Source organism: Sphingomonas sp. BL-S-25, from assembly GCF_055521555.1.
In genome coordinates this window covers 508259-618507 of the sequence record NZ_CM145486.1, presented here as the reverse complement: position 1 = coordinate 618507, position 110249 = coordinate 508259, and the positions used below count along the sequence as shown (strand labels likewise).

Sequence of the window (110249 nt, the reverse complement as noted above, 5' to 3'; positions counted from 1 at the left end):
CTACGTTCACCTTCATATCGCATCAGGCCAGCCCCTTCGGCCCGGTTAGATCAGCGCCCGCGGGGCAACGCAAGTGCGCTTACCAGCGATAGTTGAAGCTGATGCTGATCCGCTTGCCCGTGCCGCTGCCCGGCGGGACTTCATGGCGCAGCCAGCTTTCCCAAAGCAGCACGGTGCCCGGCTCGGGCGCGATCTCGACGAAGCTTTGCAGCGGCTCGGGCGCGTCCTCGCGCCGCGTCGGCGCCGCCATCATCATTGGCAGCCGCGGATCCTCCAATTTCAGTCCGCGCGATCCGGCCGGCAGCGCGACATAGAGCGTGCCGGAGACCACGCTGTGCGGATGGAGATGTCCGCTGTGTCCGCCCTTGCCGTCGAGGACATTGACCCACAGGCTGTCCAGCTTGAGCTTGCGACCGCCGAGATCGAAGGCGCAGGCCTCGGCGAAGCGCGCCACATGCTTGTCGAGCAACCGCTTGAGATCGGCAAAGGCCGGATCGCGGATCGGCAGGTCGTTGAGCGAGGCGTAGCTGGTATAGCCGCGATAGCCATGCTCACGGCACCAGCGCTTTCCCGCGCCATCGTCCTGCGCCAGCTGCAGGCACGACGCCTCCAGCTCATCGATCAGGTCCGCGTCACCCAGCGGTTCCTGATAGAGCTGGGTGACGAACAGCGTGCGCATCGCGGCAGCGCTCAATAGGCCTTGGCGACCAGGATCCGCTCCACCGCAGGTGCGCCGGTGAAGATGCACGTCCCTTCCGCCGGCGCCGCATGTGCCGGCACGTTGCGGAAGGTCAGCTTCAGTGCCTTCAGCCGCTCGACCACCTTGTCCAGCTCCGCACCGCTCGGCTTGGCCCAGCTGACCTCGAGCCAGCCGGGGAACTTGCCGCCCTCGGCGAAGAAGCGTTCCAGCTCGGCGAACTCGGTCACGTCGCGACGGATATTTGCCTCGGTCCGGGCTCGGGCCTGTTCGAACAGCGTCTCCTGGATGCTTTTCAGCGTGGCGGTTGCCTCGCCCAGGAAATCGCCGCGCGCGACGATCGCGCTGTCGAGCTTGCCGTCCTCGCGGTACAGCCGGTCGCGGCGAATGACGGAGACGTTGCCGCCCGCCATGTCGCGACCGCCGACCTCGACCACGATCGGCGCACCCTTCTTGATCCAGCCCCAGCGCTTGGTCACCGCCTTGACCGACTTGAGATCGAGCAGCGCGCGCACCGGCTCGCCGAATGCCGACTGCTGTGCCAGCTCCTGCTGGAGCGTCTTGCAATAGTCGATCAGCGCGGCGTCATCGTCATTGTCGCGCAGCATCGGCACGATCACCACCTGCCACGGCGCGACGCGGGGCGGTACGCGCAGGCCGTCGTCATCGCCATGCGTCATGATCAGCCCGCCGATCATGCGCGTCGACATGCCCCAGCTGGTGGTCTGCGCCAGCTCCTGCTCGCCCGACGCATTCTGGAACTTGATGTCCTGCGCGCTCGAGAAGGTGGTGCCCAGGAAATGGCTGGTGCCGGCCTGCAGCGCCTTGCCGTCCTGCATCATCGCCTCGATCGACCAGGTCTCGACCGCGCCGGGGAAGCGCTCATTCTCGGGCTTTTCGCCGGCGATCACCGGCATCGCGACGCACTCCTCGGCGAAGCTGCGATAGACTTCGAGCATCTTCAGCGTCTCGTCGCGCGCCTCCTCGACGGTCGCGTGCGCGGTATGGCCCTCCTGCCACAGGAACTCGGCGGTGCGCAGGAACATGCGGGTGCGCATCTCCCAGCGGACGACATTCGCCCATTGGTTGATCAGCACCGGCAGGTCGCGCCACGACTGGACCCAGCGGCTGAACGCGGCGCCGATCACTGTCTCCGACGTGGGGCGCACGACCAGCGGCTCTTCCAGCTTGGCAGCCGGGTCGGGAACCATCCGGCCGTCCTTGTGGATCAGCCGGTGATGGGTGACGACCGCCATCTCCTTGGCGAAGCCGTCGACATGCTCGGCTTCCTTCTCGAAATAGGAGAGGGGAATGAAGATCGGGAAATAGCAATTCTCGTGGCCGGTCGCCTTGATGCGATCGTCGAGCAGGCGCTGGATGCGTTCCCAGATACCATAGCCCCATGGCCGGATGACCATGCAGCCGCGGACGCCGCTCTCCTCGGCCATGTCGGCCTCGGTGATGACGGTCTGGTACCATTGCGCGAAATCGCCGTCGCGCGTGACGTTCAGGGCATGCTTGATCATGGCCGGCCCGATAGCGCGATCCCGGCCGTCTTTGCCAGAAAAAGCTTCAGCGGATGACCAGCGTGAGCGACCGCATCAGGCTGCGTTCGATCGGCGTGTCGAACCGGCATCCGATATGCTCGCCATCGTTCCACACCACCTGGGCGGAAACCGATTTGTCGCCGGTCAGCATCAGCCAGATCTTTTCCCCGGCCTCATGCGCCACGCGGCAGGCGATGCGACAGCCATAGACCGACAGGTCGCGCAGCGTCGCCTCGACGGGGGAATTGTCGTTCTGCGAGGCGCGTCCGTGGCGCATCAGAATCGAGTGGCGATGCTCCGATCGCTGATCGACCAGAGCCGGTCCTACGGTTCGATACTGGGTTGCCCGTGTCGCCATCTGCTTGTCCCACCCCGGCGCGAAACTGCCGGAAATGCCTTAACAAGGATTTAAGTCGCGAACGTCGATCGTGCGGTCCGATGACGCATGGCTGCGATGAGCGGCTCGTTTTCGCCACCGGATCGGATGGAATCGCGGGATTCGGCGGTCGCGAAGGCCGGGGGGCATCCGCGACTCGGGGGAGGCGGATCAGCGCGACTCCTTCAGGATCTGCTCGATTCGGTCGGCGGCGTGGGGCGCATGCAGTCCGATCTTGCTGCGTCGCCACAGCACGTCCTCCGCCGTTCGCGCCCATTCGCGATCGCGCATCCAGCGCACTTCGGTGGCGCTCAGGCCACCACCCAGATCCTCGCCCAGGTCGCTTGCGTCGACCAGCATCTCCGCCAGCAACGATCCATAGGCATGCGCCATGCGCCGCGCGCGCTCCGCTCCCAGGGCCGGCCATTGCGCCTCGACCTTGGCGATATAGGAATCGATGTCGGCGATCGCCCCGCCAGGAAAGACCCGCGCGCGGGTGACGGGATGATGATCGAACCCCAGCGGGCCCGCCAGCTTCTCCAGCGCTTCCTCGGCCAGCGCGCGCGCGGTCGTGATCTTGCCGCCGAAGATCGACAGCAAAGGCGCACCCGCCTCGTCCAGTTCGAGCAGATAGTCGCGGGTCACCGACTGCGCCTTGGCCGATCCGTCGTCATGGAGCGGCCGGACGCCCGACCATTTGTACACCACATCGGCGGCCGTCGCCTGGCGCTTGAAATAGCGGTTGGTCGCGTCCAGCAGATAGGCGGTTTCCTCGTCCGAGCAGACCGCATCCTCCGGCCGGGGCACCTGAACGTCGGTCGTGCCGATCTCGGTAAAGCCGTCCTCATAGGGAATGGCGAACACGATGCGCCGGTCGGGCTGTTGCAGGATATAGGCGTGGTCGCCCTCGAACAGCTTCGGCACGACGATGTGGCTGCCCTTCACCAGCCGCACATTCGACCGCGTGTCCACCGCCACCCGGTCGAGGATCGATCGCACCCAGGGGCCGGCAGCGTTCACCAGCCCGCGCGCCGTCACGGTGCGCCCGTCGCTGAGTTCGGCGGTCCACACCATCCCCTCGCGCCGCGCGTCGATCAGCTCGGTCCGCGTCGCGATCTCCGCTCCGTTCGCCGCGGCATCCACCGCGTTCAGCACGGTGAGCCGCGAATCATCGACCCACGCATCCGAATAGACGAAGCCACGATGATCGCCCTTGAGCGGATCGGTATAGGCCTGGTCCGCTGACTTCAGCCCGCGCGATCGCGGCAAGGATGATCGCCCGGCCAGCAGATCGTAAAGCCACAGCCCGATCCGGACCATCCACCAGGGGCGCACCGAATGTTCGTGCGGCAGGACAAAGGTCATCGGCCGGATCAGGTGCGGGGCCGCCGCCAGCAGCCGCTCGCGCTCGTGCAGCGCCTCGCGCACCAGGCGGAATTCATAGGTCTCCAGATAGCGCAGCCCGCCATGGATCAATTTGGTCGACGCCGACGAGGTGTGGCTGGCCAGATCGTCCTTCTCGACCAGCAGCACCTTGAGCCCCAACAGGCTCGCCTCACGCGCGATCGCGCACCCGTTGATGCCGCCGCCGGCGATGAGAAGATCGAACGTCACAAGACCAAGCTAGAAGTTGGAAACCGCTGCGCAACCTCCTATCTTGGGGGTCAATGACAAAACAAAAACCGAAAAACGGGCTGCCGACGCGGCAGCAGATCATCGATTTCATCACATCATCCAACACGCCCGCCGGAAAGCGCGAGATCGGGCGCGCCTTTGGCCTCCACGGCCAGGACAAGATCCTGCTCAAGGCATTGCTGAAGGACATGGCCGACGAGGGGCTGATCGACGGCGCCCCCGGGCGGGCATTCCACAAGATGGGCGGCCTGCCCAAGGTGACCGTGCTGCGGATCACCGACATCGACGGCGACACCGTCTGGGCGACACCCGAACGCTGGGAGGCCGAAGCGGTCCCGGTGCCCCGGCTGCGCGTCCGCGAACGCGGCAAGCGTTCTGCACTGGGCGTCGGCGATCGCATCCTGGCGCGCACCGAAGAGGCGGGCAATGGCTGGGTCGCGCACCCGATGAAGCAACTCGCCAAGGGCGAGGAGCTGATGCTTGGCGTGCTGCGCCGCGAGGGTGACAAGCTCTGGCTGCAGGGTGTCGAGAAGAAGGAGCGGCGCGACTGGCTGGTGTCCGATGCCGGCGGTGCCGACGAGGGCGACCTGGTGCTGGCCGAAAAGGCCGGCCGGCCGCCGCGCATCACCGCGCGGGTGACCGAGCGGCTGGGCGATCCGTTCGAGCCGCGCAGCTTCTCGCTGATCGCGATCCACAAGCACGGCATCCCCAATGTCTTTCAGCCCGAATTGCTGGCCGAGGCCGAGAAGGTCGCGAAGCAGGATCTGGGCGAGCGCGAGGACCTGCGTCACCTGCCGATCCTGGCGATCGACCCTGCCGATGCGCGCGACCATGACGATGCCGTCTGGGCGACTCCCGACGACGATCCGAAGAATGAAGGCGGGTGGAAGGCGATCGTCGCGATCGCCGATGTCAGCTTCTATGTCCGCCCAGGTTCCGAACTGGACCGCGAGGCGCGCAAGCGCGGCAACTCGGTCTATTTTCCCGACCGCGTCGTGCCGATGCTGCCGGAGATCCTCTCGGCGGATGTCTGCTCGCTCAAGGAGGGCGTCGATCGCGCGGCGCTCGTCTGCCATCTTCAGGTCGGCAGCAATGGCGAGCTGAAGTCGTGGCGCTTCGCGCGGTCGGTCGTCCGGCTGGCGGCGAACATCGCCTATGAGGATGCGCAGACGATTGCCGACGGCTTCGACGGCAAGGGCGATCCGGCGCGCGACATGCTCGACGCCGACCTGCGCCGCGGGACCGATCGCTATGCGACGATCGAGGCGGCGCTGCGGCCGCTATGGGACTGCTGGGACGCGCTGAACAAGGCACGCGCCAAGCGCGAGCCGCTCGATCTCGACCTGCCCGAGCGTCGCATCGTGCTCGACGAGAAGGGGCGCATCCTCTCGGTCGCGCCGCGCGAGCGGCTCGATGCGCACAAGCTGATCGAGGATTACATGATCGCGGCGAACGTCGCCGCGGCCAAGGCGCTGGAGGGCAAGAAGGCGCCGGTCATGTACCGCGTCCACGAGCCGCCCGCGCGCGAGAAGCTGGTCGCGCTGAAGGATTATCTCGAGACGCTCGATGTCGCCTTCGCGCTCGGCCAGGTGATCAAGCCGCACACGTTCAACCGCATACTCGAACGCGTCGGCGATGCCGATTTCCGCGACGATGTGATGCAACAGGTGCTGCGGACCCAGACCCAGGCCTATTACGGCCCCGGCAATCACGGGCATTTCGGCCTGTCGCTCGGCAGCTATGCGCACTTCACCTCGCCGATCCGGCGCTATGCCGATCTGGTGGTCCATCGCGGGCTGGTCGCCGCCTATGCGCTCGGCCGGGGCGGGGTGGTCGAGGACCAGTCGACGATGGAGCGGATCGGCGAGGCGATCAGCAGCCTCGAACGCCGGGCGATGGAGGCCGAGCGCGACACGATCGATCGCTACGTTGCCGCCTATCTCGCCTCGCATGTCGGCGAGGTGCTGGAGGCGCGCATCACCGGCGTGCAGAATTTCGGCTTCTTCGCCACGGTCGAGGGGATTGGCGGCGACGGGCTGGTCCCGGCACGCGACCTCGGCTCGGAATATTTCCGCTACGACGAATCCGGTCAGCGCCTGGTCGGCGAGCATAGTGGCGAGGAGTTCCGGCTGGGCCAGCGGCTCCAGCTGCGCCTGGCCGAGGCGAACCCGGTCTCCGGCGCGCTGCGTTTCGAACTGCCCGACGGCAAGGGATCGGGCGGTGGCAGCGCTTTCGACCGCCGCGGCGTAAAGGGTGGCAAGCCGGGCAAGGGCGGGCCGAAGCGGGTGATCTCCCGGCGCGGCCGTCCGGCGAATATCCGCCATCAGGGAAAGAAGCGCTGAACCTGCGCCGCAATCGCCGGTTCATCTGATGATGCTATGCTGGATGGACTGGGTAAGGAGTGACTTTGTGTTCAAGCGTTTTCTGATGGCGTCGGCTTTCGCGATCCCGCTGGCAATTGCCGCCCCGGCATCTGCCCAGACTGCGGCCGACATTGCCGGCGCGCTCCAGCCCAAGGTGGGACAGCCTTTCTCGAGCGGGCTGACGCTTGCGGGCGTGGTAAGCGAAGGCAATACCGTCGTCCTGACCATCGACGGGCCGAAGGGCTGGCGCGGCAGCCGCAGCGTCCAGCAGATTTCGGACCAGTTCGTGTCCGGTTTCTGCCCCGGCGGTAACAGCTATTTCTCCAAGGGCGTCCGCATGCGCTTCGACACGCTCGAGGACAAGGGCGCGCCGATGAAGGGGCCGATCGTCTCGAAATGCCCGGGCTGATGGAGTCTCTGGACTAATCCCGCGCGCGGCGTCAGCCTGTAATCGGCAGGACGGGAGCCGCTCGCATGACTCAGCATCGCATCTATTCGACCAGCGTCGCCAGCGTCTATCCGCACTATGTTGCCAAGGCCGAGCGGAAAGGCCGGACCAAGGCGGAGGTCGACGAGATCATCCGCTGGCTGACCGGGCATAGCCAGGCGTCGCTGGAGGCGGTGCTTGCCGACGGGACGACGTTCGAGGACTTCTTCGCCCGGGCGCCCGCGATCAACCCCGCCCGCTCGCTGATCACCGGCACCGTGTGCGGGGTGCGCGTCGAGGAGGTCGAGGACCCGGTGATGCGCGAGGTCCGCTATCTCGACAAGCTGATCGACGAACTGGCGCGCGGCAAGGCCATGGACAAAATCCTACGGTCGTGATGCCGCGGGCTCGCGGACCTTGCCCGGTTTCGCAGGGAAGAAGGGTTCGGGCTGCGGCGTCGGCAAATTGCCGCGCATCAGGCGGCGCGCCTCGCTGATCCCGCCGACCAGTTCCAGCTCCACCCGCTGCTCGTCGCGCTCGCGCACGTCCTCGACCGCGTCGCTGGCCTGGTCCTCGGCATAGCCGAGCCCGGTCAGGACGGTGCGGCCGAATTCCAGCGCGGACTCGAACGTCTCGCGAATCTGGTAATCGACCCCCGCCTTGATCAGTCGCAGCGAATGGCCGCGATCGAAGGCGCGGACATAGAGCTTGGCTAGCGGAAATTCGGACCGGCACAATTCGACGATGTGATCCGCGGCCTCGGGCTTGTCGACGCACACCAGGATCGCCTCGGCCTGACCCGCGCCCGAGGCGTGCAGCACGTCGAGCCGGGTGCCGTCACCATAATAGATCTTGAAACCGAAATTCCCCGCAGCGCGGATCATGTCGACATCGGTCTCGATCAGCGACATCTCGACCCCGCGGGCCAGCAGCACCTGGGTCGCGACCTGGGCAAAGCGGCCGAAGCCAATGAACAGGACGCGTCCCGACAGATCCTTTGCTTCGTCGATCCCGTCGAGCGAAACCGGCGCGTCGCGCTGCACCCGGCGCTGGACGATCATGACGATCGGGGTCAGCGCCATCGACAGGATGACGATCGCGGTCATCACCGCCGACACGCGCGCATCGAACAGGCCGACCGCCAGCGCCGCGCCATACAGGACGAAGGCGAACTCGCCGCCCTGCGCGAACAGCGATGCGCGGTGGCTCGCCGCGGCGTGATCGGATCCCGCCAGCCTCGCGATCGCATAGATGCCGACCGCCTTGACGATCATGAAGGCGATCACGCCGCCGACCACCATCCGCCATTCGCTCATCACCGTGGCGAGATCGAGCGACATGCCGACGCTGAGGAAGAACAGGCCGAGCAGGATGCCGCGGAACGGCTCGATATCCGCCTCGAGCTGGTGGCGGTAATTGCTTTCCGACAGCAGCACGCCGGCCAGGAAGGCGCCCATCGCCATCGACAGCCCGACCGACTGCATGAACAGCGCCGAGCCGAGCACCACGAACAGCGCCGCCGCGGTCAGCACCTCTCGCGCGCCGGCGCGCGCGATCAGGCCGAACAACGGGTCGAGCAGCCAGCGTCCCGCCGCAATCACCGCCGCGAGTCCCGCCACGGCGATGCCGATGCTCTGCCACACCGGCACCGGAGTGGCGGAGCCGCCGCCGTTGAATGCCGCCCACAAGGCGACCAGCGCCAGCAACGGGACGATCGCCAGATCCTCGAGCAACAGGATCGCGACGGCTCGCTGCCCCTCGTCGCTGTTCCGCTCGCCACCTTCGTCGAGCATCTGCATGATGACCGCGGTCGACGACAGGACGAACCCCATCGCACCGACGGCCGCAACCGCGAGGGGCAGTCCGACGAGCACGCCGACCCCGGTCAGCAGCGCGCCGCATGTCACAACCTGTGCCGCGCCCAGGCCGAAAATCTGTCGCCTGAGCTTCCACAGTTTCGACGGTCGCATTTCCAGCCCGATGATGAACAGGAACATCACCACGCCCAGCTCGGCGGTGTGCAGCAGCGATTCGGCATCGGTGAAGAAGCGCAGGCCGAAGGGTCCAATCACCAGCCCGGCGGCGAGATAGCCGAGCACCGAGCCGAGTCCGAGCCGTCGAAACAGCGGCACCGCAACCACGCCGGCGGCAAGCAGCAGCACCACTTCGCCCAGCCCGAAACCTGCCGTATCGGCCATCCGCCCGTCCCCTTCATGCCGATCGTTCGCGGTCGCCCGGCCGCCTGCCCGACCCAGGAATGGCCGATCCAGCCGGCCGGGACAACCAAGCCTTTGATATGAGGTGACAGAGGATGCTTCACGCGGCGCGGGACTGTCGGTCGGCCGCGCCGCGCAGGTGGTGCGCGGCGAATTCGGCAATCGCGTCATCAAGCGAGGGCAGCGGCGCGCCTCTGACGGTGGCAAGCGGGACACGAGTGGGGCGTGGCGCCAGGAAGCCGGCATCTGCCGCCGCAATCGGAACAATGCGGGCGTCCGGCAGATTCAGCGCCCGCGCCAGCCGACGCGCGAACTCCGCCCAGGATAACGGCGTGCCGTTGGTCAGGTGCCAGATGCCGGTCTCGCCATCGATCAGCAGATCGAGCGCGGTATCGACCAGATGCGGGACATAGGTCGGCGTGACGATCAGGTCCTCGACCGCGTGGAATATCTCGCCACGCGAAAGAACATTCACCGCGGCGACCGCGAAATTGTGAACGTCGAATGGCGAGAAGAATGCCGCGGTGCGGATGACGAGATGGCGACCAGTCAGGGCGGCCAGTCCCGCCTCCATCGCGGCCTTGCTCTCGCCATAGACGCATAGCGGCGCGGGCAGGTCGCCTTCTACGTAAGATGCGGCCGCTTGGCCGTCGAAGACCAGGTCGCTCGAGAAATCGAGCGTCGGAATGCCGCGCTCCGCCGCCGCGCGGGCCAGGCGGATCGCTCCGGCCGCATTGGCGTCGTGACAGGCCTCGGCATGCGCCTCCGCCTCGTCGACCCGGACCCAGCCCGCTGCATTGATCACCGCCCAGGGCCGGTGCCGGTCCAGCGCGTGGGCGATGCTGTCCGCGTCACCGAGGTCGAGATCGTGTCTGGCGGTAAGGAGGAACGGGAGGTTTCGCGCGGCACAGGCCCGGGCGAAAGCACGACCGAGCGTGCCAGTGGCGCCCAGGATCAGCAGCGGCGGCACATCGGGCTCCGCCGCCCGATCGTGTCGATGGGCAGGGGCGGCGGCGACGCGAGGGACTCCCTGATATTCCAGCCGGGCGGGCAGGCGCCACCAGCCTGCGCTAAGGGCGGCCGGCGGTCGTTCCGCGTCCACCGGAAGCCCGCGCATCAGTTTAGCCAGCGCTGTGGCACGGACTGTGCCACTGCTGACGTCGAACACACCGGGCTCGTAAATGCCGGGGCGGGTCAGCAGGGTGTTCCAGCCGCTGCTGCCCAGCAGCGACCAGATGGTGACCGCGCGCACATCCACACCGTCGCCACGCAGCCGCCGGGCAGTATCCCAGGCTTCCGCCATCCAGCGCATCTGCTCCTCGCGGGTGCAGCCATTATGGACTTCGGTCGCCGCGACCGGGATGCCGTACCGGTCCCATGCCTCGCGCAACGCTCCTTCCAGTCCAGGCGGGCCGGGTTCCAGGACCCGGATCGCCTCGACATCGGCATAAGGCTGGCGTCCGTTGCCGCCATGCGAGCGGGGCGGATAGCGATCGAGCCGGTGGTCGAGGAACCGGTCGCTGGTCAGATAATGGTTCACGCCGATCAGGTCGGGCGGGCAGGGGGAAGCGGCAATCGCCTCCAGCCGGGACTGGAAACCGAGCCCGGCGATATGATGCCAGAGCGGATGCTGCGGCGTCAGGCGCCCGCACAGCAAGTCCCACCCGGCCCAGCGCCGGACATTGTCGAACGCCGCCTGGCCGCGGATCGGCGTGGTGGCGAAGGTTCGGCCGAGATCGTCGGTCTGGATCAGCCGTGCCGCCGGATTGACCGTGCGGATCGCCGCCATCGCCAGCCGGATGCCGTCGATCTGGTTCAGCAGCGCGCGCCAGAATGCGGCCTCGTCGCGCTGATGCGGATACCAGTGGCCGTAGAGTGCCGAGAAGCGCGCGGTCGTGACCGGCTCGTTCACCGGCGTCCAGTCGGTGATCCACGGATAGCGCGTGGCGACGCGAAGCGCATGGTCGGCAAGGCCCGCGGCGAAGCCCTCGTCATCGAGCAGATGGGTATAGGCAGGTCCGCTGCCATGATGGACCAGTCCGGCGACGATGCGGACGCCGCGCTCGCGCAGGCGCTCCAGCCGCGGGTCGATCCAGTCCCAGTTGCACTGGTCGGGCCGGTCGGGGGCAATGCGCTCCCAGAGGATCGGATACCGGATCGCCCGAATGCCAAGATCCGCAAAGCGATCGATATCCTCCAGTCGACCGTCATGGCCGCAGCGCTGGAATTGATCGACGAACTGATCGCCGACTCGATTCACCGTGCATTCGGGCCCGGCCCAGAGCTCGATGTCGCCCATTGGCCATTCTCCTGAAGAGCGGTCGCAGCTCAGGACCAGAATTGCACAATTTCGCGCCGGGTCTAGTAACCCAAGTTAGCTGCAAGCTATTATTATTATTGAGGAACCCGGCGATGCTCGTCGTGTTTGAACGCCCTCATTTCCAGCAGGGTGCTCAGCATGAAAGACGCGCGTGAAGTCAGTCCTTTTCTTCTAACCGACCAGTCGCGCAGCGAGAAGGGCACGTTGCTTTGCTTCAGTCATCTGCGGTGGGACTTCGTCTTTCAGCGGCCTCAGCATTTGATGACGCGGTTTGCGCATGACTGGCAATTGCTGTTCTGGGAAGAGCCGCATTATGGTGCAGGCGAGCCCGCACTGACCGCCTCCTTGTGCGACGAGAGCGGGGTCATCGTTCTTACGCCGCACCTGCCCGGTGGCCTCAGCCCCGAGGACGAGGTCGCCGCGCTGCGCGCGCTGCTCGACCAGGCGATCGGGACCAACCCCGCGCGGCCGGTCATGCGTTGGTATTATACGCCGATGATGCTTCCGTTCTCGGAGCATGTCGCGGCCGAATGCATCGTCTATGACTGCATGGACGAGCTCGCCAATTTCAAGGGAGCGCCGCCCGAGTTGCTGACGCTGGAGCGCAGGCTGATCGAGCAGGCCGACCTGGTTTTCACCGGCGGCTACAGCCTGTACGAGGCGAAGCGCGACCGGCATCCCAGCGTGCATCCCTTTCCCTCGAGCGTCGATGCTACCCATTTCGCCGCCGCCCGTTTCGACGGACCCGAGCCCGCCGATCAGGCCGGCATTCCGGGCCCGCGCTTCGGCTTCTACGGGGTGGTCGACGAGCGGATGGATCTCGACCTGCTCGCCGCGCTGGCCGATGCCCGGCCCGACTGGTCGATCGTGATCGTCGGGCCGGTGGTGAAGATCAGCGATACCGACCTGCCGGTGCGCGCCAACCTCCATTATCTGGGCGGCAAGAGCTATGCCGAGCTGCCCGACTATCTGCGCGGCTGGGACGTTGCGCTGATGCCGTTCGCGATCAACGACGCGACCCGCTTCATCAGCCCGACCAAGACGCCCGAATATCTCGCCGCCGGCTGCCCCGTGGTCTCGACGCCGATCACCGACGTCATCCGCCATTATGGCGATATTGACGCCGTCAACATTGCGTCGACTGCGGACGCGTTCATCGCAGCCTGCGATGCCGCGCTGGAATTGTCGCGCGACGATGCCTGGCTGGCTCCGGTCGATGCGATGCTCGACACGATCAGCTGGGAGCGGACGTTCGACGGCATGACCGGCCTGATCGACGTCGCGGTGACCCGGCGCATGGCGGTTCACCCTGTGGTATCCCCCGAAGTCTGGCCGAGCGAACGGCCGCAATCCTATGACGTGATGGTGGTCGGAGCCGGCTTTGCCGGTGCGGTCATGGCCGAGCGGCTGGCGCGCGACGGGGGCAAGCGGGTGCTGGTCGTCGATCGCCGGCCGCATGTCGCGGGCAATGCCTTTGACCGGCTCGACGATGCCGGGGTGCTGATCCATCAATATGGGCCGCATATCTTCCACACCAATTCGGCCGATGTGTTCGACTATCTGTCGCGCTTCACCGAATGGCGACCCTATGAGCACCGCGTGCTCGCCTCGGTCGACGGCAAGCTGGTGCCGATGCCGATCAACCGCACCACGCTGAACCTGCTCTACGGCCTGGACCTCCAGACCGAGGCGGATGCTGCGGCTTTCCTGGCGGCACGCGCCGAGCCGGTCGATGTGGTGGAGACGTCTGCGGATGTCGTGATCTCGGCGATCGGCCGCGACCTCTACGAGACCTTCTTCCAGGGCTATACCCGCAAGCAGTGGGGGATGGACCCGTCCGAGTTGGACAAGTCGGTCACCTCACGCGTACCGACGCGGACCAATACCGACGATCGCTATTTCACCGACAAGTTGCAGGCGATGCCGCTGGAAGGCTATACGCGGATGTTCGAGCGCATGCTCGACCACCCGAATATCGACCTGCTGCTGGGCGTGGATTACCGCGAGGTGCGCGACGCCTATCCCCATAAGCATCTGGTCTTCACCGGTCCGATCGACGAATATTTCGATCACCGCCACGGCAAGCTGCCCTATCGCTCGCTGCAGTTCCGGCACGAGACGCTGGACGTCGAACAGCATCAGCCGGTCGCGGTGGTGAACTACCCGTCAGAGGCGGTGCCCTATACCCGGGTGACCGAGTACAAGCACCTGACCGGCCAGAGCTCCGAGCGGACCAGCATCACCTATGAATATCCGAGTGCCGAGGGCGACCCCTATTACCCGATCCCGCGGCCTGAGAACCAGGCGCTGTTCAAGCGCTACGAGGCGCTCGCGCTGGCCCAGCCCGACGTCAGCTTCGTCGGCCGCCTGGCGACCTACAAATATTACAACATGGACCAGGTCGTCGGACAGGCGCTCGCCACCTATCGCCGCCTGAAGGCGTGCTGGGCGGAGGATGTGTCGGGAACGCAGGCGGTGCCGAAGGTGCAGGCCGCCTGACGACGCCGCTCCAGGTCAATGCCAGATCGCCGCTCCGGGATAGAGCGCGATCAGCCAGATCAGGCAGGAGATCTGGAGCCAGCGCTTCCGGGTCGCAATGGCAAGGATGGTCACGGGGAAGAAGGACCAGGTCAGCACTGCCGTTCGCAGGTCGAACGGCAGCAGGCCCGCAAGCCCGTAGGTCGTCGCCAGCAGGGCGATGTTGCACAGCAGGACGCCGCCCAGAACCTTGCGGCCATGCTTGTCGAAATGCGCGTCGAGATCGGTCCATTCCTCGGGATGATCGGGAAAGATCAGCGAGGCCGAGACATAATAGATCGCGGTCACGACGAACCCGCCGAACATCAGTGCCCAGCTCAGCGGCAGCTTGTCGCGCAGCGCCCAGCCATACATCCAGAAGGTGACGACGTCGCACGACACGAAGATGCCGAGCAGCGCGGTGGGCGTGCCGATGCGCACCTTGTGGCTGGCCTTGATCGCCCGCGAGAGCCCGCCCAGTCCTTCGGCAAGTGCCAGGCCGAGCACGAGCCCGAACAACGAGAAGATGAACTCGAACCCACTCATCGATAAACCCCCTGCACCCCAATGGCGTCAGGGATAGCGACGGCATCGGGCGCTGCCAAATGGCTTCCGACGAGCGGCGCCGAGCGGCAAAGCCCCTAAAACCAAGGCATGGCCATGACCGATATTGTACGGTTGTACAAGAGCGTGAGGCGCTTCGTGCGAATAGACCTTGTAAATCAACAACTTGTTTCGCTACTGGAACGTAAGGTTTTGATGACGGTTTTTTCCTTCGCAATCATGTGGAGGGATGAATGAAGCATAGCGTGATCTTGGGCGCGGGTCTGATGGCGGCAATGCTCGGCGGTTGTTCGAGCAAGGACACGAACGATCAGGCCGCGCAGACCGGCAACGTCGCCGCCGCACCGGCTGCGGCGCAGGCGCCAGCCCAGCCGTCGGCACCGGCACCCGCGGGCCAGCCGCGCACCATCGCGGTCAATGCGCAGGGCGTTGCCCCGGTCGGGCTGACGGTGCGCGTGAAGGGCGTCGAGCTTGGCGTCGACGCGACGATCCTCGACGTCAGCGCCTCCTATGGCGGCACGACCAGCAGCGATGTCGACCTGGCCTTCAGCGAGACCTTCATCCGCGACGAACAGGGCAACAAGCTGATGCTGAAGCGCATCCCGGGCAATGAGGATCTGAAGATCCGCGCCGGCCAGCAGATGGACGGGCGGCTGGTGTTCCTGGGCGCGGTGCCGCCCACGGCCAGGACGATCACGCTGGTCCTGAACGACGGCAATGACGGCAACGCAATCACCGGTCCGGGGCTGAACATCCCGATCGACCTGAAGGCAGGTCAGCAATGAGGTTCGCGCCCGGCCGGGCCGGGTTGATCGTCGTTCCGCTGGTGGTGCTGGTCGGATGCGATCCGGCGGCGGCGCCCCTGCCGAGCCTGAAGGATCAGGAGGGCTATTTCCGGCCCGCACCGAATGCGCCCGAGTCCCGGTTCGATCTTGCGGGCAACGACAGCGCGGCCGGCACCTCGATTCCGGAGAGCAGCTTCGGTCCCGCGGGCGGCGAGGAGAGCGACTTCCGCCTGGCCGAGGTCGCGCCCGACCGGCTCGAGGAGACCCGAACGCTGCTGACCGAACTCAAGGCGAAACAGGATAGCGACCGCTCGATCCGATTCTCGCTGCCGGCCGACATTCTGTTCGATTTCGACAAGTCGACGCTGCGGCCGGACGCGGAGACGCCGCTGGCGCGGGCGCAGCGGCTGATCTCCGCCTATCCCAGGGCGCCGCTGCGGATCGTCGGCTATACCGATGCGAAGGGCGACGATGCCTATAATGACCGCCTGTCGCTGGCGCGCGCGAACAGCGTTGCGGCGCGGCTGGTGCCGGGCAAGACCCGGGCGGCGGCGGTCGAGGGACGCGGCGAACGCGATCCCGTCGCGCCGAACGCGAAGCCTGATGGAAGCGACGATGCCGCAGGGCGTCAGTTGAACCGGCGGGTCGAGATCATCCTTTCGGCACCGGCCGAGGCGCAGGGGAACTAGGATGAGTTTGACCATCATCCAAAGCGAGAGCCCGTCGGAGGCGGACCGCGAGGCGATCCTCGCCCCGCTGCGCGCCTATAATATCAGCCATGCCGGCGATCCGCGCATCAGGCCGGTCGCGCTGGTGCTGACCGATGAGGCGGGCAAGAAGGTCGGCGGTCTGTGGGGCAGATGCTCCTATGATTGGATGTTCGTCGAACTGCTGTCGGTTCCCGAGGGGCATCGCGGCGGCAATCATGGCCGGGCGCTGATGGCGCAGGCGGAGGCAATCGCGCGCGATCATGGCTGCGTGGGGATGTGGCTGGACACGTTCGAGTTCCAGGCGCGGGGGTTTTACGAGAAGCTGGGGTTCGAGCTGTTCGGGACGCTGGAGGATCATCCGGTGGGGAGGCGGCGGTTTTTTCTGCGGAAGCGGTTCTAAACTTCCTTGCTCTATGTGGTGCGGGAAGAGAGTAAGGCGCAGTCCCACTCAACCTTCCCACTGCCTGCGGCAGCGGGCCCCTTCCTTCTCCCACAAGGGTAGAAGGAGTTTGGGTTGCGCCTAATTCCCTCTCCCCTTGTGGGAGAGGGAGGGAGCCCGCGCAGCGGGCGGAAGGGTGAGGGGGAGTTGGACTCGCTCCTCCCTCAGTCCTCCGAATGCCCATGGCCGTCGCCGCGGGCGAGCATGCGGGCGAAGCCGGAGGTGCCGGCGTCGGCGCCGGCGCCTTCCCACCAATAGGGTGCGCGCGTTGCGGTGCCGGTGACGACTTCGTCCATCGTCGCGGCATCATAGAGGCGGCCGCCGAGCATCACGCGACTGATCTTGTCGCTGTTGCGGATGTCCCGGGTCGGGTCGGCGTCGAGGACGACGAGGTCGGCGAGCTTGCCGGTCTCGATCGATCCGATGTCCCTGGCATAGCCGAGCGAGGTGGCGGGGGCGATCGTCGCGGCGCGCAGCGCCTCGATCGGGGTCCAGCCGCCGCGCACGAAACTCCACAGCTCCCAATGCGCGCCAAGGCCGGCCTGCTGGCCGTGGGCGCCGATCGACACCTGGATACCGCGATCGGCGAGCTTCTTCGCCTCGCGCGCGGTCTCGCCATCGACATAATCCTCTTCGGGCGCGATCGGGCGGCGGGCATTCTGCGCTTCGAGCAGGGCGGGCGGGGCGTGGCGCGAGAGCAGCGGGTGGCGCCAGACATCGCTGTGCGCGCGCCAATAGGGATCGCCGGCCAGCCCGCCATAGGCGACGACGAGGGTCGGCGTGTAGTTGACCTTGGTCTGTGCCCACAGGCTGAGCATGTCCTCGTAGAACACTTCCACCGGCACATTATGCTCGACGGTCGAGTTGCCGTCCTGAACCAGCGAAATGTCCTGCGTGAAGAGCGACCCGCCCTCCGGCACGACGTGCATGTTCTCGGCCTGGGCGGCGGCGACGACCATCTGGCGCTGTTCGCGGCGCGGCTGGTTGTAATTCTTCACGCTGTGCGCGCCCTGCGCCTTCAGCCGCCGGACGGCCGCCAGCGCATCATCATAGCTGTTGATCTCGGCATAGACGTCGGCCGCCTTGGCGCCATAGATGATCTCGCCGGTCGAGAAGATGCGCGGCGACAGGTTGCGGCCGGCGCGCTGGCGTTCGGCCGCGGTGAAGATTTCCGCCGCCCGCGACGAGGGGTCGTGGATCGTCGTCGTGCCCAGCGCAAGATTGGCGATCGAGGTCCAGTTCTGCTGCGGGACCAGGTCGTCCTCACCCTGCGGGCCGTGCGCATGGGCGTCGACAAAGCCGGGGACGATCGTCTTGCCGGCGACATCGATGGTCTTCGCGCCCGCCGGGATCTGGACCGACGCGCGCGGGCCGACCGCAACGATGCGGTCGCCGCGGATCAGAATCGTCGCATCATCGATGATGCCGCCATCGGCCTGGACCATGGTGACGACGCGCGCGCCGGTCAGCGCGACCGTGCCGGTGGGCCGGTCGGCGGGAACGGTCATCGACAGCGAGACGCCCTGGCGCACCGGCTCGAACTTCGGCGCATCCTCGCCGGCGGGGGCGGTGCGGAACAGCGACGCGGTCGTCGCGGTGAACAGGGTCGGCCCGGTCGACCAGTGGATCTGGCGCCCGTCCTGCGACCAGTTGATGAAGTCGGCGCCGTCGGCGCTCACCCGGGTCGCGGGCAGCGGCCCGCCCTTCGGCCCGACCTCGACACCCTGGGTGCCGGGCATCAGCGGCATGACAAAGGCTTCGTAATTCTGGCGGAAGGCGAAATAGTCGCCCGCCGGCGACACGACATAGTCGTTGGCCAGATCACCCGTGGCGTGGACGCGCTTCGCGCCGCCGCTCAGGTCGGTGCTGACCAGCTGACGCTTTCCATCGGCATCGCCGACCATGAACAGCCGGTCGTTCGACGCGCCGAACTGCGGCCGGGCGCCGTCCTTGCTCACGCGGACCGGCGTGCCACCGGTCGCCGCCACGCGGTAGATGCCGGGATTGTCGCCGCCGCGTGCCGAGACCAGCCCGCCGCCGCGGCCGCGTTCGAACACGATCGTCTTGCCGTCGGGCGAAAAGGCCGGGCGGGCATAATGACCTGCCGCCGCCGTCACGGTGCGCGCGGCGCCGCCGGTTGCGGCAATCGTGCGGACCTGGCCGAGCCCGGCATCGGTCCAGCTGACGAATACGACCTGGCGTCCGTCACGCGACCAGCTGGGCCACAGCTCGAGACTGGCATCGTCGCCGCCGGTCAGCCGCTTCGGCGTGCCGCCGGAGACGGGGCGGACATAGAGCTTGCCCAGCGTCTCGAACACGACCTGGCGGCCGTCGGGCGAGACGCTTGCCCAGCGCGGCATCCTAGTTTCTATCCGGTCGGGCGAAACCTCGACTCCGGGGTGGGTCGCGTCGGCGACGATTCGGGTGTCGTCGATGCGAAAGGCGATCTCGCGCGCAGCGCCACCATTGGCGTCGATCCGCCGGATCTTGCCGCCGGCCCAGAAGACCAGCGAGCGGCTGTCCGGGGTCCAGGCCATGTTCGGATAGACGCCGGTCACCGCCCAGGTTTCCTGAACGTCACGGTCGAGCGAATCGTAGATGCGGCGTTCGGAGCCGGTCGTCAGGTCCTTGACCCATAGGGTGGTCTTGCCCTGGTGGCGGCGAACGAAGGCGATCGACTTCCCGTCGGGCGACGGGGTCGGGCGGACCGATCCGCCGACGCCGGAGACGGTGGTCGAAACCTCACCGCTTTCGATGTCGTAGCGTTCGATGTCGAACAGGTCGGTGCGCGAATTCTGGGCATATTCGAAGATCGGGCCCGGGGTGAGGTTGCGGACATAAAAGACCGACTTGCCGTCCGCCGAATAGATCGGCTCGCCCAGTTCCTTCTGCAGCCGCTCGCTGGCGCGCTTGACCAGTTGCACGCCGGCGCCGCCCGAGACGTGATAGAGCCACACCTCGCCCGTGCCGAGCGAGCGGCCGGTGGTGAAATGCTTCTTGGCGACGATGAACCGGCCGTCCGGGCTCCAGCTCGGCTGGTTGAGCAGGCGGAACTCTTCCCTGGTCAGCTGGCGCTTGTCGCTTCCATCGACATTCATGATCCAGATATTGTCGCCGCCGCCGCGATCGGAGGTGAAGGCGATGCGGCGACCATCGGGCGAGAAGCGCGGCTGATGCTCATAGGCCAGCCCCTCGGCGATCCGCCTCGGGGTGCCGCCCTCGATCGGCATGACATAGATGTCGCCGAGCAGGTCGAACGCGATCCATTTGCCGTCGCGCGACACGTCGAGGTTCATCCAGGTGCCCTCGCTGACCGCGATACGGACTTCGCGGGTGCGCAGGCCGGCGGGCGCGTTGACGTCCCATTTCGCAGGCTTGGCAGGCGCCGCCGGGGCAGCGGGCGTACGAGCGGCGGGGCTCGGGGCCGGGGTGGGCGCCGCCTGGCCGGCGTCGCGCTGCTGCTGCGCCTCGATTACATCATTTTCGGACGCCTGACCCTGGGCAACCGGCTTTTCGGCGGCTGGCGGCGTGACCTGTGCTGCCGCTTCGCCGGCAGCCAGACAGGCGGCGATCGCCATCGTGACCCGATATTTCATGACCCCTGCATCTCCCTGATCTGATTATGGCCGCGGATGTAACGGCTTTTCCGCAGAGGTCACAGGGGTGTGCTTGCATGATTTCACAATGCGCCGCCCCGGACTGGAAAAAGTCGAAGGCTAATGTCGATCGTCCCTGGCGCAGATAACCTACGATAGTGCCAAGTGCCCGTTTCCGCTGGCAAATCCCGGTGAGGAGGCGCGCAACTTTGGATCCCTTGCCGTTACATCGTTTCCAGCAATTCATCGATCCCGATCCTGCCGAAATTGCCCTGCTCGACTCGATCTGCGGACGGGTCGAGACCCTGCCCGTGCGCGCGCTGCTTCATCGCCAAGGGGACCGGGTGAGCCGGATATTCCTGCTGATGCGGGGCTGGGTATCGAGCAGCGTGGCGGTTCCGGGGGGTGAACAGCAGATCGTGAAGATTCATTTTCCCGGCGACATGCTCGGCACGCCGAGCCTGGTCGTCGAGCGCGCCGCCGAAACGCTCACCGCCCTGACCCCGGTGAGCGTGCGACCGATCCGCTACGAGGATTTCGGCAGGGTCTTCGGGGAGGCCCCGCGGCTGGCTGCAGTCCTGTTCCTGAGCGCACAGCTCGAGCGGGTGGCGCTGATGGACCGGCTGACCTCGATCGGGCGGACGCGCGCGATCAGCCGGCTGGCCGCCTTTCTGGTGCAGACGCATGACCGGCTGCGGCTGGTCGATCCCGATCGGGCGCCGGTGCTCGACCTGCCCCTGACCCAGTCGGAACTGGCCGACCTGCTGGGCATAACGCCGGTGCACATGAACCGGACCTTCCGCGAGCTGGATCTGACCGGCTTCATCGCGCGGCGACGGATGCATATCGAGCTGCGCTCGCTCGTCGATCTTCGTGCGCTGGCGCATCTGGCCGGGCACCGAACGCGGCGCGACCATGGCTGGCTGCAGGGTTCGCCGGTACCGAACCAGCCGCTGACGATCGAGATGGTCGATCCGCGCGGCGGTTGAGCCGACCGGCCTGACGAAGAAAGGGCCCGGTTTCCCCGGGCCCTTCCGATCCGTGCGTGACGGCAGTGCGTTAGCGGCAGCGAACCTGGCCGCGGTCGATCTGCGAGCCGACCGTCGCGCCCAGCGCAGCGCCAAGCAGCGTGCCGATCGTTGCGTTGCGGCCGTTCGACAAGGCGTTGCCGAACAGGCCGCCGGCGACGCCGCCCACGATCAGGCCGGTCGTGCCGTCGTTGCGGCGGCAATAATAGCGCCCGTCGCGGCCGCGATAGATCCGGTCGTTGCGGGTCAGGCGACGCTCGCGATAGTAGCGGCCGTCGCGATAATAATCGTCGGCCCAATAGCTGCGCTCGCCCGGGGGCAGGCGGTTATAGTCATAGTTGCGATAGCGGCGCCAATCGCGACGCCATTCGCGGTTGCGGTCCTGGCGGGCGTCGCGGATATTGTCGCGATAGTCGCGCTGCGCCTCGCGCACGTCGCGGCGGCTGTCGGCGTTGCGAAGGTCGCGGCGATATTCGCGCTGGGCTTCGCGCACGTCCTGACGATATTCGCGATTATAGCTCTGTGCCATTGCCGGCACTGCCGGCAACGTCACCGCAGCAATGGCGGCGGCAAGAAGGAAACGCATCTGAACACTCCTGATCTTTCCGAATAGGGGTGCTCAACGTGCTGGCGCCCGTCGCGTTGCGTGAATGCGATACGACGTCGCGTTCACGCAAGCGACAGGCGCCGTCAGGGGGTCAGATGCGGATGGTCCCGGGATAGGCGAATAGCAGGTCGCTGCCGACTTCCGCCTCGATCTGGGCGCTGCCCTCGACCGTCAGGCAGTCGCCTGCGCGCCAGGCCACGCCGTCGACCACGCCTTCACCCTTGACCGGGATCAGCCAGCCGGTGACGCCGTCGGGCAGGGTGATCGTGCGGTGCCCGCCCGGCCAGCGTTCCAGCACGAATTTCGGGCCCTCGACCAGGATGGTGCGATCGGCCTCGACCCGGCCGGGCATCGGGTGCGGCTCATAGGGGACGGGTTCCGACACGGCGATCCCCTCGTCCAGGTGCAGTTCGCGCGGGCGACCATAGTCATAGAGACGGTAGGTGGTCTCGCTGTTCTGCTGCACCTCGATCAGCGTGATGCCCGCGCCGATCGCGTGGATCGTGCCTGACGCCGAATAGAAGAAGTCGCCCGCCTTGACCGGCTTCCAGTCGAGCAGATGTTCGATCGAGCCGTCGAGCGCCGCCTCGCGAAGCTGCTCGCGGCTGACCGGTTCCTTCGTGCCCAGCGCGATCGTCGAATCGGGCTCGGCGTCGAGGATCACCCAGCATTCGTCCTTGCCGCGCGGCAGGCCCGCGGCATGCGCCTGTTCGTCGTTCGGATGGACCTGGACCGACAGCTTCTCGCTGGTGAAGAGATATTTGATCAGCAGATCCGGGGTCGCGTCGCCTGGCGTCTGGAACCAGATCTCGCCCACCGGATCCTGGTCCGCGGCGGGATCGGGGAAGCCGGGATATAGCCGCATCCGGCCCCAGGGCTTCTCGACGCGGTGGGTAGCGAGCATCGTGGCAGTCACAGAAATCTCCTGGTCAGGTCGTCCGGGTGGCGAACGCATGCCGCCTCAAAAAGGCCCCGAAAAGGCCGCGCGATTCCAGTTGTTCGCAAAAGAAGCTCTGCTAGGAAAGGCGCCATGCGAATTCCCATGTCCCGTGCGTTTGCCCTGACTGCAACTGCAGCCGTTGCGCTCTCCCTTGCCGGTTGTGCGCGTCCCGGGGGCGGGCGGGGCGATACCCCCTATGTCGCGCGCGACGTCGGCACGCTCTACACCGCGGCGAAGGACCGGCTCGACAAGCATCAGTACAAGCTTGCCGCCGCGCTGTTCGACGAGGTCGAGCGCCAGCATCCCTATTCGGTCTGGGCGCGCCGCGCGCAGCTGATGGGTGCGTTCAGCTATTATCTGGGCGGCGAGTATCAGCAGGCGATCCAGAGTTCGCAGCGTTTCCTGGCGGTTCACCCGGGCAACCGCGATGCGCCCTATGCCTATTATCTGATCGGCATCAGCTATTATGAGCAGATCAGCGACGTCACCCGCGACCAGAAGATCACGCAGCAGGCGCTCGATTCGCTGGGCGAACTGATCCGTCGCTATCCGAACACGCGCTATGCCGCCGATGCCCGACTGAAGATCGACCTTGTGCGTGACCATCTGGGCGGCAAGGAAATGGAGATCGGCCGCTTCTATCAGCGTCGCGGCCAGTGGCTGGCGGCGGCGACCCGCTTCCGCACCGTGGTCGAGCAGTATCAGACCACGACGCACGCGCCCGAGGCACTGATGCGGCTGACCGAATCCTACCTCGCGCTCGGCGTGCCCGAGGAAGCGCAGAAGGCGGCTGCCGTTCTGGGCGCCAACTATCCCGGCACCCAGTGGTACGAGCAGGCGTACAAGCTGATGAAGGACAATGAGGACAAGCTGACCGCGACGCCCAAGACGGCCGCGACCGGCAACTGACCGGGCGGCTGCGGCGAAAGCGCGGCCGATCCGATGCACCTTCGAGCCGAAGCCATCGTCCTCGCGGTTCGCGCGCATGGCGAGCATGGCGCGGTCGTGCGGGCGCTCACCGAAAGCGACGGGTTGCAGCCGGGCTATGTCCGCGGCGGCCGTTCGCGCGCATTGCGACCCATACTCCAGCCGGCCAACCTGATCCTGGGCGACTGGCGCGCGCGCACGGAGGATCAGCTGCCCGGCCTGACGGTAGAGCTGATCCACAGTCGGGCGCCGCTGTTCCGCGAACCGCTGCCCGCCGCCGCGCTCGACTGGGCGACCGCACTGACCGCCGCGGCGCTGCCCGATGGGCAGCCCTATCCGCGGCTGCACAGCGCGCTGGACGGCGTCCTGTCGGCGGTCGAGGCGGCACCGGCGGCGCGCGGCTGGGCGGTGGCGCTGGTGCGCTACGAACTACTGCTGCTCGCCGAACTGGGCTTCGGCCTGGACCTGCAGTGCTGCGCCGCGACCGGGGCGACCACCGATCTGGCATTCGTCAGCCCGCGCAGCGGAAGCGCGGTGAGCGTCGGTGGCGCCTATGGCTATGAGGATCGATTGTTCCCGCTGCCCATGTTCCTGACCGAGGGCGGGGCGGCCGAGTGGGACGATATCCTGGCGGGATTGCGCATCACCGGACACTTCCTGGAACGCGACGTGCTGATCGGCCGCGGCGCGGAGGTGCTCGCGGCGCGGTCACGGCTGGTCGACAGGCTGAAGCGGGCAGTTGCCTAACGCCGCGGGATCGGCAAAGGGCGCTCGGGAATTTCACCGCCCCGGTGCGGGGCGGGCAGACGAGTGAAGGAGTGTCGATGACGCTGATCGCTGTGCTGGCCGGAGACGGCATCGGCCCCGAAGTGACCGCGGAGGCGCGTCGCATCCTCGAGGCGGTGGTCCCCGGGCTGGACTATGAGGAAGCGCCGGTCGGCGGCGCGGGTTATCTCGCCTCGGGCCATCCGCTGCCCGACGCGACGCTCGAGCTGGCGAAACGCTCCGACGCGGTGCTGTTCGGTGCGATCGGCGATCCGCGCTTCGAGAAGCTGGAGCGCCGGTTGCGGCCCGAGGCGGCGTTGCTTGCGCTGCGTTCCGAACTGGGCCTGTTCGCCAATATCCGCCCGGCGACCATCTTCCCCGCGCTGGCGAGCGAGTCGACGCTGAAGCCCGAAGTGGTCGACGGTCTCGACATCGTGATCGTCCGCGAGCTGACCGGCGACGTGTATTTCGGCGAGAAGGGGCAGCGGACCAACGCGGCTGGTCTGCGCGAGGGCCATGACCTGATGCGCTATGACGAAGGCGAGATCCGCCGCATCGCCACGGTCGGCTTCGAGATGGCGAAGCGCCGCAAGGGCAAGCTGTGCTCGGTCGACAAGGCGAACGTGCTGGAGACGTCGCAGGTCTGGCGCGACGTGGTGACGTCGATGGCGGCGGACTATCCCGAGGTCACGCTGACCCATATGTATGTCGATAATGCCGCGATGCAGCTGGTTCGTGCGCCCACCCAGTTCGACGTGATCGTCACCGGCAATCTGTTCGGCGACATCCTGTCGGATCAGGCCAGCATGTGCGCCGGGTCGATCGGCATGCTGCCCTCCGCATCGCTGCGCGCCTGGTCGGGCGATACCGGCATGTACGAGCCGATCCATGGATCGGCGCCCGACATTGCCGGGCAGGGCAAGGCCAATCCCTGCGCCGCGATCCTGTCGGCGGCGATGCTGGTCCGCCACTCGCTGAACGACGAGGCATCGGCGCAGCGGATCGAGGCGGCGGTGTCGGCTGCGCTCGACACCGGCGCGCGCACCGCGGACCTTGGCGGCACCCTGTCGACGCGCGAGATGGGCGACGTCGTTATGCGGGCGCTCGTGTGATCCCTGACCGTCTGGAACTCGCGGTCGTCATCCCGACGTTCAACGAAAGCGCCAACGTCGCCGCTCTGGTGTCGAAGCTGGATCAGGCGCTGGCCGGTCGATCCTGGGAAGCGATCTTCGTCGACGACAATAGTCCCGACGGGACCGCCGACATCGCCCGCGAGCTGGGCCGGTCCGATCCGCGCGTTCGCGTGATCCAGCGGATCGGCCGGCGCGGCCTGTCGTCGGCCTGTATCGAGGGCATGTGCGCGACCGCCGCGCCGGTCGTCGCGGTGATCGACGGCGACATGCAGCATGACGAGACGCTTCTCCCGCGGATGCTCGACGCGCTGGAGGGCGACGAGACGCTGGACGTCGTTGTCGGCTCGCGCTTCGTCGCGGGCGGCGGGACTGGCGAATGGGACCGCGACCGCGTGGCCAAGTCCGCCTTCGCGACGCGCCTGTCGCGCCGCGTGCTGAAGGCTGATCTCAGCGACCCGATGAGCGGCTTCTTCATGATCCGCACGGCGATCGTCCGCAAGCTGGTGCCGACCCTGTCGGCGATCGGGTTCAAGATCCTGCTCGACATCATGACCGCCAGCCCGCGGCCGTTGAAGTTCGCCGAGCTTCCCTATGTGTTCCGCACCCGCGAGCTGGGCGAGAGCAAGCTCGATTACGTCGTCGCGATGGAATATCTGATCGCGCTGTACGATCGCATGTTCGGGAAGATAATTCCGGTGCGCTTCGTGATGTTCTCCGCCATCGGGGCGCTGGGCGCGGCGGTCCATTTCGTCGTCCTGGCCCTGTCGTTCGGCCTGGACTTCATCAATTTCCTGCAGGCGACGATCATTGCGACCATCGTCGCGATGACGTTCAACTTCTTCCTGAACAACGCGCTGACCTATCGCGAGCAGCGGCTGAAGGGGGCGGCGGCGTTGTTCGGCGGCTGGGTTTCCTTCTGCCTCGTCTGCGCGGTCGGCGCGATCGCCAATATCGGCGTCGCCTCGTTCCTGTTCGATGTCGAGCATGGCGACTGGCGCTTCGCCGCGCTGGCGGGGATCCTGGTGTCCGCCGTGTGGAATTTCGTGCTGTCGTCGCGCTTCGTGTGGGGCCGTTACTGACGCGGCGTCACATCCAGCTCTTGAACCACATCCAGCGATGGAAGGCGCTGCCTTCCGAAAGCGCGGCGCCCGAGATGATCGGATAGAAATAGAGGAACATCACCAGCGAGGCAGCGGCGAACCATTCCTCCAGCCCCCGCCGCCGGGCGAAGTCGAAGCTGTGGAACGCGACCGCCAGCGCCAGGCAGATGAACATCGCCGAGAGGTGGTAGTAATAATAGAAGCCCAGCGACTTGGGGATCACGATATAGATCGCCAGCGAGGCGATCCACAGCAGCGCCACCGCGAGCGGCGCCATCCGCCGGGTGCGGAACCAGGACCACAGGCAGGCGAGGACGGCGACCAGGCCGCCCCACATGATGATCGGGTTGCCGACCAGCAACACGCCGCGCTGCGCCCCGTCGCTGAATTCGTAGAAATACCAGATCGGCCGCAGCATCAGCGGCCAGCTCCACCATTGCGACTGATAGGTGTGCGGCGGCAGGACCTGGGTCTGCAGCTCGTACATTTCGCGCTGGAACGGGATCAGCCGGGCGAAGGTCATCGGCTCGACCTCGTAGAAGAAGGCCGGCCAGAAGGTCGCGAAATAGACCAGGACGCTGACCACCCCCATGACCAGCAGGCCGGGGACGGTCGCGATCCCGGTCCAATGAATCTGGCCCTTGCCGCCGACTGCGGAAAGCGGCGGCTTGCGCGCCTTCATAGCATCGCGCAGGCGCAGCACCAGGAAGGCCAGCCCGGCGAGCGCGACATAGGGGATCGCCGCCCATTTGACCCCCACCGACATGCCCAGCAGCACGCTGCCCGCGATCCAGCGCAGCCAGGCGGCGCGCGAATCGGGTGCCTTTGCGGACCACAGCATCAGGACCAGCGCCCAGAGAAGGAAGGCGCCCAGGAAGACGTCGAGCATCGCGATCCGCGCCTGGATGAACAGGACCTGGTTCAGCATCAGCAGCACGGCGGCGACCACCGCCGGGCGCATCGCACCGAGCAGCAGCAGGATGAAGGCATAGCCCGCAACGACGCTGGCGGTGCCGGCCAGCGTCGCGATGATCCGCCAGCCTAGGGCATTGTCGCCGAACAGCCAGATCCCCAGCGCGATCAACTGCTTGCCGAGCAGAGGATGCTCGACATTGCGCGGGATGTTCATCTCCATCAGCGTCTTGGCCGCGGGAACGTAGTGCATCTCGTCGAAATAGGGGGTGATCGGCCGCCCGAGATTCACCATGAACAGGATCTGGGCGACGACCGCGATCAGCAGGCCGACGGTGAAGGGGCGTTCGGCAAGTGCCTTGAAGAGCGCGGCGGGCATGGTTCGTTTCGATAGCGGATGATTTCGCTTGCGTCATGCCGTGCCATGACTTTCTTGACGCAAGGCGCCCGCCGGACGCAAAGCGTGCGCCATGAAGCGTCATACCGGACAGGACCGTAGCGTCACCCAGAACTGGAAGCCCGCAACCCAGGCGATCCGGGGCGGCACCATGCGATCCGAATGGGGGGAGACCAGCGAGGCGATCTTCCTGACCTCGGGCTATGCCTATGACTGTGCCGGCGATGCTGCAGCACGTTTTGCCGGCGATCAGACCGGCATGACCTATTCGCGGCTGCAGAACCCGACGACCGAGATGCTCGAGCATCGCATCGCGCTGCTCGAGGGCGCCGAGGCGTGCCGGACGATGGCGAGCGGCATGGCGGCGATGACCGCGGCGCTGCTGTGCCAGCTTCAGACCGGCGACCATCTGGTCGGCGGCCGCGCCGCCTTTGGCTCGTGCCGCTGGCTGACCGACACGCTGCTGCCCAAGTTCGGGATCGAGACCACCGTGGTGGACGCGCGCGACCCGCAGCAGTTTGTCGATGCGATCCGACCCAATACCAAGGTCTTCTTCTTCGAGACGCCGGCCAATCCGACGATGGACGTGGTCGACCTGCGCGCCGTGTGCGGCATCGCGCGCGAGCGCGGCATCACGACGGTGGTCGACAATGCCTTCGCCACACCGGCGCTGCAGCGGCCGATGGACTATGGCGCGGACGTCGTCGCCTATTCCGCGACCAAGATGATGGACGGGCAGGGCCGGGTGCTGGCCGGCGCCGTCTGCGGAACCGAGGATTTCGTCACCAACACGCTGTTGCCCTTCACCCGCAACACCGGCCCGACGCTCAGCGCGTTCAATGCCTGGGTGGTGCTGAAGGGGCTGGAGACGCTGGACCTGCGCATCATGCGGCAGAGCGAGAATGCGCTGAAGGTCGGACGCTTCCTCGAAGGGCGCGTGTCGCGGGTGAATTTCCCCGGACTGCCCAGTCACCCGCAGCATGAGCTGGCCATGTCGCAAATGGCGGCGGCCGGGCCCATCTTCTCGATCGAACTCGATGGCGGCCGCGCCCAGACGCACGGCCTGCTCGATGCGCTGCAGCTCATCGATATCTCGAACAATATCGGCGACTCGCGTTCGCTGATGACGCATCCGTCATCGACCACGCACAGCGGCGTCGAGGAGAGCAAGAGGATCGAGATGGGCGTGACAGAGGGGATGCTCCGGCTGAACGTCGGGCTCGAGGATCCGGAGGACCTGATCGCCGATCTCGACCAGGCGCTGCGGGCCGTCGGCCTATGATGAAGGCGCTGTTCGCGAACGAGGCGGAGACGCGCGGGATCGTGGTCCGCGTCGCGGTCTCCTATCTGCCCGAACAGTCCGAGCCGCAGCGGGGCCGCTGGTTCTGGTCCTATCATATCCGGATCGAGAATGAGGGGCCGCAGACCGTCCAGCTGCTGACCCGGCACTGGATCATCACCGACGGCCGCGGGGCGCGCCATTCGGTCGAGGGCGAAGGCGTGGTCGGCGAACAGCCGGTGATCGCGCCGGGCGCCAGCTTCGACTATGTCTCGGGCTGCCCGCTGGCGACGCCGTCCGGCAGCATGCAGGGCAGCTACCGCATGATCGGCGAGGATGGCGAGAGCTTCGACGTTGCGATTCCGAAATTCGCGCTGCTTGCGCCTGCGGTGATCGGGTGAGGGTGCGTCAGGCCGATAGCAACACATCCCTGGCCCCTCCCTTCCAGGGAGGGGAGAGTGGAGCAGGGCGTCTTACTGGTTCCCCTCCCTGGAAGGGAGGGGCTAGGGGGCGCTCGGCCCGCGAGTTCGCGCTGACCCCGAACACGCCACGGACCAACCAAATCCCGTCCGCTCCCTGCCCATGGGGGCACATCGTCGCGCCAGCCGCCAAGGCACGCGCAATTCGCGCCGGAGCCCTTGCATGAAGCGCACGCATCTTCCCCTCAACGGCCTGCGCGTGCTCGATGCGGCGGCGCGGCATCTTTCCTTCACCCGCGCAGCCGACGAGCTTGCCGTGACCCCCGCCGCGGTCGGGCAGCAGATCCGCGCGCTGGAGGATACGCTGGGCGTCGTGTTGTTCCGCCGCACGACCAAGGGCCTCGAACTGACGCCGGAGGGCGAGTCCGGGCTTGCCGCGCTGCGCGCCGCCTTCCTCCAGTTCGAGGAATCGGTGCGGGCGATGCAGGCCGGTCAGTCGTCCAAGTCGCTGACCATCGCAGCGCCGCGCGACCTGACCGCCAAGTGGCTGATGCCGCGGCTGGCGGAGATTGCGCGGACCGACGGCGAGGTGCGTTTCGTCCTGGTTTCGGCCGACGAGACGATCGATTTCACCGAAGCCAATCTCGACCTCGCCATTCGCTGGGGCGAGGGCCCCGGCGAGCATGAGGGCGAGGCGCTGGAAAGCGAGGGCATGGTCACGGTCGAGCGTCCAGGCGGCGGGGTGGATACCAAGATCGCCTGGCCGGGATGCCTGGCCGAGGATGCCGGGTCGCTGGTCCGCGTCGGCGACGCCGGGCTTGCGCTGGACGCGGCGGCGGCCGGGCTGGGCAGGGCAACGGTGCCCGAATTGCTGGCGCGCGGCGACATTGCCGAGGGCAAGGTGATCGTGGTCGGCGAGGCGCGCAGCTCGCGGCTGGGCTATTGGCTGGTCGCGCCACTGCCGCAGTGGCGCCAGAAGAAGGTCAAGACGCTGGTCGACGCGCTGGCGTCATGATCCTGCCGGTGCTGGAGACGGCGCGGCTCCGGCTGCGCGGGATCGGCCCGGACGATGCCGAGGCGCTGCATTCGGCAATGGCCGACGCGGCGCTGATGACATGGTGGTCGAGCGCGCCGCACAGCGAGCTGGCGCAGACGCGCGACTATCTGACCTATTCGCCCGCGATCGACGGCATGCGCAGCTGGGCGATCACACCCGCGGGCGACGACCGGGCGATCGGATGGGTCACGGTCATCCATAAGCGCGCGGGCGTTAGCGAGATCGGTTATCTGCTGGCGCGCGAGCATTGGGGGCGCGGCGTGATGGCGGAGGCGGTCGGCCGGGTGCTCGACCTGCTCTTTCGCGACGAGGGGCAGCGCCGGGTCTTTGCCGACACCGATCCCGACAATTTGGCGTCGCGGACCCTGCTGGAGCGGCTCGGCTTCAAGCTGGAGGGCGTACTGCGCGCCGAATGGGAAACGCATATCGGCGTGCGCGACACGACATTGTACGGATTGCTGCGCGACGAGTGGCTGAACCGATAGGCGTTCGGGGCGTCAATTCTCGCCGATACTTTGCGGGATCGAGCGCTTTTGACGCGCCCCTCTTTCCGTCCGGGGCGCAGAGCGGCTAGCAAGGGGCGAATCAAGGATAAGATCGTCGGAGAGACCATGCCCCTGCGTTCGTGGCGGCGCCGCCGCCCCAGTTGCGTTCACGCGTCAACGCCTCACGTTCGCGGTGCAGGATGCCGGCAATGACCCTGTCCCCGCCCGACCTGAAGGACCCGGCCGCGCGCGCCGCCTATCATCGCGAACTGACCGGTGTTGCCGCCGGAATGCGCCGCATTGGGCTAATGCTCGCGCTGGCCGGTGCTGCGGTCGCGCTGGTCCGTCTGGCGGCGATGCCCGACCTCCCGGCCTGGCTGCCCGCCGCGATCACCGGGGTCGGCATCATGACGATGATCGCGGCGCTCGCCGCGCGTCGTCGCTATCACCTGCTGCGGACGCGCGGGCAGGGCTGAGAGGCGGTCAGCGCCTGGGCGCTGCCAGTTCGGCTGCCCGTCCGATCAGTCCGGCAAAGCGGACCTCCTCGACCGCTGCCGCCGAGTTGTTCCAGCTCGAACTCAGCGCGTACCAGCTGCCGTCCTTGCCTTCGAGCAGCAGCGTCATGTGGATCACGCCAGGTTCTGATCCGCCCTTGTATCCGACCCATTTCCACTGCGCCGCGGCGGGCTGGGCGACGCCGGGGTTGAGCCCCAGGATCGCTCGCGCCTCCGCGCCCGGACCGGTCGCGCTGTTGCGGCGTAGCCAGTCCATCACGCGGATCATGTCGACGGGAGTGGCGAACCATTCGAGCTGCTCGATCCGCACCGGCTTGCCGTCCTGGAACAGTGTGGGCGAGATTGCGGTGATCGGGGTCCGCGCGACCTCGCCGTCCAGAAACTGCCGGCGGCCGGCGGGATCGAGCTTGAGGTAGCGATCGGCCAGGCCCGGCACGCCCTTCAGCTTGAAGATTTCCAGCGTTCCCGGAAAGGGCATCATGCCCGCTGGATCGGCGACGCCGACGACGCCCAGCATCGCCTCGACGCGAGCCCGGCCGAGATGATGGAGCAGGATGTCGGTCGCGCTATTGTCGCTGATCGAGATCATCTTCTGCGCCAGTTCGCGCAAGCTCACCTGCGTCCCCGCCGGCGACCGCATATAGGTGCCGCCGGGCAGCGGGCTGCCGTCGAGCGTGACTTTGTCGTCCCAGCGTCGTTCGCCGGCATTCACCGCCCGCACCAGCTCGGCCAGGATCACCAGCTTGAACGCCGATCCGATCGCGAAGGGTGTGTCGCCGTGATCCGCGGCCAGCAACTGCGGCGCGCCATCGCCGAGCCGGGCGAGCGCAAAGCCGGTCCGGCCGGGCAAGGCGGCGATCGCGGACCGCACCGATGCCATGTCCCCGACGCGCGGGGTCAGGCCGCTGAACAGCAATCCGTCGACCTGATGCGGCTCGGCCGCGGCGACGCTGATCCGAACCGTGCCGATCGCGTCGCGAAACCCGATCGTGACATCGGCGATCCACGGCGTGCGCGGCGTGATCGATTCGATGCCAATCATCGGACCTGCAGTGGCTGCGATCTGGGCATTGATCTGGGCGAACTTTTCCTTCGGAACCTGCGAGCGGAACGCCGGGGCGAAATAGGCGTCATACTCGCCTTTGCCCGCCAGAATTTCCGCCAGTTCACCGATCCTCGCCTTGAGCGGGGCCGACGCCTCGATTGCCGGGCTGACCTGAGGTTGCGTCTGCGCAAGCGCCGGCAGCGGCCCGGCCGAGGCGATGGTAGCGGCAAGCAGACGGGTCAGCATCGAGTATCCCCCAGAATGGAAAGTCGATCCTAGCTCAAGAAAATATGATATCAACATTATTCGCAGCGGCCATCGCGCTTGCCGATGCACCCGCTTGCGCTAGTCTGCACGACCATGAACCAGCCCGAATGGTGGCGCGGCGCCGTCATCTACCAGATCTATCCCCGCAGCTTCGCGGACTCCAATGGCGACGGGGTGGGGGACCTGGAGGGGATCACCGCGCATCTGGCGCATGTCGCCTCGCTGGGCGTCGATGCGATCTGGCTGTCGCCCTTCTTCCGGTCGCCGATGGCCGATTTCGGTTACGATATTTGCGACTATCGCGACGTCGATCCGCTGTTCGGCACGCTGGCCGACTTCGATGCGCTGGTGCTGCGCGCCCATGAGCTTGGTCTGAAGGTCATCATCGACCAGGTCTATTCGCACAGCAGCGCCGAGCATCCCTGGTTCGTGGAAAGCCGGGCGAGCCGGGACAATCCCAAGGCCGACTGGTATGTCTGGGCAGATCCAAAGCCCGACGGCAGCCCGCCCAATAACTGGCAATCGGTGTTTGGCGGCCCGGCATGGTCATGGAATGCGCGGCGCGGCCAATATTGTCTGCATAATTTCCTGATCAGCCAGCCCGACCTCAATCTGCATCATCCCGAAGTGGTCGAGGCGGCGCTCGACACCGCGCGTTTCTGGCTGGAGCGCGGGGTGGACGGGTTCCGGCTGGACGCCATCAACTATGCGTTTCACGATCCCGAACTGCGCGACAATCCGCCAGCACCCGATGACGGCTGGCCCCGCACCCGGCCCGCCGATTACCAACGGCCGCAATATAATCGCGATCGCCCCGAAATGATCGGCTTCCTCGAGCGGCTACGTGTGGTGACCGACCATTATGGCGGCAGCTTCACGGTCGCCGAGGTCGTCGGCCGCGATGCAGAGGCGGAGATGCACCGGTACACCGCGCCCGGCCGGCTGAGCAGCGCCTATGGCTTCAACTTCCTCTATGCCGACCGGCTGACCCCCGGGCTGGTCCGGGCAGCGATGGAGAGATGGCCGGGTGAGCCGGGGGAGGGCTGGCCAAGCTGGGCGTTCGAGAATCACGATGCGCCGCGGGCGGTCTCGCGCTGGGTCGACCCGCTGCATCGGGCGGCGTTCGCACGGATGAAGCTGCTCCTGCTGCTTAGCCTGCGCGGCAACGCCTTCCTCTATCAGGGTGAGGAGCTGGGGCTGAGCCAGGTGGAGATCCCGTTCGAGGCACTGCAGGATCCCGAGGCGATCGCCAACTGGCCGCTCACGCTCGGCAGGGACGGTGCGCGCACGCCGATGCCGTGGCGGGCCGACGCGCCCGGGGCCGGGTTCACCACGGGTCGGCCCTGGCTGCCGATCGGATCGGACCATCTCGCGCTGGCGGTCGATCGGCAGGATCGGGATCCGCATTCGCTGCTCAACCTTGCCCGTCGCCTGATCGCGCTGCGCCGCGACCTGCCCGCGCTGGCGCGCGGCAGCCTGACGATCCGCGATGCGGGCGAGAACCGGCTGGTGTTCGAGCGCGAACAGCTGACCTGCGCGTTCAACCTGGGTCCCGATCCGGTCGAATGGCACGGCTCCGGCAAGCTCGTGGTCGAGGTGAACGGGGCGAGCGCGACGCAACTGCCCGGCTTTGGCGCGATCATCCTCGATCGCGCGATCTAGGGTGGCGGTGGATCGCCCCGCAACGTTACCGATTTCGTCACCCGATCCTGGTTCAAGGATCGTGCAGGTGATTGACGCGGGCCGTCGTCTTCTCCACGATGGCGCGCAAGATCCGGCCTGGGGCTAGTGGCCGGAAGACTTACAGGGAGGCACCATGTCCGAAGAATTCGCACCGTCGCGCCGTCAGTTCTTTCTTGCCGGCGCCGTCGCGGCCGCCGCGCTGCCGGGAGCGTCTTCGGTCACGTCGATGCTGGGCGGCAAGCCGTTCGAGATGCTCGACCTCGCCGAGTGGAAAGCGCATGTCGGCAAGCAGTTCGTGCTCGACGGCAAGACGCAGATGACGCTGGTCGCGGTCAAGCCGGGCTCTCGTCAGGCGGAAGCCGGACGCAAGCGCCAGAACAATTTCACCGCAGTGTTCGAGACCGAGCAGGAAGTGGCGTCCGACGGGCTGTACCGGGTCGCCAATACCGAACTGGGCCATACCGACCTGTATCTCCAGCCGGGCATGAGCAAGCGCGGCGCACCGACGATGCGCGCGACCTTCAGCTAAGGCGATACAAGACGCTGGCGCTCGCCGCCGCGGATCAATAGGGCTCGCGCCGAAGGGTGCGGGCCCTTTGCGCTTTCGGGAGCGATCAATGAGCGGCTGGACGATCGGGATCATTGGCGGGTCGGGTCTCTATGACGTCGACGGGGTCGAGGACGGCGCCTGGGTGTCGGTCGAGAGCCCCTGGGGCCAGCCGTCCGATCAATGTTTCACGGGCCGCGTCGGCCATGTCCGGGTGGTGTTCCTGCCGCGGCATGGCCGGGGGCATCGGATCAGCCCGTCCGAGCTCAATCCGCGCGCCAATATCGACGTGCTCAAGCGGCTGGGCGTCACCGACGTGCTGGCAGTGTCCTCGGTCGGATCGCTGGTCGAGGACCGGCCGCCGGGCAGCTTCACCATCGCCGACCAGTTCATCGACCGCACCAACGGGCGGCCCACCTCCTTCTTCGGCACCGGCATGGTCGCGCATGTCTCGATGGCCGATCCGGTCTGCCCGCGCTTGTCCGCGCTTGCCGCCGAATCGGCGCGCGTCGCGGGGGCGCAGGTGGATGAGGGCGGGACCTATCTGGCGATGGAGGGCCCGCAATTCTCGACACGCGCCGAGAGCCATCTCTATCGCAACTGGGGCTGTCACATCATCGGCATGACCGGCATGCCCGAGGCCAAGCTCGCGCGCGAGGCGGAGCTTCCCTATGCGCTGGTCGGCATGGTCACCGACTATGATTGCTGGCGCGAGGGCGAGGCGGCGGTCGACGTCGCCCAGGTCATCGCGCAGCTTTCGTCCAACGCCGCAAAGGCGCGGGCGATGGTGATGCATCTATTGCGAACCCTGCCTGACACGCGCGAGCCGTCGCCGATCGACACCTGCCTTGACACCGCATTGATCACGGCACCATCGGCGCGCGATCCGCAACTACTGGCGAAGCTCGACGCGGTCGCGGGCCGGGCGCTCGGCTAGCGCCCGGCCCTCACGCTCCGGTTACTTGCAGATAAGGGCGATCAGCTTCGCGTCATTCTCGTTCTTCGGATCGAGCGACTTGGTCTTGCCGCCCGTGTCGGGGACCGGGATGTTCTGAACATTGCCGCCAACTACCGACCGGGCGGCGCGGGTCGCGATGGTGTTGGACGTGCAATCCAGCACCATGTCGACCATCAACTCGCCCTTTTCGGCCATCGCGACCTTCATGGTGAAGAAGCGACCGGCGCCCTCAGGACGAATCGACGCCTTGTCGACCGACACGGTGCCCTCGTCGGATGTGTCGAGGACCACCCAGTCGGCGGCGGGGGCGGCCTGGGCGGTCAGCAGCAGGGCAAGGGATGTCAGCAACATGGCAATTCTCCTGTCGACCGATCGAACGTGATCGGTCTTACGCTACAAGACATGGACGCCGTCCGCGGAGCCGGTTCGGTTCCCGGATCAGCCATTGCACGCAAGGCGCCACACCGCCGCCTCGCCTGGATCGGTCGTGCGGATCGGCTCCGGCATGCCGGCTTCGGTCGGCGTCGGCATCGCCCGGACAACCACCCCATTTTCGACCTCACGCCCCGCGATCGCCTTCAACGTCTTCGCGGTGCAATCGATCTCGAGGTCGAGATGCTTTTCAATCGGGCTGTCCGCCGTCAGGATCCGGACCGTCACGCTGCGCCGGCTGCGGTCGCCGCGGACCGAGTTCCTGTCGACGAACATCGTGTCCCTGTCCTGCGACACCACCTGCTGCCAGTCGGGCGCCGCCGCCTGGCTTATGACGATCAGGGACAGGATCAGGAGCAGGGCCGCCTCCGTTGGTGTGGCTTACCGGGCGCAGACGAGCTTGAGTACTGGGTCCTTGTCCGGATCCGGAATCAGCTCGATCCTGCGCTCGGTCTGCGGAATGGTCCGTTCGGCGACCTGCTTGCCGTTCTGGAACAGGCGGCCCGAGCGGACGCTGGTCGACTTGACGGTGCAGTCGATCTCCACCTCCATCTCGAACACGCGCGGGTCGCCCGGTTTCACCAGCTTGCTGCGATAGACGCGCAGCGGCCCTTCGCTGCGGATCGAGCCGGTATCGACGAACAGCGACCCGTCCTTGTCGCTATCGACCATCTGCCAGTTCGGCTGTTGCCCCTGCAGTGCGATCAGGAGGGCGAGGGGGAGAAGCATGGGATCAGACCATCTGAGGACGGATGGCGGCCGGGTGCCGCCGGTAAAAACCGCCGTGCAGGGCGGATCGGTGTGCTGTCACTTGCCGCAGACGGTTGCGAGCATTTTCTTGGCCAATGGGTCGGTCGGGGTGGATCGTTCCGCACCGGGCTTGTAATCCTGGCTGCTCGTCGTGCCGTTCTTGGTGAGTTCTGTATGGCGCGGCTCGATCCATCCCTGAGTGCAATCGGCGACGGCATCGATCACGCCATTTTCCTCGGATGACACCAGCCGGATGCGAAAGCTTCGCTCGGTGCCGTTGGCCCGGATGCTCGCGCGGTCCAGTGATATGGTCGAGCCATTCTCCTCGTCCAGGACGACCCAATCCTCCGCGGCGACCGGCGCGGCGGCTAACAGAAGTGCGGCGGCGAACAGCGGCATCATAGTCTCCAGTCGGCCCCTAACAGAAAAAGTGAAAGGGCCGCCGCGACCTCAATGAAGTCGCGGCGGCCCCTATTCAACGCCTTTATCGGCGGTGCGTTGCGCGGATCAGGCCGCCAGCTTGCGCAGGACGTACTGAAGGATGCCGCCGTTGAGGAAATATTCCAGCTCGTTGACGGTATCGATCCGGCAACGGGTCTTGAACGTCTCGGTCTTGCCGTCGGCGCGGGTGAGCTTCACTTCGACTTCCTGGCGCGGGCGGATGCCGGCGACATCGGTGATGGTGAAGGTCTCGCTGCCGTTCAGCTTCAGCGTCTCGCGGGTCACGCCCTCGGCGAACTGCAGCGGCAGCACGCCCATGCCGACCAGGTTCGAGCGGTGGATGCGCTCGAAGCTCTCGGTGATGACCGCGCGGACGCCCAGCAGGTTGGTGCCCTTCGCCGCCCAGTCGCGCGACGAACCGGTGCCATATTCCTTGCCAGCGACGATGACGAGCGGGGTACCGTCCTTCTTGTGGCGCATCGCGGCGTCATAGATCGGCATCACCTGGTCGTGATACTTGGTCATGCCGCCTTCGACGCCCGGGACCATCTCGTTCTTGATGCGGATGTTGGCGAAGGTGCCGCGCATCATGATGTCGTGGTTGCCACGGCGCGCGCCATAGCTGTTGAAGTCCTTCCGGCTGACCTGATGCTCCTGGAGGAAGGTGCCGGCCGGGCTGTCGGCCTTGATGCTGCCGGCCGGGCTGATGTGGTCGGTCGTGATCGAATCGCCCAGGATCGCCAGCGGCTTCGCCTCGATGATGTCGGTCACCGGCGCCGGGGTCATCGACATGCCGTCGAAATAGGGCGGGTTCGCGATATAGGTGCTGCCGGCCGGCCAGTTATAGGTGTCCGAACCCTCGACCGTGATGCCGCTCCAGTGCTTGTCGCCCTGATAGACATTGCCATAGCGGGCGCGGAACATGCCGTCGTCGATATTGGCGGCCATCACCGTGGCGACCTCTTCGTTGGTCGGCCAGATGTCCTTCAGATAGACCGGGCCGTCGGTGCCTTCGCCGATCGGCGTGTCGTACATGTCCTGCGTGACGGTGCCCTTCAGCGCATAGGCGACGACCAGCGGCGGCGATGCGAGGAAGTTGGCGCGCACGTCGGGCGAGACGCGGCCCTCGAAGTTGCGATTGCCCGACAGGACCGACGCGGCGACGATGTCGTTGCCGTTGATCGCAGCCGAGATCGGCTCGGCCAGCGGGCCCGAATTGCCGATGCAGGTGGTGCAGCCATAGCCGACCAGGTTGAAGCCGACCGCGTTCAGGTCCTCGGTCAGGCCCGCCTTGTCGAGATAGTCGGTCACGACCTGCGATCCGGGTGCCAGCGAGGTCTTCACCCAGGGCTTGCGGTTCAGGCCCTTGGCGCGCGCCTTGCGTGCCACCAGGCCCGCGGCGATCAGCACCGACGGGTTGGACGTGTTGGTGCACGAGGTGATCGCGGCGATGACGACGTCGCCGTCGCCGATGTCATGATCGGCACCCTCTACCGCGACGCGGTCAGGGCCGTCTTTCTTGTACACCTTGCTGAGGTCGCCGTTGAAGACCTCGTCGACCGAATCCAGGCTGACGCGGTCCTGCGGACGCTTCGGGCCGGCGAGGCTGGCGCAGACCGTGCCCATGTCGAGCTCGAGCGTGTCGGTGAAGATCGGATCCTCGGCGCCTTCGATGCGCCACATGCCCTGCGCCTTGGCATAGGCCTCGGTCAGCGCGACTTCCTCGTCCGGACGGCCGGTCAGGCGCATATATTCCAGCGTGCGGTCGTCGATCGGGAAGAAGCCGCAAGTCGCGCCATATTCGGGCGCCATGTTGGCGATCGTCGCGCGATCGGCCAGGCTCATGCTGGCCAGGCCCGGGCCATAGAATTCGACGAAGCGGCCGACCACGCCCTTGGCGCGCAGCATCTGGGTGACGGTCAGCACCAGGTCGGTTGCGGTGATGCCTTCCTTCAGCGCACCGGTCAGCTTGAAGCCGACGACCTCGGGGATCAGCATCGACACGGGCTGGCCCAGCATCGCCGCCTCGGCCTCGATGCCGCCCACGCCCCAGCCGAGGACGCCAAGGCCGTTGATCATGGTGGTGTGGCTGTCGGTGCCGACCAGCGTATCCGGATAGGCGATCTCGACGCCGTCGGTCGCCTTGGTCGACCACACGCCGCGGCCGATATATTCGAGGTTCACCTGGTGGCAGATGCCGGTGCCCGGGGGAACGACCTGGAAATTGTCGAGCGCCTTCGAGCCCCATTTCAGGAACTCATAGCGCTCCAGGTTGCGCTGATATTCGAGGTCGACATTCTCTTCGAACGCGGTCGGCGATCCAAAGGCGTCGACCATCACCGAGTGATCGATGACGAGGTGGACGGGAACCTGCGGATTGATCTTCGCGGCGTCGCCGCCCAGCTTGGTGATCGCATCGCGCATCGCGGCCAGATCGACCACGCAGGGCACGCCGGTGAAATCCTGCATCAGCACGCGCGCAGGGCGATACTGGATCTCGCGGCTGGGGGCGACCGGGTTCTGCTGCCAGTCGACGATCGCCTTGGCATCGTCCTTGGTGACGGTGACGCCGTCCTCGAAGCGCAGCATGTTCTCGAGCAGCACCTTCATCGAGAAGGGCAGGCGCGAGATGTCGCCCAGCTTCTTCGCTGCCTTGGTCAGCGAGTAATAGCCGTAGGACTTGCCGTTCACGTCGAGCGTGTCGCGGGTGCCGAGCGCGTTGTTGCCGATGGCGGTCATGGTGCGAGAGGGTCCTTTCCCTGTCTGGCCCCGGCGGCTCGGGGAGGCGGGGAAGCGGGCTCGGTCGCTCCGGCTGGAGGACCACCCGCAGTCCCGCGCGGGCGCGCCGGAGTGCTGCGAATGCGAAGAGTCGCGTGGCCGATAGCAGGGGTGAAGGGGGGTGGGAAGGGTCAGACTCCGCGATTCGCGCGCTTGTTCGCGGCGCGGACGCACCGCATGGTCGCTTGTTGAAAACGCCTCGCAACTGGGCGGCGTAGCGGGAAACAAAATCGATGGCGAAACTGCTCCGGCCTGCATTGCTCGTCCTTGCCACCCTGTTGGCAATTCCGGCTTATGCCCAGGCACCTGCAGTCGCGCCGCTTCATCCGCAGACGCCGCAGGAAGTCGCCAAATCCTGCCGCCGCGTCGGCGACTCGATCAGCCGCGACGGACGCCCCGGTTTCCTGCGCATCGATCCCGCGGCGGCTGCCCAACTGGCCGGGATCGGGCTCGATCGGGCCGCGATCTTCGAGCAGATGGGCGAGACTTCGATTCCCGAGACGGTGGGCTGCTGGGCGATGCCGGTGGGCAATTTCGACAGCCAGCTCGTCTCGGTCGGCATGTCGCAGTGGAATTACGGCACCGGCAGCCTTCAGCCGATCCTGAAGGCATGGCGGCGGCAGTTCCGCTCGGGTCGCGATTATCGCCGAGCCATGAAACAGCTCGCGCCGGTCTATGGCCGCAGCCTGATCTTCTCGCGCGATTGCCTGAAGGTGCCGGCGGGCGAGCGTTGCCGCGCCGGGGTCCTGGCCGCCCATGATCCCGATGGCAGGCTGAATCCGGTGATCTTCGCCGAACTGACCCGCCTCTTCGAAAGCGACGAAATGCTGCAGGTCCAGACCGATCATTATATCGATCTGCTGCTGGCGGTCCGGACCGACCTGCTGCGCGTCTTCGCCGGCCAGCCCATCACCCGGCGCAAGGTGCGCTGGGCGGTCGATACCAAGGTTCAGCAGGGCGGCTTTCCCCTGGACGAGGATCTCGCGCGGCTTCGCGCCAAGCTGGCGGCGATGCCCGAGGCCGAGCGCTGGGACCGGCTGCGCGCGATCCTCGACTGGTATCGCAGCCTGGGCCGGACGATCGACCAGGACGGCGTCCAGCGCGACTTCGAATGGAACTATGCCCAGTGGAACTGCATGATCGACACCGGCCAGGTCGATCCGGAGCAATATGAGATGCTCCACCTGACCTTCCTGCGCAGTCGCACCGCCATCGGGAATTCGGGCAGATGGCAGGCGCTTACCTTTTCGCGCCGGGCCAAGATCGTGATGGGGGTCGGCAGTGTGTCCGGGCGCCGCGACGGCGAGTGCGGGGCAATCACGCCTGCGCAGGCGTCACCTCAAAGCGAATAGACGGTGGCGGTCGGGTCGATATGAAGCACCGCGTTGGCGGCCGCGCACCAAGCCTCCAGGTCGAGCTTCAGCTCATGCCAATGGGGCCGTGCCCAACCGGGTCCTTTCATCTGCCACTCTGCCTCGGGCGGCAGATACACCGAGAGGACCCCAATCGGCATCTCGAGCACGAACGATCCGCCGGGGCCGGTTGCGACCAGTTCCTCTTTCCAGCGTCCGGCGAATTGGAACATCGGTTCGGTCATGGGGGCGAGCCTATGGGCGCGCACTCGCCGACGCAATGCCGCCAAATCCCCGTCCCGCTTGCGGGAGGGGAGACAGGTCCGCGCGGCCTTCCCCTTGGAACCCGGCCGCTTTCCGTTCATTGGTGCCGCGGAACAATCAGGGAGATCGGCGATGACGGCATTTCGAGTGGTGATGGCGGCTGCTGTCCTTGTCGGCGTCAGTGCCTGCGCTGCTGCCGAGGGGCAGCAGGACACCGCGTCGGGCGGGCGCTACGCCGCCGGCAGCTTCGTCGCCGAGGCAAAGCTGAAGACCCCGACGGGCGCCGATGCGGGCACTGCGCGCATCCGCCAGAAGGATGGCGGGCTGGAAGTCACGGTATCGGCAATGGGGATCAGCCCCGGGCCGCACGGCGTCCATGTCCATACCACTGGCAAGTGTGAGGCCCCCGATTTCGCCAGCGCGGGCGGCCACTGGAACCCGACCAGCCATCAGCACGGCGCGCAGAACCCGGCCGGCCCGCATGCCGGCGACCTGCCGAACCTGATGGTCGGGGCCGACGGCAAGGGCAGCCTGACCTTCATGCTGCCCAGCGGCACGTTCGAGGGTCTGCTCGACGAGGATGGTTCGGCATTCGTCGTCCACGCCGGTGCCGACGATCTCAAGACCGATCCCTCGGGCAATAGCGGCGGCCGCATCGCCTGCGGCGTGTTCGCCGCTCTGTGACCAACGGAGGCGGTGCCGCCCGGTCTGCGGGCGGGCACCGTCCTGCAATCGACTGACGGGCATCCCTCATGGCGAAAAAGCGTAAGCTTCTACCCAAGGACTTCGGGCAGATGCTGGAGACGGGCGACCTTGATGCACTGAAGGCCGTTTATGAGAAATGTGAACTGGACGCGGTTGGCGGCTCGTCCAAGCAGACCGCGCTGGCATTTGCCGAATGTCCGGAAGGTCTCACCCGCTGGCTGGTGGCGCAGGGCGCGGACCTTCAGGCGGACGACAGCTATGGCGACACCCCGCTCCATGCCCGTGCCCGGCACTGGCGGGGGGATGTCGAACTCCTGATCGAACTCGGTGCCGACATTCACGCGGGCGAGGGCGCGCGCGGGACACCGCTGCATGCTGCGGCGTCTGCGTATCGTGTCCGCAACGCCCGTGTGCTGGTCGAACAGGGTGCGCGTGTCGATGCGCCGAACGGGCGGGGCCTGACGCCACTGGACTTCGCGCTGCGTCAGTGCAGCAACGCTCAGATCGAGAGCATGGCCGAACTCGCCAAGCTACTCCTGGATGCGGGCGCGGCGCGCACGCCGGAGATGCGCGACCATGTGACGCGAATCGGCGCGAACTTCGAATTCCACCGCAGCGGATTCAATCCGGACTCGGTGGATTCGACCAGCGCGGCGCTCGACCGGCTCTACGAGCTGTTCGATGTTCCGCCGGCCCCACGCCGGGCGATGCACGACGGCCGGGCACCAATCGTCGCGACCGCGGAACGCTGGGAAGGCCGGCATCGCGAATTATGGGAATTGCTCGTTCCCTCCAGCGGGGCTGCGGAGACGGTGCAGGGCGAAGTGGTCCGTATCTCCGGTCGGATCGCCGACGAGATGGACCGCAACGGCGGCGGAAACTGGGACGCGCAGTTCAGAGCGATGGCGGACGCCTGGCTGATGCATGTCGCCTCGGGCACTGCACTGGCCGAACCCACGCTTGCGGAAGCGCGTCGGCTCGTCGCCGATGTGAAGCGCCGCGACGGCGACCCACACCGGATGTGCGAACTGTCGGTCGATTGGGTCGCGGCCAATCCGAAACCGGTGAAGCTCGACAAGCCCGCCTATAATCGGTGACGCCGTCTCTCTACAGAGGCTCCCCGGCCTTGCTCGCTCGTTCTTCCCGGGTCGCCTCGGCGCGCGGGACCAGACAGTAGGCGCCGATGCCGGCGGCGAGCGCGATCGGCACGGTCACGAGCAGCGACAGCACGCCCGTCGCCATGCTGCCGGTCAGGTCGGCGACGCGCCCGGCCAGATAGGGACCCATCGCCAGCCCCAGCAGGGTCGTGCCGATGAAGAAGGCCGCGGTCGCCGTCCCGCGCATGCGCGGCAGCGTCAGGTCCTGCGTCGCCGCGGCGGCGGAACCCAGCGCGGTGCTGCACAGGAACTGCGCGATTGGCAGCATCGCATAATAGATCCATTTGTTGGTGGTAGAGAACGCGATCACCAGCGGCAGGATCGGCGCGATCGCCCCGAACAGGATGACCTCGATCCGCCCGGTCGGTCGCTTCTGGCGCAGCCGGTCGGCGGCCATGCCGCCCAGCGTCACGCCCAGGAATCCGCCCAGGATCCCCGGACCGCCGACCCACAGGCCGATCTCGTCGATCGTCGCGCCGAAGGTCTGGATGCCATAGACCGGAGCCAGCGCGGCGACGGCATAGGCGGTAAAGGCGTTGAGGCCATAGGCGATCACGACGCACAGGAATGCCGGGGTGCCGACGATCAGCCGGAAGGTCGGCAGGTCGCGATGCCGCAGCGCCGCCGCCCAGCTGGTCACGGCATAGACGCCGATCGCGATCGCGGTCCATTGGGCCACCGGCTCGTTCAATCCCCAGATCAAGGCCGCCGCCGCGCCACCGATCAGCGCCAGGGCCACAAGGTTACCCATAAATGCCCGCGCCCCGTTGCGGGCTGCGCCGATCAGCGTGAGCGGCGGCACGATCGAGATCAGGTCGTCGACGAACGCCTTGAACGGGGCGGGGTGCGGCGGGACGATCAGCCCCTCGGACTGGCCGCGCTGCGGTTCGCGCAGGGTGAAGACGATCACTGCAAGCACCAGCCCGGGCAGGCCGACTGCCATGAACGCCGCCTGCCAGCCGACCAGCCCGAAAGGGCCGCCGCCGGGATAGGCGTCGTTCCACCAGCTGACGATCTTCCCGCCCAGGAACAGCGAGAAGCCGCCGCCGAAATAGATGCCGGCGGAATAGATGGCGAGCGCGGTCGCCCGCTGCCGCTTGGGAAACCAGTCGGACAGCAGCGAATAGGCCGAGGGGCTGGCTGTCGCCTCGCCGATGCCTACGCCGATCCGCGCGGCGGTGAGTTGTCCGCCGGTGCGCGCGAGGCCCGAGAGCGCGGTCATCGCCGACCATAAAGCGAGGCCCAGGGTCAGCAGCCGCACCCGGTGCCAATTGTCCGCCAGCCGCCCCAGCGGAATGCCGAACAGCGCGTAGAAGACGCCGAACGCGGTGCCGTAGAGAAAGCCGATATCCGCATGGGTCAGCTTGAGATCGCGCTGGATCTCGCCCGCCAGGATGGTCAGGATCTGGCGGTCGATGAAATTGAGCGCATAGACCAGGAACAGGACGACGAGGACGTACCAGCTATAGGCACCCGCGCGTTGCGTCTCCGACCCCGGCATCCACCCGCTCCCATTGTCTTTGGCGCCACGCTACCAGACCATACCCAAAACACGAAAGAGAGATTCGCCGTGACCGCGCCGTCCTATCTGTTTGTCTGCCTGGGCAATATCTGCCGCTCGCCTTTGGCCGAGGCGGCGATGCGCGCCGCGGCCGAGCGCGCCCGCATCGATGTGGCGGTGGACAGCGCCGGAACGGGCGAATGGCATATCGGCAAGGCGCCCGATCCCCGCTCGCAGTCGGTGGCGGCGCGTCATGGCATCGACATTTCGGGCTATAAGGCGCGAGGGGTGAGTGCCGCCGATTTTCGCAGCTTCGATCATATCCTCGCGCTCGATCCGCAGAATCTGCGTGACCTGCGCGCGATTGCACCTGCCGACGCGACGGCACGGGTGTCGCTGTTGTTGGATCATGTCGCGGGTCGCCAGGGCGAGGGGGTGCCTGACCCCTATTATGGCGACGCCACCGATTTCGAACGGGTATGGGACGATGTCACTGCTGCTGCGGGTGCGCTGGTGGCACAACTCGATCGATAGCGGCGGCTCAGCCGGCGGTTTCGTCGTCGATCCGCTTGGCCCGGCGATTGGCCCTCGCGCCCTCCCGGTCGTCCGCCTCGTCGTCCCGCTCAGGCATCAGCCGCTTGAGCAGCGAGAGCGCGGTCAGCACCAGCAGCGCGGCCACCGCCGCCATGCCGACCACCAGGAACTGGCCGGCGCCCGCTGCGATCCCGACCGCGGCGGACATCCAGAGGCTGGCCGCGCTCGTCATGTTGCGGACGTCGCCGCCGCGGATGAAGATCAGCCCGCCGGCGATGAAGCCGATCGCCTGGGCCAGGCCCTGGACGACGCGAACCGGATCGCTCTCGCTGCCGCGTGCCAGTGCGACCTCGGACATCATCAGCGCCGATACGGTGATCGTGGCGGAACTCAGCGCGACCAGCGCATGGGTCCGCAGCCCGGCGTCGCGGCCGCGCCATTCCCGCTCGAATCCCAATGCCAGCCCGATCGCGGTCGCCACCCCCAGTCGCAGCGCGATCGTGGTCCAGTTGTCGTCGATCATGCTGCTTCATCGCACCCGCGCGGCGCGGGTTCCCTCACGCGATGTCTAAGGTCAGGCTCCGCCGGTCGGGATCCACCTCGGACAGCCGCAGCGTCAGCGCGTCGCCGGGGCCGACATCGGTCGCGGCGATCCGCGCCACGATCGGCTGGCCGCACACCCGGATCCTTGCGCCGCGCGGGTCGACCTCGGTGACGACTGCCTCGAAACGCTCGCCCACGCGACCCTGCAGCATGACCGCCTCGGCCAGGTCGATGACCGCCCGCTCGATCTGGCCGCTGCGGGCGTCGGCGCGTGCCATGACGCGCGGCAGCTTCGCGAATGCGGCCTGAGCGGCGTCGGGCACCGCGCGGCCATTGGCGATCGCCAGCACCGTCTCGACCACATAGCGATCGGCCAGCCGGCGCAGCGGCGCGGTGGCATGGGCATAGGCGGCGGCGACCGCCGAATGCCAGGGCGCCTGATCCTCGCGCCACGGCATATAGGACGCGCCGTCGCCCGCGCGCCGGATCGCCAGCATGAAGGCGGCGTGGCGCGCATCGGCGGGGTCGAGCGACCGCTCGAGGCTCTCCAGCGGCTGGTCGGCGGGCCAGTCGATGCCCAATGCGCTGGCTTCATGGCGGAGCCGGTCGATCGACCTGGGGCTCGGCTGGCCCATGACGCGGAACAGGCCGGTATGGTGCGCGATCATCGCGTCCGCGACCGCCATGTTGGTCGCGAGTGACAGCGCCGAATTCTGCTCCTCCGACCGGAGCCGGGGCCGGAAGCGCAGCGTGTAGCCGCCGCCCGCCAGCCGTTCGACTTCCTGTTCGGGCGGGTCGACCCGTGCCGCGCCGCGCGCCGCTTCTGCATCGGCGATCCGGCGCGAGAGTTCGGCAAAGCCGGGCGGCAGCTCGGCTTCGGTCACGCTGTCATAGGCAAGCTTCGCCCGGCTGCGGATCAGCGCGCGCTCGGCGCCGTCGAGCCGGACGCCGCCGTCCGGCGCCACGCGAACGCTGAAGATGATCGCGGGGCGCGGTCCGTCGGGCAGCAGGCTGGCGGCGCCCTGGCTCAGCACCGGCGGATAGAGCGGTGCCTTGCCGTCGGGCAGGTACAAGGTCGTGCCGCGCTGCCATGCCTCGATATCTACGGGCTCGCCGTCGCGGACGAACCAGCCGATATCGGCGATGGCATAGTGGAGCAGCAGGTCGCTGCCCGCCGCCTCGATCGTGAACGCCTGGTCGAGATCGGTCGAGCTTGCCGGATCGAGCGTGACGAAGGGCAGGGCGGTTCGGTCGGCATGGGCGTCCGGCACGCGCGTCGCTGCGGCTTCGGCCGCGGCCAGAACTTCGGGCGGGAAGTCCTGCGGCACATGGAATTCGGTCCGGATCGCCGACAGGCCCCGGACCAGGGCGTTGGCGGGGTCGACGAGGGTCTTCATGCCCGCGTCTATAGCAGCGCGGCGGGCGAGCGCACTTGTTCTCTGTCCATATGCCTACGGATCATTTCGGACATGGCGGAAGCATTGCTATGTTGTTACAGCGCGCGCCTTCCCCGGCCATGGGATCAACTGGAGTCGCAGCCATTCGTCAGATTGCCGCCTTGCCCTATCGCACCGACGGAACCGCAATCGATGCGCCGGTGCGCGTCCTGCTGGTCACCTCGCGCGAGAGCAAGCGCTGGGTGATTCCCAAGGGCAATCCGATGTCCGGCCTCAGCCCCCACGCCGCAGCCGCGGTCGAGGCGGAGGAAGAGGCTGGCGTCGAAGGGCTGGTCTGCCCGACGCCGATCGGCTCCTATCGCTATCGCAAGCGGCGCAACAACGGTGCGTCGCTGATGGTCGATGTCGACGTGTTCCCGCTGGCGGTAAATCGCGAATTCCCCGCCTGGAAGGAACAGTCGGAGCGCGAGCGCCGCTGGTTCCCGCTGCACGAGGCCGCCGATGCGGTCGACGAGCCGGACCTGCGCGACCTCATCCGTTCTTTCGGCCCGTCCGGGTTCAAGGCAGCAACCGCACGCGCCGGCATGTTCTCCGCCGTCGCCACCAAATCGAGGATTTCCCCCATGTTCGCCTGGTTCCAGCGCCTGCTGCCCAAGACCGGCAATTTCTTCGAGATGTTCGAGGCGCATGCCGTGACCATCAACGCGGCAGCCGATGCGATGGCGCGGCTGCTGCAGGACGGATCCTCGGCGCAGGACCATATCCGCGAGGTGATCGAGCGCGAACATGACGCCGACAACATCATCCGCGAAGTGCTCCAGACGGTTCGCCAGACCTTTCTGACGCCGTTCGATCGCGGCGCGATCACCAGCCTGATCGGGGCGATGGACGATGCCATCGACGAGATGCAGGCGACGGTCCAGGCGATCGACCTGTACGAGGTGCGGAGCTTCGAACAGGAAATGAAGGACATGGGCGCGATCATCGTCGATGCCGCGCGCCTGACCGCGGAGGCAATGCCGCTGCTGCGCGACGTCGGCCGCAATGGCGGGCGGCTGCACGAACTGACCGAGCGGCTTGTGCGGATGGAGGCGCAGGCCGACGAGATCCACACCGCGGGCGTCAAGCGCGCCTTCAAGGAACATGGCGAGAACGACACGCTGCGCTTCATCGTCGCGCGCGAGATCTACAAGCATCTGGAGCGCATCGTCGACGCGTTCGAGGATGTCGCGAACGAGATCGACGGCATCGTGATCGACCACTCCTGAGCCTCGGCAGATGCACGAACTCGCATTCCCGTTGCTCGTCGGCCTGATCCTGGTCGCGCTTGCCTTCGACTTTCTCAACGGGCTGCACGACGCAGCCAACTCGATCGCGACGGTGGTGGCGACCCGGCTGCTGAAGCCGGTCCATGCCGTCGCCTTCGCCGCCTTCTTCAATTTCGCCGCCTATTTCCTGACGATCATCTTTCCCGAGCTGCACAAGGTTGCGGAGACGATCGGCAAGGGCCTGATCGACAAGGATCTGGTCACGCCGTCGGTGGTGTTCGGCGCGCTGATCGGCGCGATGTTCTGGAACGTCGTCACCTGGCTGAAGGGCATTCCCTCGTCGAGCAGCCATGCGCTGGTCGGCGGCCTGATCGGTGCGGGCGTGGCGCACGCCGGCGTCTCGGGCATTCAGTGGAGCGGCCTGAACAAGACGCTGATCGCGATCGTGCTGTCGCCGACGCTGGGCATGATCCTGACGATGGCGATCATGCTGGCGTCCAGCTGGATGCTGAAGGGCGCGACCGCGCGCGGTGCGGAGAAGACCTTCCGGGCGCTCCACCTGGTCTCCTCCGCCGCCTATTCGCTCAGCCACGGCCTGAACGATGCGCAGAAGACGATGGGGATCATCACCGTGCTCCTCTATTCGACCGGCTATCTCCACGGCGATTTCGAGGTGCCGCACTGGGTGGCGATCTCCTGCTATATCGCGATCGCGCTGGGCACGCTGTCGGGCGGGTGGAAGATCATCGAGACGATGGGATCGCGCATCACCAAGCTGTCGCAGCATCAGGGGTTCAGCGCCTCGATGGGCGGATCGATCATGGTGTTCAGCGCGTCGCTGATGGGCATTCCGGTCTCGACCACGCACACGATCACTGGCTGCGTCATCGGCGCGGGAACCGCGCGCCGCGCATCGGCGGTGCGCTGGGGCGTTGCCGGCAACGTCGTGGTCGCCTGGGTCATTACCATTCCGGCATCAGCCGCCGTGGGTGCGCTGTTCTACCTGCTGACCCGGCTGTTCTGAACCGCCCTTGGGCAGCACTCAGTCGAGCGGATAGCGTTCGATTGCCTCATAGCTCGCCCGCTCACTGCCGAGATGGCTCTCGAACAGCGTGAAGTGGGTGAAGGCGAACGGTTCGCTCGACAGGCTGGCATGGTCCGCCAGGAACCGGTCGTTCGATCCGCTGGCCGCATTCATCCGTGCCAGCGTGATGTGCGGCAGATAGGCGCGGCGCTCGGGCTCGAGACCCAGCCGGACGAGCGCCTGGTCGATCTTGCGGTGCAGCCCCTTTAGCGGCTCGTGCGGAGCGACCCCCGCCCATAGCGCATTGGGCCGGCCGCGCGCGTCGAACTCGCCGACGCCGCGCAGCGTCGCCTCGATCCGCGGCCAGTGGACCTGACCCAGCGCCAGCGCGATATCCTCCGCCAGTGGACGCTCGACCTCGCCGATATAGCGCAGCGTCACATGAAGCTGGTCGTCGTCCTGCCAGCGCGCGCCGGGCAGTCCGCCCATGATCGATAACAGGCGCTGGCGGATCGCCGCAGGGGGCCTCAGGCCGACGAACAGGCGGTGCATGGGAACTCCTTAGCCTCGGCTGCGCTGAATGGCGACGGGGTTAACACGCCGTAAGGGGGCGGTTTCGCTTGAAATGCCGCGCTCCAGCTGTGATATTCAGGCCACACCGGCGATGACGTGCCGGAAAAATGGAGTTTGAAATGGCCAACTGGTCCGACCCGCGGCCCGACGCCGCACCTTTTGGACGCGACTATGCGCCACGCGACGCCGCCTATGACGCGGGTCTGCGGGCGTACATGCTGTCGGTCTACAACTACATGGCCTCGGCCGTGTTGCTGACCGGTATCGTTGCCCTGGCCTTCTCGTGGGGCGGCCTGAGCTCGCCTGCCGCTCAGGTCTTCATGAACGGCGGCCCGCTGGCTTGGCTGATCATGCTGTCGCCGCTGGCGATCGTGTTCGCGATGAGCTTCGGCCAGAACCGGATGTCGACCGGCACGATCCAGATCCTCTACTGGGCCTTCGCGGTCCTGATGGGCCTGTCGCTGTCGACGATCTTCCTGGTCTATACCAGCACCTCGATCGCGCAGGTCTTCTTCGCGACCGCTGCCGGCTTCGCGGGCCTCAGCCTGTGGGGCTACACCACCAAGAAGGACCTGTCGGGCTTCGGCACCTTCCTGATCATGGGCGTCGTCGGCCTGTTCGTGGCCAGCATCCTCAACCTCTTCCTCAAGTCCGACGGCCTGGGCTTCGCCATCAGCGCCATCGGCGTGCTTCTGTTCGCTGGCCTGACGGCCTATGACACGCAGAAGATCAAGAGCATGTACGAGTATGTTCGCGGCACCGACATGATGGGCAAGGTCGTGATCATGGGCGCGCTGACGCTCTATCTCGACTTCATCAACATGTTCCTGTTCCTGCTGCGCCTGTTCGGCTCGCGCGACTGATCGCCGCCAAGCTCAGGAAACTTAACAAAAATCAGCGGCTCGGCGGAAATTTCGCCGGGCCGCTTTTTGTTGGGGTGATGCGAGGAACGCGGTTGCGGTTCCGTCCGTTTCAGTTGGGCAACGCTCATGGGAGAGTGATGATGGACGTGAACCCGATCGACACGCCGACCGATGCGCCGGAGGAGACCGGCGCGCGTCAGGCAGCGTTTTCCGCGGATGCAGGCACCGACGAGAGCATCGCCGATCGCCTGCAACGCAACCCCGAAAGCAAGGAGGCCCGCCTCGACCGCGCGCTGGACGAATCCATGGATGCGTCCGATCCGCCCGCGTCGACGCAGCCGATCCACAGCCATTCGGCGCCCGCCAGCTCGGGCTATAATCCGCAGGAAGAGGCCAAGCTGGCTGCCGCCAAGGCCGGGCAGAATGAGGAACCGGGGCTGATCGGCAAGATCGCCCGCAAGCTCGGCCTCGACTGAGCCGGCGCGCATCGGTGGCTGCGGCGAACCGCGGCGCCACCGGGTGGCGCGCGAATATCGTTCTCTATGCGGCACTCGCTGCCAATGTCGGGATCGCCGTCGCGAAATTCATCGCGGCGGCGATTACCGGTTCGTCCTCGATGCTGACCGAGGGCGTGCACAGCCTCGTCGACAGCGGCAACCAGCTCCTGCTGCTCTATGGCCAGCACCGCGCCAAGCGGCTGCCCGATCACGAACATCCCTTCGGCTATGGCCGCGAACTCTATTTCTGGGCGTTCGTCGTCGCGATCCTGATCTTCGGCCTGGGCGCCGGTGTCTCGGTCTATGAAGGCTGGAAGCATATCGTCGCGCCGGCGCCGCTCGACGATCCCTGGATCGCCTATCTGGTGCTGGCGATCGCGTTCGCGATGGAGGGCACCAGCTGGTGGATCGCGCTGCGCGAATTCGGCCAGGCCAAGGGCGACACGCCCTGGTGGCAGGCGATCCGCGAGTCGAAGGATCCCGCCGGCTTCATCGTGCTGTTCGAGGATTCGGCGGCGCTTGCCGGGTTGATCGTCGCCGGCATCGGTATCTGGCTGAGCCACGAACTGGCCGATCCGCGGATCGACGGCATCGCCTCGATCGTGATCGGTCTGCTGCTCGCGGCGGTCGCGACCCTGCTCGCGCGTGAAGCAAAGGGACTGCTGATCGGGGAGCGCGCCAACGAGGCGGTGATCGCCTGTGTCCGCAGCATCCTCGACCGCGAACCGGCGATCCTCAAGGTCAATCACGTGCGGACCATCCATACAGCACCCGACCGCGTCTTCGTCGCGGTCAGTGCCGATTTCGAGGACAGCCTGACGATGGGCGAGGGGGAAACGCTGATCGAGCGGCTCGAGCAGGAGCTGAAGCAGGCGATGCCCCAGCTCTCGTCCATCTATATCCGGCCTGAAAAGGTCGAGAATGCACAGGAGGCGGTTGCGGTCGGCTGAGTCCGTGACCCTTGCGGCGGCACGACCTTGTCCACATCTGGTTGGCGCTACCCGAACCAGGACCGCGCCATGCTTCAGATCGACCTCGTCACCGACATTCTCTGCCCCTGGTGCATCCTGGGCCAGCACCGGCTGGACAAGGTGCTGGCGGAGCGGTTCCCCGGTCTGGCCGTGGACATCCGCCATCACCCCTTCCTGCTGATGCCCGACTGTCCCCCAGAAGGCTATTCGATCGCGCAGATGCTCCGCGAGCGCTACGGCGTGACCGACCCGACCCAGGCATGGGCCCGCCCCGAGGCGGAGGCGCGGCTCTCCGGGCTCGCGCTCGACCTGTCGGTTCAGCCCAATGCCTATCCGTCGCAGGCCGCGCACAGCCTGATCCGGCGCGCTCGGGAGCATGGCACGCAGCATGCGCTCGCGGTCGCGATCACCAACGCCTATTTCCTCGAGGCGCGCAACATCGGCGACCCCGAGGTGCTGGCTGATCTGGCCGAGCCATATGGCTTCACCCGCGACGAGGCACTGGCCATCGCCCGCGATCCCGCAGAGCACCGCAGGACCGAGGCCGAGGCGCAGCAGGCGGTCCAGGCCGGCATCGGCGGGGTGCCGCACTTCGTCTTCGGCGGACGGGTCGCGCTCAATGGCGGCCGGGCCGAAGACGATCTCGCCGCGGCGATCGAGCGCGCGCTGACGCTCGCCGCCTGAGTTCAGGGCTCGTCGGGCGCCTCCGCCCGGCGCTCCGCGTCGGGCTGCTCGATCTGATGCGTCCGCTGCAGCAGCCGTGCCGCGATCCAGCAGGTCGTCGCCCAGGCGGCACCGACGCACCAGCCCGCCGCCACATCGGTCGGCCAGTGGACGCCCAGATACAGGCGCGAAAAGCCGATCGCCAGCGTCAGGCTGATCGCGACCGTGATCAGATAAACGCGAACCCGCCGGCTCTCCTGCGTGCTGGCCAGCAGCACGCCGAGCGTCAGGAACACCACCGCGCTGTTCATCGCATGGCCGCTGGGGAAGCTGGCGTTCGACACCTCGACCAGATGCGGCACGACATCGGGCCGCGGCCGGTCGAACAGCATCTTCAACAGGCTGCCGAGCACCGCCCCGCCCGTGACCGAAAGCGCCACGAACAGCGCGGTCGCATATTTGCGCGACGCGATCAGGAAGCCGGTCACTGCGACGGTGGTCAGCGTCAGGCCCCATACCCCGCCGACGGCGGTGATGTCGAGCATCAGCGATCGGAACCAGGCGGGTCCGATCGTGACCGACAGATCGGACGGATCGCGCAGCGCCAGCAACACCCACCGATCGATCGCCATCGTTTCCCCGTCCAGCACCTCGGACCCGAGCTTCAGGAAGAGGAAGGACAGCAGGGCGATCCCCGCAAACGCTGCGAGGATTGCAAAATCGGCGCGCAGCCGCTGCCACAAATCCTTCAACATCATCCGCATTGCCAGAACATCTTCACTTTGGGCACGCCCTCTTCCTGATCCTGGGCGAACAGATAGGCGATGCCCATGTCGCCGAAATTATGCCCCGGCACGATCTCTTCCTCGAACTTATGTCCATCGGCGATCTGGCCGAGAAACCGCCAGCCGCGGGGCGCCTCGTCGGCGCTCTGGATCCCGCAGGGAATGCCGCCCAGATGGGTGCCGCCGTGACGCTCCTCGTCGATCAGGTCCTCGCCAAGCGCCGCGATCGTCTCGTCGCTGAAAAAGGCTGACGCTTCCTCGGCGGTTAGTCCATCCTCCTCCTGCGTCCATCCGGTTACGAAGGCAACCGGGTCGGGCGGCGGTGCGTCAAGCGGCGTCGGCGTATCGCGGTCGCCGATCGCTTCCGGCTCCACCACAAAGGCGGCGTTCGCGCCCGAATCCTGGTCCCAGGTCTCGCAGGTGCCGGGCTCATGGTTGCATTGGAAGGCAAACAGCATCCGCCCCGCGCGCCCCAGCGGAAGGCGGTCCTCGTGATGGGCCAGCTGCGCGATCAGCGACAGCGACCGACCGCATTCGCCGCAATAGGGCCAGTCGGCGGCGGCGAGCCCGTGGGGTACGCCGCCAAACCGTTCCGCCGGCTCGGCCTCGCCCGTCGCACCCCCGAACAGCCGCGCCAGAAGCTCGGGCGAGCGCGCCCGGACGCCTGGCCGAAGTACGGGGGTGTAGAAGCGCACCGGCCTATTTCTTCCTGAGCAGGTCGAGCGCAGCCGCGGTCATCGCCTCGGTTGCGGTCGCGACCACCTTTTCCGCATCGGGCGCCCAGAAGGCGCTGTGCAGCGAGGGCAAGGCGGAGCCGTCGCGCTTGGCCTTGTCCCAGGTCGCCTGGGGCACGCCGCCGACCCAGAACAGCGTCGTCTGCACCGACTTGTCGGGCAGGTTGAAATAGCTGAAATCCTCGCCCGCCATCGACGCCGGCACCATCGCGACCCGCGGATCGCCGAAGCGCGCCTTGAACAGGTCGGTCAGCCGGCCGGTCAGCGGCGTAGTGTTGAAGGTTGCCGGGGTGAAGCCTTCCTTCACCGTCACCACCGGCATCTTGTCTTCGGGCAGGTTCATCGCGATCGCCTCGCCCCGCGCGGTCCGGGCAATCCCCTCCAGCAAATTCTTGCGCACCTCGGGCGAGTAGCTGCGCACCGTCAGCTGCATCAGGCCGTTTTCGGGAATGATGTTGGGCTTGGCACCGGCATGAAAGCTGCCGACGGTCACGACCGCCGCTTCCTGCGGATCGGTCTCGCGGCTGACCAGCGTCTGCAGCCCGACAACGATCCGCGATCCCAGCACCACCGGATCGCGGGTGGTGTGCGGGTAGGCGCCATGCCCGCCGACGCCCTTCAGCTGGATGTCGACCCAGTCAACCGCTGCCATCACATAGCCGTCCTTCATGCCGATCGTGCCGGCGGGCAGGCTGGCGCTGTCGTGAAAGGCGACGACATATTGCGGCTTGGGAAAACGGGTGAACAGCCCGTCGTCCAGCATCGCCTTGGCGCCCTTGCCGACTTCTTCGGCGGGCTGGGCGACCATGATCAGTGTGCCCGACCATTTGCCCTTCATCGCCGCCAGATTGCGCAACGCGCCGATCCAGCTGGCCATGTGCGTGTCGTGGCCGCAGGCATGCATCACGCCCGTCTCCACGCCTTCCGCCGTCGTCACACGCACCTTCGATGCGAAGGGAAGGCCGGTATCCTCGGTCACCGGCAGCCCGTCCATGTCGGCGCGCAGCATCACCACCGGGCCGGGACCGTTGCGCAGCACTGCGACCACGCCGGTGCCACCGACCTTTTCGGTCACCTCATAGCCCGCCGCGCGCGCCTCGGCCGCCAGTTTCGCGGCGCTGCGCGTCTCGTGCAGGCTCAGTTCGGGATTGGCGTGGAAATCGCGGTAGAAGTCCATCAATTCGGGCATCTGCTTCGCCGTGGCGCTGCGAACCGGATCGTCCGCTGCCGCCGGGCCCAGGACGGGTGCGCTTGCAAGCAGCAGATAGCGAAGCATGGATGATCCCCCGGTTCGTTGAGCCGCGGACTGTCGCGCGGAGCGCCGGGTGCTGTCAACGCAAGGCCTGCGAGGGCCCGGGCGGGATCAGGCGGCCGGGACCAGCTCGATCACGTCCAGCGTCGATTCGAATGCGGGATAGGGAAGCACCAGCCGCCAGCGCCGCGCGTCGATGCGGTCGATATAGCCGACCATGTCGCGGTGCGGGTCCAGTCCGTAGCGAATCGGCGTGGTCTCGTCGCCCAGCATCAGCGTACCCAGGAAGACGCGGCGATTGTCACCATCGGGGAAGACCAGCCCGAACGGCCGCTGCTCGCCGTCCAGCCGGACGAGCTCGCGCACCTCGCCCTGTTGCGTCACCCGGCACTGGAGCCAGGGATAGGCGGTAAAGTCGCGCACGACGTCGCTCTTCGATCCCAGCTTGAAGGTGCGGCAGCGATAGTCGCCGACGGGCAGGTCGGCATTTTCCTGAGCCCGGTCGGGATCGAACAGCAGCGGCTCGGCCGCGATTGCCCGGGCATCGGCCGCCCGCGCCTTGGGCAGTGCCTCGTCCCACGCCTTGCGCCAGTTGCGCAGCCGCTGGCGGTCCTCGTCGGTCGCGACCGAACGCCAGTTCGACGTCTCGGTAATCGTGGTGGTGGTTGCCTCGCGGTAGATCGAGCAGCCGGAAGTGAGCAGCAGCCCCAGCGCGCCGGCGGCGGCAAAGGCGGGGGCCATGCGGTTCGGTCGATCCTGCGTCGTCATGGCCCCGTTGTGGCCGCGGATCAGGCCGCGGTCCAGCCTCCGTCGATCGAGTAATTCGCGCCGGTGATCGCCGAGGCCTCGTCGCGGCACAGGAACAGCGCGAGCGCGGCCACCTGTTCGGGGTGGACGAACTCCTTGGTCGGCTGCGCGGCGAGCAGCACGTCGTTCATCACCTGCTCGCGCGTCATGCCGCGCGCCTTCATCGTGTCGGGGATCTGATTCTCGACCAGCGGCGTCCAGACATAGCCCGGCGAGATGCAGTTCACCGTGATCCCGAAGGTCGCGGTTTCCAGCGCGACGGTCTTGGTCAGCCCGGCGATGCCGTGCTTGGCGGCGACATAGGCGGCCTTGTTCGGGCTGGCGACCAGGCTGTGTGCCGAGGCGGTGGTGATGATCCGCCCCCATTTCTTCGCCTTCATCAGCGGCACCGCCGCGCGCATCAGGTGAAAGGTCGAGCTGAGGTTGATCGCGATCACCGCGTCCCATTTCTCGATCGGAAACTCCTCGACCGGCGCAACATGCTGGATGCCTGCGTTCGAGATGACGATGTCGACGCTGCCCAGTTCGGCATTGGCGCGGGCGACCATCGCCGCGATCTGATCGGGCTTGGTCATGTCGGCCGCGTCGTACAGCGCCTGGACGCCGTGCGTCGCCTCCAGCGCAGCGCGCTCCTTCTCGATCGCGTCTGCGTCGCCAAAGCCGTTGATCATCACGCTGGCACCCTCGGCGGCGAGCGCCTTGGCATAGGCCAGGCCGATGCCCGAGGTGGAGCCGGTGATGATGGCGGACTTGCCCTTGAGGAACATGATCTACTCCGTGGCTTGACGAGTGGGGGGGCTTGACGATTGGGGGGGGGCTTAACGATGGGTCAGGTCGAAGGCGGCGGTCTTGCCGTCGAGGATGTTGCTGGCGACCAGCTGGGCATTGGCCATGGTCTCGTTCACCGCCGCGCGTCCTGCCAACCAATGCTCGCGCATCGACCGGGCGGAGAATTCGAAGTCGCGGCTGCCGCCTTCCCAGGCATTGGCACGGTAGATGAGATGGACCAGGCTCAGCGGCAGCTCGTGTGCCGCCGCGCTGAGCGCCTTCACATCGGGGTCCTCGCGCATCTCGGGCGGGAGCTTGGCCAGCATGCGCCGGATCGTCTCGCGCTCGCGGCGCAGCTTCAGCCGTTCGTTGGACAGCGCGCGGGTGCGGCTGGAGAAGCGGATTTCCTTCTCGCGCGCCATCACGTCCATGATCGTGCGCGGCAGGTCCGACGCGGCGGGAAACAGGTCGACCTGAAAGGCCAGCATCGGGGCCGTCTGGTTGTCGAGCACGTGCATCAGCGGCGTGTTCGACACCAGTCCGCCATCCCAATAATAGCGTCCGTCGATCTCCACCGGCGGCAGGCCCGGCGGCAATGCCCCGGATGCCATGATGTGGCGCGCGTCGATCCGGTCGCGCTCGGTATCGAAATAGCGGAAATTGCCATTGCCGATATCGACGGCGCCGACCGACAGTCGCACCGGGCCCGAATTGACCAGATCCCAGTCGACCAGCGAATCCAGTGTCTTCGCCAGCGGCGCGGAATCGTAGAAACTCAGCGCCCCCGGCGTGCCGGGTGCCGCCAGTACCGGCGGGATCATCCGCGGTGTGAAGAAGCCAGGAACGCCGGTCGCGGCGACCATACCCGCCGACCATTCATGGACCCATTCGCGGGCATGGTCGCCGAACGGAATCGGGAAGCTGGGCAGGGCGCTGGTCACCGTTTCCCAGAAGGCCTTGATCCGGCTCATCCGCCGCTCGGGCGGGTTGCCCGCGACCAGAGCCGCATTGACCGCGCCGATCGAGATGCCGGCGACCCAGTCGATCTCGATCCGCGCCTCGCCCAGCGCTTCGATCACGCCCGCCTGATAGCTTCCCAGCGCGCCGCCCCCCTGCAGCACCAGTGCAACCGAATCGGGAAGGGGCAATGTCGAGCGTCGACGGGTGTCTGCATCGGCCATGTCGGGCGATGTGGCGTTGCCGCCGGGCGGGGGCAAGTGAATTTGCCGTCATGTCCGCTTGCTGCGCCCGCGATCGTCGGACGCAGTCGTGCAACGTCTGGCGCGCTCGCGCATTGTTGCGGGCAACGAACGAAACGCGCCATTGCAGGGGATTGCCATGCGCCTCGACGACCTCGATCCGACCAACAACGCCCGCGACCTCGGCAGCGGCGGCGGTGGCGGCGGCCTCAACCTGCTCGGCTTCCTGCCGCTGCTCCTCGGGCGCGGTGGCGGGATCGGTACCTTGCTGATCATCGGCGTCGTCATCTTCATGATGTTCGGCGGCGGACTGGGCAGCATCCTGGGCGGCGGCAGCAGCAGCCAGCAGGGCTCGCGCACCGGCGGCGGCAGCGGGGCGGCCGTATGCACGACCGAGCGGCGCTTTTCCTGTCAGGTCATGACCAGCACCGAACAGACCTGGGGGCAGATTTTTCGCGAATCCGGTCAGCGCTATCAGCCCGCCACGATCAACTTCTATAAGGGCAACGTCCAGTCCGGCTGCGGTGCCGCATCCTCGGCGGTCGGCCCCTTTTACTGCCCGGCGGACATGGGCGTGTATCTTGATACGGCCTTTTTCGACGAGCTTGCCAATCGCTTCGGTGCCAAGGGCGATTTCGCCGAAGCTTATGTGATCGCGCACGAGGTCGGCCATCACATCCAGCGGCTGTTGGGCACGAGCGAGCGGGTCAGCCGCGCACAGCGCAGCGCCGGAGAGGCCGAAGCCAATGCCCTGTCGGTCAAGCTGGAACTTCAGGCGGATTGCTACGCCGGCGTCTGGGCAGCGCGGAACCGCAACCGGCTGGACCCTGGCGACATCGAAGAGGGGATGACTGCCGCAAATGCCATCGGCGACGATACCCTCCAGAAGAAGGCGCAGGGCACCGCGGTGCCGGAGAGTTTCACTCACGGCACCTCCGCCCAGCGGATGCAGTGGTTGCGCAAGGGACTCGAGACCGGCGATCCGGCGCAGTGCAACACCGGCGTGTGAGCGGGCCGTCCGCGCGGTAGAGATGGTGGATCGGGTCGCTCGCCTCGGCTAGGCCATGGCCATGAGCGATTCCGATACCGCACCGCCCGAGGCACCGCGCCTCGCCTATCACCATACGCAGGGCACCGGCCCGACGATCGTCTTCCTGCCGGGCTATGCCTCGGACATGACCGGCACCAAGGCGGTCGCGCTGGAGGAATGGGCCAAGTCGCAGGGGCGCGCCTATCTGCGCTTCGACTATGCCGGTTGCGGCGCCAGCGAAGGCGAGTTCGAGAAGCAGACATTGGCGGGCTGGCGCGACGACGCGCTGCATCTGATCGACACGCTGACCGAAGGGCCGGTGGTGCTGGTCGGCTCGTCCATGGGCGGCTGGGTCATGCTTATGGCGGCCAAGGCCCGTGCGGAGCGCATCGCCGGCATGGTCGGGATCGCTCCGGCGCCCGATTTCACCGATTGGGGATTCACCCAGGCCGAGAAGCTTCAACTGCTTCAGCATGGCCGCATCGAAAAGCCGTCCGACTATTCGGACCAGCCGACTGTCACGACGCGCGCCTTCTGGGCCTCGGGCGAGGCGAACCGGATGATGATCGGCCCGATCGCCTTCGACGGTCCGGTCCGGCTGATCCAGGGACAGCAGGACAAGGAAGTGCCGTGGGAACGCGCCGTGCGTCTGGCCGAGCTGATCCGTTCAGCGCAGGTGCAGACCTGGCTGGTCAAGGACGGCGACCACCGCCTCTCGCGCGATACCGACATCGCGCTCATCATCCGCGGTGTCGAGGACGTGATCACATGCTTGCAACGCTCTTCCTGATGGCCGCCGTCCCGGCGCAGTCGGCGCCCGCGCCTGCCGCGACCGATCTCGACGCACGGCTCGACAAGTGCATCGACGCGACCGCCGCGGACCCGGTGGCGGGGGAGAAGGACGCGATCAAATGGCGGGGCGAGGGCGGTGCCTATCGCGCCAAGATCTGCCTGGGCGTCGCCTATGCCAATCAAGGGCGCTGGGAGTCGGCTGCCGGTGCGCTGGAGGAGGCGGCACGCGAGGCCGAAACCGCCAAGGAGCCGCGGGCGGCAAGCTACTGGGCCCAGGCCGGCAATGCCTGGCTCGGCGCCGGCAAGTCCGACAAGGCCCGCGCCGCGATCGACGCCGCGCTTGCCTCGGGATCGCTGACCGGACTGGCGCTGGGCGAGGCCTATCTCGATCGCGCCCGCGCGCGGGTTGCGCTCGGCGACAATGATGGGGCGCGCAGCGATATCGACCGTGCGCTGACCGATGCGTCGGAAGATCCGCTCGCCTGGCTGCTGTCGGCGACATTGGCCCGGCGGATGAACGACCAGCATCTGGCCAAGAAGCATATCGACGAGGCGCTGCGCCGCTCGCCCGAGGATGCCTCGGTCCAGCTCGAGGCCGGCAATGTCGCCGCGCTGATGCGCGACGAGCCGCGCGCCCGCGCGGCTTGGGCCCGGGTCATCGAACTGGCGCCCGGCAGCCCCCAGGCCAATTCGGCCCGTGTCGCGCTCGAACAGTTCGGCGCCGAGCAATGAAAAAGGGCCGCGCGGCGTGCGCCGCGCGGCCCCGTTCACGGATCGCTCCGCTTAGAAGCGGTAGCCGAGGCCGAGCACGACCTGATGGCGAGCGACGCCATAGTCGTAATCGGAGTAGCGATACTCGCCGCGAACCAGCATGCCGTTGCCGGCCGCATATTCGACGCCAGCACCGAGGCGGAAGCCGCCGAAGTTCTCGCCATATTCGGTCTCGCCACCCGACGTCTCTCGAATGCGGGCATTGGTATAGCCGCCCTTGGCGTAGATCATCGCGTTCGGGCTGACCACAGCGCCGGCGCGCACGCCCACATAGAGGTCACGGCCTGCTTCGCTGCAGAAGGTGGAATAGCAGTCCTTCGTCGATGCGAAGGTGGCTTCGACCTCGCCACCAATGACGAAGGTGTTGATCTGCTTGTTGTAGCCCAGCGCTGCGCCGAACACGACACCGTCAGCGACGTCCTCGACATTGTCATAGCCGACAATGGCCGTTGCGGTCACGCCGGTGAAGGTCTCGGCAGCTTCGTCCTGAGCGAAGGCGGGCGTGGCGACAGTTGCGAGGGCGAGCGCCGTCGCTGCGAGAATGCGCATAGTTGTTCCTTTTGGACTTTTGTTGGTTTTGTTCTGTGTCGGACCGGACGGCCCGGGGCGCGATGTACGGATTAATTCGCGCTCGCAAAGAGCGATAGTTACTCAGGCGTGACGTTTACAGGAGAGTGTTGCTCGACTGCATCACCTCTTGATCGGCGCGCAACGCTATCGATGAGCGGCATGCCCGTACCTGAATCGCGATTCAGGTTGGCTTGACCGCAGCGACGCATGCCGACTATCGCGAGCCCAACGAACGCCCGGAGAGTCGCCACGATGAAGAAGCTCTACCCGAACGCCGAAGCAGCGCTGGAAGGGCTGCTGTTCGATGGCATGATGCTGTGCGCGGGCGGGTTCGGCCTGTGCGGCATTCCGGAACGGCTGATCGACGCGATCCAGGCATCGGGCGTCAAGGACCTGACCATCGCCAGCAACAATGCCGGTATCGACAATGAAGGGCTGGGCAAGCTGCTGCGCAGCCGCCAGGTCAAGAAGATGATCTCCTCCTATGTCGGGGAGAACAAGGAGTTCGAGCGGCAATATCTCTCGGGCGAGCTCGAGGTCGAGTTCTGTCCCCAGGGCACGCTGGCCGAGCGCTGCCGCGCGGGCGGGGCCGGCATCCCCGGCTTCTACACCAAGACCGGCGTCGGCACGCAGGTGGCCGAGGGCAAGGAAGTGAAGACCTTCGACGGCGAGGATTATATCCTCGAGCGCGGCATCCGCGCCGATGTGTCGATCATCAAGGGGTGGAAGGCCGACGAGAGCGGCAACCTGATCTTCCGCAAGACCGCACGCAACTTCAACCAGCCCATGGCGACCGCAGGCAAGGTCTGCGTCGCCGAGGTCGAGGAAGTCGTCCCCGTCGGCAGCCTCGATCCGGACCAGATCCATCTGCCCGGCATCTATGTGAAGCGGCTGATCGTGGGGTCGCCCTATGACAAGAAGATCGAGTTCCGTCTGACCCGGCCGCGCGAGACCGCCTGATGCGCCGCGCCGCCCTGCTCGGCATGACGTTGCTGACCGGCGTTGCCCTGTCGGGCTGCGTAGCGGCGGTCGCAGCGATTCCGGTCGCGGCGGGCGGGGTTCTGGCCAAGAAGGGGCTGAGCCGCGGCAGCGACGAGCGCGCGCGCGAACGGGGCCCTGTTCCTTCACCCAGCCCGACCCCTGGCGCCAGCACCTTGGGCGAGCGCTCGAAGGTCGAGCCGTTCCGCATCGTCGGGGTGGTGAACGGCCCGCTGCCGGCGCCCGGATCCCCGCTGCCGGCCACGCCCGGCCAGCCGCAGGCCCGGCCGGCCGATACGCCGCCGCCCGGCATGCAATATCTCTACGGGTCGGGTGAGGCGGCGGCGCTCAGCATCCAGGCCTATCAGGCGATGTGGGGCTATGTTCAGGCCCGCGTCGCCGATCGCAAGGCGGGGCTGGACATCCGTAGCACCGTGCTGTCCGAGACGGGCACGCTGGAAGTCCCCAAGTTCGTGCCGTGCGGGAAAAAGCCGCTCGCGGTTGTGTTCGACGTCGACGAGACGGTGCTGCTCAATCTCGGTTACGAGGCGGACGATGCGGTTCGCGGCACCGGCTATGACGATGCGCGCTGGCGCCGTTGGGAACGTACCGGCGCTACTCAGGTCGCGCCGGTCCCGGGCGCGGTCGAGACGATCGAGGGCATGCGCCGCGCCGGCGTGACGATCGTGTTCAATTCCAACCGCTCGATCGGCAATGCCGATCAGACGATCGCCGCGATCGAGGCGGCGGGGCTGGGGACGGCGAAGCTCGGCGACACGCTGTACCTGCGCGAGGATGGCCCGGGGCGCAGCGGCAAGGACAGCCGCCGCTGGGCGATCGCCGCCAAATATTGCGTCATCGCGCAAATGGGCGACCAGCTGGGCGACTTCACCGACCTGTTCAATCCGGGCGGCGTGCCCGTGCCGATCCGCCGCAACATGGCCAGCCAGACGATGATCGCCGCGATGTGGGGATCGGGCTGGTTCCTGTTGCCCAACCCAGTTTACGGCACCGGGCTGCACGGCAAGATGGACGACGTCTTCCCGCGCGACAAGCGCTGGGAAGACCCGGGCGAGCAGCCGCCGGCGCCCGCGCCTGCGCCTGTGGCGACGCCCGATCCCGCTGCCGCTCCGGCGGTGCCGCAATGATCCGATCGACTCTCAACGCAAGGAAACGCTGATGCCCTGGACCCGCGACGACATGGCCGCCCGCGCCGCCCGCGAGCTCGAGGACGGTTTCTACGTCAATCTCGGCATCGGTATTCCGACCCTGGTGGCGAACCATATCCCTGCCGGCGTCGAAGTCACGCTCCAGTCGGAAAACGGCATGCTCGGCATCGGGCCCTTCCCCTATGAGGGCGAGGAGGATCCCGACCTGATCAACGCGGGCAAGCAGACGATCAGCGAGCTGCCCAGCTCGGTCTATTTCGGGTCCGAACAGAGCTTCGCGATGATCCGAGGCGGGCATATCGACCTGACCGTGCTGGGCGCGATGGAGATCAGCGAAACCGGCGACATCGCCAACTGGATGATCCCAGGCAAGATGATCAAGGGCATGGGCGGCGCGATGGACCTCGTCGCGGGCGTGAAGAAGATCATCGTGGTGATGGAGCACAGCAGCAAGAACGGCGATCCGAAGTTCATCCCGGAATGCAGCCTGCCGCTGACCGGACGCAATGTGGTCGACATGATCATCACCGACCTGGCCGTGTTCCAGCGTCCCGATCATGACTCGCCCTTCCGCCTGATCGAACTGGCGCCGGGCGTGACCGAGGAAGAGGTCGCGGCCAAGACGACCGCCCGCTACGAGGCCCTGACGCCGGCCTGAACATCGCCTGGAACACCGGTCCCGGCGGCGTCTGAGTCGGGCGATTGACGCGTGCCGGGACGAGGCATAGCCTCGCGTAAATGATCGCCTGGTTCCGTCGCCGCTATCTGGATCTGCTCGGCTCGATCTACCTCTACAATGAGCATCGCGGCTATACGAGCATCGACCGCGTGCTCGAGGCGGTACGGGCGCGATCGCCCGACGATCATGCGCTGATCACGGCGATCGAGAAGCACCGCGCGGACGAGCGCAAACATTATCTGATGTTCCGCCGCTGGTTCGAGCGTCAGGGACGGATGCCGCTGAAGGTCGACCGGACCTGCGGCCATATCGACCGCTTCGTCGAGATCATGTTCCGGCGGACCATCGACGCGCTCGATACCCGCGCGATCATCGCCGACGACCGCCAGTTCGAGAAGTTATGCCGGGTCATCGCGCTGACCGAGCGGCGCGGACATCGCCAGGTCGATGTCCTGCTGAACCACCCGATCGTGCGGCGCGACCAGCGGCTGATGCGGATCTTCGGTATCATCCGGCGCGACGAGCCCAGCCACTGGGCGCCCTATGAAGGCTGGCTCAAGGCCAATGGCAGGCGCGATCCGCGCTGGTGGGAGCGCGCGGTCGACGGCTTCATCCATTCCGAACTGCTGCTGTTGAAGCTGCCGATGCTGTTCCTCAATCCCTGGGTCGCGCGCCGGATCGACTGGGCGGACGCGGACGAGCCGCGGCGACAGGGAAGCGTCGTCCCTAACGCGGTCTGACACGGTCGCAGCCGCCGCGTGGATTGCTCCACCTGGCGAAGGAAAGTTGCGGCACGGCTTGCGATTGCGCACGATTCGACTAGGAGCGCTCGCATGTCCAATCCGCGCACCTTGTACCAGAAGATCTGGGACGATCACGTCGTCGAACGCCGCGACGATGGCACGTGCCTGATCTATATCGACCGCCACCTCATCCATGAGGTCACCAGCCCGCAAGCCTTTGACGGGCTTCGCGCCGCTGGCCGCCGGGTGCGCCGGCCGGACCTTACCCTCGCGGTGCCCGACCATAATGTCCCGACCACGCCGCGCGTCGATGCGGCCGGGCGCCGGCTGCCGATCGTCGATCCCGAAAGCGCCGAGCAGCTCGCGGCGCTGGAGCGCAACACCGCGGAATTCGGCATCCGCTATATCGACGCCATCGCCGCCGAACAGGGGATCGTCCATGTCGTCGGTCCGGAACAGGGTTTCACCCTGCCGGGGACGACCCTGGTCTGTGGCGACAGCCATACTGCCGCGCACGGCGCGCTGGGTGCACTCGCCTTCGGCATCGGCACCAGCGAGGTCGAGCATGTCTTCGCCACCCAGACGCTCCAGCTGCGCCAGTCCAGGGCGATGGAGGTCCGCGTCGACGGGTCTCTGGGCTTCGCGGTCAGTCCCAAGGATGTGATCCTGGCGATCATCGGCAAGATCGGTGCCGCCGGTGGCACGGGTTATGTCATCGAATATACCGGTGACGTGTTTCGCGACATGTCGATCGAGGGGCGGCTGACCGTCTCCAACATGTCGATCGAGGGCGGCGCCCGCGCCGGGCTCATCGCGCCGGACGAGAAGACCTTCGACTATCTCAAGGGCAGGCCGATGGCGCCCACGGGTGAGGCATGGGACAAGGCGTTGGCCTATTGGCGGACATTGCCGAGCGATGCCGAGGCGGCCTATGACCGGGTCGAGCGGCTGTCGGCCAGCGACATCGCGCCGTCGCTGACCTGGGGCACCAGCCCGGAGGACGTCGTGCCGATCACCGGCGTCGTCCCCGACCCCGACAGCTTCGCCGATCCGGCCAAGCGCGTCGCCGCGCGCAAGTCGCTCGACTATATGGGTCTGGCGCCGGGCACCGCGATGCAGGACGTCGCGATCGAGCATGTCTTCATCGGCAGTTGCACGAACAGCCGGATCGAGGATCTGCGCGCCGCGGCCGAGGTCGCTCGCGGTCGCCATGTCGCCGACGGGATTCGTCAGGCGCTGATCGTCCCGGGCTCCGGACTGGTGAAGCGCCAGGCCGAGGCGGAGGGGCTCGACCGCATCTTCCTCGAGGCAGGGTTCGAATGGCGCGAGCCCGGCTGTTCGATGTGCCTTGCGATGAATCCGGACAAGGTGCCCAGCGGCGAACGTTGTGCTTCCACCTCCAACCGCAATTTTGTAGGGAGGCAGGGTCCGGGTGCCCGGACGCATCTGCTGTCGCCGGCAATGGCCGCGGCAGCGGCAGTAACTGGCCGGCTTACCGATGTCAGGGACCTGGTGTCCCGACCGGCCTGAGTAAGGGGGATGCACGATGAAGCGAGTTTTGGTGCTTCTGGTCGCGGGTACGGTTCTGACCGGTGCGGCCGCAGCCTATGCCGCGTCCGCACGGCCGGCCAACGCGACGGGGTCCGGCAAGCCGGAGCCGACCGGCTCTTCGAAGACCGGCGCCTTTTACTGATCCGTCTGCCGTCGCTTCGCGGCAGAGGCGCGCCTGACGGTCCCGTTCGTTGCTCGCGCGTGCTGCGCGGGATCGGGACCCGTGGCCGTGCTGCTTGAGAGGGGACTGTCATGACGTTTTTCGCTTTTGCCGCTGCTCTCGCGCTGACGGCTCCCACCGATGCGGCACCCCTGTCGGTCGCACCCGCCGCTGCGCCGCGTCCCGTGGCGGCTGCGGAGGTCAAATTGTGGCGGGTCGATTGCGGGTCGCTGCACTTCGCCAACTTCGCGCCGTTCAGCGATCGGGGCGAGTATGACGGCCAGCCGCACGATCTGATCGCCAGCTGCTATCTGATCAAGCATGGCGACGAGTGGATGCTGTGGGACACGGGGCTCAGCGGGTCGCTGGTCGGCAAGCCGTCCGAGTCCGAGGGTACCGTTTCGCGACTGGACGAGACGATCGCGACCCAGATCGCCCGGCTGGGCGTCACGCCCGCGCAGGTCAAGTTCGTCGGGATCAGCCACAATCATTTCGATCATATCGGCCAGGCGGCCGACTTTCCCGCCTCGACCCTGCTGATCGGCAAGGCGGATTTCGACAAACTGGCCGCGGGCAAGGCGGACGGCCAGCGCGAGGCGATCGCGCCCTGGCTCGGCGAGGGGGCGAAAATCGTCAAGCTGTCCGGTGATCATGACGTTTTCGGCGACGGCAGCGTCACCATCCTCTCGATGCCCGGCCACACCGCCGGCCATGCCGCGCTGCTGGTGCGGGTGACCGGTGGCGCGCCGGTGCTGCTGTCGGGCGACCAGTTCCACGCGCAGCAGAGCTTCGACAGGAACCTCGTGCCCGTCTTCAACGCCGATCGCGCCCAGACGCTGGCGTCGAGCGACCGGTTCCGCGCCGTCGCCGCGAAGGAAAAGGCGGTGATCGTCATCCAGCACGAGCCTGCCGACCTCGCCAAGATTCCCGCCATTCCGAAAGCGAAGTGACCATGGAACCCGTCCGCACCGTCGAAGGCCGCGCCTATCCCTGGGGCGCGAAGAATATCGACACCGATGTGATCATCCCGGCCCACTGGCTGAAGACGGTCAGCCGCAAGGGGCTGGGCAGGGGCGCGTTCGAGACCGTCCGCGCCGAGCCCGGTAACCTTTTCGACGATCCGCGCTATTCGGGTGCGCCGATCCTGGTGGCGGGCGAGAATTTCGGCTGCGGCTCCAGCCGCGAACATGCCGCCTGGGCGCTCGCCGATCTCGGGATCAAGGCGGTGATCGCACCCAGCTTCTCGGACATCTTCTCGGGCAATGCCTTCAAGAACGGCATCGTCACGGTCGTGCTGCCGCAGGAGGCGGTCGACCGACTGGTCGAGGTCGCGCGCGACGGCGAGATCACCGTCGACCTCGAGACGATGACGGTCACGACCCCGTTCCAGGACCGTTTCCCGTTCGACCTCGATCCCTTTCGCCGCGACTGCCTGATGCAGGGGCTCGACGAGATCGGCTTGACCTTGGCCCGCGATACCGCGATTTCGAAATTCGAAATGGGCGCGGCCGAATCTCGCCCGTGGATAGCGGTTGGGAGCGGACATGAAGGCATTGCTGTCGAAGGCGCCGGGCGGACCTGAAACTCTAATCCTCGAGGATGTGGCGGATCCGGTCGCGGGGCCGGGTCAGGTCGTGGTCGCGGTCAGGGCCTGTTCGATCAACTATCCCGACGTCCTGATCATCGAGGACAAATATCAGTTCAAGCCGCCCCGGCCCTTTGCCCCGGGCAGCGAGATTTCGGGCGTGATCGACAGCGTCGGCGAGGGGGTCACCGGCTGGTCGGTCGGCGACCGGGTGCTGGCGATGACCGGCCATGGCGGCCTCTCGGAAAAGGTCGTGGTCGAGGCTGCTCGTCTGTTCCGCCTCCCCGAAGGTCGCAGCTTCGCCGAGGGGGCCTCGCTGGTGCTAACCTATGGCACCACGATCCACGCGCTGCTCGACCGCGGGCACCTGAAGGCCGGGCACACGCTGCTCGTTCTTGGCGCCGCGGGGGGTGTCGGGCTGGCGGCGGTGGAACTCGGCAAGGCTTATGGGGCACGGGTGGTCGCGGCCGTGTCGTCCGAGGAAAAGGCCGAGGCCGCCCGCGCGGCGGGTGCGGACGAGACGTTGGTCTATCCGCGCGGACCGTTCGACAAGGAACAGTCCAAGGCTCTGGCCGAGCAGTTCAAGGCGGCGGTCGGCCGCAACGGAGCCGACGTGATCTACGATCCGGTCGGCGGCGACTATGCCGAGCCGGCGCTGCGCTCGATCGGTTGGGAAGGTCGCTATCTGGTGGTCGGCTTCCCCGCGGGCATTCCCAGGCTTCCGCTCAACCTGACCCTGCTCAAGAGCTGCGACGTGTGCGGGGTCTTCTGGGGTGCTTTCGCCGCCCGCGATCCGCAGTCGAATGCCGCGCATATCGAGACGCTGTTCGACCTGTGGGAAAGCGGCAAGATCGGCCCGCGCGTCTCCGAGACCTTCGCCTTCGCCGATGGCGGCAAGGCCATCGCCAAGATGGCCGCCCGCGGCGCGATCGGCAAGCTGGTGGTGGCGCTGGACGCGTAGCGGCGCTGGATCCGGCCCATCCGCATCCCCGGCCGCGGCGCCGGGATGCACCGGGCGGCTGCTGGCCGGACGGCGCAACGCCTCGGCGATCCGACCGCGCTCCAAAGGGAGGTTGCCTCGCGACCATCCCCCACCTATCTCGGGCGAAACCACAGCCAAGGGGTAGTCATGACCACGTTCGAGGATCGCGAAAAGGCATTCGAGGCGAAGTACGCCCGCGACGAGGATATGGCCTTTCGCATCACCGCGCGCCGCAACCGGCTGCTCGGTCAGTGGGCGGCGGCTCAGATGAAGCTGACCCCCGAAGAGACCGACGCCTATGCCAAGGCAGTCGTGCAGGCCGATTTCGAGGAAGCCGGCGACGAGGACGTTATCCGCAAGCTGCTGGGTGACCTGCTCGCGGCTGGTGTCGAGACCGATGACGCGACCGTGCGCAAGGCGGTCGAGGCGCAGACGGTCGAGGCGCGCCGCCAGCTGATGGAAGCCCAGTAACATGCCGATGGCAGCCGCCGAGATCGAGGAACTGATCCGCGCCGGCATTCCCGACGCACGGGTCGAGATCACCGACCTTGCCGGCGACGGCGACCATTATGCCGCGCGGGTGGTCAGCCCGATGTTCAAGGGCATGCCGCGCGTGCGCCAGCACCAGGCAGTCTATGCCGCGCTGGGCGGTCGGATGGGCGGCGTGCTCCACGCGCTCCAGCTGACCACCGAAGCGCCGACCGAGGAGTGAGTGACGTGACCGACGACGTACAGGCCCGTATCCAGGATCTGGTGGACAAGAACCCGGTCCTCCTGTTCATGAAGGGCAGCCCGCTCTTCCCGCAATGCGGCTTTTCCAGCCGCGCGATCGCGATCCTCAACCATCTCGGCGTCGAGTTCGAAAGCGTCGACGTGCTGCAGGACCAGGGCATTCGGCAGGGCATCAAGAGCTTCTCCGACTGGCCGACCATCCCCCAGCTCTATGTGAAGGGCGAGTTCGTCGGCGGATCGGACATCATGATGGAAATGTACGAAAGCGGCGAACTGGCGCAGCTTCTCGAGGATTCGGGCGCCAAGGCCGCCTGAGCCCACCTCGCGACGGGCGGCAGGTGATGGGCCGCCCCACGACCTGCCGCGGAGCAGCAGGTCGCGCCTAGCGCGCGGGTGTCGGGGCCTTCACCAGGATCGCGACCAGCTCGTAATAGCTCGCCAGGTCGATCGGATAGTCGAACTGGCAACCGATCTGGCCGCCCAAGACCCAGCGGACCTCGGCCGCGGTCTGGCCGACAACCGGCAGGTTCAACTGGAGGCGGTCGTCGATCGCGACCGCGCTGTCGCACCGCGCCATCAGTCCATGGGGCGACAGGTTGACGATCAGCAGCAGGTGCTCACGGCCATCCGGACCGGTCGCGCGGGCGCGGTAGCTGACCTCTTCGCGCTCCTCCCGACGCGCCTCGGGCGGGGCAGGCTTCAGCGCTCCAAAGCTCATCTACACCCTCCGCACCGGCCTAGTGAGACTTCGGCCTTTAATGACGGGGCGTGAAGCGATGGTTAAGGCGGTCCGGCCCGTTCCCGATCAGCGGTCGAAGGAGAGGATGCCGTGGTTCTTCTTGCCCGCCGACAGGCGCATTGGCGTGTCGCTCGGCTGAAGGACCAGCGTCGCGTCCTCGATCTTGTCGCCATCGACGCGCGCGCCGCCGCCCTTGATCAGGCGGCGGGCCTCGCCCTTCGACGCGCTGAGGCCCAGCGCCACCAGTGCATCGACGACGCCGATCGGCCCGGTCGCCGTGTGACTGGGCAGCGATGCGCCGATCGCGCCTTCCTCGAAGGTACGGCGCGCGGTCTCGGCCGCTTCCTCGGCGGCGGCGGCACCGCGGCACAGCCGGGTCGCTTCGTTTGCAAGCACCTTCTTCGCCTCGTTGATCTCGGCGCCTTCCAGCGCGGCAAGGCGGGCAATCTCGTCCATCGGCAGGTCGGTGAACAACCGCAGCCGCGCCTCGACGTCGCGATCCTCGGTGTTCCGCCAGAACTGCCAATAGTCGTAATGCGACAGCTGGTCCTCGTTCAGCCAGACCGCTCCGCTCACGGTCTTGCCCATCTTGGTGCCGTCGGCATTGGTCAGCAGCGGGGTGGTCATGCCGAACACCTGCGTCCCGTCGACCCGGCGGGTCAGCTCGACGCCGTTGACGATATTGCCCCACTGATCCGACCCGCCCATCTGGAGCCGGCAGCCGACGCGGCGCGACAGCTCCAGGAAATCATAGGCCTGGAGGATCATGTAGTTGAATTCGAGGAAGCTGAGCGACTGTTCGCGCTCGAGGCGCAGCTTGACCGAATCGAAACTCAGCATCCGGTTGACCGAGAAATGCTGGCCGATGTCGCGCAGGAAGGGGATATATTCCAGCGTGTCGAGCCATTCGGCATTATCGATCAGGATCGCATCGGTCGGGCCGTCGCCAAAGGTCAGGAAGCGTTCGAACACGCGCCGGATCGAGGCGATATTCTCCGCGATCAGATCGGTCGTCAGCAGCTTGCGCGCCTCGTCCTTGAAGCTGGGGTCGCCGATCTTCCCGGTGCCGCCGCCCATGATGACGATCGGTTTGTGCCCGGCGCGCTGCAGCTGGCGCAGCATCATGATCGAGACGAGACTTCCGACATGGAGCGACGGTGCAGTCGGATCGAAGCCGATATAGCCCGGCACGATCTGCTTCGAGGCCATCTCGTCGAGGCCGGTGGCGTCGGTGACCTGGTGGATGTACCCACGGTCGGACAGGGTGCGGAGCAGATCGGACTTGTATTCGGTCATGGCGAGCCGCGCCTAGCATGAGGACGCTTCATTGCAAAAGTATCGCTTGGTACCGCATCCCGATTTCCCGCCGCTGGCCGTCACCGCGGTAGAGGTTTCGCTGACCCGCAACGATGCACGGCACTGGTCGCTCGACTATGCGGTCGAGGGTGGCGAGGAACTGATCGTGCCCGAGCCCGCCGCGCCTGCTCGGACCGACGAATTGTGGAAGCACAGCTGCTTCGAGGTCTTCGTCGCCGGCGATGCGGGCTATGCTGAGTTCAACTTCTCGCCCTCGACCCGCTGGGCCGCCTATCGTTTCGACGGTTATCGCAAGGGCGGGCGCGACCTGGCCGTGGAGAACGAGCCCCATGTCGTGCGCCGCGACGACGGCGTCAGCGCGCGGGTGGTGGTGCCCGAGCTCCCCGGCGACCCGTGGCGCGTGGCGCTGACCGCGGTGATCGAGGAGACCGGCGGGCGCATTTCCTATTGGTCGCTCGCACACCCCCGTTCGAAGCCCGACTTCCACGATCCGGCTTGCTTCGTCCTGCAAGTCCCGGCAGCAGGCTGACGCATGAACTTCGGTATCGATCGCCTGCTCGCCGACCCCGCGCTCCGCAAGCCGCTGGAGGGGAAGCGCGTCGCGCTGCTCGCCCATCCGGCATCGGTGACATGCGACCTGACCCATTCGCTCGACGCGCTGATGGCCGCGGGGCTGAACGTATCGGCGGTGTTCGGCCCGCAGCACGGCGTGCGCGGCGATCTTCAGGACAATATGATGGAGTCGCCCGACTTCACCGACCCGATTTACGGCATGCCGGTGTTCAGCCTGTATGGCGAGGTCCGCCGACCGACCGGCCAGTCGATGGGCACGTTCGATGTGATGCTGGTCGACCTGCAGGATGTCGGCTGCCGCATCTACACCTTCGTCACGACCCTGCTCTACGTGCTCGAGGCGGCGGCGGAGCATGGCAAGTCGGTCTGGGTGCTCGACCGGCCCAATCCCGCCGGACGCCCGATCGAGGGGCTGACGCTGCTCGGCGGCTGGGAAAGCTTCGTCGGCGCCGGGCCGATGCCGATGCGTCACGGCATGACGCTGGGCGAGATGGGCCGCTGGTTCATCGACCACTACCGCCTCGACGTCGACTATCGCGTGATCGAGATGGAGGGCTGGGCGCCCGAGAGCGGGCCGGGCTATGGCTGGCCGGTCGAGCGGCCGTGGATCAATCCCAGCCCGAACGCGGCCAACGTCAACATGGCGCGCGCCTATGCCGGCACGGTCATGCTGGAAGGCACGACCCTGTCGGAGGGGCGCGGGACCACCCGTCCGCTCGAGCTGTTCGGTGCGCCCGACATCGATGCGCGCGCGGTCATCGCCGAGATGCAGCGGATCGCGCCGCACTGGCTGGAAGGCTGCACGTTGCGCGACATGTGGTTCCAGCCGACCTTCCACAAGCATGTCGGGAAACTGTGCAGCGGTGTGTTCATCCATGCCGAGGGGCCGGACTATGACGATCGCGCCTTTCGCCCGTGGCGGCTCCAGGCGCTCGGGTTCAAGGCGATCCGCAATCTCCATTCCGGCTACGACCTGTGGCGTGATTTTCCGTACGAGTATGTGTTCGACAAGCTGGCGATCGACGTGATCAACGGCGGCCCGGGCCTGCGCGAATGGGTCGACGATCCCGCGTCGCACCCGCGCGACCTGGACGCGCAGACCGTGCCCGACGAGACCGCCTGGGAAACCGAGCGGGCCGCATATCTGCTGTACTGATCCCGACCCTATTTGGCGCGACCCGACATGCCCCAAGGCAATTTGATTGTGCAGGACATTCCGACTAACCCCGATCCCATGCTGGCGGGGCTGATTTTCGCGATCGAGGACGCAACCGACCGTCCGGGGGCACTGGCGGCGACCCTGCCGTTCGGCGGGATGACGCTGCTCGAATATCAGGTGCGGCTGCTGGCCGGCGCGGGGGTCGAGCAGATCTTCGTGGCGGTCGGGCGGATGACGCCTGCGCTGCTCGCCGCGGTGTCGCGGGCCAGCGAGCGCGAGACGCGGGTCGAGATCGTCCGCTCGGCCGAGGAAGCGGCGGAGAAGGTCGGCCCGGACGCGGCAGTGCTGGTGCTGGCCGACGGGCTGGTCACCACCGACACGGTCATCTCCCGCATGGCATCGGGCGGGGCCGAGGCGCTGTTGGTGACCTCCGATCCCGAAAGCCCGGCGGCGATCGAGCGGCTGGACATGAAGGATTGCTGGGCCGGCATCGCCCGCGTTTCCGGGCGCCAGCTGGGCGACATCGCCAACATGCCGGCCGATTACGATTTCCAGTCCGCTTTGCTGCGCGTGTCGGTCCAATCGGGCGCGGAACATGTCGCGCTTACCGCCAGCCAGGAGCGCGCCGGGCATCTGGTCGAACTGAGCGCCGAGGCGCTGTCGGCGCGCAGCAACGGGGTGCTCGCCGCGCTGACCGAGCGCCGGACCAACTGGGCGGATCGCTGGGTGTTCACCCCCATCGCCCGGCTGGCGCTGCCCGAACTGGTGCGCCGCAATCTTCCCGGCTGGTCGCTGCGGGTCGGTGCCGGACTGTTCGCGGTCATCGGCTTGGGTCTGGCGCTCTATCGCATGCCGGGGGCTGGGCTTGCCGTCTCGCTGCTGTCGGTCGCGTTCCTGGCGACGGGGGCGGCGATGGCCGCCCTGCGCGGCGAGATGAAGCGCGCCGACACGCTGGAGCTGGCGATCACCGGCCTGTTCGCGGCGATGGTCGCGGCGACCGGCTGGGCCAGTTGGGAGGCAATCACCGACTGGACGCCGGTCGTGCTGTCGATCGCCGCAATCGGGTTGCAGATCCTGGTCGAGCGAATGCCGGTACGCCCGCGACGCTGGTGGGCGAGCCCTGCGGCCCATCTGCTGATCCTGACCCCGCTGGCACTGGCGGGCTATGCCGAGGCGGGGCTGGCGGCGGCCGCGCTCTATGCCTTCGGCACGCTCGCCGCTGCGGTTGAGGCGCTGCGGGAAAAGCCTTAGCGTGGCGTTAACGATGATTGCACTATCCGGAGACCATGTCGGACAATCCCGTCGACATGCGCGATGGCCATGCCATGCGCGTGGAAAGGCTGCTCGCTGACGCGGCGGCTGCGGAGCCGTTCGCCAATCGCGCGCTGAAGACCGCGATCGACGACTTTTTTCTGCCCGAAGACCAGCGGCTCGGCGAGCGCGTACGCTCGGCGATTTTTGTCCTCATCCGCGCGCTCCTCGAAATGATCGAGGCTCAGATCAGCGACCATGCGGTGCGCTTGCTTGCCGAACGGGGCGAGGCGGAGACCGGCCACGCGCTGAGCGCCAACGTGGATGACATGCTGTCGCGGCTGATGGCGGCGGGGCTGCTGCGTGATGCCGAACTGATGGCGGAATTGATCGCGCGGGTGCGCACGGAGACGATCGGCGCCGCGCTGACGGTGCAGGGCGCACAAGATCCCCACCGGCCCGGCCTGATCAACCGGCTCGTCCAGCATCCCGATCGCCTGGTCGCCTCGGGCGCGATGGGCATGCTGATCGCCGAAAGCCGTCGCGTCTCCGGTGCCGAGCGGACACAGCTTGCCCATGCCGACCTGCCCGCCAGGCTCCATCGCCGCATCACCTGGTGGGTTGCCGCGGCGCTGCGCGAGCGCGCCCGCATCACGGCGGGACGGACTGCCAGAGCGGTCGACACGGCGCTGGGCGATGCCGTGGCCCGCAGTCTGGCCGCCTATGACGATGGCGAGCGGCTGGAGACGGCCGCGATGCGCCTTGCCGCCGTGCTCGCGCCGCCGACCGGCAACCTTGCAGATCTGCTCGGCGAGGCGCTGGAGGATCGCCGGCTCGTACTCTTCATCGCGCTGCTCGCGCATGGGCTGGATCTCGACTATGCGCTGTCGCGCGAAATCGTGCTGGACCCGGCCGGCGAACGGCTGTGGCTGGCGCTCCGCGCGCTCGACCTTGGCCGTGCCCCGATCGCCCGCATCGGCCATGCGCTGTGCGAGGCTGATCCGCGCCGAAATCTGGAGGCATTTTTGGATCTGCTCGACCCGATCGCCAGCATCCCGGCCGACCAGGCGCGATCGGCACTGGCACCGCTTTGGCTCGATCCCGACTATCGCGCGGCGATGGCCGCGCTGGCCCGGGCGGGGAGAGTCGCATGAGCAAGGATGCAACCGCGATGGTCGGCGGGGATGGTCGACTGGTCGAGGCGGCGGGCAGGCTGGCCGAGCTGAACGCGCGCGCGGGCGGCGGGCCGGGCCAGCCGCTGGCGGTGCCTCAGCTTGCGACGCTGGTGCGGGTGGCGCAGCAACTCGGCATCGGCATCTCCCGCACCGTGATCGCTGCCGATGGCGATCAGGATCTCGACCTGCGCGTCCGTGCCGAACCGTGCGACGGCGGGACCAGGATCGAGGTGACCGACTGGCATGCGCGCCCGGCCTGGCAACCGGCCGCGTCCGAGCTCGAGCGCGACGTCGATTTCTTTCGCGCCTCGGCCGACTGGCAATGGGAGACCGACGCGTCGCTGCGCATTACCGCGCTCCCGATCGATGCAGGCGCGCGGTTCGGGTTCGACAGCGTGGCGATGCTCGGACAGCCGCTCACCCGGCTCTTCGCACTGGTACCGGATGGCGAAGGCAATCTGCCGATCCTGGACGCGATCGCGGCGCACGCGCGGTTCGACGGGCAGACGGTCGAACTGCGCGATAGCGGGCGGAGGGTGCGGCTGGACGCGACGCCGCGAATCGATGCGGGCGGCCGTTTCACGGGGTTCGTCGGCGCGGCCCGGCTGCTCGACGAGGACCCGACCAGCACCGCACCCGCCACTCGGCCCGAATCCTTCGGTGGCTTTCCAGACCTGCTCAGCCAGCGGCTCGATCGGGCATTGCGTGCACCGCTCGGCAAGATCATCGCCAATGCCGAGGCGATCGGTGATCGGACAGACGGGCCGCTGAAGGCAGACTATGCCGGCTACGCGGCCGACATCGCGGATGCCGGTCGCCATCTGCTCGCGCTGGTCGACGATCTGGTCGATCTCCAGGCGATCGAGCGTGAGGATTTCGCCACGATCGACGAGGCGATCGACCTCGCGGAGGTCGCCCGGCGCGCGTCCGGGCTGCTCGCAATGCGCGCGGGGCAGGTGGACGTCCGCATCGACCGGCCGCGGACGGGCGACGCGATGCCCGCCATCGGCGAGTTCAAGCGCGCGCTGCAGGTCCTCGTCAATTTGATCGGCAATGCGGTCCGCTACTCGCCTGCGGGCGGCACCGTCCGGATCGCGCTGGAGGCAGGCGAGGGCATGGCGCGCGTGATCGTCGCCGACCAGGGCAAGGGCATCGCCGCGGCCGATCAACAGCGGATCTTCGAGAAGTTCGGCCGCGTCGACCCCGACGAGCCCGGCGGCAGCGGGCTCGGCCTCTACATCGCCCGGCGGCTCGCCCGGGCGATGGGGGGCGACATCTTAGTGGACAGTGCCCCAGGCGAGGGCGCGCGCTTCACCTTCGCGCTGCCGGCCCGCGAGGTTCCGGCCGAAGCTTCCGCAGACTGACGCACGGTCACCCGGCGAGCGCCGCGATCCGCTTCAACAGATCGCTGCGCATCGCGAACCCGCCCGGCTGATCGCCGAGCAGGTCGGCCCCCATCCCGAAGCTGGCGAAGGCCAGCCGGCGCTTGTCCTTCGCCGCCCAGCCGACGAACCAGCCCAGCGGATTGCTCCGGTCGACTTGACCGGCACTGCCATTGGCCCAGCCGCTGCCGGTCTTGCCGTGCACCGTCCACCCGCCGCTGCCCTCGAACACCGGCAGGATCGCTTCGGTCATCGCCTGCGACCGGGCCGACACCGGCAGCTTGCGCGCCAGCATCGCCCGCAGCATCGCGACCTGCTCGTCAGGCGACACCCGCAGCGACGACGACAGCCAGCTGTGCGTCAGCCCGTCATGCTTGCCCGGGTTGCCCGAAACGTCGCGATTGCCGTAGCCGAGCTCGTTCACATAGGCCGCGAACCGCGCAGCCCCGAGCCGCCGGGTGATCTCGCGCGAATACCAGATGACCGAATTTGCCTCATAGCTCGTCGGATCGGTCTGCTGCTTCTCGACGTCGCGGCTCGCCTGATGGATGCGCGGATCATAGTCCCAGGCCGGGGTGTGCGCATCGATCAGGATGCCCGCATCATAGCCCATCAGCGCCAGCGGTATCTTGAAGGTCGAGCAGGGGGTGAAGCGGGTGGCTGCAGGACCCGACCGGTGCAGCAGCCGGCCGGTGGCGGCATCGGCCAGCACCAGCGCGCGAATGCCGGGAGCGGGAAGGGCGCGCGCGAGCCCGGGCAGTCTGGCGCAGCCGGCACCCAGCACCAGCGCGCCAAGCGCGCTGCGTCGATCGATCGTCATGGTCGGCACTCCTGTTGAGGGTTCAGTCGGGCCGCTTGGCCAGTTCGGCGCGCAGGTTGCGCTCGGCCGCATCCACCTGCCGCGCGCTTTCGCCCGGGTCGACGAACGCGAGCGCGTCGCCCGCTTGCTGACGCCTGCGCTTGCCCGCCAGGTCGAAGGCGTCGGGATGGAAATTGACGAAGATGTCGGGACGCAGCCCGCGCAGCGTCGCGAAGGTCGAGGCGAATTCTCTCTGCGCTTCCGGCGTCAGCGCCCGGCCGGCCACGCTGATGCTGCACGCGAACAGCAGGTTCAGCGACCGCCCGCCCTCGCTGACCGCCGTCGTCCAGCTGGTGCAGCCCGGGGTGTGGCCGGGCGTCACGCGCGTCACGAGGTCGATTCCGCCGAGCCGGATATGCTCGCCATCGGCGATCACCCGGTCGACCGCGACCTTGGGAAAGTCGAGCAGATCGTTCCGTCCGCCGGTATGCCCGCTTTCCAGGTCGGGGCGATCACCCGCACTGGCCAGCAGCTTTGCGCCGGTCGCGCGCTTCAGTTCGGCCAGCCCGCCCGAATGGTCGAAATGCGCATGGTTGATCAGCAGGATCCGTACATCCTTCGGGTCGAAGCCGAGCTTGCGGATATTGGCGAGGATCAGCGGGGCGCTCTCGGGCAGCCCGCCATCGATCAGCACATGACCCTTGGGATCGGTGATCAGGAACGCCGACAGGCCGGCGGTGCCGACATAATGGACGTTGCCGGCGATCCGGAACGGCTCCTGCGGCTGGTTCCACTCGCGCCGCTGGTCGGTCCAGCCGCCGTCGTCCTGCGCATGGGCGGTGCTGCCGAGCGACAGTGCCAATGCGGCCACGGTCAGGCAAAAGGTCAAACGCCCCGCGCGGGCGCGTAGGGTCGGGCGATCTTGTCTCACGGCTGCGCTCTCCATCTTGTGATGGCGCGAAACTGACGCAGCGGCGTCACCCGCACAAAGGATCAAAGCTGGCCTCTGACCCCAGAAAAACTTATGGCTCGGCGATGGTCCGGCCGCATCTTCCGCTCAACGCGCTGCGTGCCTTCGAGGCGTCGGCACGTCATCTGTCCTTCACCCGCGCCGCGATCGAGCTGTGCGTGACGCAGGCGGCGATCAGCCATCAGGTGAAGGGGCTGGAGTCTCGGTTGGGCGTGCAGCTGTTCCGCCGCCTGCCGCGCGGGCTGGCGCTGACCGACGAGGGGCTGGCGCTGGTGCCGACGCTGGCGGACAGTTTCGACCGGATCGCCGAACTGGTCGAGGGGATCGCCACGGGACAGGCGACGCAGTTGCTGTCGATCGCCTCGGTATCGACCTTCGCCACCGGCTGGCTGATGCCACGCCTGTCGGCCTTCCACACAGCCAATCCGCGCATCGATCTCAGGCTGTTCACCAACAACAACCGCGTCGATCTGGCGGGGGAGGGCCTCGACCTGGCAATCCGCTTCGGCGACGGCGCCTGGCACGGGACGGAGAGCGTCGCGCTGATGCAGGCGCCGCTCACGCCTTTATGCACGCCGGCGCTCGCGCGCGACTTGCAGGATCCGCGCGACCTGCTGAAGATGGTGCTGCTGCGCTCGTACCGCGCCGACGAATGGCCGCGCTGGTTTGCCCAGGCCGGGATCGCCGCGCCGCCGCTGAAAGGGCCGGTGTTCGATTCGTCGCTGGCGATGGCCGAGGCTGCGCTTCAGGGGCTGGGGGTCGCGCTGGCGCCGCCCGCAATGCTCACGCGGCTCGTTGACGACGGGTCGCTGATGCGGCCGTTCGACCATCAGGTAGTGACCGGGCGCTACTGGCTGACCTGGCTCAAATCACGCACGCCGGGGCCCGCGATGCTCGCCTTTCGCGACTGGATCGTCGCGTCCTGCGCCGGCGGCTAAGGCGCGGTCGAAAGAGGGGCGTCGGCCCGGCCCGGCTGGAGCCGGGCCGACGCATTCTCCTCAGCGCTTCTCGACGGGCACGTAATCGCGCTGCGTCGGGCCGGTGTAGAGCTGGCGCGGACGGCCGATCCGCTGCTCGGGGTCGGAGATCATCTCGTTCCACTGCGCGACCCAGCCGACGGTGCGGGCGAGGGCGAACAAAGCGGTGAACATCGTCGTCGGGAAACCGATCGCCGACAGGATCACGCCCGAGTAGAAATCGACGTTCGGGAACAGCTTCTTCTCGACGAAATAATCGTCCTTCAGCGCCATCTCCTCGAGCTGCAGCGCAACCTCGAACACCGGATTGTCGACCTTCAGCGCGGCGAACACCTCGCGTACGGTCTTCTGCATCACCGTCGCGCGCGGATCGTAATTCTTGTACACGCGGTGGCCGAAGCCCATCAGGCGGAACGGATCGTTCTTGTCCTTGGCGCGGGCGATATATTCCGGAATCCGCTCCGGACGGCCGATCTCGTGCAGCATGTTGAGCGCGGCTTCGTTCGCGCCGCCATGCGCCGGACCCCACAGGCAGGCGATGCCGGCCGCGATGCACGCGAACGGATTGGCGCCCGACGAGCCGGCCAGGCGCACGGTCGAGGTCGACGCGTTCTGCTCGTGATCGGCGTGCAGGATGAAGATGCGGTCCAGCGCCTTCTCGACGACCGGGTTCACCTCATATTCCTCGGCCGGAACGCCGAAGGTCATGCGCAGGAAGTTGCCGGTGTAGCTCAGGTCGTTCTGCGGATAGAGGAACGGCTGACCGACGCTGTACTTGTACGCCATCGCCGCGATCGTCGGCATCTTCGCGATCAGCCGGTGGCTGGCGATCATCCGCTGGTGCGGATCGGTGATGTCGGTCGAGTCGTGATAGAAGGCCGACAGCGCGCCGACCACGCCGCACATCACCGCCATCGGGTGCGCGTCGCGGCGGAAACCGCGATAGAAGGTCGCCAGCTGCTCGTGGAGCATCGTGTGGCGGGTGATCGTGTAGTTGAACTTGTCCAGCTCGTCCTGGTTCGGCAGTTCGCCGTTCAGCAGCAGGTAGCTGACTTCCATGAAGCTGGAATGCTCGGCCAGCTGGCCGATCGGATAGCCGCGATGGAGCAGCACGCCCTCGTCGCCGTCGATATAGGTCAGGCCCGATTCGCAGCTGGCGGTCGAGGTGAAGCCCGGGTCGTAGGTGAACATCCCGGTCTTGCCGTACAGCTTGCGGATGTCGACGACGTCGGGACCAACGCTGCCGGAGAGGACGGGATAATCAGCTTCCCCGATCTTGAGCGTGGTGTCCGTCATGGTCAGTCCTTTCATTATCTTCAGACGGTGGTGTCGATCTGGTCGGCAATCCGTCCAAGGCTTTCTTCGCGGCCCAGCAGCACGAGAACGTCGAAGATGCCGGGGGAGGTCTTTCGGCCGGTCAGTGCAGCACGAAGCGGCTGCGCGACGGCGCCCAGTTTGACCCCTGCATCCTCGGCGACCTTGCGTACCGCCGTTTCGAGCGCTTCCGTATCCCAGCTTTGCGCGGCGTCAAGCGCGGCATGAAGCTGGGCCAGCAGCCCCCTCGCGCCGCCGTCTAGCAGAGCCTTGGCGGCGTCGTCCAATTCCAGTGGGCGGGTGCGAAACAGGAAGGCTGCACCATCGGCCAACTCGATGAGATTCGCGGCCCGCGGCTTCAGCTCGCCCATGCTGCGACGCAGCAGGCCGAGCTGCGATTCGCTGAGTTCGAACGGAAAGCGCGCGGCGACCAGATCGGCGAGGCGATCATTGTCCGCCTCGCGGATATAGTGACCGTTCAGGTTCTCGAGCTTCTTCAGATCGAACCGGCTTGGTGATTTTCCGACACCCGTCAGGTCGAACCATTCGATCGCCCGATCGCGGCTGATGATTTCGTCATCGCCGTGGCCCCAGCCCAGGCGGAGCAGGTAATTGCCCAGCGCCTCGGGCAGGATGCCCAATTCGTCGCGATAGGCGTCGACGCCCAGCGCGCCGTGGCGCTTGGACAGCTTCGCACCGTCCGCACCATGGATCAGCGGGATGTGGGCATAGGTCGGCTCAGGCCAGCCCATCGCGCGATAGATCGGCAGCTGGCGAAAGGCGTTGTTCAAATGATCGTCGCCGCGAATGACATGGGTGACCCCCATGTCGTGATCGTCGACCACCACCGCAAGCATATAGGTCGGCGTTCCGTCGGACCGAAGTAACACCAGATCGTCGATCTCGCTGTTCTGGACGGTCACCTCGCCCTGGACCAGGTCGTGGATCGTCGTCGCGCCCTCGGTCGGCGCCTTCAACCGGACGACATAGGGCTTGCCCGCTTCGTTCGGCACCTGATCGCGCCAGGGCGAGCGGATGCGCAGCGGCTTCTTCGCCGCCTCCGCCTCGGCACGCATCGCCGCCAGTTCGTCCTGCGTCAGGTAGCAGCGATAGGCCGCACCCTTCTCGACCATCTCGTTGGCAACGGCGGCGTGGCGCTCGGCGCGGGCGAACTGATAGACTTCGTCGCCGTCCCAATCGAGGCCGAGCCAGCGCATTCCATCGAGAATGGCTGCAATCGCGGGCTGCGTGGACCGCGCGCGATCGGTATCCTCGATGCGCAGCAGGAACTTGCCGCCATGATGGCGCGCGAAGAGCAGGTTGAACAGCGCGGTGCGGGCGCCGCCGATATGGAGGTATCCCGTGGGGGACGGCGCAAAGCGCGTGACGATGGTGGTGCCGGCGGTGGTGCCGGTCTCAGATGATGCGCTCAACCGCGCCTGCTCCCAGACTTGAAATCATATGGCCAGTTCAGCCGCCGAGGCCCCTAGCACGGGGTTAGCCGCCCTTCAAACGACAGTGCGGCACTGGGGTTTCACCGGCTTTTCGATAATCGAACGCTGGCTGGAGGCTGAGCGCGAGCAACTGGTGCTGTGGATACCCGTCGCACTAGGCGCCGGAATCACCGCCTGGTTCCTGCTGCCGGGGCCGGAGCAATGGCTTGCCTTTGTCGGTGCGGCGGCGGCGCTGGCGCTGGTCGGGGTCGCGCTCCCGGCAGGTGGTCGGCTGGGCAGGGCGGTGATCGTCCTCGCGCTGGGCCTCGCGCTCGGTTGCAGCTGGGTCTGGTGGCGTGCCGATCGCGTCGCAGCACCCGTGCTGGCGCGACCGGCGGTGGTGGCCTTCGACGCGCGGGTCGAGCGGCTCGAGCAATTGCCGGCGCGCGATCTCGTCCGACTGCGCCTGGCGCCGGTCGATCGCGCCGACCTGCCGCCGCTCGTCCGCGTCAATCTGGCGGAGACCGAGGTGCCCGCGGGGCTGACGCGGGGCAGCGTCGTCCGGCTTCGCGCCCGGCTGATGCCGCCGCCCCCGCCCGCCGTACCCGGCGCCTATGACTTTGCCCGTGTCGCCTGGTTCGACGGCATCGGCGCGACCGGTCGCGGCTTTGCACCCGTGACGATCGTCTCGGGCGGCGGTGAGGGCGGCCATGATCTCCGCACCCGCCTGTCGGCACATATCCAGTCGCGGATCGAGGGGAGCGCCGGCGGCATCGCCAGTGCGCTCGCGACCGGCGATCGCGGCGCGATATCCGACGAGGATTCGGAGGCGATGCAGCGCTCGGGCCTCGCACACCTCCTGTCGGTCAGCGGCCTTCACGTCACCGCCGTCACGGCAGGCACGATGCTCGTGGTGCTGCGCCTGCTGGCGCTCAGTCCCTGGCTGGCACTGCGGTTGCGCCTGCCGCTGGTCGCCGCGGGTGCGGGCGCGGCCGCTGCGATCGGCTACACCTTGCTGACCGGCGCCGAGGTTCCGACGATCCGCTCCTGCGCGGCGGCGCTGCTCGTCCTGCTCGCGCTCAGCCTCGGGCGGGAGGCGATCACGCTCAGGCTCGTCGCCACGGGCGCCTGTTTCGTCCTGCTGCTCTGGCCCGAGGCGCTGGCCGGGCCGAGCTTCCAGCTCAGCTTCGCCGCGGTCACCGCGATCGTCGCGCTGCACGAAAATCGTGTCGTGCGCCGATGGTTCGAGCGGCGTGAGGGCGAGGGGCGGGCGCGGCGGCTGGCGCGCGGCCTCGCCTCGCTGCTGCTGACCGGCATCGCGGTCGAACTGGCGCTGATGCCGCTGGCTTTGTTCCACTTTCACAAGGCCGGACTGTACGGCGCGCTGGCCAATATCGTCGCGATCCCGCTGACCACCTTCGTCATCATGCCGCTCGAGGCGCTGGCCTTGCTGCTCGATCTGGTCGGCCTCGGCGCGCCGGTCTGGTGGCTGACCGCGCAGGCGCTGAACCTGTTGCTGTGGATCGCCCGCACCGTATCCTTGGCGCCGGGCGCGGTGGCCGCGCTGCCGGCAATGCCGATGGCTGCCTTCGCGCTCTGCGTCGCCGGCGGGCTCTGGCTCGCCTTGTGGCGGACGCGCGTGCGGCTAATCGGTGCGGTGCCGCTGGCGATCGGCATGGTCTGGGCGCTGATGACGCCGCCGCCCGACCTGCTGGTGACCAGCGACGGGCGGCACCTTGCGGTCCGCACCGCCAATGGCGGGATGGCGCTGCTGCGCGACCGGGCAGGCGATTATATGCGCGACATCCTGGCCGAGAATGGCGGCGAGCAAGCGCTGGCGCTGCTCGGCGAGGAGCCGGCGGCGCGCTGCAGTCCCGATGTCTGTGCGATCGATGTCGCGGCAGGCGCACGCCGCTGGCGGGTGGCGGCAACGCGCAGCGCCTATCATCTGCCTTGGACGGAGATGTCGGCACTGTGCGCGCGAAGCGACATCGTGATCAGCGACCGGCGACTGCCGCGGGGCTGCACGCCGCGCTGGCTGAAGCTCGACCGCGCGATGCTGGCGCGGACCGGCGGGGTGGCGATCCGCTTTTCCGACGGCCATGTCGCCACGGTCAGTCGCGGAACGCAGCATCCATGGCTTGACCCGCCCCGGGTGATGCCGCCACGACAGCGGACACCCCGTCGGAGAGGCGATTGATGCGAGCGCTTGCTTTTGAACCGTCGATGCGATCGGCCGTCGCGGTTCCGGCGGGGGCGGGGCGGTGACCAATCCGCTCGACCGCGTGCCGCCGCACCTCGTTGTCGCCGACTTCTTGCCGGCCGAGGACCATGCCGCGCTGATCGACTGGACGCTGGCGAACCAGGCGCGGTTCGAGCCGTCGGGGCTGGGGCGTGAGCGTGCGCTCGATACCGGCTTCCGCAACTCGTTGAGCCTGAGAGGCGAAGGGCCCCGGCCGTGGATGGCGCCGCTGACGGAGAGGATAAGGCCGCTGGTACCGCACTGGTGCGCGGCGCTTGGCATCGCGCCCTTCACGATCGACCAGATCGAGTTCGACATGGTCGCCTATAATGACGGCGCCTTCTATCGCCGCCATGTCGACACCGGCGTGGGCGGCGGGCGAACGCCGCAGCCTGGATCCGCCGCCTTCCGCATGATCACCGCGGTCTATTATTTTCACCGCGAGCCGAAGCGGTTCCAGGGCGGGGCGCTGCGCCTCCATTCGCTGGCGCACGACATTTCCTATGGTGACGTGCCCCCGACGCAGAACAGCCTGGCGATCTTCCCGGCCTGGGCGCGGCACGAGGTCATGCCGGTCGCCTGTCCGTCGCGCGACTTCGCCGACTCGCGCTTCGCGATCAATTGCTGGGTGCGCCGGGCAGCGGCCGGGACAGCGGCATGAACCTGCTTCAGCGGCCGCCGATCCATACCCGCCGCGATGATGTCCTGCCCCAGGACGAGCATGCCGCATTGCTCGACTGGGCGCTCGCCAACGAGGCGACGCTGTCGGAATCCCGCGTCGGCAAGGGCCAGGTCAGCGGCGAGAGTCGGCGCGCGCGCAGCTTCTATGGCAGTGCGGAGTGGAAACGGACCAGCGTCGCTCATATCGATGCGCTGCTGCCTGGCATTCTTGCCGATCTGGGCATGGCGCATTTCCGTCGCGACGGGTTCGAGATCGAGATGGTCGTCTATGGCGATGGGGGCCATATCCGCCCGCATCACGACACCGCCACCGGCCTCAGCCGCCATCCGCATGACCGGGTGGTGACGATCGTCTATCATTTCCACCGGGAGCCGCAGGGCTATTCGGGCGGCACGTTGCGGCTGTTGGCCAAGATGCCGGGCGCCGACGGCAGGCGCGCCCATGTCGATCTGGAGCCGCGGCAGAACGGGCTGATCGCCTTTCCCAGCCTGGCGATCCACGAGGTACTGCCGGTCAGCGTACCGTCCGGGCGCTTCGAGGACTCACGCTTCGGGATCAATTTCTGGGCGCAGCGCCATTATCGCGATCCGGCGACGGCACCAGGTGCTGCCGCCGCCGACCCGATCGGGGCCGGCGGCGAACAGGATCAGTAGCGGCGCAGCAATCCGGCAAGCTTGCCCTGGATACGCACCTGGCCGGGCGCGTAGCGCTGCGGCGAATAGTCGCGATTGGCGGGATCGAGCCGGACCATCGACCCTTCCTTGCGGAAGAATTTCAGCGTCGCCTCGACCTCGTCGATCAGGGCGACGACGATCTCGCCGTCCCGCGCGCTCTCCGTCTTGCGGATCAGCGCATAGTCACCGTCGAGAATGCCGGCCTCGACCATCGAATCCCCGGCCACTTCGAGCGCATAATGCTCGCCCGCACCCAGCAGCGCGGCGGGAACCGGAAGCATCGACGATCCCTCCAGCGCTTCGATCGGCGTACCGGCGGCGATCCGGCCGTGCAGCGGGATTTCGAGCACATCATTGGCCGGCTCGCGAACCCGCGGGGCCAGGGCGACGACATTGTCCTCGACCGGAGCCTTGGCAGCGGGCGCCGACTTGGTCTCTCCGCGCTCCGGCATCTTGATGACTTCCAGCGCGCGGGCACGATTGGCGAGGCGGCGGATGAAGCCACGCTCCTCCAGCGCCGAGATCAGGCGATGAACCCCCGACTTGGACTTGAGATCGAGCGCTTCCTTCATTTCCTCGAACGACGGCGAGACGCCGGTATCGTTGAGACGGTCGTTGATGAAGCAGATCAGCTCGTGCTGCTTGCGGGTGAGCATGCCCCGGGTCCTCTCGTTGGAACAGACTGGGAACGTTTATGCAATGTTCCGGAAGCGTGTCAAGCGATATCGAGGATCGCCACCGGCGCACCTGCCTCGATCGCGGGCGCATGGGGCTCGCGGAGGATCAGGCAGTCGGCGCGGGCGAGGGTGCGCAGCATCGAACTGTCCTGGATCGTCGACGCGAAAGCGCGGCCGTCGACCAGCGCGCCGCGCAGATAATCGGTGCGGTGGTCGTTGGCGGGCAGCGCGTCGCCCGCGGTCACGATCCGCGGCTCCGGGAAGGGACGCGCGGCGCCCGACAGGTGCGCGACCAGCGGGCGCACGAACAACTGGGTGGTGACGAAGGCGGAGACGGGATTGCCCGGCAGGCCGAGCAGCACCGCATTGCCCAGCCGTCCGGCCATCATCGGCTTGCCGGGCCTAAGCGCGATCCGCCAGAAATCGATCGTCGCCCCCGCCGCCTCCAGCGCGGGCCGCACCAGATCGTGGTCGCCGACCGAGGCGCCGCCGGTGGTGACGAGCAGGTGGGCATCGACCGACCGGAACGCGGCTTCCAGCACTTCGGCGCGGTCGGGCAGGATGCCGAGATCGATCAGCTCGACCGGCAGTCCGGCAAGCTGCGCCGCAAGCATCAGCCTGTTGGTCTCGGGCAGCTGGCCGGGTGCCAGCGTCGTGCCCGGTTCGACCAGCTCGTCGCCGGTCGCGGCATAGGCGACGCGCACCCGGCGCCGCACCGGCAACGTCGCATGCCCCGCCACGCCGACAAGTGCCAGCCGCTGCGGCGTCAGCCGCTCGCCGGCGCCGATCAGCAGGTCGCCGTCGGTGAAGTCCAGCCCGCGCCGGCGCACATTGCGGCCGCGGTGTCGCGGGCCTTCCCCGTCCAGATGGAGCGCCGCGCCGTCGCGCCGCGCTTCTTCCTGGACCAGCACGCTGTCGGTGCCCTGCGGCAAGGCGGCGCCGGTAAATATCCGCACGGCCTGGCCGGGTTCGACCGGCTGGTCGAAGCGGTGGCCAGCGGCGCTCTCGCCCGTCACCTGCCACGGCCCCGGCATGTCGTCGAACCGGATGGCATAGCCGTCCATCGCCGACAGGTCGGCATCCGGCTGGGTGCGCAGCGCCACGATGTCGGCCGCTGCCCAGCGGCCATGCGCCTGCGCCAGGGGGACGGTCTCGACATCGACCGGGGAGGCGAGGGCGATCAGCCGCTGGTGCGCATCCGCCACGGGAAGAAGGGCTGCCATCCGGTCAGCCGTGGCACAGATCGCCGGTCAGGCGAAGCCGGTTTCCGCGATCGCATCCGCCTTGCGCGCGGTCCAGGCGGGAAGCGGGACCTCATGCTGCCAGCGCGTCCCCTCGGGCAGCGGCAGCGCGACCAGCCGCTCGCCCGCCTCGAAGAGCAGTGCCAGCTGGTCGAGCCGCTCCAGCGCCTGCCGCCCATCCCCGCCATGGCCGGCGAAGCGCGCCAGCAGCCGGTCGCGCGGGATCGGCTCGCGCATCGCCTCCAGCATTGCGGCGGCGATGCCGGTCACCCGGTAATGCTGCGGCTCCGCGCCGCGCGTGTCCAGGATCGACAAGCCGTCCGCCTCGGCGCGCCAGGACAGTACGACCTCCCGCTGGCGCTGAAGGTCCTTCCAGCGATCGACCGTCGCATCGATCCGGCGATAGAGCGCCTGGAGTTCCGGCGCATTCTCGAACGGGCGCTCGAAATAATAGCAATAGCTGGCCAGGTCGAAGCCGCTGCGCGCCAGAAAGGCGGCGCTGAAGATCATCTGATAGTCGGCAGCGGGGTGCGCTTCTTCCAGCCCGAAGCGTCCCGGCTGTTCCTGAAGCGGGGCGAAGCGCGTGATCTGGACCGGCAGCCGGGTCGAGGGCGGATCAAGGTGGAACAAGCGAGGCAGCGCCGCCAGCATGCGGCGATAATCCGCCGCATCGTCATCGGGAAAGCCATAGATGAGGTTATGGTGGACCAGGATGCCCGCGCCCTTGCCGAGCAGCAGCGTGTGGACATTCTGAACCGCCGCCACGCCCTTGTGCATCGTCGCCAGCACCTTGTCCGACAGCGACTCGATCCCCGGCTGGACCTCGGTAAAGCCCGCTGCGGCCAGCGCCGCCATCCATTCGGGCTTTACATTCGCCTTGATCTCGCCGGTCAGCGTGTAGCGCTCGGAATGGGCGGCCAGCCGGGGCAGCAGCGTGCGATAATAGGCCTGGGGCAGGATATAGTCGGAGAAGCGAAACGCAGTGACGTCGTAGCGCCGCGCGGTGCGATCGAGCGCTGCGATCACGCTGTCCGGCGACCGGGCGCGATAGACCATGTCGCTGTCGGCAATGCCGCAGAAGACGCAGTGGCTCTTCTGTCCCCACCAGCAGCCGCGCGAATTCTCCAGCGGCAGCCGCTCGATGTCGATCGCGACGGAGTGGTCCGCCTCCAGCGCGTGAAGGTCGGCGAAGAAGTCGTCATAATCGGGGGCGGGTGAGCGATCGAGATCGATCAGCGGCGCGGCATCGGTTTCGATCGGCATGCCGCCGGCATCGCGGATCATCAGGTTTGCGACCGACGCCAGCGGTCGTTCGCCGACCGACGCTTGCGCCAGTCCGAGGATCGCCGGCTCGCCTTCGCCGGTGCAGATGGCGTCGATCCAGGGAAAGGCGCTCAGCACCGTCTGGGCGGTCGGTTGCCGCACCGCATAGCCGCCCAGCGCGATCAGCGTGTCGGGCGACCGCAACCGCACCAGCCGCGCCAGCGCCACCGACGCGATCGTCTGGTCGAACATGCAGGTGAATCCCAGCAGCGACGGTCGCTCCGCTGCGATCCGGTCTGCCTCTTCTTCCAGCCAGGCCGGGATCGTCGCCTGCCGCAGCGCGATCAGCTGTTCGATCACCCCGTCCAGCCCGCCCCACTCGTCCGCATCGATGATGCCGAAATCGAGCAGATTGGCGGTCGCGCCGGTCAGCAGGCGGTGCTGATGCGGGCTGATGTCGCGCTCGATCGTCCCGCTGAACAGGAAGTCGTTCAGCGCGAACATGTTCGCCAGCGCATAATAGGTCTTGGCCTGAAGGAAGCGCAGCAAGCCCAGATTGAGGTGCGCGACCCGTGCGGAAACGCCGTGGTCGCGCAGCTTCGCCTTCAGGATCGCCAGGCCCAGGCTGGGCTCGGTCAACGTGGTCCATGGCATGCTCGCCAGGATCACGTGCGGACGCACCGGCGGACCTGCCACGGTCAGAACTTGCGGATGGCGGACAGGTCCCGGACGTTCAGCCGCGACCGGCCGGCCTCGGTCGGTACCAGCATGATGACCACGCCGACCACCACCGCGATCGCCACGGGATTGCTGACCGGCCCGGCGGGGTCGCCGATCGGATTGTTCGAGACCGCGACGATCCGGTCGAGCGCCGCCTTGCTGAGCTTCACGTCGAGCTGCCGCGCGGTTTCCTCCGGTCGGATCGTCCAGCTGTCGACATAGCGTCCGTCGTCCAGCACCTTGTGGAACAGCGTCAGGACTTCCTTGTCGGTGCGATCCTTGACCTCCTTCAGCCGCGACGGCGAGATCGCGCGCAGCGCCTTGGCAGTCGCGTCGCTCAGCGGAACGCCGATCGCCTTCGCGGTCGCCTGTGGATCCTCCAGCGCGGCGCTCAGGCTGGTGCCGCTGTCGCGCAGCTTGTCGCCGAAATCGATCAGGTCCGACCGCACGTCGCCGCTCGACAGCAGGTTGCGGACCACCGCCGGCAGCTCGCGGGGGGACGGGATGGGGATGGGCGGCTTGCCGGTGCTGCCGCAATAGAAGCCGCCATCGTCATCGTCGTAGATCAGCATCGCATCGCTGCCGAGCGGACCGATATCCGCCTCGATCTGACCGACGACGAGGTTCGCCGCCTTGGTGGCCAGCGCCTGAAGCTCGCGCCGCGTGTCGGCGTCTGCCTTGGGCGACCAGGCGTTGTTCAGCAGCGCGGTCGCGCGCAGCTGCTTGAAGATCGCCGGATCGAAGGGTGGAATCCGCCGAACGCCATTCGCCGTGATGATAAGGCCGCCGCCGTCGCCGCCGCCGAACAAGATCGTTGCCATGATTGCTCTCCGATGGAGAAGATGATCCCCCGATACGGGGACTCGACTGGCGACCTTCGAGCCTAGCCATAGTCCCATTATGGGTATGTCGCAATCGGACGGCGACGTCGTGGAGGCGGATTTCGATCTCGATCTGGAATGATCTTGTCAGAGTTGCGAGGCATACAGCTGACGCGACTATATTTGTCTTGAAAGATATTTGTACTGATCTTCAACCGGGCTTCAGCGGATGCGCGCGGCGATCCGGTCGAGTTCGTGCTGGCGCAGCGGGACCGGGAATTCGGCGAGATAGCGGCTGCCTTGCGACTCGGTCACCGTCGCGGGCCAGCCCGTGGTGCCGCCCAGCAGGATCCACAGCTGGGTCATCATCGCGATCGGGGTATCGGCCTCGAACTCGACCACCACCGCGTTCAGGCTGCGCACCCGGATGTTCCACCAGCGCGAGCCCTGGCGCGCGGTTCCGGCGGCGTCGAGATGCAGCGCGGTCTTGTCGGTGTTCAGCCCGAACCCCGCCTCCAGATCCTGCATGCCGGCGGGGCGGGCGGCGTCGATCCGCGACGGGCGGTCCTGGATCTGGCGCAGCCAGGGCATCAGCATCTGCCAGGCCAACTCGGTGTCGAAGGCGACCCCGGCGTGACCGTCGCGGACCCAGCGCACCCGACCAGATACCGGCCGCAGCCCGTCAAAGGCGATCTCGATCTTCTCGTCCTCGAACAGCTCGAAGCCAAGCTGCAGGCCGACGCCTGCCTGGGACAGGTTGCGCGCGCGGGCGAACTGGACGCGAGGTCCGCGCCGCACCGATACCGCCTGGTCGAGCTCGACGCGCGGCACGCTGCGCCGGTCGGCAGGCAGGCCGGCCAGATTGCGCGCCAGCGCGCCTACGATGTCGATCCGCTGGTCGAACAGGAAACCGGCTTCGCCCGCGTCCGTCCAGCCAATCGATCCGTCGAGCGGCGGTCCGCTGTCGACCTGTAGCGTGAACCGGTCTCCGGTTGCGACCGGGGCGAGCAACTGCAGCGTCGCCCCTGCCGAGCCGAGCTTGCGGATCAGGCAGTGATGCCGCGTCTCGCCGTGCACCAGCCAGGCGGAGTCGAGATATTCGGGGGCGGCGCGGACGGGGACCGACTCGGGGGGCGTGGCACCCAGACAGAAGATCGTCGCCGATCGCAGTGCCGCACTCATGCTCGAACCCCAGAAACGCCAGGCAATTCCATGACGTTTGTCGCTGAAGAATCCCTTAAGCAGCGGTGCCGGGATGGCCGTGTCGGCGATCGGATGCGATGATCGGAGCCAGCCGATCGCAACGGGAGTGGGTGCATGACCAGGAAACGCTGCCGCTGGGCCGAGGGCGAGGATGCGCTCTACCGCGACTATCACGATACCGAATGGGGCGTGCCGGTGCGCGACGCGCGGCAGCTTTGGGAAATGCTGATGCTCGAGGGGTTTCAGGCGGGCCTGTCCTGGCGCACCATCCTCCACCGGCGCGAGGGGTTCCGCCGCGCCTTTGCCGGGTTCGATCCGGCGAAGGTCGCGGCGTTCGGGGCGGAGGATGTCGAGCGGCTGATGAACGATGCCGGCATCATCCGGTCGCGCGCCAAGATTGACGCGACCATCGCCGCCGCCCGCATCTATGAAGAGATGCGCGCCGCGGGCGAGGATTTCTCCGTCTGGGTCTGGGACATGGCGGGCGGGGTGCCGAAGGTGAATTCGGGCACCGACGTCCCCGCCTTGACCCCGGTCTCCCAGGCGATGTCCAAGGCATTGAAGAAGCGCGGGTTCAAGTTCGTCGGCCCGGTGATCGTCTATGCCTGGATGCAGGCGGTCGGCATGGTCAACGACCACGCCCCCGACTGCTTCCGCCGCACCGAGGTCTAGCCGGGCAGCGCCAGCCGTTCCTCGATGCCGATCGCGTCGAGAAATGCCTCGTCATGGCTCACCACCAGCAGCGCGCCGTCATAGGCGCGGAGACCGGCCTCGACCGCCTCGATCGAGTCGAGATCGAGATGGTTGGTCGGCTCGTCGAGGATCAGCAGCCAGGGCGGGCGCTCGCCGCCAAGCGTGCAGGCAAGCCCGGCGCGCAGCGTCTGCCCGCCGCTCAGCGTCTCGACGATCTGCAGTGCGGCGTCGGCGCGAAATGCGAAGCGGGCCAGCGCGGCGCGACAGGCATTCTCGGTCGCGCCGGGGTTGAGCCGGGCGAAATTGTCGCGGATCGAAAGGCTGGGATCGAGCAGATTGGCCTGCTGGTCGAGCATAGCCAGTCGGTCGGTCGCGCGGACCGTACCGGCGAGCGGCGCCATCTGGCCGGCGATCACGCGCAGCAGGGTCGACTTGCCGCTGCCGTTCGGGCCGGTGATCGCCACGCGTTTTCGGCCGATCAGCGCGTAGGAAATTTCCTTCGCCAGCGGCCGGTCATGGCCGATGGTCAGATTTTCCAATTGTACGACCGTATAATTGCTCGGCAGGCCGCTCAAGGGGAGGGCGACGGTGATCGGCTGGAGCACCTCGACCCGGGCGCGTGCGGCCTGGGCGATGTCTCGCGCCTCGCTGATCTGGCGCTCCGCCAGGCGCCGGGCATCGCCGCCGCTGGCCTCGGCGCGGTTCTTCATCGCGCCGAGCAGGATGCGCGGCTGGTCGCCCTTGGCCGCCTTGCGCTTGCCGGCGCCGTCGCGGCGCGCCTTGCGTTCGGCCTGGTGCTGCGCGGTGCGGGTCGTCTGGGCGAGGCGGCGTTTGGCATCGGCAAGGTCATGCTCGACCGCGGCAAGCTCGATCGCCTTGCGCTCGCGCCAGGCGCTCCAGTTGCCGCCATAGCGGGTCGCGCCGAGACTGGTCAGCTCGACGATCGCATCCATCGCGTCGAGCAATTCGCGGTCATGGCTGACCACGATCGCACCCGCGCGCCATCCGCCGAGCAGCGCCAGCACCGCGTCGCGGCCGTCGCGGTCGAGATTGTTGGTCGGCTCGTCGAGCAGTAGGAAATCGGGCTCGGCCAGGATTGCCGCGGCCAGCCCGGCGCGGGTGCGCTGTCCGCCCGACAGGGCAGAGAGCGGCGTCGTCACAGGCGCGTCGAGGCGCAGATCAGCGAGCGCCGCCTCGATCCGGCTTTCGAGCGTCCAGTCGGCATCGGCCAGCTCCTCCACGCTGGCCTCGCCGCGGGCAGCCCGGTGGAGCAGACCAAGCGCGTCGCGAACGCCGAACAGGTCGGCGATCGTCTCGCCCTCGCCCGGCGCGAGCGATTGACGCAGCAGGGCGACGCTGCCGTCGACCAAGACGCTGCCGGATTGGGGCACGATCTCGCCCGCAATCAGGCGGAGCAGGCTGGTCTTGCCGGTGCCGTTGCGGCCGATGAGCCCGGTGCGCTCGCGCCCGAAGCCAAGCGTCAGATCGTCGAAGAGCCGGGTGCCGTCAGGCGTGGACCAGGCGAGGTTGGAAAGCGTGATGGCAGGCATGAACAGGGACCTTCCCGAGGGCATTGCAAAGCGGCGATGCGTTCGGGGAGAAATCCAACGTTCTGTCCTTTCGGGCTTTCGGAAGCGCGAGAGATAGGCAGCGTCGACCGCCGGATCAAGCGCGCGGCCGTGTCAGGCGGTCCAGTCGCCCGACTTGCCGCCCGTCTTCGACACCAGGCGAATGTCCTGCAGGATCATACCCTTGTCGATCGCCTTGGCCATGTCATAGACCGTCAGCAGCGCGGTCGAGACCGCGGTCAGCGCCTCCATCTCGACCCCGGTCTTGCCGTCGGTCGCGGCGGTTGCGGTGGCGGTCACGCCGCGTTGGTCGGGCACCAGATCGATCGCCACCCGGGTCAGCGGCAGGGGATGGCAGAGCGGGATCAACTCGGCGGTCTTCTTCGCCGCCATGATGCCCGCGACGCGCGCGACGGCAAGGACATCGCCCTTCTTCACCAGCCCGTTCGCGATCGCCGAGGCAGCCTCGGGCGACATGGCGATGCGGCCGGTGGCTATCGCCTCGCGCTTCGTCACCGCCTTGCCGCCGACATCGACCATGTGCGCCGCCCCGCTCTCGTCGAGATGGGTCAGGCGAGTCATCCCACCAGCGCCCGGGTCGCGGCCTCGACATCGTCCTGGCGCATCAGCGCCTCGCCGATCAGGAAGCAGCGCACGTCATGCTCGGCCATCGCATCGAGATCGGCGCGACTGGTCAGCCCGCTTTCGGCGACGAAGGTGCAGTCGGCCGGGGCGCGGCCGACCAGCTCATAGGTCCGCTCGAACGAGACGCTGAAATCCTTGAGGTTGCGGTTGTTCACCCCGATCAGCCGCGAGCGCAGCTTCAGCGCGCGCTCCAGCTCCTCGGGACCGTGCACCTCGACGAGCGCGTCCATGCCGAGTTCGAACGCGGTCGCCTCGATCTCGGCCATCTGCCCGTCTTCGAGCGCGGACACGATGATCAGGATCGCGTCGGCGCCGATGCTGCGCGACTCGATCACCTGCCAGGGATCGACCATGAAATCCTTGCGGATCACCGGGATCGTCACCGCGGCCCGCGCGGCGATCAGATAATCCTCATGCCCCTGGAACCAGGGCGCATCGGTCAGCACCGACAGGCACGCCGCGCCGCCCGCCTGATAGGCGCGGGCATGGGCGGGGGGATCGAAATCGGGACGGATCAGCCCCTTGGACGGGCTGGCCTTCTTCACCTCGGCGATCAGGCCATAGCCGCCCGCCGCCACCTTGGCATCCAGCGCGGCGCGGAAGCCGCGCGGCGGGGTCTGCGCCAGTGCGAGTTCGCCCAGGCGCGCGACACTGGTCGCTGCCTTGCGCTCCGCCACTTCCTCGCGCTTCTTCGCGAGAATCCGGTCCAGCATGTCACTCATCAAAAGGCGATCCAGCAGTCGAGCAGCGCATTGGCAAGCCCATTGTCGAGAAACTCCGCCGCTTCCTCCGCGCCCGAACGCAGGTCGGTGGCGCGGCCGGCGACCATCAGCGCGGCGGCGGCATTGAGGATGACGGCGTCGCGATAGGCGCCATGCTCGCCCATCAGCAGCCGGCGCAGCGCGACCGCATTTTCCTCGGGCGTGCCGCCGCGAATGGCGCTGAGCGGATGGCGCGGCAGGCCGGCATCCTCGGGCAGGATTCGGGTGGGCAGCGATGCGCTGCCGACATTCACCACGACGCTGCCGACCTCGGTCGACAGCTCGTCCAGCCCTTCCTCGCCCGAGATCACCGCGGCGGATGCGGTGCCGAGCTGCTCCAGCGCTTCGGCATAGATCGGGGCGTAGTCGGGGCGGGCGATGCCGATCAGCTGGCGGGTGACATGCGCCGGATTTGCGAGCGGGCCCATCAGGTTGAAAATCGTGCGGCGACCGATGCGGCGGCGGATCGGGCCGATCCGGGCAAGCGCGGGGTGATGATGCTGCGCGAACAGGAAGGCGATGCCGATATCGTTCAGGCTCTCTTCGGCGCGCGATGCGGCGCGGTCGAGGTTCAGGCCCAGCGCCTCCAGCGTATCGGCGGCGCCCGACTTGCTCGATGCGGCGCGGTTGCCATGCTTGGCGACGGGAATGCCGGCCGCTGCCACGACCAAGCTGACGGCGGTCGAGACGTTGAGCGTGTGATGGCCATCGCCCCCGGTGCCGCACACATCGATCGCGCCCTCGGGCGCGCTGACCGAGACCGCGCGCGCACGCAGCGCCCGTGCTGCCTCGGCAATCTCGATGCTGGTTTCGCCGCGTTCGGACAGGGCGATCAGGAAGGCCTCGATTTCCGTCTCCGGGACATGGCCGTCGAGCATGTCGTCGAACGCCTGCGCCGCGCTCTGGCGGGCCAGGGGGGTGCTGGGATCGGGCAGAAGGGCAAAGCTGGTCACGCGGGCAGCTATTCCGTCGGCGCGGGGCGAAGTCGAGAAAGAAATCTTCGTGGCCGTGCGGGTCGCGACGATCAGCCTTCCTCGATCGACCGGCGGCCGTCGGGGCCGATCGCCAGCTCGCGCCAGTCGATCTCCTCCTGCAGGCGGAGATAGTCGGAAGCCCCGATCGCGTCGGTCTCACGCAATTCGTCGAGGCGGCGGCGCTGGGCGGCGACCGTCGCCAGCTTGAGTCGCTGGCGGCGCTCGAAATCCTCGGCATCGCCCTCCAGCGCGCCGCGATCGATCTGGAGCTGGCGCCGCGTGTCGGCAGCGCGAATGCTCTCGTCGCCCTCGATCGCCTCCAGCGCCGCATCGATCAGTGCCAGCCGCGCGGCATGTTCCTCGCGCTCGCCCGCGCCGCCGTCGTTCAGGCGCAGCAGGCGGATCAGCGGCGACAGCGTCAGCCCCTGAAAGACCAGGGTGGCAAGCACGACGGCAAAGGCGGACAGGACGATCAGGTCGCGCTGGGGGAAGTCGGCGGGCAGCGCGAAGGCGGTGGCGAGCGTCACCAGGCCACGCATCCCGCACCAGCCGACCGCGACGCCCTGCGCCAGCGATGCAGGCTGGATATCGCCGCGCAGTCCCCCGAACCGCGCGCTCAGCCGGTTATAGACGAGCACCCAGACGATGCGGGTGACGATGACGCCCAGCACGACTAGCCCGGCAAAGCCAAGCGCCTCCTCGATCCCGCCCGGGTCCATCTGGCTGAGGATCTGGCGGACCTGCATGCCCATCAGCAGGAAGGCGAGGATGTTGAGCAGGAATACTGCGGCACTCCATACCGCGAAGGACTGGACCCGGCTGCGCGCGTCGGACGTCACCTCGGTGCTGCTGGCGATGGTCATCGCCATCGCCACGACGCACAGGACGGCGGACAGCTCCAGCCGTTCGGCGATGATCCACAGCGCGAAGGTGCTGGCGAATTCGAGCAGATTCCCGCCGAGCGAACCGCGGGTATAGGGGACGATCCGCCGCATCAGCCACGCCCCGGCGATGCCCAACAGGATGCCGCCGGGAACTGCGACGCCGAGCCGGAGCCCGACCGACCCGTCGACCGCGCCATGATCCTGGATCGCCACCGCCGCGCCGAACAGGAGCAGCGCCGAGGCGTCGTTGAGCAGGCTCTCGCCGGTCAGCACCTCGACGGTGCGCCGCGGCAGCTTCGCCGATTGCAGTACGCTGGTCGCCGCGGCCGCATCGGGCGGCGCGACGATCGCGCCGAGCGCAATGGCGGCGGCGATCGGCAGGCCGGCAAAGGCCCAGCCGATCCAGGCGACGACCGCGGTGGTCAGGAGGACCGCCAGCACCGCCAGCGCGAACAATTGTCGCCACAGCTTGCGGATGGCGGCGAGGGGAAAGTCGAACGCGGCATCGACCAGCACCGGGGCGATGAACAGCGCGAGCACGGTGTGCGGCTCCAGCGCGATCGCCGGTGTGCCCGGCACCATCGCGACGATCACCCCGGCCGCGGCCAGGAGCGTAGGGTAGGGGATGCGCAGCCGCCGCGACACCTGGAGCAGCAGCACCGCCACCAGCAGCAGCGCGATCAGGCTTTCGAAAAAGGTCATCCGCGCACCCTCGTCCCTGCGTCCCCGTCCGACGCGCCGACCCGGTGTCCCTGAAACTCAGGCCAGCGCGCGTGCCTCAATGCCGGAAAGGCTCAGAAAGTTCGCAAGCATTGCATGGCCATGTTCGGTCGCGATGCTTTCAGGGTGAAACTGCACCCCGTGGATCGGCAGCTCGCGGTGGCGGAAGCCCATCACCGACCCGTCGCCTGCGGTCGCGTTGACCACCAGATCGTCGGGGATCTCGGTCACGATCAGCGAGTGGTAGCGCGTCGCGGTGAAGGGCGAGGGCAGGCCCTGGAACAGGCCGGTCCCGTCATGCTCGACCGGGCTGGTCTTGCCGTGCATCAGCCCGCCGCGAACGACCTTGCCGCCGAAATGCTGGCCGATCGACTGATGGCCCAGGCACACGCCCAGCAGCGGCTTGCGCTGATCGGCACAGGCTGTGACCAGGTCGAGGCTGATCCCAGCCTCGTTCGGAGTGCAGGGGCCGGGCGAGATCAGGAACGCCTGGGCATTGCTGGCGATCGCCTCCTGGGCGGTCAGCGCATCGTTGCGCACCACCTTCACCTCGGCACCCAGCTCCATCAGATAATGGACCAGGTTCCAGGTGAAGCTGTCGTAATTGTCGATGACGAGGATCATGGGACCGCTTTAGGGCGTCGCGAGAAGCTGTGCGAGATCGTTTTTCCAGAAGCGCGCCCAGGTGTGGGTGCCATGCCCCTTGGTCTCGGTCGTCGCGGGCAACAGGATATAGCGGGCGCGCGGCATCCGCTTCACTTCGCGCTCGGCGATGCCGAGTTCGGGCGGGTTGATGAAATCGTCCGCCGAATTGATCCACAGAACCGGCACCGTGATCCGCTCCAGCTGTGCCGACGGATCATAGTTGCGCGAGGAATCGAAGAAATAGAGGCTGTCATTGGCGTCGACCCCGCGGCCGCGCAGCGCAAAGGCCTCGTCCAGCGCCTTGTCCGCCGCGTCGCGCGTCGGGAAATTCGCCTGGAGCGCGACGACATTGCCGCCGGCGATGACCGACAGGGCGGCGGCGGTGCGCAGCCCGGCGGCGGGCTGCTCGGTATAGTTGCCGCCATTCCACATGGGGTCGGCGCGGATCGCATCCATCAACATCTTGCGCCACATGCGATTGCGCCCGGCGATCGCCACCGGCTGGCAGGCGAAGGGGGCCAGCCTTTTGGCGAAGCCGGGATGCGCCTCGCCCCACATGAAGGCGTGCATGCACCCCATCGAGGTGCCGAGGATCAGCTGGAGCTCGTTCACGCCCAACCCGTCGACCAGCAGGCGGCGCTGCGCCTCGATCATGTCGGCATAGTCGTAATGGGGGAAGCGCATCCGCAGCCCGTCGCTGGGACGCGACGAGCCGCCATGGCCCAGATTGTCGGGCAGGATCACATAATAGCGCGTGATGTCGAGCGGCTGGCCGGGGCCGTAAAGCTCGTCGGCGAATTGCGGCAGCAGGAACTGCTTGCCCGTGCCGCCGGTGCCGTGAAGCACCATGACCGCATTGTCGATGCGACCCTTGCCATCGCGGTGGGGCGTGCCGAGGGTCGTATAGTGAATCCGCACTTCGGGAAGCGTCTCGCCGCTGGTGAAGCGAAAGTCGCGGATGACGTGATCGCCCTCCCGCGTCGGCCAATCGGCAGCCACTGCGGGCAATGCGGTCAGAAGGAGCGACAGCAGCGTGAGCAGGCGAATCATCGGGTGAGCGTAGGTGCTGCACCCCGCTGGTACAAATGGCGGACGATCAGTAAGTAATCATACGAAGTCTGAACGGGTCTGTCAGTGTTGACGGGTCCCATGCCGCCGACATTGAATTCTATTCAGTAAAAACGTTGCGAAATCGAAACATAACCGGGCCTTGCCGTGACGTTTCTGCAACATGCGGTTCAACTCATCTGTGGATTCCATCGATTCGTCGCGATGGTCCGGAGCCGAACTCAAGTTCCATTCATTTAACTTGCGACATGATGAAGCAACTTGCCCCCGTTCGCCCCCGTGCCGCGCTGTTGATCGGCGCCGCATTCCTCGCAACCCCGGCGTTCGCCCAGGATGCGTCCGCGCCGCAGCAAAGTGTGACACCGCCCCCGGTGACCAGCACTGCGCCCGCGACGACGCCCGCACCCGCGCCCGCCCAACCGGCGCCGACGATCACGTTCGCGCCCAACACGCCACAGGTCCAGCAGGCCCCGGCCACCCCCGAGGCGCAGCCGCAGCCGGCCGCGCGCGCCGAGAGCCAGCCCGCGCGGACCCGCACCACCACCACGCGCGCTGCCGCCCAGCCGCGCTCGACCGCCCCGGCGCGTCCGGCCGCAGCGGCCGCTGCTCCTGACGCAGCGGCTCCGTCCGCCCCGGCAGCTGACGCCCCTGCAGCAGGTGCTGCGGCACCGGCGGCGCCCGGCGCCACCAGCGCGGCACCGGCGGTTCCGGAGCCGGTGACGCAGGGTGATCCGAGCCAGTCGCAGGTCGATACGAGCACGGCCACCACCCAGCAGAGCGAGTCGAGCAGCCAGGGTTCGCTGCTTCCCTGGATCCTCGCCGGCGCGGCGGTGCTTGCCGGCCTGATCGCGCTGATGTTGTTCCGCCGTCGTCGGACCGAGGACGAGGTCTATTATGACGAGCCGGTCGTCGTGGACGAGCCGGTGGCGGCGCGTGAACCGGTCGTGGTTCGCGAACCGGTCGTTGCTCGCGAGCCGATCGTCGCGCGTGAGCCGGTGGTTGCCCGCGAGGAGCGTGTCGCGCCCAGCGTCGATGGTGATCCGGAACTGATCCGGATGCGCCAGGAGCGTGAGGCCGCGATGGCCGCAGCTGCCGTGGCTCCGGTCGTTGCCCCGACCGCTGCCGGCGATCCGGAGCTGATCCGGATGCGCGAGGAACGTGAGCGCGCCCGTCAGACCGGTGGCGATCCCGAGCTGATCCGCATGCGTGAGGAACGTGAGGCTGCGATGCGCGCCAATGCCGCTGCTGCCGAAGAGGTCGAGGTGGTCGAGGCCGAGTCGGACGATGTTGCCGGCCTGACCGCTGCCGCGCCGGTGTCGCAGCGTCCGTGGCTGGAATTCGGCATGCGCCCGGTCCGTGCCGGCACCAGTGCCGAGGAAGCGCTGGTCGATATCGAGCTGACCGTAGCCAATGCCGGCGACATCGATGCCCGCGACGTCCGCATCTCGACCTTCCTCCTGTCGGAGACCGAGGCCAGCGAGATGGAAAAGCTGATGATCGAGCGTGACCCGACCGAGGTGCCGCCCGTCACCATTCCGGCCGGTGAAGGCAAGCGCGTCGACGCCACGCTGACCCTGCGCAAGGACGGCCTGCCCGACGCCTTCACCCCGGTCGTCGTCGCCGATGCCCGCTATCGCCTGCCCGACGGCAGCGAGGGTCGCACCTCGGCCAGCTTCCGGGTTGGCCTGTGGAACGACAGCGAGGCGCTGGAGCCGATCGCGACCAATGGCTCGGAAATGCACGCCAATGTCGCGGCGGAACTGCACGGTACCCCCGAACGCGTCTGATCGCACCGATCGTCACGCGGGACCCGCCCTTCGCATTAGCGAAGGGCGGGTCTTTTTCATGCGCGCGATGAGTGGCAAGGGGTGCGCGATGAACGACGACAGATTTGCAGCCGAGGTTCAGGTTCGGCTGCCTAGGGCAGGGCATGTGAGCGCAGGGAAATATCGCATCATCGGGCTGGCGAGCGTCTCGGCGATGCTGCTGGCGTCTCCGGCACTGGCGCAGCAGGACGCGCCTGCACCGGAGCCGACGCCTGCGCCGAGCCGGCCGCCGGTGGTGACCCTGCCCGGCGCGGACAATTTCAACCTGCGACCCTCGGGCGCGCAGCCGACGCCGGCGCCGACCCCGACCGTGGCGCCGCCCGTGGTGCGGGCGAGTCCGACCCCCGCCGCGCGCGCGACCCCGACGCCGCGAGCCGCCGCCACCCCGACCCCGCGCGCGACCGCAACGCCCGCTGCGGCGCGGACCGCGCCCGAGCCTGCAGCGGCGGCTACGCCGGCGCCGGTCGCGACACCGTCCCCGGCGATCGAAACGCCTGCGCCGACGGCTGCTGCCACGCCCGTGGCAGTGCCGACCGCAGCCGTTGCGGCGCCGGCTGCCGAAGAGGGCGGCTTTCCGTGGTTGTGGGTGCTGCTGGGCGGTGTCGGCCTCGCCGCGGTCGGGGCAGGGGGCTGGCTGCTCGGCCGTCGCGGCCGTGCCCAGGACGGGGATATGCTCGATGAGGCGCCGGTCCCGACCCCCGCGCCGCAGCCCCGCCCGGATCCCGCTCCCGCGCCGGCCCCGGCGCCTCCGGCGGACCAGCCCGTCCCCGCGGCACCGCGACCGTCGCCACCCCCCGGCACCGTCACCTTGCCGCCCCGCGCGCCGCAAATGGCCCCGCCGCGCCAGGCCCCGCGCCCGCAACCGGCCCGCCCGCAAGTCGCGCCCGAGCCGATCCAGAGCCAGCTCGTCGTCGAGCGGCTGGAATTGGGGCGCGAGGGCGTGATCATCGATTTCCAGCTGTTGCTGAACGCGCCCGAAGGTGCGCAGGGCGCACGCGCCGCGATTGCGATGATCAGCGCCAGCGCCGACCAGGACGCGCAGATCGCCGCCTATCATGCCCGTCCGCCGGTCGGCGCGGCGCAGGGACCGTTCGATCTGCCACGCGGCGAGCCCCGCCGCCTGAACGGCCAGATCATGCTGCCCAGCGACCGGATCAACGTCGTCCAGCTGGGCGGCCGGCCGATGTTCGTGCCGATCGTGATCGTCGACCTGCGCTGGAACGCCGGGCTGAGCGTCCGCCAGCACGGCGCGGACTATATGGTCGGCACCGAGGGCGCCGGAGGAAAGCTCGGCCCGATCTGGCTCGACAAGCAGTTCGAAGGGGTGCTGGCGACCAGCCGCTATGTGCCGAAGCTTCCTGTGGCGGCCGCCTGAGGGGCTGGGCTGTCAGTTCCCCTCCCGCTCGCGGGAGGGAGATGCACGGTCGGTCAAGCCCCTGGCTTGACCTGGACAGCCCGGGGGGCTGTCCACCTGCATCTGGGAGGGCGTGTCCCCTAGCAGTCCAGCTCATGTGACACGCCCTCCCCCGGCCCCTCCCGCGAGCGGGAGGGGAGAAGTGGCGGAAGGGGAGAAGAACCGCAGCGCCCCACCCCCAAAAGAAAAAGGCGGCCCGTTGCCGGACCGCCTCTTCCTGTGATCTGCCGAGTGGCAGCTCGCTGGTCCCGGCCGGAGCCGGGATAATCGCCTGGGCGATTACTTGACCTCGACGGTCGCGCCGGCGTCTTCGAGCTGCTTCTTGATCTTCTCGGCCTCGTCCTTGTTGACGCCTTCCTTGACCGGCTTCGGAGCCGACTCGACCAGCGTCTTGGCTTCGGTCAGGCCCAGGCCGGTGATGGCGCGGACTTCCTTGATGACGTTGATCTTCTTGCCACCGTCGCCGGTGAGGATCACGTCGAACTCGGTCTTCTCTTCCTCGGCCGGAGCAGCGGCGCCGCCGCCAGCAGCAGCAACTGCAACCGGAGCAGCGGCGGTGACGCCCCACTTCTCCTCGAGCAGCTTCGACAGCTCAGCGGCTTCGAGGACGGTCAGCTCGGACAGCTGGTCAACAATCGCGTTCAGGTCAGCCATGGTAATACTCCATTCAATTCAATAGGTTTGGGAAATCGGTCGCAAAGTGCCGCGTGGATTACGCGGCTTCCTTCTCGCTGTAGGCCTTGAGCACGCGAGCCAGCTGCGCCGCCGGTGCCTGAGTGATCGCTGCAAGCTTGCTCGCCGGTGCCTGAAGCAGGCCGACGATCTTGCCACGCAGTTCATCAAGCGAGGGCAGCGAGGCAAGCGCCTTCACGCCTTCCACGTCGAGTACCGTGCCGCCCATTGCGCCGCCGACGATTTCGAGCTTGTCGTTCGTCTTGGCGAAGTCGACGATCACCTTGGCAGCAGCCACGGGATCGACCGAAGTGGCGAGCGCGGTCGGACCAGTCAGCAGGTCAGCAATGCCTGCATAATCGGTGCCATCGAGCGCGATCTTGGCAAGACGGTTCTTCGCGACCTTATAGTTCGCACCGGCGTCGCGCATCTTGTTGCGGAGGTCCGTCGACTGCTTGACGGTCATCCCGAGGTTGCGGGTGATGACCACCACGCCGACCTCGTTGAAGGTGCGGTTCAGCTCGGCAACGGTTTCGGTCTTCTGGGAACGATCCATGCCGGTCTCCTCGTTTTGGACCCCCGGGGGGATCCGGTTACACTAGTCCGAGGGGCACGATCGTCGATGCCAGAGGATTTCCCTGGCTGACCCGGAAACCCGTGCGAATGCGCAGGCGGCCGGTAAAAATCTGTCCCCGTCTTGGCAGGAAATTAAGACCGGCATATTCCGGTCACCTACTGTCTCGGACGGTTTCCTCCCGAAGGAGGAAGCGCGCCCATAGCGGGATTGGCGGGGGAGTCAAGTTTTTCGCGCGAACATCAGCGCGCGGGCAGCCCGGCCAGGATCGCGGCGGCACGCGTCTTCTCGGGCGACTCATAGCCGGCCTCGGCGAGCGGCCGCAAGAGACGGCGGGCGGCGTCGGGGTTGTTCTGGCGCGCAAAGGCCTCGCCCAGCATCAGCCGCTGGGTGGGGGCGGCCGGGACCAGGTCGATCGCCTTCAGCAGCCCTTCCAGCGCGCGGTCGGGCGGGGTCTCGCCGGCATCGACGAAGCTGCGATACCAGGCCAGCAGCGGCCCCGGCGCCTCGGGGTCGAGCCGGTTGGCGCGGGCGATCCAGCTGCGTGCCGCCTTCAGCCGGACGGCTCTCGTCTCGGCCGGGCCGTCCAGCGCCTGACGGGTCAGCGCCACGCCCTTCCATTGCAGCGCAGCCACGCGTTTGGGATCGACCGCCAGCACCCGCTCGGCAGCGGCGAGGCATTCGGCGGCATTGCCGCTGCGGCACTCGGCCTCGGCCAGCAGCAACTGGGCGTCGGGATGGCGCGGATAGCGTGCGCTGTCGCTGCGCAGCCGGGCAAGCCAGCGGTTGCGGGCGGCGATCGCCGCATCGGGATCGCGCGACGATGCGGTCTCGACCCGCGATCCGAGTTCGAGCCGCCCCTTCAGGAACGCCGCCTCGCCGCGGTTGAGCTGCCGGACCACCGGCTCGCCGGCCAGTTGCGCGGGATAGGTCATCTGCTCCCAGGGCACGCGGCTATTGTCGTAACGGGCGACGTCGCGCGCGAGCTTGGCCGGATCGCCGAAGACCTTGGCGGCTTCGTCCAGCGGCTCGCCGCGGACATAGGCGGCCAGATAGTCGTGCAACTGGCCCTTCCGCTCTTCGGAGAAGAACAGATAATGGGCCAGCACCCAGGCATGATAGGGCGTCCAGCGCGGGCGCTTGGTCTCGACCAGATATTTCCCGTTCAGCACGTCGCGGACCGGATAGTTGAGGAACCAGTCGGTCACCTTGCGGATGCCCTCGGGCGGGCGGCCATATTCGATCTTGCCGTCCTCGCGCACGCGGATCGTCGCGAAGATCTCGCCAAAGCCGTCGAGATACCAGCGCGGCCAGGGCTGGGGGAAATAGGTCATCAGATAATGCTGGGCGAAGCCGGCATAGATGCGACCCTCGGCGGAGAGCGGCACGGTCACCGCGCTGACCGTCGCGGTCAGCATGTCGGGATTGGGCGCGCCGAACAGGCCGGCGTCGAGCTGTCCCGTCTGGGGATTGAGCCCGGGCACGGACAGGCTGGCGAGGCTCTGTCCGCTCTGGAGGACGATGCGCTGGTCGATCCGGCTGCCCGCCATGACCGCGCCGTCCTCGCGCGGGTCGTAATAGCGCTGGATGGGGAAGGCCTGGGCAAAGGGTCCCTGGCGCGAGCGCAGGTTGCGCAGGTCCATCGCGTCGAACTCTGCAGTGTCGCCGATCAGCGTGACGCGCAGCTTCAGCGCAGAATCGGCCTGGCCATAGCGGTTGAGCAGGATCGACAGCAGCATGTTCAGCCGCTCGAGATTATGCGCGATCCGGACGAGCTCCTGCTCGCGGCCGTCCGAATAGACGAGGACGTGGTCGGTCTCGGCCACGCGCCAGTCGCTCAGCTTCGCCAAGCTGCCCTCGACGACGATCTCTTCGCCCGTGGCGGACTGGGCAAGGGCGGGGATGGGGAGGGCAAGCGCGACCGCCGCCAGTGCCGATGCCACCTTGCGCATGTAGTGTCCCCTCCCGTCGTCGTCGGCGCAGTGGAGCATGCGACGGGGGTCCGTGCAAGCTGGAGGCGGGACCTCGGCACAAAACAAAAGGGCCGGGATTGCTCCCGGCCCTTCCTGTCTGTTCGCAGTCGCGAAAGGCTTATGCCGAGGCGACTTCCGCCACGTCGACCTTCACGCCCGGGCCCATCGACGACGACAGGGCGACCTTGCGCAGATACTTGCCCTTGGCGCCCGACGGCTTCGCCTTGACGACCGCATCGACCAGCGCGTCGAAGTTCGCGCGCAGGTCCTCGGCCGGGAACGACGCCTTGCCGATGCCGGAGTGGATGATGCCGGCCTTTTCGACGCGGTACTCGACCTGACCGCCCTTGGCTGCCTTGACGGCCTCGGCGACGTTCATGGTCACGGTGCCCAGCTTCGGGTTCGGCATCAGGCCCTTGGGGCCCAGCACCTTGCCGAGGCGGCCGACCAGGCCCATCATGTCCGGGGTCGCGATGCAGCGATCGAACTCGATCTTGCCGCCCTGGACGATCTCGAGCAGGTCTTCTGCGCCGACGACGTCCGCGCCCGCTTCACGAGCCTCGTCCGCCTTCGCGCCCTTGGCGAACACGCCGACGCGCACGGTCTTGCCGGTGCCCTTGGGCAGGGTCACGACGCCGCGGACCATCTGGTCTGCGTGGCGCGGATCGACGCCCAGGTTCAGCGCGACTTCGATGGTTTCGTCGAACTTCGAGGTCGCATTGGCGCGGACGATCGAGATCGCCTCGTCGACGCCGTGCAGCTTCTCGCTGTCGACGGTCCAGCTCTTCTGCTTCTTGGTCTGCTTCGCCATGGTCTTAACCCTCCACAACCTGGAGGCCCATTGCGCGGGCCGAGCCTTCGATGATCTTGGTAGCGGCTTCGATGTCGTTCGCGTTCAGGTCCTTCATCTTGACCTGGGCGATCTCGCTCAGCTTCGAACGGGCGATCTTGCCTGCGGACACCTTGCCCGGCTCCTTCGAGCCCGACTTGAGGTTCGCAGCCTTCTTGATCAGGTACGATGCCGGCGGCGTCTTGGTCTCGAACGAGAAGCTGCGATCGGCATAGACGGTGATGACCGTCGGGATCGGCGTCGTCTTCTCGATTTCCTGCGTGGCGGCGTTGAACGCCTTGCAGAATTCCATGATGTTCACGCCGCGCTGACCCAGTGCAGGGCCGATCGGGGGCGAGGGGTTCGCGGCGCCGGCGGGCACCTGCAGCTTGATATAGCCGGTAATCTTCTTTGCCATGTCACTCTCTTTCCAGGCGCGAAGGCGGGGCCGCCGCGCCGTGATCAAGTCGAGCGGTGATAGCGGCCGCCCCGAAGGCCAGCCTCCCGCAAGATTCCATCGCTGATGCTTTGGAAGGGCGGGCCCATAGCCGAGGACGGGGCCGGATGCAACCGGTCGTGAGGCCTCGGCATCGTCGCCAACGCAAAAGGCCGGAGCTTGCGCCCCGGCCTTTCGTGTTTCCGGCGATGGCCGCGGCGCTTACTTGATGCGCTCGACGTCCTCGAAGCCCAGCTCCAGCGGCGTGGCGCGGCCGAAGATCGAGATCGACACCTTCACGCGGCTCTTGTCGTAATCGAGTTCCTCGACGACGCCCGAGAAGGTCGCGAAGTTGCCCGAGATGACCTTGACCGTGTCGCCGATGTCGTAATCGACCTTGACCTTGGTCTTCGGCGCAGCAGCGGCTTCCTCCTTGGTGTTGAGGATGCGCGATGCCTCGGCTTCGCTGATCGGCTGCGGCTTGCCCGACGAACCGAGGAAGCCGGTCACCTTCGGGGTGTTCTTCACCAGGTGATAGACGTCGTCGTTCATCTCGAGCTTCGCCAGGACATAGCCCGGGAAGAACTTGCGCTCGGACTGGACCTTCTTGCCGCGGCGAACCTCGGTGACGGTCTCGACCGGAACCTCGACCGCCTCGACCAGGCGGTCGAGGCCGAGGCGCGTCGCGTCGGACAGGAT

Annotated in this window: 111 protein-coding genes (2 of these 111 running past the window's edge); 57 read left to right on the top strand and 54 right to left on the bottom strand. The window is 67.3% G+C overall.

Annotated elements, in window-relative coordinates; all coding sequences use genetic code 11:
- From ACZ1H8_RS03025 to glpD, 5 genes are all read right to left on the bottom strand, one after another.
- Positions 1-23 carry the 5' portion of a hypothetical protein gene (locus ACZ1H8_RS03025; RefSeq protein WP_465179932.1) on the bottom strand. The gene continues 760 nt to the left of window position 1, outside the view, so only the first 23 of its 783 coding nucleotides appear in the window; it begins with the start codon at positions 21-23; its stop codon lies beyond the left edge, outside the window.
- A 56-nt stretch (positions 24-79) separates the two neighbouring features.
- Positions 80-679 (bottom strand): TIGR02466 family protein, encoded by a 600-nt coding sequence (locus ACZ1H8_RS03020; RefSeq protein ID WP_465179931.1) that lies wholly within the window; start codon positions 677-679, stop codon positions 80-82.
- 11 nt (positions 680-690) lie between these two features.
- Complete coding sequence (proS, locus tag ACZ1H8_RS03015) at positions 691-2223, bottom strand: proline--tRNA ligase (protein ID WP_465179930.1); 1533 nt, start codon at positions 2221-2223, stop codon at positions 691-693.
- 46 nt (positions 2224-2269) lie between these two features.
- Positions 2270-2602 carry a PilZ domain-containing protein gene (locus ACZ1H8_RS03010; RefSeq protein ID WP_465179929.1) on the bottom strand — a complete coding sequence of 111 codons (333 nt, stop codon included), beginning with the start codon at positions 2600-2602 and terminating at the stop codon, positions 2270-2272.
- A 189-nt stretch (positions 2603-2791) separates the two neighbouring features.
- Positions 2792-4234, bottom strand: a complete 1443-nt coding sequence (glpD, locus tag ACZ1H8_RS03005) for a glycerol-3-phosphate dehydrogenase (RefSeq protein WP_465179928.1) — start codon at positions 4232-4234, stop codon at positions 2792-2794.
- Between the two features lie 53 nt (positions 4235-4287).
- Between glpD and ACZ1H8_RS03000 the strand changes: the two genes are divergently transcribed.
- The 3 genes from ACZ1H8_RS03000 (at position 4288) to ACZ1H8_RS02990 (ending at position 7443) form a co-directional block, all read left to right on the top strand.
- The gene (locus ACZ1H8_RS03000) at positions 4288-6597 is read left to right on the top strand and encodes a ribonuclease R family protein (protein ID WP_465179927.1); all 2310 of its coding nucleotides are present in this window, start codon (positions 4288-4290) and stop codon (positions 6595-6597) included.
- 67 nt (positions 6598-6664) lie between these two features.
- On the top strand, positions 6665-7027 hold the full coding sequence (locus ACZ1H8_RS02995) for a hypothetical protein (protein WP_465179926.1): 363 nt from the start codon (positions 6665-6667) through the stop codon (positions 7025-7027).
- 65 nt (positions 7028-7092) lie between these two features.
- On the top strand, positions 7093-7443 hold the full coding sequence (locus ACZ1H8_RS02990) for a DUF2200 domain-containing protein (protein ID WP_465179925.1): 351 nt from the start codon (positions 7093-7095) through the stop codon (positions 7441-7443).
- On the opposite strand, the gene ACZ1H8_RS02985 is transcribed toward ACZ1H8_RS02990, so the two are convergent.
- Positions 7432-9243 carry a monovalent cation:proton antiporter-2 (CPA2) family protein gene (locus ACZ1H8_RS02985; RefSeq protein WP_465179924.1) on the bottom strand — a complete coding sequence of 604 codons (1812 nt, stop codon included), beginning with the start codon at positions 9241-9243 and terminating at the stop codon, positions 7432-7434. The two genes, ACZ1H8_RS02990 and ACZ1H8_RS02985, sit on opposite strands and share 12 nt — an antisense overlap.
- A 118-nt stretch (positions 9244-9361) precedes the next feature.
- Positions 9362-11560, bottom strand: coding sequence for a sugar nucleotide-binding protein (locus ACZ1H8_RS02980; RefSeq protein WP_465179923.1), 2199 nt, complete (start codon positions 11558-11560; stop codon positions 9362-9364).
- A 282-nt stretch (positions 11561-11842) separates the two neighbouring features.
- Here ACZ1H8_RS02980 and glf point away from each other — a divergent pair, with 282 nt between their 5' ends.
- The gene (gene glf, locus ACZ1H8_RS02975) at positions 11843-14080 is read left to right on the top strand and encodes a UDP-galactopyranose mutase (protein ID WP_465179922.1); all 2238 of its coding nucleotides are present in this window, start codon (positions 11843-11845) and stop codon (positions 14078-14080) included.
- 15 nt (positions 14081-14095) lie between these two features.
- Here glf and ACZ1H8_RS02970 read toward each other — a convergent pair whose 3' ends face one another.
- Positions 14096-14644: a hypothetical protein gene (locus ACZ1H8_RS02970; RefSeq protein ID WP_465179921.1), complete on the bottom strand. Its 549-nt coding sequence runs from the start codon at positions 14642-14644 to the stop codon at positions 14096-14098.
- A 251-nt stretch (positions 14645-14895) separates the two neighbouring features.
- Between ACZ1H8_RS02970 and ACZ1H8_RS02965 the strand changes: the two genes are divergently transcribed.
- From ACZ1H8_RS02965 to ACZ1H8_RS02955, 3 genes are read left to right on the top strand one after another with little or no spacing between them, the layout of a single operon-like run.
- The gene (locus ACZ1H8_RS02965; RefSeq protein WP_465179920.1) at positions 14896-15447 is read left to right on the top strand and encodes a hypothetical protein; all 552 of its coding nucleotides are present in this window, start codon (positions 14896-14898) and stop codon (positions 15445-15447) included.
- Positions 15444-16136 (top strand): OmpA family protein, encoded by a 693-nt coding sequence (locus ACZ1H8_RS02960; RefSeq protein WP_465179919.1) that lies wholly within the window; start codon positions 15444-15446, stop codon positions 16134-16136. The genes ACZ1H8_RS02965 and ACZ1H8_RS02960 overlap by 4 nt, the downstream gene beginning before the upstream one ends.
- Before the next feature lies 1 nt (position 16137).
- On the top strand, positions 16138-16557 hold the full coding sequence (locus ACZ1H8_RS02955; RefSeq protein WP_465179918.1) for a GNAT family N-acetyltransferase: 420 nt from the start codon (positions 16138-16140) through the stop codon (positions 16555-16557).
- A 203-nt stretch (positions 16558-16760) separates the two neighbouring features.
- On the opposite strand, the gene ACZ1H8_RS02950 is transcribed toward ACZ1H8_RS02955, so the two are convergent.
- A complete protein-coding gene (locus ACZ1H8_RS02950; RefSeq protein WP_465179917.1) occupies positions 16761-20192 on the bottom strand; it encodes an amidohydrolase family protein in 3432 nt (1143 codons plus the stop codon).
- 218 nt (positions 20193-20410) lie between these two features.
- Here ACZ1H8_RS02950 and ACZ1H8_RS02945 point away from each other — a divergent pair, with 218 nt between their 5' ends.
- Positions 20411-21181, top strand: coding sequence for a Crp/Fnr family transcriptional regulator (locus ACZ1H8_RS02945; RefSeq protein ID WP_465179916.1), 771 nt, complete (start codon positions 20411-20413; stop codon positions 21179-21181).
- A gap of 70 nt (positions 21182-21251) precedes the next feature.
- On the opposite strand, the gene ACZ1H8_RS02940 is transcribed toward ACZ1H8_RS02945, so the two are convergent.
- Entirely contained in the window at positions 21252-21806 is a 555-nt protein-coding gene (locus ACZ1H8_RS02940) for a glycine zipper 2TM domain-containing protein (protein ID WP_465179915.1), read from the bottom strand.
- Between the two features lie 112 nt (positions 21807-21918).
- Entirely contained in the window at positions 21919-22743 is an 825-nt protein-coding gene (locus tag ACZ1H8_RS02935) for a class I mannose-6-phosphate isomerase (protein WP_465179914.1), read from the bottom strand.
- 114 nt (positions 22744-22857) lie between these two features.
- Here ACZ1H8_RS02935 and ACZ1H8_RS02930 point away from each other — a divergent pair, with 114 nt between their 5' ends.
- The 4 genes from ACZ1H8_RS02930 (at position 22858) to ACZ1H8_RS02915 (ending at position 26671) form a co-directional block, all read left to right on the top strand.
- Complete coding sequence (locus tag ACZ1H8_RS02930; protein ID WP_465179913.1) at positions 22858-23676, top strand: outer membrane protein assembly factor BamD; 819 nt, start codon at positions 22858-22860, stop codon at positions 23674-23676.
- Positions 23677-23709: 33 nt separating this feature from the next.
- Entirely contained in the window at positions 23710-24441 is a 732-nt protein-coding gene (gene recO, locus ACZ1H8_RS02925; RefSeq protein WP_465179912.1) for a DNA repair protein RecO, read from the top strand.
- Positions 24442-24518: 77 nt separating this feature from the next.
- The gene (gene leuB, locus ACZ1H8_RS02920) at positions 24519-25571 is read left to right on the top strand and encodes a 3-isopropylmalate dehydrogenase (RefSeq protein WP_465179911.1); all 1053 of its coding nucleotides are present in this window, start codon (positions 24519-24521) and stop codon (positions 25569-25571) included.
- On the top strand, positions 25571-26671 hold the full coding sequence (locus ACZ1H8_RS02915) for a glycosyltransferase family 2 protein (protein ID WP_465181324.1): 1101 nt from the start codon (positions 25571-25573) through the stop codon (positions 26669-26671). The genes leuB and ACZ1H8_RS02915 overlap by 1 nt, the downstream gene beginning before the upstream one ends.
- Positions 26672-26678: 7 nt before the next feature.
- Here ACZ1H8_RS02915 and ACZ1H8_RS02910 read toward each other — a convergent pair whose 3' ends face one another.
- Positions 26679-27983 carry a phospholipid carrier-dependent glycosyltransferase gene (locus ACZ1H8_RS02910; RefSeq protein WP_465179910.1) on the bottom strand — a complete coding sequence of 435 codons (1305 nt, stop codon included), beginning with the start codon at positions 27981-27983 and terminating at the stop codon, positions 26679-26681.
- Between the two features lie 91 nt (positions 27984-28074).
- Between ACZ1H8_RS02910 and ACZ1H8_RS02905 the strand changes: the two genes are divergently transcribed.
- The 5 genes from ACZ1H8_RS02905 to ACZ1H8_RS02885 all read left to right on the top strand — a co-directional run bounded on the left by ACZ1H8_RS02905 (position 28075) and on the right by ACZ1H8_RS02885 (position 31717).
- Positions 28075-29283: a trans-sulfuration enzyme family protein gene (locus ACZ1H8_RS02905; RefSeq protein ID WP_465179909.1), complete on the top strand. Its 1209-nt coding sequence runs from the start codon at positions 28075-28077 to the stop codon at positions 29281-29283.
- The gene (gene apaG / locus ACZ1H8_RS02900; RefSeq protein ID WP_465181323.1) at positions 29283-29681 is read left to right on the top strand and encodes a Co2+/Mg2+ efflux protein ApaG; all 399 of its coding nucleotides are present in this window, start codon (positions 29283-29285) and stop codon (positions 29679-29681) included. The genes ACZ1H8_RS02905 and apaG overlap by 1 nt, the downstream gene beginning before the upstream one ends.
- A 241-nt stretch (positions 29682-29922) precedes the next feature.
- Positions 29923-30714 carry a LysR family transcriptional regulator gene (locus ACZ1H8_RS02895; RefSeq protein ID WP_465179908.1) on the top strand — a complete coding sequence of 264 codons (792 nt, stop codon included), beginning with the start codon at positions 29923-29925 and terminating at the stop codon, positions 30712-30714.
- On the top strand, positions 30711-31241 hold the full coding sequence (locus ACZ1H8_RS02890; protein ID WP_465179907.1) for a GNAT family N-acetyltransferase: 531 nt from the start codon (positions 30711-30713) through the stop codon (positions 31239-31241). The genes ACZ1H8_RS02895 and ACZ1H8_RS02890 overlap by 4 nt, the downstream gene beginning before the upstream one ends.
- A 209-nt stretch (positions 31242-31450) precedes the next feature.
- Complete coding sequence (locus ACZ1H8_RS02885) at positions 31451-31717, top strand: hypothetical protein (RefSeq protein ID WP_465179906.1); 267 nt, start codon at positions 31451-31453, stop codon at positions 31715-31717.
- Positions 31718-31724: 7 nt separating this feature from the next.
- Here the strand turns inward: ACZ1H8_RS02885 and ACZ1H8_RS02880 are convergent, their stop codons facing one another.
- Complete coding sequence (locus ACZ1H8_RS02880) at positions 31725-33047, bottom strand: serine hydrolase (protein ID WP_465179905.1); 1323 nt, start codon at positions 33045-33047, stop codon at positions 31725-31727.
- A 114-nt stretch (positions 33048-33161) separates the two neighbouring features.
- Between ACZ1H8_RS02880 and ACZ1H8_RS02875 the strand changes: the two genes are divergently transcribed.
- From ACZ1H8_RS02875 to mtnP, 3 genes are all read left to right on the top strand, one after another.
- Positions 33162-34730 (top strand): alpha-amylase family glycosyl hydrolase, encoded by a 1569-nt coding sequence (locus ACZ1H8_RS02875; RefSeq protein ID WP_465179904.1) that lies wholly within the window; start codon positions 33162-33164, stop codon positions 34728-34730.
- A gap of 154 nt (positions 34731-34884) precedes the next feature.
- Positions 34885-35280, top strand: coding sequence for a DUF6916 family protein (locus ACZ1H8_RS02870; RefSeq protein WP_465179903.1), 396 nt, complete (start codon positions 34885-34887; stop codon positions 35278-35280).
- 88 nt (positions 35281-35368) lie between these two features.
- A complete protein-coding gene (gene mtnP / locus ACZ1H8_RS02865; protein WP_465179902.1) occupies positions 35369-36235 on the top strand; it encodes an S-methyl-5'-thioadenosine phosphorylase in 867 nt (288 codons plus the stop codon).
- Positions 36236-36256: 21 nt separating this feature from the next.
- On the opposite strand, the gene ACZ1H8_RS02860 is transcribed toward mtnP, so the two are convergent.
- The 5 genes from ACZ1H8_RS02860 to acnA all read right to left on the bottom strand — a co-directional run bounded on the left by ACZ1H8_RS02860 (position 36257) and on the right by acnA (position 40618).
- A complete protein-coding gene (locus ACZ1H8_RS02860) occupies positions 36257-36607 on the bottom strand; it encodes a hypothetical protein (RefSeq protein ID WP_465179901.1) in 351 nt (116 codons plus the stop codon).
- Positions 36608-36694: 87 nt separating this feature from the next.
- Complete coding sequence (locus ACZ1H8_RS02855; RefSeq protein ID WP_465179900.1) at positions 36695-36964, bottom strand: hypothetical protein; 270 nt, start codon at positions 36962-36964, stop codon at positions 36695-36697.
- 105 nt (positions 36965-37069) lie between these two features.
- Positions 37070-37417, bottom strand: a complete 348-nt coding sequence (locus ACZ1H8_RS02850) for a hypothetical protein (protein WP_465179899.1) — start codon at positions 37415-37417, stop codon at positions 37070-37072.
- Positions 37418-37495: 78 nt separating this feature from the next.
- Positions 37496-37837 (bottom strand): hypothetical protein, encoded by a 342-nt coding sequence (locus ACZ1H8_RS02845; RefSeq protein WP_465179898.1) that lies wholly within the window; start codon positions 37835-37837, stop codon positions 37496-37498.
- A 108-nt stretch (positions 37838-37945) separates the two neighbouring features.
- A complete protein-coding gene (acnA, locus tag ACZ1H8_RS02840; RefSeq protein ID WP_465179897.1) occupies positions 37946-40618 on the bottom strand; it encodes an aconitate hydratase AcnA in 2673 nt (890 codons plus the stop codon).
- Between the two features lie 272 nt (positions 40619-40890).
- On the opposite strand from acnA, the gene ACZ1H8_RS02835 reads away from it, so the two are divergent.
- Positions 40891-42009 carry a hypothetical protein gene (locus tag ACZ1H8_RS02835; RefSeq protein WP_465179896.1) on the top strand — a complete coding sequence of 373 codons (1119 nt, stop codon included), beginning with the start codon at positions 40891-40893 and terminating at the stop codon, positions 42007-42009.
- Here the strand turns inward: ACZ1H8_RS02835 and ACZ1H8_RS02830 are convergent.
- Entirely contained in the window at positions 41997-42254 is a 258-nt protein-coding gene (locus ACZ1H8_RS02830) for a hypothetical protein (protein ID WP_465179895.1), read from the bottom strand. The genes ACZ1H8_RS02835 and ACZ1H8_RS02830 overlap by 13 nt on opposite strands.
- 151 nt (positions 42255-42405) lie before the next feature.
- Between ACZ1H8_RS02830 and ACZ1H8_RS02825 the strand changes: the two genes are divergently transcribed.
- Complete coding sequence (locus ACZ1H8_RS02825) at positions 42406-42957, top strand: superoxide dismutase family protein (RefSeq protein WP_219994180.1); 552 nt, start codon at positions 42406-42408, stop codon at positions 42955-42957.
- A gap of 68 nt (positions 42958-43025) precedes the next feature.
- Complete coding sequence (locus tag ACZ1H8_RS02820) at positions 43026-44075, top strand: ankyrin repeat domain-containing protein (RefSeq protein ID WP_465179894.1); 1050 nt, start codon at positions 43026-43028, stop codon at positions 44073-44075.
- A gap of 10 nt (positions 44076-44085) precedes the next feature.
- Here ACZ1H8_RS02820 and ACZ1H8_RS02815 read toward each other — a convergent pair whose 3' ends face one another.
- A complete protein-coding gene (locus ACZ1H8_RS02815; protein WP_465179893.1) occupies positions 44086-45636 on the bottom strand; it encodes a spinster family MFS transporter in 1551 nt (516 codons plus the stop codon).
- Positions 45637-45705: 69 nt separating this feature from the next.
- Between ACZ1H8_RS02815 and ACZ1H8_RS02810 the strand changes: the two genes are divergently transcribed.
- Positions 45706-46170, top strand: a complete 465-nt coding sequence (locus tag ACZ1H8_RS02810; RefSeq protein WP_465179892.1) for a low molecular weight protein-tyrosine-phosphatase — start codon at positions 45706-45708, stop codon at positions 46168-46170.
- A 7-nt stretch (positions 46171-46177) separates the two neighbouring features.
- On the opposite strand, the gene ACZ1H8_RS02805 is transcribed toward ACZ1H8_RS02810, so the two are convergent.
- Together ACZ1H8_RS02805 and ACZ1H8_RS02800 are read right to left on the bottom strand one after the other, a co-directional pair.
- The gene (locus ACZ1H8_RS02805; RefSeq protein ID WP_465179891.1) at positions 46178-46693 is read right to left on the bottom strand and encodes an MgtC/SapB family protein; all 516 of its coding nucleotides are present in this window, start codon (positions 46691-46693) and stop codon (positions 46178-46180) included.
- A gap of 34 nt (positions 46694-46727) precedes the next feature.
- Positions 46728-48110, bottom strand: coding sequence for an RNB domain-containing ribonuclease (locus ACZ1H8_RS02800; protein WP_465179890.1), 1383 nt, complete (start codon positions 48108-48110; stop codon positions 46728-46730).
- 119 nt (positions 48111-48229) lie between these two features.
- Between ACZ1H8_RS02800 and ACZ1H8_RS02795 the strand changes: the two genes are divergently transcribed.
- A complete protein-coding gene (locus ACZ1H8_RS02795) occupies positions 48230-49378 on the top strand; it encodes a DUF47 family protein (RefSeq protein WP_110150188.1) in 1149 nt (382 codons plus the stop codon).
- A 10-nt stretch (positions 49379-49388) separates the two neighbouring features.
- Positions 49389-50402, top strand: coding sequence for an anion permease (locus ACZ1H8_RS02790; protein WP_465179889.1), 1014 nt, complete (start codon positions 49389-49391; stop codon positions 50400-50402).
- A gap of 18 nt (positions 50403-50420) precedes the next feature.
- On the opposite strand, the gene thpR is transcribed toward ACZ1H8_RS02790, so the two are convergent.
- A complete protein-coding gene (gene thpR, locus ACZ1H8_RS02785) occupies positions 50421-50954 on the bottom strand; it encodes an RNA 2',3'-cyclic phosphodiesterase (RefSeq protein ID WP_465179888.1) in 534 nt (177 codons plus the stop codon).
- Between the two features lie 140 nt (positions 50955-51094).
- On the opposite strand from thpR, the gene ACZ1H8_RS02780 reads away from it, so the two are divergent.
- The 4 genes from ACZ1H8_RS02780 (at position 51095) to ACZ1H8_RS02765 (ending at position 53990) form a co-directional block, all read left to right on the top strand.
- Positions 51095-51838: a Bax inhibitor-1/YccA family protein gene (locus tag ACZ1H8_RS02780; RefSeq protein ID WP_465179887.1), complete on the top strand. Its 744-nt coding sequence runs from the start codon at positions 51095-51097 to the stop codon at positions 51836-51838.
- Positions 51839-51975: 137 nt separating this feature from the next.
- Positions 51976-52314: a hypothetical protein gene (locus ACZ1H8_RS02775; protein ID WP_110150191.1), complete on the top strand. Its 339-nt coding sequence runs from the start codon at positions 51976-51978 to the stop codon at positions 52312-52314.
- 14 nt (positions 52315-52328) lie between these two features.
- On the top strand, positions 52329-53285 hold the full coding sequence (locus tag ACZ1H8_RS02770) for a cation diffusion facilitator family transporter (protein WP_465179886.1): 957 nt from the start codon (positions 52329-52331) through the stop codon (positions 53283-53285).
- Between the two features lie 69 nt (positions 53286-53354).
- Entirely contained in the window at positions 53355-53990 is a 636-nt protein-coding gene (locus ACZ1H8_RS02765; protein WP_465179885.1) for a DsbA family oxidoreductase, read from the top strand.
- A gap of 2 nt (positions 53991-53992) precedes the next feature.
- Here ACZ1H8_RS02765 and ACZ1H8_RS02760 read toward each other — a convergent pair whose 3' ends face one another.
- The 6 genes from ACZ1H8_RS02760 to ACZ1H8_RS02735 form a co-directional block, all read right to left on the bottom strand.
- Complete coding sequence (locus ACZ1H8_RS02760; protein ID WP_465179884.1) at positions 53993-54727, bottom strand: phosphatase PAP2 family protein; 735 nt, start codon at positions 54725-54727, stop codon at positions 53993-53995.
- Positions 54724-55449: a YwqG family protein gene (locus ACZ1H8_RS02755; protein WP_465179883.1), complete on the bottom strand. Its 726-nt coding sequence runs from the start codon at positions 55447-55449 to the stop codon at positions 54724-54726. Before ACZ1H8_RS02755 ends, ACZ1H8_RS02760 begins: the two co-directional genes overlap by 4 nt.
- A 4-nt stretch (positions 55450-55453) precedes the next feature.
- Positions 55454-56764 carry an amidohydrolase gene (locus ACZ1H8_RS02750; RefSeq protein WP_465179882.1) on the bottom strand — a complete coding sequence of 437 codons (1311 nt, stop codon included), beginning with the start codon at positions 56762-56764 and terminating at the stop codon, positions 55454-55456.
- An 87-nt stretch (positions 56765-56851) separates the two neighbouring features.
- Positions 56852-57508: a DUF4893 domain-containing protein gene (locus tag ACZ1H8_RS02745; RefSeq protein WP_465179881.1), complete on the bottom strand. Its 657-nt coding sequence runs from the start codon at positions 57506-57508 to the stop codon at positions 56852-56854.
- Between the two features lie 20 nt (positions 57509-57528).
- Complete coding sequence (locus ACZ1H8_RS02740; RefSeq protein WP_465179880.1) at positions 57529-58314, bottom strand: 3-hydroxybutyrate dehydrogenase; 786 nt, start codon at positions 58312-58314, stop codon at positions 57529-57531.
- A gap of 51 nt (positions 58315-58365) precedes the next feature.
- The gene (locus tag ACZ1H8_RS02735) at positions 58366-59496 is read right to left on the bottom strand and encodes a patatin-like phospholipase family protein (protein WP_465179879.1); all 1131 of its coding nucleotides are present in this window, start codon (positions 59494-59496) and stop codon (positions 58366-58368) included.
- A 157-nt stretch (positions 59497-59653) separates the two neighbouring features.
- Here ACZ1H8_RS02735 and ypfJ point away from each other — a divergent pair, with 157 nt between their 5' ends.
- The 3 genes from ypfJ (at position 59654) to ACZ1H8_RS02720 (ending at position 62068) form a co-directional block, all read left to right on the top strand.
- Entirely contained in the window at positions 59654-60523 is an 870-nt protein-coding gene (ypfJ, locus tag ACZ1H8_RS02730) for a KPN_02809 family neutral zinc metallopeptidase (protein WP_465179878.1), read from the top strand.
- A gap of 61 nt (positions 60524-60584) precedes the next feature.
- Entirely contained in the window at positions 60585-61334 is a 750-nt protein-coding gene (locus ACZ1H8_RS02725; protein ID WP_465179877.1) for an alpha/beta fold hydrolase, read from the top strand.
- Complete coding sequence (locus ACZ1H8_RS02720) at positions 61313-62068, top strand: tetratricopeptide repeat protein (RefSeq protein WP_465179876.1); 756 nt, start codon at positions 61313-61315, stop codon at positions 62066-62068. The genes ACZ1H8_RS02725 and ACZ1H8_RS02720 overlap by 22 nt, the downstream gene beginning before the upstream one ends.
- 51 nt (positions 62069-62119) lie before the next feature.
- On the opposite strand, the gene ACZ1H8_RS02715 is transcribed toward ACZ1H8_RS02720, so the two are convergent.
- Complete coding sequence (locus ACZ1H8_RS02715; RefSeq protein ID WP_465179875.1) at positions 62120-62656, bottom strand: outer membrane protein; 537 nt, start codon at positions 62654-62656, stop codon at positions 62120-62122.
- A gap of 273 nt (positions 62657-62929) precedes the next feature.
- Between ACZ1H8_RS02715 and ACZ1H8_RS02710 the strand changes: the two genes are divergently transcribed.
- The 12 genes from ACZ1H8_RS02710 (at position 62930) to grxD (ending at position 71571) form a co-directional block, all read left to right on the top strand.
- Entirely contained in the window at positions 62930-63637 is a 708-nt protein-coding gene (locus ACZ1H8_RS02710; RefSeq protein ID WP_465179874.1) for a CoA transferase subunit A, read from the top strand.
- Positions 63637-64803: a 5'-nucleotidase, lipoprotein e(P4) family gene (locus ACZ1H8_RS02705; protein ID WP_465179873.1), complete on the top strand. Its 1167-nt coding sequence runs from the start codon at positions 63637-63639 to the stop codon at positions 64801-64803. Before ACZ1H8_RS02710 ends, ACZ1H8_RS02705 begins: the two co-directional genes overlap by 1 nt.
- A gap of 31 nt (positions 64804-64834) precedes the next feature.
- Complete coding sequence (locus ACZ1H8_RS02700; RefSeq protein ID WP_465179872.1) at positions 64835-65482, top strand: 3-oxoacid CoA-transferase subunit B; 648 nt, start codon at positions 64835-64837, stop codon at positions 65480-65482.
- Positions 65483-65562: 80 nt separating this feature from the next.
- The gene (locus tag ACZ1H8_RS02695) at positions 65563-66243 is read left to right on the top strand and encodes a ferritin-like domain-containing protein (RefSeq protein WP_465179871.1); all 681 of its coding nucleotides are present in this window, start codon (positions 65563-65565) and stop codon (positions 66241-66243) included.
- A gap of 93 nt (positions 66244-66336) precedes the next feature.
- On the top strand, positions 66337-67776 hold the full coding sequence (gene leuC, locus ACZ1H8_RS02690) for a 3-isopropylmalate dehydratase large subunit (protein ID WP_465179870.1): 1440 nt from the start codon (positions 66337-66339) through the stop codon (positions 67774-67776).
- Between the two features lie 16 nt (positions 67777-67792).
- Positions 67793-67939, top strand: a complete 147-nt coding sequence (locus tag ACZ1H8_RS02685; RefSeq protein ID WP_181401826.1) for a hypothetical protein — start codon at positions 67793-67795, stop codon at positions 67937-67939.
- Between the two features lie 110 nt (positions 67940-68049).
- The gene (locus ACZ1H8_RS02680; RefSeq protein WP_465179869.1) at positions 68050-68907 is read left to right on the top strand and encodes an N-acyl homoserine lactonase family protein; all 858 of its coding nucleotides are present in this window, start codon (positions 68050-68052) and stop codon (positions 68905-68907) included.
- A gap of 2 nt (positions 68908-68909) precedes the next feature.
- Complete coding sequence (leuD, locus tag ACZ1H8_RS02675) at positions 68910-69539, top strand: 3-isopropylmalate dehydratase small subunit (protein WP_465181322.1); 630 nt, start codon at positions 68910-68912, stop codon at positions 69537-69539.
- A complete protein-coding gene (locus tag ACZ1H8_RS02670) occupies positions 69502-70503 on the top strand; it encodes an NADPH:quinone oxidoreductase family protein (protein WP_465179868.1) in 1002 nt (333 codons plus the stop codon). The genes leuD and ACZ1H8_RS02670 overlap by 38 nt, the downstream gene beginning before the upstream one ends.
- Before the next feature lie 168 nt (positions 70504-70671).
- Complete coding sequence (locus tag ACZ1H8_RS02665; RefSeq protein ID WP_110150208.1) at positions 70672-70995, top strand: DUF1476 domain-containing protein; 324 nt, start codon at positions 70672-70674, stop codon at positions 70993-70995.
- 1 nt (position 70996) lies between these two features.
- Positions 70997-71236 (top strand): BolA family protein, encoded by a 240-nt coding sequence (locus tag ACZ1H8_RS02660; protein ID WP_110150209.1) that lies wholly within the window; start codon positions 70997-70999, stop codon positions 71234-71236.
- 5 nt (positions 71237-71241) lie between these two features.
- Complete coding sequence (gene grxD, locus ACZ1H8_RS02655) at positions 71242-71571, top strand: Grx4 family monothiol glutaredoxin (protein WP_110150218.1); 330 nt, start codon at positions 71242-71244, stop codon at positions 71569-71571.
- 67 nt (positions 71572-71638) lie between these two features.
- On the opposite strand, the gene ACZ1H8_RS02650 is transcribed toward grxD, so the two are convergent.
- Both ACZ1H8_RS02650 and tyrS read right to left on the bottom strand, forming a co-directional pair.
- Positions 71639-71974, bottom strand: a complete 336-nt coding sequence (locus tag ACZ1H8_RS02650) for a PilZ domain-containing protein (RefSeq protein WP_465179867.1) — start codon at positions 71972-71974, stop codon at positions 71639-71641.
- A gap of 87 nt (positions 71975-72061) precedes the next feature.
- A complete protein-coding gene (gene tyrS, locus ACZ1H8_RS02645) occupies positions 72062-73291 on the bottom strand; it encodes a tyrosine--tRNA ligase (RefSeq protein WP_465179866.1) in 1230 nt (409 codons plus the stop codon).
- 31 nt (positions 73292-73322) lie between these two features.
- Here tyrS and ACZ1H8_RS02640 point away from each other — a divergent pair, with 31 nt between their 5' ends.
- The 5 genes from ACZ1H8_RS02640 (at position 73323) to ACZ1H8_RS02620 (ending at position 78834) form a co-directional block, all read left to right on the top strand.
- On the top strand, positions 73323-73841 hold the full coding sequence (locus ACZ1H8_RS02640) for a DOMON-like domain-containing protein (RefSeq protein ID WP_465179865.1): 519 nt from the start codon (positions 73323-73325) through the stop codon (positions 73839-73841).
- Between the two features lie 3 nt (positions 73842-73844).
- Positions 73845-75041 carry an exo-beta-N-acetylmuramidase NamZ family protein gene (locus ACZ1H8_RS02635; RefSeq protein WP_465179864.1) on the top strand — a complete coding sequence of 399 codons (1197 nt, stop codon included), beginning with the start codon at positions 73845-73847 and terminating at the stop codon, positions 75039-75041.
- A 78-nt stretch (positions 75042-75119) separates the two neighbouring features.
- Entirely contained in the window at positions 75120-76295 is a 1176-nt protein-coding gene (locus ACZ1H8_RS02630) for a hypothetical protein (protein WP_465179863.1), read from the top strand.
- Between the two features lie 35 nt (positions 76296-76330).
- Positions 76331-77449, top strand: a complete 1119-nt coding sequence (locus tag ACZ1H8_RS02625) for a DUF2336 domain-containing protein (RefSeq protein WP_465179862.1) — start codon at positions 76331-76333, stop codon at positions 77447-77449.
- The gene (locus ACZ1H8_RS02620; RefSeq protein ID WP_465179861.1) at positions 77446-78834 is read left to right on the top strand and encodes a PAS domain-containing sensor histidine kinase; all 1389 of its coding nucleotides are present in this window, start codon (positions 77446-77448) and stop codon (positions 78832-78834) included. The genes ACZ1H8_RS02625 and ACZ1H8_RS02620 overlap by 4 nt, the downstream gene beginning before the upstream one ends.
- Positions 78835-78841: 7 nt before the next feature.
- On the opposite strand, the gene blaOXA is transcribed toward ACZ1H8_RS02620, so the two are convergent.
- Positions 78842-79672, bottom strand: a complete 831-nt coding sequence (gene blaOXA / locus ACZ1H8_RS02615) for a class D beta-lactamase (protein WP_465179860.1) — start codon at positions 79670-79672, stop codon at positions 78842-78844.
- Between the two features lie 22 nt (positions 79673-79694).
- On the bottom strand, positions 79695-80522 hold the full coding sequence (gene bla / locus ACZ1H8_RS02610; protein WP_465179859.1) for a subclass B3 metallo-beta-lactamase: 828 nt from the start codon (positions 80520-80522) through the stop codon (positions 79695-79697).
- A gap of 164 nt (positions 80523-80686) precedes the next feature.
- Between bla and ACZ1H8_RS02605 the strand changes: the two genes are divergently transcribed.
- Positions 80687-81559: a LysR substrate-binding domain-containing protein gene (locus tag ACZ1H8_RS02605; protein WP_465179858.1), complete on the top strand. Its 873-nt coding sequence runs from the start codon at positions 80687-80689 to the stop codon at positions 81557-81559.
- A gap of 60 nt (positions 81560-81619) precedes the next feature.
- Here the strand turns inward: ACZ1H8_RS02605 and ACZ1H8_RS02600 are convergent, their stop codons facing one another.
- Positions 81620-82894 (bottom strand): citrate synthase, encoded by a 1275-nt coding sequence (locus tag ACZ1H8_RS02600; protein WP_465179857.1) that lies wholly within the window; start codon positions 82892-82894, stop codon positions 81620-81622.
- 20 nt (positions 82895-82914) lie between these two features.
- Positions 82915-84345: a glutamate--tRNA ligase gene (gene gltX, locus ACZ1H8_RS02595; protein ID WP_465179856.1), complete on the bottom strand. Its 1431-nt coding sequence runs from the start codon at positions 84343-84345 to the stop codon at positions 82915-82917.
- Between the two features lie 28 nt (positions 84346-84373).
- On the opposite strand from gltX, the gene ACZ1H8_RS02590 reads away from it, so the two are divergent.
- The 3 genes from ACZ1H8_RS02590 (at position 84374) to ACZ1H8_RS02580 (ending at position 87922) form a co-directional block, all read left to right on the top strand.
- Positions 84374-86545, top strand: a complete 2172-nt coding sequence (locus ACZ1H8_RS02590; RefSeq protein ID WP_465179855.1) for a ComEC/Rec2 family competence protein — start codon at positions 84374-84376, stop codon at positions 86543-86545.
- A 64-nt stretch (positions 86546-86609) separates the two neighbouring features.
- Positions 86610-87248, top strand: a complete 639-nt coding sequence (locus ACZ1H8_RS02585; protein ID WP_465179854.1) for a 2OG-Fe(II) oxygenase — start codon at positions 86610-86612, stop codon at positions 87246-87248.
- A complete protein-coding gene (locus tag ACZ1H8_RS02580; RefSeq protein ID WP_465179853.1) occupies positions 87245-87922 on the top strand; it encodes a 2OG-Fe(II) oxygenase in 678 nt (225 codons plus the stop codon). Before ACZ1H8_RS02585 ends, ACZ1H8_RS02580 begins: the two co-directional genes overlap by 4 nt.
- On the opposite strand, the gene lexA is transcribed toward ACZ1H8_RS02580, so the two are convergent.
- The 5 genes from lexA to ACZ1H8_RS02555 form a co-directional block, all read right to left on the bottom strand.
- Positions 87916-88599 carry a transcriptional repressor LexA gene (gene lexA, locus ACZ1H8_RS02575; RefSeq protein WP_465179852.1) on the bottom strand — a complete coding sequence of 228 codons (684 nt, stop codon included), beginning with the start codon at positions 88597-88599 and terminating at the stop codon, positions 87916-87918. The two genes, ACZ1H8_RS02580 and lexA, sit on opposite strands and share 7 nt — an antisense overlap.
- 59 nt (positions 88600-88658) lie before the next feature.
- Positions 88659-89843 carry a molybdopterin molybdotransferase MoeA gene (locus ACZ1H8_RS02570; RefSeq protein ID WP_465179851.1) on the bottom strand — a complete coding sequence of 395 codons (1185 nt, stop codon included), beginning with the start codon at positions 89841-89843 and terminating at the stop codon, positions 88659-88661.
- A 27-nt stretch (positions 89844-89870) separates the two neighbouring features.
- Positions 89871-91763, bottom strand: coding sequence for a RiPP maturation radical SAM C-methyltransferase (locus ACZ1H8_RS02565; RefSeq protein ID WP_465179850.1), 1893 nt, complete (start codon positions 91761-91763; stop codon positions 89871-89873).
- A gap of 59 nt (positions 91764-91822) precedes the next feature.
- Positions 91823-92665: a hypothetical protein gene (locus ACZ1H8_RS02560; protein ID WP_465179849.1), complete on the bottom strand. Its 843-nt coding sequence runs from the start codon at positions 92663-92665 to the stop codon at positions 91823-91825.
- 222 nt (positions 92666-92887) lie between these two features.
- Complete coding sequence (locus tag ACZ1H8_RS02555) at positions 92888-93847, bottom strand: PilZ domain-containing protein (RefSeq protein ID WP_465179848.1); 960 nt, start codon at positions 93845-93847, stop codon at positions 92888-92890.
- Positions 93848-93982: 135 nt separating this feature from the next.
- Here ACZ1H8_RS02555 and ACZ1H8_RS02550 point away from each other — a divergent pair, with 135 nt between their 5' ends.
- Positions 93983-94540, top strand: coding sequence for a DNA-3-methyladenine glycosylase I (locus tag ACZ1H8_RS02550; protein ID WP_465179847.1), 558 nt, complete (start codon positions 93983-93985; stop codon positions 94538-94540).
- On the opposite strand, the gene ACZ1H8_RS02545 is transcribed toward ACZ1H8_RS02550, so the two are convergent.
- The 7 genes from ACZ1H8_RS02545 to ACZ1H8_RS02515 all read right to left on the bottom strand — a co-directional run bounded on the left by ACZ1H8_RS02545 (position 94537) and on the right by ACZ1H8_RS02515 (position 101808).
- Positions 94537-96111 (bottom strand): ABC-F family ATP-binding cassette domain-containing protein, encoded by a 1575-nt coding sequence (locus tag ACZ1H8_RS02545; protein WP_465179846.1) that lies wholly within the window; start codon positions 96109-96111, stop codon positions 94537-94539. The genes ACZ1H8_RS02550 and ACZ1H8_RS02545 overlap by 4 nt on opposite strands.
- 132 nt (positions 96112-96243) lie before the next feature.
- On the bottom strand, positions 96244-96711 hold the full coding sequence (gene moaC, locus ACZ1H8_RS02540) for a cyclic pyranopterin monophosphate synthase MoaC (RefSeq protein ID WP_465179845.1): 468 nt from the start codon (positions 96709-96711) through the stop codon (positions 96244-96246).
- Positions 96708-97496 carry an indole-3-glycerol phosphate synthase TrpC gene (gene trpC, locus ACZ1H8_RS02535; protein WP_465179844.1) on the bottom strand — a complete coding sequence of 263 codons (789 nt, stop codon included), beginning with the start codon at positions 97494-97496 and terminating at the stop codon, positions 96708-96710. The genes moaC and trpC overlap by 4 nt, the downstream gene beginning before the upstream one ends.
- Positions 97496-98488: an anthranilate phosphoribosyltransferase gene (gene trpD / locus ACZ1H8_RS02530; RefSeq protein WP_465179843.1), complete on the bottom strand. Its 993-nt coding sequence runs from the start codon at positions 98486-98488 to the stop codon at positions 97496-97498. Before trpD ends, trpC begins: the two co-directional genes overlap by 1 nt.
- A 71-nt stretch (positions 98489-98559) precedes the next feature.
- On the bottom strand, positions 98560-100095 hold the full coding sequence (locus ACZ1H8_RS02525) for a cation:proton antiporter (protein WP_465179842.1): 1536 nt from the start codon (positions 100093-100095) through the stop codon (positions 98560-98562).
- 57 nt (positions 100096-100152) lie between these two features.
- The gene (locus ACZ1H8_RS02520; RefSeq protein WP_465179841.1) at positions 100153-100737 is read right to left on the bottom strand and encodes an anthranilate synthase component II; all 585 of its coding nucleotides are present in this window, start codon (positions 100735-100737) and stop codon (positions 100153-100155) included.
- A gap of 9 nt (positions 100738-100746) precedes the next feature.
- The gene (locus ACZ1H8_RS02515; RefSeq protein ID WP_465179840.1) at positions 100747-101808 is read right to left on the bottom strand and encodes an alpha/beta fold hydrolase; all 1062 of its coding nucleotides are present in this window, start codon (positions 101806-101808) and stop codon (positions 100747-100749) included.
- A 266-nt stretch (positions 101809-102074) separates the two neighbouring features.
- Here ACZ1H8_RS02515 and ACZ1H8_RS02510 point away from each other — a divergent pair, with 266 nt between their 5' ends.
- Both ACZ1H8_RS02510 and ACZ1H8_RS02505 read left to right on the top strand, forming a co-directional pair.
- The gene (locus tag ACZ1H8_RS02510) at positions 102075-103613 is read left to right on the top strand and encodes a hypothetical protein (RefSeq protein WP_465179839.1); all 1539 of its coding nucleotides are present in this window, start codon (positions 102075-102077) and stop codon (positions 103611-103613) included.
- Between the two features lie 88 nt (positions 103614-103701).
- Entirely contained in the window at positions 103702-105027 is a 1326-nt protein-coding gene (locus ACZ1H8_RS02505; protein WP_465179838.1) for a hypothetical protein, read from the top strand.
- Between the two features lie 318 nt (positions 105028-105345).
- Here the strand turns inward: ACZ1H8_RS02505 and rplL are convergent, their stop codons facing one another.
- The 6 genes from rplL to nusG all read right to left on the bottom strand — a co-directional run.
- Positions 105346-105720 (bottom strand): 50S ribosomal protein L7/L12, encoded by a 375-nt coding sequence (gene rplL, locus ACZ1H8_RS02500; RefSeq protein ID WP_110156893.1) that lies wholly within the window; start codon positions 105718-105720, stop codon positions 105346-105348.
- A 58-nt stretch (positions 105721-105778) separates the two neighbouring features.
- The gene (rplJ, locus tag ACZ1H8_RS02495; RefSeq protein ID WP_110156894.1) at positions 105779-106294 is read right to left on the bottom strand and encodes a 50S ribosomal protein L10; all 516 of its coding nucleotides are present in this window, start codon (positions 106292-106294) and stop codon (positions 105779-105781) included.
- Between the two features lie 260 nt (positions 106295-106554).
- Entirely contained in the window at positions 106555-108264 is a 1710-nt protein-coding gene (locus ACZ1H8_RS02490; RefSeq protein ID WP_465179837.1) for a tetratricopeptide repeat protein, read from the bottom strand.
- A 139-nt stretch (positions 108265-108403) separates the two neighbouring features.
- Entirely contained in the window at positions 108404-109096 is a 693-nt protein-coding gene (rplA, locus tag ACZ1H8_RS02485; RefSeq protein WP_110153950.1) for a 50S ribosomal protein L1, read from the bottom strand.
- Between the two features lie 4 nt (positions 109097-109100).
- Positions 109101-109532: a 50S ribosomal protein L11 gene (gene rplK / locus ACZ1H8_RS02480; RefSeq protein ID WP_110153951.1), complete on the bottom strand. Its 432-nt coding sequence runs from the start codon at positions 109530-109532 to the stop codon at positions 109101-109103.
- Between the two features lie 240 nt (positions 109533-109772).
- Positions 109773-110249, bottom strand: partial view of a transcription termination/antitermination protein NusG gene (nusG, locus tag ACZ1H8_RS02475; RefSeq protein WP_110153952.1) — the 3' portion only. Its footprint extends 60 nt past the window's final position; only the last 477 of its 537 coding nucleotides appear in the window; its start codon lies beyond the right edge, outside the window; its stop codon occupies positions 109773-109775.

Bases quoted from the DNA above. Each gene is read 5' to 3' on its own strand.
- ACZ1H8_RS03020 (WP_465179931.1), bottom strand. From the start codon at position 679: ATGCGCACGCTGTTCGTCACCCAGCTCTATCAGGAACCGCTGGGTGAC.
- proS (WP_465179930.1), bottom strand. From the start codon at position 2,223: ATGATCAAGCATGCCCTGAACGTCACGCGCGACGGCGATTTCGCGCAA.
- ACZ1H8_RS03010 (WP_465179929.1), bottom strand. From the start codon at position 2,602: ATGGCGACACGGGCAACCCAGTATCGAACCGTAGGACCGGCTCTGGTC.
- ACZ1H8_RS03000 (WP_465179927.1), top strand. From the start codon at position 4,288: ATGACAAAACAAAAACCGAAAAACGGGCTGCCGACGCGGCAGCAGATC.
- ACZ1H8_RS02990 (WP_465179925.1), top strand. From the start codon at position 7,093: ATGACTCAGCATCGCATCTATTCGACCAGCGTCGCCAGCGTCTATCCG.
- ACZ1H8_RS02985 (WP_465179924.1), bottom strand. From the start codon at position 9,243: ATGGCCGATACGGCAGGTTTCGGGCTGGGCGAAGTGGTGCTGCTGCTT.
- ACZ1H8_RS02980 (WP_465179923.1), bottom strand. From the start codon at position 11,560: ATGGGCGACATCGAGCTCTGGGCCGGGCCCGAATGCACGGTGAATCGA.
- glf (WP_465179922.1), top strand. From the start codon at position 11,843: ATGACGCGGTTTGCGCATGACTGGCAATTGCTGTTCTGGGAAGAGCCG.
- ACZ1H8_RS02970 (WP_465179921.1), bottom strand. From the start codon at position 14,644: ATGAGTGGGTTCGAGTTCATCTTCTCGTTGTTCGGGCTCGTGCTCGGC.
- ACZ1H8_RS02965 (WP_465179920.1), top strand. From the start codon at position 14,896: ATGAAGCATAGCGTGATCTTGGGCGCGGGTCTGATGGCGGCAATGCTC.
- ACZ1H8_RS02960 (WP_465179919.1), top strand. From the start codon at position 15,444: ATGAGGTTCGCGCCCGGCCGGGCCGGGTTGATCGTCGTTCCGCTGGTG.
- ACZ1H8_RS02955 (WP_465179918.1), top strand. From the start codon at position 16,138: ATGAGTTTGACCATCATCCAAAGCGAGAGCCCGTCGGAGGCGGACCGC.
- ACZ1H8_RS02950 (WP_465179917.1), bottom strand. From the start codon at position 20,192: ATGAAATATCGGGTCACGATGGCGATCGCCGCCTGTCTGGCTGCCGGC.
- ACZ1H8_RS02940 (WP_465179915.1), bottom strand. From the start codon at position 21,806: ATGCGTTTCCTTCTTGCCGCCGCCATTGCTGCGGTGACGTTGCCGGCA.
- ACZ1H8_RS02930 (WP_465179913.1), top strand. From the start codon at position 22,858: ATGCGAATTCCCATGTCCCGTGCGTTTGCCCTGACTGCAACTGCAGCC.
- recO (WP_465179912.1), top strand. From the start codon at position 23,710: ATGCACCTTCGAGCCGAAGCCATCGTCCTCGCGGTTCGCGCGCATGGC.
- leuB (WP_465179911.1), top strand. From the start codon at position 24,519: ATGACGCTGATCGCTGTGCTGGCCGGAGACGGCATCGGCCCCGAAGTG.
- ACZ1H8_RS02910 (WP_465179910.1), bottom strand. From the start codon at position 27,983: ATGCCCGCCGCGCTCTTCAAGGCACTTGCCGAACGCCCCTTCACCGTC.
- ACZ1H8_RS02905 (WP_465179909.1), top strand. From the start codon at position 28,075: ATGAAGCGTCATACCGGACAGGACCGTAGCGTCACCCAGAACTGGAAG.
- apaG (WP_465181323.1), top strand. From the start codon at position 29,283: ATGAAGGCGCTGTTCGCGAACGAGGCGGAGACGCGCGGGATCGTGGTC.
- ACZ1H8_RS02895 (WP_465179908.1), top strand. From the start codon at position 29,923: ATGAAGCGCACGCATCTTCCCCTCAACGGCCTGCGCGTGCTCGATGCG.
- ACZ1H8_RS02890 (WP_465179907.1), top strand. From the start codon at position 30,711: ATGATCCTGCCGGTGCTGGAGACGGCGCGGCTCCGGCTGCGCGGGATC.
- ACZ1H8_RS02885 (WP_465179906.1), top strand. From the start codon at position 31,451: ATGACCCTGTCCCCGCCCGACCTGAAGGACCCGGCCGCGCGCGCCGCC.
- ACZ1H8_RS02880 (WP_465179905.1), bottom strand. From the start codon at position 33,047: ATGCTGACCCGTCTGCTTGCCGCTACCATCGCCTCGGCCGGGCCGCTG.
- ACZ1H8_RS02875 (WP_465179904.1), top strand. From the start codon at position 33,162: ATGAACCAGCCCGAATGGTGGCGCGGCGCCGTCATCTACCAGATCTAT.
- ACZ1H8_RS02870 (WP_465179903.1), top strand. From the start codon at position 34,885: ATGTCCGAAGAATTCGCACCGTCGCGCCGTCAGTTCTTTCTTGCCGGC.
- mtnP (WP_465179902.1), top strand. From the start codon at position 35,369: ATGAGCGGCTGGACGATCGGGATCATTGGCGGGTCGGGTCTCTATGAC.
- ACZ1H8_RS02860 (WP_465179901.1), bottom strand. From the start codon at position 36,607: ATGTTGCTGACATCCCTTGCCCTGCTGCTGACCGCCCAGGCCGCCCCC.
- ACZ1H8_RS02855 (WP_465179900.1), bottom strand. From the start codon at position 36,964: ATGTTCGTCGACAGGAACTCGGTCCGCGGCGACCGCAGCCGGCGCAGC.
- ACZ1H8_RS02850 (WP_465179899.1), bottom strand. From the start codon at position 37,417: ATGCTTCTCCCCCTCGCCCTCCTGATCGCACTGCAGGGGCAACAGCCG.
- ACZ1H8_RS02845 (WP_465179898.1), bottom strand. From the start codon at position 37,837: ATGCCGCTGTTCGCCGCCGCACTTCTGTTAGCCGCCGCGCCGGTCGCC.
- acnA (WP_465179897.1), bottom strand. From the start codon at position 40,618: ATGACCGCCATCGGCAACAACGCGCTCGGCACCCGCGACACGCTCGAC.
- ACZ1H8_RS02835 (WP_465179896.1), top strand. From the start codon at position 40,891: ATGGCGAAACTGCTCCGGCCTGCATTGCTCGTCCTTGCCACCCTGTTG.
- ACZ1H8_RS02830 (WP_465179895.1), bottom strand. From the start codon at position 42,254: ATGACCGAACCGATGTTCCAATTCGCCGGACGCTGGAAAGAGGAACTG.
- ACZ1H8_RS02825 (WP_219994180.1), top strand. From the start codon at position 42,406: ATGACGGCATTTCGAGTGGTGATGGCGGCTGCTGTCCTTGTCGGCGTC.
- ACZ1H8_RS02820 (WP_465179894.1), top strand. From the start codon at position 43,026: ATGGCGAAAAAGCGTAAGCTTCTACCCAAGGACTTCGGGCAGATGCTG.
- ACZ1H8_RS02815 (WP_465179893.1), bottom strand. From the start codon at position 45,636: ATGCCGGGGTCGGAGACGCAACGCGCGGGTGCCTATAGCTGGTACGTC.
- ACZ1H8_RS02805 (WP_465179891.1), bottom strand. From the start codon at position 46,693: ATGATCGACGACAACTGGACCACGATCGCGCTGCGACTGGGGGTGGCG.
- ACZ1H8_RS02800 (WP_465179890.1), bottom strand. From the start codon at position 48,110: ATGAAGACCCTCGTCGACCCCGCCAACGCCCTGGTCCGGGGCCTGTCG.
- ACZ1H8_RS02795 (WP_110150188.1), top strand. From the start codon at position 48,230: ATGGGATCAACTGGAGTCGCAGCCATTCGTCAGATTGCCGCCTTGCCC.
- ACZ1H8_RS02790 (WP_465179889.1), top strand. From the start codon at position 49,389: ATGCACGAACTCGCATTCCCGTTGCTCGTCGGCCTGATCCTGGTCGCG.
- thpR (WP_465179888.1), bottom strand. From the start codon at position 50,954: ATGCACCGCCTGTTCGTCGGCCTGAGGCCCCCTGCGGCGATCCGCCAG.
- ACZ1H8_RS02780 (WP_465179887.1), top strand. From the start codon at position 51,095: ATGGCCAACTGGTCCGACCCGCGGCCCGACGCCGCACCTTTTGGACGC.
- ACZ1H8_RS02775 (WP_110150191.1), top strand. From the start codon at position 51,976: ATGATGGACGTGAACCCGATCGACACGCCGACCGATGCGCCGGAGGAG.
- ACZ1H8_RS02765 (WP_465179885.1), top strand. From the start codon at position 53,355: ATGCTTCAGATCGACCTCGTCACCGACATTCTCTGCCCCTGGTGCATC.
- ACZ1H8_RS02760 (WP_465179884.1), bottom strand. From the start codon at position 54,727: ATGATGTTGAAGGATTTGTGGCAGCGGCTGCGCGCCGATTTTGCAATC.
- ACZ1H8_RS02750 (WP_465179882.1), bottom strand. From the start codon at position 56,764: ATGCTTCGCTATCTGCTGCTTGCAAGCGCACCCGTCCTGGGCCCGGCG.
- ACZ1H8_RS02745 (WP_465179881.1), bottom strand. From the start codon at position 57,508: ATGACGACGCAGGATCGACCGAACCGCATGGCCCCCGCCTTTGCCGCC.
- ACZ1H8_RS02740 (WP_465179880.1), bottom strand. From the start codon at position 58,314: ATGTTCCTCAAGGGCAAGTCCGCCATCATCACCGGCTCCACCTCGGGC.
- ACZ1H8_RS02735 (WP_465179879.1), bottom strand. From the start codon at position 59,496: ATGGCCGATGCAGACACCCGTCGACGCTCGACATTGCCCCTTCCCGAT.
- ypfJ (WP_465179878.1), top strand. From the start codon at position 59,654: ATGCGCCTCGACGACCTCGATCCGACCAACAACGCCCGCGACCTCGGC.
- ACZ1H8_RS02725 (WP_465179877.1), top strand. From the start codon at position 60,585: ATGAGCGATTCCGATACCGCACCGCCCGAGGCACCGCGCCTCGCCTAT.
- ACZ1H8_RS02720 (WP_465179876.1), top strand. From the start codon at position 61,313: ATGCTTGCAACGCTCTTCCTGATGGCCGCCGTCCCGGCGCAGTCGGCG.
- ACZ1H8_RS02715 (WP_465179875.1), bottom strand. From the start codon at position 62,656: ATGCGCATTCTCGCAGCGACGGCGCTCGCCCTCGCAACTGTCGCCACG.
- ACZ1H8_RS02710 (WP_465179874.1), top strand. From the start codon at position 62,930: ATGAAGAAGCTCTACCCGAACGCCGAAGCAGCGCTGGAAGGGCTGCTG.
- ACZ1H8_RS02705 (WP_465179873.1), top strand. From the start codon at position 63,637: ATGCGCCGCGCCGCCCTGCTCGGCATGACGTTGCTGACCGGCGTTGCC.
- ACZ1H8_RS02700 (WP_465179872.1), top strand. From the start codon at position 64,835: ATGCCCTGGACCCGCGACGACATGGCCGCCCGCGCCGCCCGCGAGCTC.
- ACZ1H8_RS02695 (WP_465179871.1), top strand. From the start codon at position 65,563: ATGATCGCCTGGTTCCGTCGCCGCTATCTGGATCTGCTCGGCTCGATC.
- leuC (WP_465179870.1), top strand. From the start codon at position 66,337: ATGTCCAATCCGCGCACCTTGTACCAGAAGATCTGGGACGATCACGTC.
- ACZ1H8_RS02685 (WP_181401826.1), top strand. From the start codon at position 67,793: ATGAAGCGAGTTTTGGTGCTTCTGGTCGCGGGTACGGTTCTGACCGGT.
- ACZ1H8_RS02680 (WP_465179869.1), top strand. From the start codon at position 68,050: ATGACGTTTTTCGCTTTTGCCGCTGCTCTCGCGCTGACGGCTCCCACC.
- leuD (WP_465181322.1), top strand. From the start codon at position 68,910: ATGGAACCCGTCCGCACCGTCGAAGGCCGCGCCTATCCCTGGGGCGCG.
- ACZ1H8_RS02670 (WP_465179868.1), top strand. From the start codon at position 69,502: ATGAAGGCATTGCTGTCGAAGGCGCCGGGCGGACCTGAAACTCTAATC.
- ACZ1H8_RS02665 (WP_110150208.1), top strand. From the start codon at position 70,672: ATGACCACGTTCGAGGATCGCGAAAAGGCATTCGAGGCGAAGTACGCC.
- ACZ1H8_RS02660 (WP_110150209.1), top strand. From the start codon at position 70,997: ATGCCGATGGCAGCCGCCGAGATCGAGGAACTGATCCGCGCCGGCATT.
- ACZ1H8_RS02650 (WP_465179867.1), bottom strand. From the start codon at position 71,974: ATGAGCTTTGGAGCGCTGAAGCCTGCCCCGCCCGAGGCGCGTCGGGAG.
- tyrS (WP_465179866.1), bottom strand. From the start codon at position 73,291: ATGACCGAATACAAGTCCGATCTGCTCCGCACCCTGTCCGACCGTGGG.
- ACZ1H8_RS02635 (WP_465179864.1), top strand. From the start codon at position 73,845: ATGAACTTCGGTATCGATCGCCTGCTCGCCGACCCCGCGCTCCGCAAG.
- ACZ1H8_RS02630 (WP_465179863.1), top strand. From the start codon at position 75,120: ATGCTGGCGGGGCTGATTTTCGCGATCGAGGACGCAACCGACCGTCCG.
- ACZ1H8_RS02625 (WP_465179862.1), top strand. From the start codon at position 76,331: ATGTCGGACAATCCCGTCGACATGCGCGATGGCCATGCCATGCGCGTG.
- ACZ1H8_RS02620 (WP_465179861.1), top strand. From the start codon at position 77,446: ATGAGCAAGGATGCAACCGCGATGGTCGGCGGGGATGGTCGACTGGTC.
- blaOXA (WP_465179860.1), bottom strand. From the start codon at position 79,672: ATGACGATCGATCGACGCAGCGCGCTTGGCGCGCTGGTGCTGGGTGCC.
- ACZ1H8_RS02605 (WP_465179858.1), top strand. From the start codon at position 80,687: ATGGTCCGGCCGCATCTTCCGCTCAACGCGCTGCGTGCCTTCGAGGCG.
- ACZ1H8_RS02600 (WP_465179857.1), bottom strand. From the start codon at position 82,894: ATGACGGACACCACGCTCAAGATCGGGGAAGCTGATTATCCCGTCCTC.
- ACZ1H8_RS02590 (WP_465179855.1), top strand. From the start codon at position 84,374: ATGGCCAGTTCAGCCGCCGAGGCCCCTAGCACGGGGTTAGCCGCCCTT.
- ACZ1H8_RS02580 (WP_465179853.1), top strand. From the start codon at position 87,245: ATGAACCTGCTTCAGCGGCCGCCGATCCATACCCGCCGCGATGATGTC.
- lexA (WP_465179852.1), bottom strand. From the start codon at position 88,599: ATGCTCACCCGCAAGCAGCACGAGCTGATCTGCTTCATCAACGACCGT.
- ACZ1H8_RS02570 (WP_465179851.1), bottom strand. From the start codon at position 89,843: ATGGCAGCCCTTCTTCCCGTGGCGGATGCGCACCAGCGGCTGATCGCC.
- ACZ1H8_RS02560 (WP_465179849.1), bottom strand. From the start codon at position 92,665: ATGGCAACGATCTTGTTCGGCGGCGGCGACGGCGGCGGCCTTATCATC.
- ACZ1H8_RS02555 (WP_465179848.1), bottom strand. From the start codon at position 93,847: ATGAGTGCGGCACTGCGATCGGCGACGATCTTCTGTCTGGGTGCCACG.
- ACZ1H8_RS02550 (WP_465179847.1), top strand. From the start codon at position 93,983: ATGACCAGGAAACGCTGCCGCTGGGCCGAGGGCGAGGATGCGCTCTAC.
- ACZ1H8_RS02545 (WP_465179846.1), bottom strand. From the start codon at position 96,111: ATGCCTGCCATCACGCTTTCCAACCTCGCCTGGTCCACGCCTGACGGC.
- moaC (WP_465179845.1), bottom strand. From the start codon at position 96,711: ATGACTCGCCTGACCCATCTCGACGAGAGCGGGGCGGCGCACATGGTC.
- trpC (WP_465179844.1), bottom strand. From the start codon at position 97,496: ATGAGTGACATGCTGGACCGGATTCTCGCGAAGAAGCGCGAGGAAGTG.
- ACZ1H8_RS02525 (WP_465179842.1), bottom strand. From the start codon at position 100,095: ATGACCTTTTTCGAAAGCCTGATCGCGCTGCTGCTGGTGGCGGTGCTG.
- ACZ1H8_RS02520 (WP_465179841.1), bottom strand. From the start codon at position 100,737: ATGATCCTCGTCATCGACAATTACGACAGCTTCACCTGGAACCTGGTC.
- ACZ1H8_RS02515 (WP_465179840.1), bottom strand. From the start codon at position 101,808: ATGATTCGCCTGCTCACGCTGCTGTCGCTCCTTCTGACCGCATTGCCC.
- ACZ1H8_RS02510 (WP_465179839.1), top strand. From the start codon at position 102,075: ATGATGAAGCAACTTGCCCCCGTTCGCCCCCGTGCCGCGCTGTTGATC.
- ACZ1H8_RS02505 (WP_465179838.1), top strand. From the start codon at position 103,702: ATGAACGACGACAGATTTGCAGCCGAGGTTCAGGTTCGGCTGCCTAGG.
- rplL (WP_110156893.1), bottom strand. From the start codon at position 105,720: ATGGCTGACCTGAACGCGATTGTTGACCAGCTGTCCGAGCTGACCGTC.
- rplJ (WP_110156894.1), bottom strand. From the start codon at position 106,294: ATGGATCGTTCCCAGAAGACCGAAACCGTTGCCGAGCTGAACCGCACC.
- ACZ1H8_RS02490 (WP_465179837.1), bottom strand. From the start codon at position 108,264: ATGCGCAAGGTGGCATCGGCACTGGCGGCGGTCGCGCTTGCCCTCCCC.
- rplA (WP_110153950.1), bottom strand. From the start codon at position 109,096: ATGGCGAAGCAGACCAAGAAGCAGAAGAGCTGGACCGTCGACAGCGAG.
- rplK (WP_110153951.1), bottom strand. From the start codon at position 109,532: ATGGCAAAGAAGATTACCGGCTATATCAAGCTGCAGGTGCCCGCCGGC.